Source organism: Falsiroseomonas bella (assembly GCF_003173615.1).
Classification (GTDB): Bacteria; Pseudomonadota; Alphaproteobacteria; order Acetobacterales; family Acetobacteraceae; genus Falsiroseomonas; species Falsiroseomonas bella.
Genome location: NZ_QGNA01000004.1, coordinates 437,967 through 549,238 on the forward strand (window position 1 = coordinate 437,967; position 111,272 = coordinate 549,238).

Below are 111,272 nucleotides of genomic sequence, written 5' to 3' on the forward strand. Positions count from 1 at the left end.
TGACCCCGTCACCTTCATGCAGGAGACGAAGGTCACGCTCTGCCAGATCCGTGCGGCCTGAGAGACCGGGGGGAGAACAGAACAATGGCCCGCATGAAGTTCCTGTGCGACAGCGACCGTTGCATCGAGTGCAACGCCTGCGTCACGGCCTGCAAGAACGAGCACGAGGTACCCTGGGGCATCAACCGCCGCCGCGTCGTCACCATCAATGACGGCAAGGCGGGCGAGCGCTCCATCTCCATGGCGTGCATGCACTGCACCGACGCGCCCTGCGCGGCGGTGTGCCCGACCTCGTGCTTCTACACTACGGCCGATGCGATCGTGCTGCACGACAAGGACACCTGCATCGGCTGCGGCTACTGCTTCTATGCCTGCCCCTTCGGCGCGCCGCAGTATCCGCGCGTCGGCAACTTCGGCACCCGCGGCAAGATGGACAAGTGCACCTACTGCGCCGGCGGCCCGCAGGCGGACAACGTTGCGGCCGAATACACGCAATACGGCGCCAACCGCATCGCGGAAGGCAAGCTGCCGATCTGCGCCGAGATGTGCTCGACCAAGGCGCTGCTCGCCGGCGACGGCGAGATGATCGCCACCATCTACCGCGAGCGCGTGCAGAAGCGCGGCTACGGCGCGGGCGCCTGGGGCTGGCGCACCGCCTACAAGGAAACCCTCAGCGTCTGAGGCAAGAGAGGCGGGGCGGGCCGCTGGCCCGCCAACGCCCCCTCGGGGAGATGATCATGATCGCACGCATCCTGCCCGCCCTGGCGCTTGCGCTCGGGCTCGGCTTCACAACACCCGCGCCGGCCCAGATCGGCGGCCCGGTCACCGGCATTCCAACCAACCCCGCGCCGAGCGGCTTCAGCGCGGAGGAACTCGAACTGCAGAAGGCGCTGCAGGGCGGGCGCATCGGCGGGCGCATCTCCATCCCGGACGCGCAGGCTGCGAGCCTGGTGCAGCCGGCCGGCCGCGACTGGCGCGCCTTCCACAACGTCACGCTGAGCTGGATCGGCGGCATCGCCGTGCTCGGCATGCTCGCCATCATCGGGATGTTCTACGCCACGCGCGGGCGCATCGCGATCGATTCCGGCCGGTCCGGGCGCACCATCCAGCGATTCAACCTGCTGGAGCGCTCGGCGCACTGGATGACCGCGGGCTCCTTCGTGGTGCTGGCGCTGACCGGCCTGAACCTGACCTTCGGGCGCTGGCTGATCCTGCCGATCATCGGGCCGGACGCCTTCGCGACCATCACGCTCTGGGGCAAGTTCGCACACAACTACCTGTCCTTCCCCTTCACGCTCGGCATCGTCCTGCTGTTCCTGCTGTGGGTGAAGGACAACATCCCGAACGGGCGCGACGTGGGCTGGCTCAAGGCCGCGGGCGGGCTGTTCGGCCATTCGCATCCGCCGGCAGGGCGCTTCAATGCCGGGCAGAAGATGGTGTTCTGGATCACCGTGATCGGCGGCACCCTCGTCGCCATCTCCGGCTATGTGCTGATCTTCCCCTTCTGGGCCACCGACATCGCGGGGCAGCAGCTGGCGCATATCGTGCACGGCGTCATCTCCGTGCTGATGATCGGCGCGATGCTCGGCCACATCTATATCGGCTCGGTTGGCATGGAGGGCGCCTTCGACGCGATGGGCTCCGGCCAGGTGGACCTGAACTGGGCGAAGGAGCACCACTCGCTCTGGGTCGAGGACGAGATGAAGAAGGCGCGCGAGACCATCGCGCCCAACGCGAAGGTCGCCGGGGCGGACTGATCCCGGCAACGGCGCCCCGGCCGGGGCGCGCAACGTGACCGGAACCGGCCGCGGCGATGCCCTGGCCGGTTCCGCCTTTTCGAGGACCGGACATTGCGCCTGATCGGACTGGCCGGCTGGAGCGGCGCCGGCAAGACCACGCTGATGACGCGGCTGATCCCGGAACTCGCCGCGCGCGGCGTCTCGGTCTCCACGCTCAAGCACGCGCACCACGCCTTCGACATCGACCGTCCCGGGAAGGACAGCTACGAGCACCGAAGCGCCGGGGCGCGGCAGGTGCTGGTGGCCAGCGCCAATCGCTGGGCGCTGATGACCGAGCTGCGCGGCGCGCCGGAACCGAAGCTGGCCGACCTGCTCCGGCGGCTGGACAAGGTGGACCTGGTCATCGTGGAGGGCTTCAAGCGCGACGCCCATCCGAAGCTCGAGGTGCATCGCTCCGCGAACGGTAAGCCCTGGATCCATCCCGAGGATCCCTTCGTCGCCGCGATCGCCGCCGATGTCGCCCCGCCCAACGCGGTGCTGCCTTGGGCGCATCTGGACGACATCGGCGCCATCGCCGGGCTGGTGCTGGACAAGGCGACGCCGCTGGAAGCCTTCCTCGCCAAGGACTAGATCGGGCGCATGGCCCAGCTCAGCGACGACTGCTTCGCGTTCGGTGGCAAGCTCCTGGCCGTTGAGCAGGCCGAGGCGCTGATCGCCGAGCGTGTCCCGCCGCTGGAGGGGACGGAGGAGGTGCCGCTGGCGGCGGCGCTCGGGCGCGTGCTGGCCGGGGCTCTGTGCGCGCCCGTCGCGCTGCCGCCCTTCTTCAATTCCGCCGTGGATGGCTACGCCTTCCGCCATGCCGACCTTGCCGCGGAGGGCGAGACGCGCCTGACGATAGCCGGCCGGGTGCAGGCGGGCGCCGAAGCGGCGCCGGTCGCGCCGGGCACTGCCATTCGCATCTTCACCGGCGCGCCGATGCCGCCCGGTGCCGACACGGTGATGATGCAGGAGGATGCGAAGGAGGAGGCCGGCGCGGTGCTGCTGCCGCCCGGCCTGAAGCAAGGCGCGAATTGCCGCCCCGCCGGCGAGGATCTGCAACGGGATGCGATCGCGCTGCGCGCCGGGCGGCGCCTGACCGCCCCCGATCTCGGCCTCGCCGCCGCGCTCGGGCTCACGCGGCTCACGGTGCGGCCGCGGCTGCGCGTCGGCGTCTTCTCCACCGGGGACGAGCTGGCCGAGCCGGGCCACCCGCTCGGGCCGGCGCAGACCTACGATTCCAACCGCTTCACGCTGATGGCGCTGCTGGCCGGGCTGCCCGCGACGGTGTCCGACCTCGGCATCCTGCCCGATGACGGCGTGGCGACGGCGAACGCCCTCGCGGCCGCGGCGGAGACGCATGACCTGCTGCTCACCTCGGGCGGCGTTTCCACAGGCGAGGCCGACCACGTGAAGGCAGCCATCGAGGCCGGCGGGCGGCTGGTGTTCTGGCGGCTGGCGATCAAGCCGGGTCGGCCGGCGGCGATGGGGGTGGTGGGCGGCACGCCGGTGGTCGGGCTGCCGGGCAACCCGGTGGCGGCGGTCGTAACCTTCCTGCATCTGGCGCGACCGCTGGTGCTGCGCCTGGCCGGGGCGGAGCCAGAGCCACTACCGCGCTTCGCGGCCGAGGCCGACTTCGCCTATCGCAAGAAGGCCGGGCGGCGGGAGTATGTGCGCGTGTCGCTGATCTTCGGCCAGGGGCTGCCGGTGGCACGGAAATACCCGCGCGAGGGGGCGGGGCTGCTGACCTCGCTGACCGAATCCCACGCCTTCGCCGAGCTGCCGGAGGACGTGACTCAGGTCGCGCCCGGCGACCGCGTGCGCGTGCTGCCCTTCCGCGCGGTGTTCTGAAGGGGCGGTTGCTCCGGAATTCGCCGGGCAAACTGGCCAGCCATCGCCCGCCCGGCGTACCACCGAGCGGGGCGGCAGGCGCGCGGCCCGCAAGTCGCGGGCGGGCCGTCTGCACCGGACCGGCTACGCCACGCGCGCGGCCCGGCGCCGGCGCGCGACCGCCAGCCCCCCGAGGCCGAGGCCCAGCAGGGCCAGCGAGGCGGGTTCGGGCACGACGGACACGGTTCCAGCGATGCTACCGTAGCCACAACAGGTCCGGTCGGGATCGGACGAGGTCCTGATGAATGAGAAGAACGTCGCAGCCGAACCGGGCGCGCTGATCGCCAGGAGAAAGTCGTCCTGTCCCGGCGCAACGCTGCGGACGGTCCCGAACCCGCTATCCGTCCCGGCGAGCCCGCCGATGATGAGCCGGTCATTCGCCTTGTCGTAGGTGAAGGCGACCTGCGAGCCGAGCGGCATGCTCAAGGCATTCAGCACGATGCCCACGGTGCTGTCCACGATGCTGGCGCTGTCGTCGAAGGTGACCGTGGCCGATCCGCTGACATCCGGGAAGAAGGCGAGGCGGGTCGCGGTGAATTCGTAGGTCCTGCTGATGATCGCCGCACCGGCGGGCATTGCCGCCATGGCCATGCTCGCCACGACGAGCAAAGTGGCGATCGTGATCCGCCGGACTGCCATCCGAACCTCCTTGCGCCCACGACCCGCGCCGGCCGGATGCGGCGGCGCTCCGGAGGTCGTCATTGCCTTGCCTATGCAACCGTCTCTTCAGCAAGCGTCGTGTAGGCAAGCGTCGTGCCAGGGCGTTCGACCAAATAAATTCAAGAACTTGCAGGCGATCCGGCAGCACACGCGCAGGGATCGTAAAGTTTCTCGACAGGCCTTGACCGGCGGTCGCCCCCGGAAGCACGGCTCTGAACAGGGTCAGGGCTGCCGCCCGGGCGCGGCGCGCCGCGTCCTCATCGTCCAGACGCAGGTCACCGCGGGCAACCGCGTCGCGGCGCTGCCATTCCGCGCCGCGTTCGCTGACCAGGTGCGGCCGGCGCCGACGCGTCGCATGCTCTGGCCAGCCCCGCGGACGGCCGATAGCGTTCCCCGAAACCTTCAGCGAATTGGCTCATGTCGCTTCTCACGGCACTGTCCGACAGTCTCGCGCGCGGCGCCGACCGGCCCATGCAGCGGCCCGCGGGCCTGGTCTATTGGCTCGACACGCCCTCGCCGCTGGTGCCGAGCTTCTGGCTCGCGATGCAGCATGTCGCGGTGCAGTCCGTGTATTTCGTGCTGGCGGCGGCGCCGGCCGCGGCGCTCTCGCCCGACCCGGCCGAGGCGACCCGCTTCCTCTGCCTCTCCATTCTCGCGGTCGCGCTGTGGCAGGCGCTGCAACTGCTGACGCGCGGCCCGGTCGGATCGGGCTATCCGGTGCCGGCCACCCATGCGCCGGCGATGCTCGGCGCCTATGCCGCGGCGGGCGCGGCCGGGGTGGGCTTCGGCGGCGCAGCGGCGATGGTGCTGATCGCGGGAATCGTGGCGTCGCTGCTCAGCTTCGCGATGCGACGGCTGCGCGTGCTGATCCCGAACGAGGTCGCCGGCGTCGTCGTGATGCTGATCGGCGTGTCGCTGATCCTGCTCGGCACGCAGATCCTTGGCCTGCAGCCGGGCCGCACGGAGCCCGGGCCGCTCGCGGTGGTCGTGCTGCTGGCGAGCATCGCGGTCATGGCGCTGGTGGCGCTGAGCGGTACGAAGCTCGCGCGCCTCGCGGTGCTGGTGGGCGCGGCCTTCGGCGTCGCGCTGGCGATCGCGCTCGGCGAGGTGCCGGAGAATGCCGCCGCCGTCGTCGCGGCGAGTCCGTGGATCGCGCTGCCGCAGCCCTGGCTGCCGGATTTCGGCGACATGCAGCCGGCACCACTGGCCGCCTTCCTGCTGGCGCTGGTCGCCGCGAAGGCCTCCGCGGCGGGCGGCTTCCTGATGATCCAGCGCGCGGCCGATGCCGGCTGGACGCGGCCCGACCCGCCGGCGGTGCAGCGCGGCCTGCTGGCCAACGGCCTCTCCATCGTCGCGGCCGGCGCGATCGGCGCCGCGGCGCCGGGGCCGGCCACGGCGGCGGCAGGGCTTTCGGTTGCGACCGGCACGCTGGCGCGCCGCATCGTCTGGATCGGAACGGTGATCCTGGTCCTCGCCGCCTTCTGCCCGAAGATCGTCGCGCTGTTCGTGATGGCGCCCGCCGCGGTGAAGGCGGCGACGCTGATCTACGTCTCCGGCTTCATCGTCGTGCAGGGCGCGCAGCTCGCCACCGTGCGGCTGCTCGACACGCGGCGCTCCATGGTCGTGGCGCTCGGCATGGGGGCGGGAATCACGGCGGCGGTGGCGCCGGCGGCCTTCGCGGCGCATGTGCCGGCGCTCGCTTCGCCGCTGGCGCTCGGGGCGATGATCGCGTTCCTCGCGAACCTGGCGACGATGCCGATGGTGACGCAGCGCGCCGAGCTGCGGCTTTCGCCCGCGGACGAGATGGCGGGCCGCGAAGCGAGCGAATGGGCGGCTGCGACCGCGCGAGGCTGGGGCCTGCGGCCGCAATCCGCGCGCCAGATGGAGCGTGCGCTGGTCGAGCTCACGGAGGTGCTGGCCGGGCGCGGCGTGGCCGAGGTGACGGTCGCTGCGCGACGCGGCGAGGATCGCGTCGAGCTGTCGCTCGCCTGGCAGGGCGCGCCCCTCCCGGAGGCTTCGGCGCGCCCGGAGGCCGAGGATCTGCTCGGCGACGACACTGCGCGCGACGCCTTCGCCGTGTGGCTGGCGACGCGCGAAGCGCTCTCCTTCGGCCAGCGCCCCGCCGCGGATCGCTGCGAGGCGCGCCTGGTGCTGGAGGATTGAGGCGCGGCGCGGTCGCTCAGCCCGCCTTGATGCCGAGCTCCTGCACCAGCGCGATGTAGCGCGCCTGCTCGCTGCGCATGAACGCCAGCAGCTCCTCCGGCGTGCCGGGGGAGGGCTCGGCGCCCAGCACCGCGAGCTTCTCCCGCACTTCGGCGCTCAGCAGGATGTCGCGCGCGGCGGAATTCAGCGCAGCGATGGCGGCAGGCGGCGTGCCGGCGGGCGCCAGCAGGCATCCCCAGGAGGTCGCGCCATAGCCCGGGAAACCCTGCTCGGCGACGGTCGGCAGGTCGGGCAACAGGCGCGAGCGCGTCGGGCCGGCCAGTGCCAGCAGGCGCAGCGTGCCCGCCTGCACATGCGGCGCGACGGAGGCATAGGCGTCGAACATCATCTGCGTGCGCCCGGCCAGCAGGTCGGCATGCGCGGCAGTGGAGCCGCGATAGGGCACGTGCTCCATCTCGACGCCCGCGCGCTTCAGCAGGTCGGCGGCGAAGATGTGCGGGTTGGAGCCGTTGCCGGAGGAGGCGAAGGCCGCGCGGCCGTTCTGCGCCTTCGCCCAGGCCATCAGTTCCTGCACGGTGCGCGCAGGGTTCGAAGCCGGCACGACGAGCACGAGCTGCACATGTGCCGTCAGCGTGATCGGCGCGAAATCCGCGATGGGGTCGAAGGGCAGGTTCGGGAACAGCGCCTTGTTCACCACATGGGAGGAGGCGACCATCGCGATGGTCGTGCCGTCGGCCGGCGCCTTGGCAACCGCTTCCGTGCCGATGATGCCCGAGGCGCCGGCGCGGTTCTCCACCACGCCGGACTGGCCGAAGGGCCCGCGCAGCCGCTCCGCGATCAGCCGCGCGGTGATGTCGGACGCGCCGCCCGCGGTGTAGGGCACGATGAAACGCACCGGGCGATCCGGCCTCCAGCCCTGCGCCTGCGCGGCGACGGGCAGGGCGAGCGCGGCCGCGGCGAAGGCGCGGCGGGTGATGCGTGCGGTCATGGTGTTTCCTCCCGTGTTGTCAGTAGGCGGGCTTGACCGGGAACCAGCCCGGCCGGCGGTCGTCGAGATAGGCGCCCTCGATGCGGCTGACGGCGTGGCGTTCCACCGCCGCCTCGTCCACCGTCACGCCGAGGCCCGGCCCGGTCGGCACGGCGAAGCAGCCATCCTGCAGGTCGAAGGTTTCGCGCACGATGTCGCCGGCGAGATGCGCATGCTCGGTGTCGAGCGCGATCGTCATGTTCGGGATGGCGGCGGCGAGATGCAGATAGGCCGCCTGCGACAGGCCGAGCTCCGCGCCGGAATGCAGCGTGACGGGAATGCCGACGCCCTCGCAGATCGCGGCCTGCTTGATGACGGGCCAGAGCCCGCCCGCCTCATGCGGGTCGAGCAGGATCACGTCGGCCGCTTCCGCACGCACGATGTTGGCGACGTCGGAGAGCGTATAGGCGCTCTCGTCCAGCGCGATCGGCACGGGCTGCGACTGGCGCAGCAGCGCATGGCCGGCCAGGTCGTCGAGCTCCAGCGGCTGCTCGATGTATTGCAGGTCGAATGGGCGCAGTTTCTCGAGCATGCGTTTCGCCGTGCCGGGGGTCCAGGCGCCGTTGACATCTGCGCGCAGCATGAGGTCGGGGCCGATCACCGCGCGCACGGCACGCACCAGCGCGACGTCGGTCGCTTCCGACATGCCGACCTTCACCTTGAAGCTGCGATGGCCGCGCGCGAGATAGGCGCGCGCCGCCTCCGCCGCGGCGTTCGGCTCGCTTTCCAGGATGTAGGCCGCCATCTCCGCGCGATCGCGCCACAGGCCGCCCCAGAGGCGGTGCAGCGGCTGGCCGCAGGCGTGGCCGAAGGCGTCCCACATCGCCATCTCGACGGCGCAGATCGCCATCACCGCGGCGCGCTTGTGATGGTAGTAGCCGGCGCCGAGCACGTGGCGATGCAGCGATTCCGCCTGGTCCACGGTCTTCGTCAGCGCGATCGGCAGCACGATGCGTTCCAGCACGGCGGGGATCGCATCCAGCAGGCAGATCGTCTCGCCCCAGCCGACCGTGCCGTTCGCCGTCTCGATGCGCACCACCAGGCGCGTCGCGCCGCTGCGCCGGCCGGAGGCCCATTCCATGTCGGAATGGAAGGGCATGCGCAGCATCCAGTGCTTTGCGGCGACGATGCGGAGCGGGTCGCTGCTCATGCAAACCTCAAGGGTGTTCGCCCGGTCCAGGCGCGGATGCGCGGGCTGACGACGGCGGCGGCCATCTGCGCGGTAAGGCCGCCATCCACCGGCAGGTCCACGCCGGTGATGAAGGCGGCGGCGTCGGAGGCGAGGAAGAGCGCCGCATCGGCGACATCCTCCGGCCGGCCGAGACGGCCGAGCGGATAGGCTTCCTCGGTCAGGCGCACATCCTCCGGCTGCAGCTTCGCCGCGAAGGCTTCGGTCACGATCAGCCCGGGCGAGAGCGCGTTCACGCGGATGCCGAAGGGGCCACATTCCACCGCCATCTGGCGCGTCATCGCATGGATGCCGCCCTTCGCCGCGGCATAGGCGGCGACGCAGGGCTGGCCCTGCATGGCGTTGACCGAGGCCATGTTGACGATGGCGCCACGCCCGCGCGGCCGCATCGCGCGAACCGCCTCGCGCGAGAGGCGGAAGGCGCTGCGCAGGCAGATGGCGAGGGTCGCGTCCCAATCCTCGTCGGTGGTGTCCAGCAGCGGGCGCACGGTGGTCACGCCCGCGTTGTTCACCAGCACATCCGGCCCGCCCCGCGCGATGGCGGGCGCGAGGATGCGCGCCGGCGCATCGTCGTCGGCGACATCGGCGAAGACCTGTTCCGCGGCGGTCTCCGCGGCGATGCGCGCCAGGCCGCCGGTGTCGCGGTCGGCGAGGACCAGCCGCGCCCCCGCCGCGGCGAAGCGCAGCGCGATGGCGCGGCCGATGCCCGCGGCGGCGCCGGTGACGACGCAGAGCTTGCCCTCCAGCGTCATCCCTTCACCGCCCCGGCCGTCAGGCCTTGCACGAACCATCGCTGCACCAGCGCGAAGGCGATCACCACCGGCAGCGAGGCTACCAGCGAGGCCGCCATGGCCGCCCCCCAGTCCTGCCGCATCTCGCCGAGCTGCGACATCAGCAGCCCCGGCCCGACGGTGCGCAGTTCCGGCGAGGTGACGAGCGTCATCGCATAGAGCAGGTCGTTCCAGGCCCACATGAAGGAGTAGAGCCCGACGGTGACCAGGCCCGGCACCGAGACCGGCAGCACCACGCGCAGCAGGATGCCGAGCTCCGACGCGCCATCGATGCGCGCGGCCTCCATCAGCTCCTCCGGCAGGCGCACGAAGTAGGAGAACAGCATGTAGGTGCCGGTCGGCAGCGCGAAGACGATATAGGCGATGGTCAGGCCGAGCCGGGTGTCCAGGAGTCCCGCCGCCTGCAGCAGCGGATAGAGCGAGATCAGCAGCACCGCGAAGGGGAACATCTGCGCCGAGATCATCAGCGCCATCAGCGGCTTGCGCCCGCGATAGCGGAAGCGCGCGAAGGAATGCGCGGCGAGCGTCGCCAGCACCGTCGTCAGCAGCGCCGCCCCGCCCGCGGTCAGCAGCGAGTTGGTGAGCCACAGCGGCAGGTCGCCCTGCCCGAGCACGCCGCGAAAGTTGTCGAGCGTCGGCGCGGCCGGCAGCAGCGTGGGAAAACGAACAAAAATCTCGGCGGTCGGCTTGAAGGCGGTGGAGACCATCCAGAACACCGGGAAGCCGAGGAAGGCCGCAAGGACGAGGAAGGTCGCCGCGAAGACCCAGCGCGCGGAACGGGAAGCGAAGTCGAGCATCGCCTCACGCCTCCTTCATCACGCCGCGCAGGCGCAGGAAGGCGGGGCCGACGATGGTGAGGAACCACACCACCCCGACCGCCGCGGCGAGGCCGAGGTTCCACGCCTGGAAGGCCTGGCGCTGCACCTCCACCGACATCACGGTGGTGGCGCGCACCGGGCCACCGCCGGTCATCGCATAGATCACGTCGAACTGCTGCAGGTTGCCGAGCGCGCCGAGCACCAGCAGCACCGCGATGGTCGGGCGCAGATGCGGCCAGGCGACGTGGCGGAAGACATGCCAGTTGCCCGCGCCGTCGATCCGCGCCGCCTCCACCTGCTCGCGCGGCAGGGATTGCAGCCCGGCCAGCAGGAAGGCGGAGAAGAGCGGGATGGACAGCCATGTCTTCGCCGCCACCACGCCCGCCATCGCACCCGACGATGTCGCGAGCCAGGCGACCGGCTCGTCCAGCACGCCGAAGGTCAGCAGCACCGCGTTGAGCAGCCCGTATTGCCCGTTCAGCAGCCAGGCCCAAAGGAAGGCCACGACGGTGGAAGGCAACACCCAGGGCAGCAGCGACAGCGCACGCACCAGCGTGCGGCCCCGAAAGCGCTCGTTCAGCACGATCGCCCAGGCGAGACCGAGCGCGAAGGTCGCGGCCGTCGCCAGCACCACGAAGACGACGGTGACGATCCAGGTGCCGAGGATCGTCCCGTCTTCCCATAACTGCACGAAATTGCCGAAGCCGATGAAGACCGGCTCGGTCGTCATCAGCGTGTCCTCGTAGAAGGCGCGGCGCAGCGAATCGAGGAAGGGAAACAGGATCACCGCGCAGAACACGACCATCGCGGGCAGCACGAGCAGCAGGCCCGTGCGCGCCTGCGCCCGGGCCAGCCCGCCCGGACGCGGCGCTTGCCGCGCCGGCTGCCGTGCGATGGCGAGGCTCATGCGTCAGGTGCGCCGCTGGTTGGCGGTGGCGCGGCGCAGCCGGTTCGCCATGTCGCCGATCGCCTGGGCGGGCGGCTTGGTCTGCAGCAGCGCCGCCTGCACTTCCTCGCCGACGATGTTGGTGATGTCGGCGGCGTTCGGCCAGGTGGAGGGCTCGTCCATCTCCGCCGTGCCGGCGTTGCGCGCCCATTCCACCACATAGGCGTCGTCGCCGAGCTTCGCGAGCGCGGAGCGCGTGACGGGGAACAGCCCGACGGCGCGGAAGTAGCGCAGCTGCACCTCGTCATCCATCGCGAGGTGGCGCACCAGCTTCGCCGCAGCCGAATCCGCACCGATGCGGGCGCCTCGCGCATTCGGCAGCACCAGCAGGTGCCCCCACATCAGCGACCGGGTCGCATCGCCGGTGCGCAGCACCGGCGTGGCGAAGGCCGCGACATTGGCGTCGAAGGCCGCGCCCTGGCCGGAATTGTCCCGCGCGAAGCCGCGGGCGAGCGGCGCGTCGTGATAGAAGGCGGTGCGGTTCTGGCCGAACAGGCGGCGAGCGTCGGGCCGGTCCACGTCCCGCGCGATCAGCCCTTCCTTCGTCAGGTCCACGAGGAAAGTGAGCGCGGCGCGCGCCGCGTCGCTCTCCACCGCGACCTTGTCCTCGGCATCGAACAGCCTGCCGCCGAAGGTCCAGAGCCACACCTGGAAGTCCGGCGACATGGTCAGGTTGTTCTTGGTGGCGAAGGCATAGGGCACGACCTCCGCATTGGATCGCTTGATCCGCCGCAGCGCATCGGCGAAGGCATCCACCGTGCGCGGTGCCTCCGTCACGCCGGCATCGGCGAGGACCTTCCTGTTCGCCACCATGCCGATCGAGGCCGCGGTCCAGGGCAGGCCGAGCTGCGCGCCGCCGACCTGGCCGATGCGCAGCAGGCCGGGATCGATCGCCTGCGCGATCTCCGCACCCAGCACCTCGCGCATGTCGGCGGGGCGCAGCACGCGGGCGAATTGCGGCAGCCAGCGCTCGGCGAGCTGCACCACGTCCTGCGGCTGGTTGCTGCGCTGGCGCAGCACCAGGTTCTGCTGCATCTGCGCCCAGGGGAAGCCGACGACGTCGAGCCGGATGCCGGGGTTGGCCGAACGAAACCCGTCGAAGGCCTGGGTCAGCACCGGCTTCGACGCTGCCTCGTCCTGGCTCCAGCCGACATAGGTCAGCGTCCCGCCTTGCGCGCGCGCCGTGCCGGAAGCCGCGAGCGCCGCAGCGCCGCCGAGCAGCGCGCGCCGTCCGAGTTTCGCATCAAGCATGTCCATCCTCCCTTGCCTGTTCATCCGCCGAAGGCGCCGACCGGTGCGCCGGCGACGCCAGGTTCGAAGGCGAAGACCGAGCCCGACAGCGGCGCCTCCGCGAGTTGCGCAGCCGAAAGCCGCACCCGCGCGCTGGTCACGAAGAGCGTGCGCAGATCCTTGCCGCCGAAGCAGACCGAGGACGGCCGCGGCACCGGCAGCGAGACGAAGCGGTCGAGCGTTCCATCCGGCGCATGACGCGCCACGCCCCAGCCATCCCAGAGCGCGATCCAGACGAAGCCCTCCGCATCCACCGCGAGGCCGTCCGGCTTCGCAGGGCCAGCGAAGGTCACGAAGGGCCGCTTGCTGGTCGCGGCGCCGGTGGCGAGGTCGTAGTCGTAGGCGTAGACCGTCCGCGTACCGGTGTCGGTGAAGTAGAAGATGCGGTTGTCCGGGCTCCAGCCGAGGCCGTTCGAGATGTGCAGCCCCGTCTCCACCGCGGTCAGCCGCAGATCGGGATCGAGCCGCCACAGCGTGCCCTGGCCGGGCCCTGCATCGATCGCCATGGTGCCGGCGAAGAGCCGCCCGGCGCGGTCGCATTTCGCGTCGTTGAAGCGGTTGCCCGGCTTGTCGGGCTCCGCGACGCAGAGCGTGCCCGTCACGCCGGCCTCGAGATCGAGCGCGCGGAAGGAATTGCCCATCGCCGCGACGAAGCCGCCCTTCGTGCGCGGCACGACGGCACCGACGAGCTCGCCCACCGGCAGCGCGCGATCCTCGCCGCGCGCGACGTCGCTGAGATGCACCGCGGGTGCGAGGATATCCACCCAGAGCAGGCGCTGCGCATCGGCCAGCCAGACCGGACCCTCGCCCAGGAACGGCCGCGCCTCGATCGCGCAGCGCACGCCCGGGCTCGGTGGCGCGGACGGCCGCGTGGTGGCGATGGACATTTCGACATGCCCCGCATTGCCGGAGATGCGCCGCGCCGCCTCGATCACCTCGCGCCCCAGCGCATGCAGGCGATCCGGCGGCAGGCGGAAGCTGGGGCCGAGCACGCAGACCGCGGCGATCGGCTCGCCGAGATGGTCCACCACCGGCGCGGCGACGGCGGCCACGCCCTCCGTGCTTTCCTCGCGCGAGACGGCGTAGCCGCGCGCCTTCACCAGATCGAGGTCGCGCTGGAAGGCGGCGGGATCGGTGATGGTCGCGGCCGTCAGCGGCGTGAGCGACACGGACCGTATGCGCCGGCGCCGTTCCGGCGGGGGCAGATGCGCCAGCATCGCCTTGCCGCAGGCCGAGGCATGCAGCGGTGCGCGCGCGCCGATGCCGTTGCCGAGCCGCACGCCGCTCCGCGCCGCCTCGCGCTGGTCCACATAGACGCAACCATCGCCGTCGAGCAGCGCGAGGCGCGCCGTCTCGCCGCTGTCGGCGGCAAGCCGCGCGAGCTCCGGCTCCGCCGCGCCGCGCAGGTCGAGCGAGTCCCAGACGCGATGCGCCATCTCGAAGACCTTGAGGCCAAGGCGCCAGCTTCCTTCCTCGGAATCCTGGCGGAGCAGCCCGGCCTCGGAGAGGGCGCCGAGCATGCGGTGCACGGTGCCGCGCGGCAGCCCGGCCTGTTCCGCGATGGCAGCGGTGCGCAGCGGCCCCTGGGTGGCGACGATGTCGAGCAGGCGCAGGGCCCGGACCAGGGCCTGGGTGCCCTGGGTGGCGCTGTCCGGCTGGGGCGGGGTGGGCCGGCTGGCCGGCTTGGCCCGCGGGGTCGCCACCATATGGGCACCTCGACCACGATGTGGTCAGCGGAGGCTATGCGCGCTGGCCGCCGGGTGCAAGCGCCCAGGAGTGTCACGGAAGTTTCTCGTTACGCGGCATCCTTTCGACTATCCTGGAAACATGGAATTGGACGAGGCCGCCACCGCCTTCACCGCCATCGGCCAGCCGACGCGGCTGCACCTGCTGCGCATCCTGCTGGGTGCCGGGCCGTCCGGGCTTGCGGCGGGTGAACTCGGCCTGCGGCTCGGCGTGCCGGCCTCGACGCTGTCCTTCCATCTCCGTGCGCTCGAGGGCAGCGGGCTGATCGCCGCGACGCGGCACGGGCGGAGCCTGGTCTATGCGGCGCAGATCGCGCGGCTGCGCGGCCTGCTGGCTTTCCTTGCCGAGGCCTGCTGCGACGGCGATCCGGCGCGCTGCGGCGACCTGCACCGGCTGCTCGACACCCATGGGGAGATCGCCAGGATGGAGAAGCCGTCCTTCAACGTGCTGTTCCTGTGCACGCGCAATTCGGCCCGCTCGATCATGGCCGAGGCCATCCTGAACGGCATCGGCGCGGGACGCTTCCGCGCGTTCTCCGCCGGCTCCGCGCCGAGCGAGACCGGGCCGCTGCCGGAGGTGCTGAGCCAGCTGAAGGCGCTGGGCCATGATGTCTCGGCGCTGCGCTCGAAGTCCTGGGACGCGTTCACCGGCCCCGATGCGCCGCGCATCGATTTCGTCATCGCGCTCTGCGACACGCTGGCCGGCCAGGTCTGCCCGGATTTCGGGGAGACGACGATCACCGCGGCCTGGCCGCTGCCCGACCCGTCCAAGTTCACCGGCAGCGCGACGGAGCGCGCGACGCTGCTGAACGAGCTCTATGCCGCGCTGCATCGCCGCCTCGGCATCTTCACCGCGCTGCCCTTCGAAGCGCTGGACCGCATGGCGCTGAAGGCGCGGGTGGACGAGCTCGCCGATCCGCATGCGATGGCACGCTGAGACGCAGGGGACGGACGCGATGAGGGTGGGTATCAGCGGCATGGGCCGCATCGGGCGGCTGGCGCTGCGCGCTGCGATGGGCGCGGCGGAGCGGCCCGCAGATGACCCGCGCCGTGGCAACCGGCTGGAGGTCGTGCACCTCAACGAGATCAGGGGCGGCGCGGCGGCCACGGCGCATCTGCTGGAGTTCGACAGCGTGCAGGGCCGCTGGCGCGCGCCCATCGCCGCGCAGGGGCAGGACGCCATCCGCATCGGCGACCGGCGCCTGTCCTTCTCCGAGCAGCCGCACCCGGCCGAGATCCCCTGGGGCGATCTCGGCGTAGACGTCGTGCTGGAATGCACCGGCAAGTTCCTGGCGCCGGAGACGCTGGAAGGCCACCTGCGGCGCGGCGCGAAGCGCGTGATCGTCGCCGCGCCGGTGAAGTTCGACAGCGTGCTCAACGTGGTGGTCGGGGTGAACCACCACCTCTACGACCCGGCGCGGCACCCGATCGTCACCGCGGCCTCCTGCACCACCAACTGCCTCGCTCCGGTGGTGAAGGTGGTGCATGAGGCGATCGGCATCCGGCATGGCCAGATCACCACCATCCACGACCCCACCAACACCAATGTCGTCGTGGACGCGCCGCACAAGGACCTGCGGCGGGCGCGCAGCGCGATGCTGTCTCTCTCGCCCACGACCACGGGCAGTGCGACGGCGATCGCGCTGATCTATCCGGAACTGAAGGGCAAGCTGAACGGCCATGCGGTGCGCGCGCCGGTGCTGAACGCCTCCCTTACCGACTGCGTCTTCGAGATGGCGCGCGAGACCAGCGCGGAGGAGGTGAACGCGCTGTTCGCTGCCGCGGCCGCGGGGCCGCTGGCGGGCATTCTGGGCTACGAGGAACGGCCGCTCGTCTCCGCCGACTACGCCCGCGACACGCGCAGCGCCATCGTGGACGCGCCGAGCACACTGGTGACCGACGGCACGCTGCTGAAGGTCTATGCCTGGTACGACAACGAGATGGGCTATGCCTGCCGCATGGTGGACCTGGCCTGCCACATGGAGCGCGCCGGGCTGTGAGCGTCGCCCTCGGCCGCACCCCGTCCGTGCGCAGCTATGCCATCGTCACGGCGGCCTATTGGGGCTTCACGCTGACCGACGGCGCGCTGCGGATGCTGGTGCTGCTGCATTTCTTCCGCCTCGGCTACTCGCCCGTCACCCTCGCCTTCCTGTTCCTGCTGTACGAGGCGGCGGGCATCGCGGCGAACCTGATCGGCGGCTGGCTGGCCACGCGCTTCGGCATCGCGCGGATGCTCGCGGTCGGGCTTGCCACGCAGATCGCCGGCTTCCTGATGCTCTCGGCGGTCTCGCCCGACTGGGCGGCGGCGCTCTCGGTGGCATGGGTGGTCGCGGCGCAGGGCGTCTGCGGCATCGCGAAGGACCTGACCAAGACCGCGTCGAAATCCGCCATCAAGCTGACCGCCGGCGAGGCGTCCGGCCGGCTGTTCCGATGGGTCGCCTTCTTCACCGGCAGCAAGAACGCGATGAAGGGCGCGGGCTTCTTCCTTGGCGGCCTGCTGCTGGAGGCCTTCGGCTTCCGCTTCGCCCTGTGGCTCATGGCCGCCGCGCTGGCGGTCGTGCTGGCCGGCGTTGTGCTGTCCCTGCCGCCGATGATGGGCAGGGCGAAGCCGTCGCGCTCGGCGCGCGAGTTCATGGCGAAGAGCCGCGGCGTGAACCTTCTGGCCGCGGCCCGCGTCTTCCTGTTCGGTGCGCGCGATGTCTGGTTCGTCGTCGGCCTGCCCGTATTCCTCTACGCTTCGGGCTGGAGCTTCACGGCGGTGGGCGGCTTCCTCGCCCTCTGGACGATCGGCTACGGCGCGATCCAGGCTGCGGCGCCGATGCTGGTGCGTCGCAGCGACGACGGCCTGTCGCGGGAGGTGCCAGCGGCGCGCCTCTGGTCCCTGCTGCTGGCCATCGTGCCAGCCGCGCTGGCGGTTCTGGTGATCGGCGGCGCGCCGCGCCCGGACCTGCTCGTGCCGCTCGGCCTCTGCGTGTTCGGGGTGGTCTTCGCGGTCAACTCCTCGCTGCATTCCTATCTCGTCCTCGCCTATGCCGGCAGCGAGAAGGCGGCGGAGGATGTCGGCTTCTACTACGCGGCCAATGCAGCCGGGCGCTTCGCCGGCACGCTGCTGTCGGGGCTGCTCCATGCCTGGGGCGGCATCGCCGCCTGCCTGCTGGGCTCCGCCCTGATGCTGCTGGCATGCTGGGCCATCACGTTGCGCCTGCCCGCCGCAGGCCCGGATGCGGTGCGGCATTGACGGATCGGTGAGCCGGGCAGATCACCGCCGACCTGCTGGCGGGAGCTGACCGGACCTGATCGGTCGCCGCGGCGCCGTCACGCCCGCGTGCGCCTGCCGCGCCACCCGCGTCGCCACGATCCGCCGCCTGGCTGCGTTGCATGCGCGATGCGCCGCGATGCGGCGGACGGACGGAGAAGGAGCAGCGACATGGCGGGATGCGGCAAGCACGGCCCCGCGCGCATCGCCACGGTGCTCGCGCTGGCCGGCACGGCGATGCCGGCGGCGGCGCAGCCCTATGAGCGTATGGGCATGTGGCACGGCGAGTTGGGCTGGGGGCACATGGCGGCGGGCGGGCTGGTCATGCTGCTGTTCTGGGGCGGCCTGATCGCGCTGGTCGTGCTGCTGGTGCGCGCCTTCTCGGGGGGCGGCACGCGTGATGCCAACGCTCGGCCGCCCGGTGCGAGCGCCCTCGACGTGCTGGAGGAGCGCTTCGCCCGTGGCGAGATCGACCAGCAGGAATTCGCGGAACGGCGGCGCGTGCTGCTCGCCGGGCGGGCGGAGGGCTGGCGGAAGGCGCGTTGAGCCGCGCGCCGCTACAGCGCGGCGCGGAGGGCGGCGATGACGCGCCCGACCGCCTCCTCGCTCAGATAGGGGTGCATCGGCAGCGAGAGGATGCGCGTGCACAGCATCTCGCTGACCGGCAGCGGCGGCGGGCCGCCGGCGATCGAGCCCGCATGCGCCGCGGCATAGGCGGGCTGATGGTGCAGCGGCTTCGGATAGTAGATGCCGCTCGGCACGCCGGCCGCCTTCAGCGCGTCCTGCACGCGGGCACGGTCCACCCCCTGCGGCAGCAGCACGGAATAGAGACCCCAGGCATGATCGGCGCCGGGCACCGAGCCCGGTGCCTGCACCAGGCCCGACAACCCCGCGCCATAGGCGGCCGCGACCTTCGTGCGTGCGGCGAGCTCATCCGCCAGCAGCGGCAGCTTGGTCAGCAGCACCGCCGCCTGCAGCGTGTCGAGCCGGCCGTTCATGCCGGTGCGCAGCACCTCGTAGCGGCTCTTCCCCTCGCCATGCGTGCGAAGCTGGCGATAGAGCTCGGCGCGCTCGTCGCTGTCGGTCAGCAGCGCGCCGCCATCGCCGTAGCAGCCGAGCGTCTTGGTCGGATAGAAGCTGAGTGCCGCGGCGTGGCCCCAGCGGCCGAGCCGCTTGCCGTGCAGCGCCGCGCCGAAGGCCTGCGCGGCGTCATCGAGGGCGAACATCTCCTCCCGCGCGCAGATCGCCTCGATCGCCGGCCAGTCGGCGGGCAGGCCGAACAGGTCCACGCCCACCACGGCGCGCGGGCGCAGCCGCCCCTCCTTCCGCACCAGCGCGATGCGGCGTTCCAGGTCGGCGATGTCGAGGTTGAAGGTGACCGGGTCCACATCCACGAAGACCGGCGTGGCGCCCAGCACCAGCGGCACCTCCGCCGTCGCGGTGTAGGTGAAGGCGGGCAGGAACACCGCGTCGCCGCGGCCGATCCCCTCCGCCATCATCGCGATCTGCAGCGCATCCGTGCCGGAGGAGACGCCGACCGCATGCGCGCAGCCGGCGAAGTCAGCGAGCTGCGCCTCCAGCTCCCGCACCTCCGGGCCGTTGATGAAGGCGCCGCTGTCCAGCACGGCGGCGATGCGCCGGTCGAGCTCGTCGCGGATCAGCGCCTGCTGGGCCTTCATGTCGAACAGGGCGATGGGAGGCGAGGCGGTCATGGGGATCCGTGGCAGGGAGTCTGTCCGTGCTGCATAGACCCTCCCCCCCGCGCCGGCCAAATCACCCGGGGTTTCGCCGCGTTGCGCCCTGGGATTTCCGATACGGCGCCGGGACTCCGGGCCGCTTGGCAGCGGCCGAGCCGATGGCCTAGCGTAAGAGTTCCGGCGACGGGCGTTCAGCCTTCGCGGGGGCAAGGAAGGAGGACCGCGAAGATGCGGCGAATGAGTTGGCTGCCAGCCATGACGCTGGCATTCGGGCTGTCGGCGAGTGCCGCCATGGCTCAGGGCACCGCCACCCAGACGACGCGGGCGGAGCCGCTTTCGATGAGCGCGCTGGCCTCGATGTGCGCCGCCTCGCCCTCCGGCGAATCGCCGCTCGCGGCCTTCTGTCAGGGCGTGATCGTGGGCGCGGGCCAGTATCACAGCGCCGTCTCGGCGGCGAATGGCCGGCCGATCTTCTGCCTGCCGGAACCCAGCCCCACCATGCAGGACGTGCAGACCGCCTTCGTGCGCTGGGCTGCCGCCAACACGCAGTACAGCAGCGAACTGGCGGTGTCGGCGCTGATGCGCTTCGCGGCCAGCACCTATCCCTGCCCGCCGCAGCCCGCCCCGGCGCAGCCGGCCCGTCGGCGCTGAGCCAGAGGAACCCAAGATGCGACGTCTCATCCTGATCCTGCCCGTGGCGATCGGTCTGGCCGGCTGCGCGGACATGTCCTCCTCCCAGCGCGCCACGGCGACCGGCGCTGGTGTCGGCGCGCTCGGCGGCGCGGCGATCGGCTCGCTCTCCGGCAACGCCGGCATGGGTGCCCTGATCGGCGCCGGCGTCGGCGGCGCCAGCGGCTTCCTGATCGACCGGAGCCGCACGCAGTGATGTGAACCGGCCGGGGCGGCGCGCGCCGCCCCGGTGGCCACGCCCCTCGTCTTGGGGCGTGACGGGCGGCCTTGCGTGATGCACGCTCCGCGTCCCGCCATCCGGGTGTCGCCGGGGCGCCGCCCGCCCTGGCGCAGCCACCAGACCGAGCGTGCCATGACCGACCGCCCGATCGATCCCCTGCCGCGGGTCTGGGACCCGAACGACCGCATCGGCGACATGCTCAAGGGCAAGCGCGGCCTGGTCGTCGGCATCGCCAACGCGGATTCCATCGCCTATGGCTGCGCGGCCAAGCTGCGCGCCTTCGGCGCGGAACTCGCCGTCACCTGGCTCAACGCCAAGGCGGAGCGCTTCGTCCGCCCGCTGGCCGAGCAACTCCAGGCCTCCATCGCGATGCCGCTCGATGTCGAGCAGCCTGGCGAGATGGAGGCTGTCTTCGCGCGCATCGCGGCGGAATGGGGCCGGCTCGACTTCGTCATCCATTCGATCGCCTTCGCCCCGCGCGAGGACCTGCATGGCCGCGTGGTGGACTGCTCGGCAGAGGGCTTCACCCAGGCGATGCGGGTCTCGTGCTGGTCCTTCCTGCGCATGGCGAAGCTCGCCGAGCCGCTGATGACCCGGGGCGGCGTGCTGGCGACGATGAGCTACTACGGCGCCGACAAGGTGGTGGGGAACTACAACATCATGGGCCCGGTGAAGGCCGCGCTGGAGGCGTCCGTGCGTTACGCCGCGGCCGAGCTCGGGCCCAAGGGCATCCGCGTCTTCGCCGTCTCGCCGGGGCCGCTGAAGACCCGCGCCGCCAGCGGCATCGCGCATTTCGACGAACTCGTGGACATGGCGCAGAGCCGTGCGCCGGCGCAGCGGCTGGTGGACATCGCCGAGGTCGGGCGCGTCGTCGCCTTCCTGGTCGGCGGCGCCTCCTCCGGCATGACGGGCGACACGATCTACGTGGATGGCGGCCTGCACAACATGGCCTGATCCACGGGGCCGGAGACCAACCCGATGCAAGGTGTCGTCCTCGTCCTCAATGCCGGCTCCTCCTCGCTGAAATTCGCTGTCTTCGAGACGGCGGAGGGCAGGCTCGCGCCGCTCGGCGCCGGCCAGGTGGAGGGCATCGGCGCCACGCCGCGCTTCGTCGCGAAGGATGCGGCGGGCAGGCCCGTGGCCGCGCCCTCCTGGGACGCGGGCGGCGCGCCGGCGAACCATGCCGCGGCGCTGGATGCGATCATCGCCTGGCTGGAACCCGCCCTGCAGGGCCGCCCGGTCGCGGCCATCGGCCACCGCGTCGTGCATGGCGGGCCGGAGCACGCCGCGCCGGTGCCGATCGACCTGCATGTGATGGCCGAGCTGCAGGAGCTCGTCCCCCTGGCGCCGCTGCACCAGCCGCACAACCTGGCCGGCATCGCGGCGGCGGCACGCAGGTTCCGCGGCGTGCCGCAGGTCGCCTGCTTCGACACCGCCTTCCACCGCACCCAGCCCTTCTTCGCCGACACCTTCGGCCTGCCGCCGGCGTTCCACGCGCGCGGCATCCGACGCTACGGCTTCCACGGCCTGTCCTACGAATACATCGCGCGCCGCATCGCGGCGGAGGACCCGGCGCTCGGCGCCGGCCGCCTCGTCGTCGCGCATCTCGGCAACGGCGCCTCGCTCTGCGCCATCGCCGGCGGCCGGGCGCAGGCGAGTTCCATGGGCTTCACGGCGCTGGACGGCGTGCCGATGGGAACGCGCTGCGGGCAGCTCGATCCCGGCGTGGTGCTGCACATGATCGACGCGATGGGCATGAGCACGGCCGAGGTCGCGCGGTTGCTTTACAACGACAGCGGCCTCAAGGGCATGTCCGGCATCTCCCACGACGTGCGCGCGATCGAGGCGGCGGGCGGGGAGGGGGCGGAACGCGCCCTGGGCTACTTCGCCTATCGCGTCCGGCGCGAGATCGCCGCACTCGCCACCTGCATGGGCGGGCTCGACGCGCTGGTCTTCACCGCCGGCATCGGCGAGAACGCGCGGGGCCTGCGTGCGCGCATCTGCGAGGGCCTCGGCTTCCTCGGCATCGCGCTCGATCCCGCGCGCAACGCGGCGAATGCGCCGGAGATCTCGGCGCCCGGTGCCGCCGTGCGCGTGCTGGTGCGCGCGACGGACGAGGAACGCATGATCGCCGAGCACACCCTCGCCGTCATCGCGGAGGGCGGGCCGCGCTGAGGCGCGCCGCGGGCCCGCCCGAAGCGCCAGCTACTCGCGCCGCAGGACGAAGAAGAAGGGCTGCGGCATGCCGCGCATGTCCATCACGCCCAGCAGCGTGTCAGCATCCACGCCGCGGAAGGCGTCGATGATCGGCAGATCGTCGTAGATCATCGCCGCACTCACCACACCGCGATGCTCCACCATGCGCAGCCTGGCCGCCGGGCGCCGTGTGGCGGCCGCGCGGCCCGCCAGGCCGAACAGCCTGCCCGCAACCGGTCCGCCCAGCAGGCCCGGATACCGCCGCAGCAGCGGAACCGGCACCAGCGACGGGTTCAGCGCGAAGAGTTTCCCGCCCCGGGACCGGCAGAGCAGGGGATGTGCCTCCTCCGGCCCGTCGAAGGCCTTGCCGTGCCAGCCAAAGCGTTCCAGCAGCCCGTCCCAGGGATGGCCGCTCGCCAGCACCCGGCCGCGCCAGCGGCCCAGGACCTCCGCGACCGAGACCGGCGGCAGCGCGTCGAACACGGCGAGAAGTTCCTCGCCAGTTCCGCCACGCGCCGCGATCACGGCCCAGGCGCGCGCTGCCGCGCCGATCATGGATGCTGCGCCGCCTCCCGCACGACCATCCGCCCCAGACGTGGCCGCAGCCAGGTGCCGAGGTCGTCCATCACCGTAAAGATCACCGGCACCACGACAAGGCTCAGCAGCGTCGAGGTGACGAGGCCGCCGATGACGACGAGGGCCATGGGCGCGCGGAAGGCGGAATCCGCGCCGATGCCGGCGGCGATATGCGCCATGCCGGCGGTCATGGCGATGGTCGTCATCACGATCGGCCGCGCCCGCTTGCGCGCCGCCTCCACCAGCGCGGCGCCGCGCGGCAGCCCGGCGGCGCGCGCCTCGATCGCGTATTCCACCAGCAGGATGGAGTTCTTGGCGACGATGCCCATCAGCATCAGCACGCCGATCACCGCCGAGATGCCGAGCGCCTTCTGCGCCAGCAGCAGCGCCATCAGAGCGCCGCCGAGCGAGAGCGGCAGCGCCGACATGATGGTCAGCGGCTGCAGCACGCCGCCGAACAGCAGCACCAGCACTAGGTAGACGAGGCCGATGCCGGTGGCGAGCGCGACGGCGAAGCTGCCGAACAACTCGCGCATGATCTCGGCATCGCCGGTGGAGCGTTCCTGCACGCCGGGCGGCAGGGCGCGCATGATGGGCAGCGCGGCGACCAGCTTCGTCGCTTCGCCCAGCGGCAGCCCGTTCAGCTCGGCCTCGACCGTCGCCTTGCGCACGCGGTCGAGCCGCTCGATCTGCGCCGGCCCGGCGCCATAGCGGATCTCGGCCACCGTTTCGAGCGGCACCGGCAGGCCAGCGCGGCCCTCCACGCGCAGCGCGCGCAGGGCGTCGAGGTCGCCGCGCGCGGCCTGGTCCAGCATGACGCGGATCGGGATCTGCCGGTCGGGCAGGTTGAAGCGCGCCAGGTTCTGCTCGACATCGCCGGTGGTGGCTATGCGCGCGGTGGCGGCGATGGCGGCCGGCGAGACGCCGAGTTCCGCCGCGCGGGCCTCGCGCGGCACGATCTGCAGCTCCGGCCGCGCGAGCGAGGCGGTGGAGCGCGCGCCGGCGAGCTGCGGGATGCCGCGCATCTGCCGCTCCAGCTCGCGCACCGCCGCTTCCAGCGCTGCCGGATCGTCCGAGACGAGGGTGACGGTGAGCTTCGCGCCGCTCTGCCCGTCCGCGCCGAAGCGGAAGCGGGCGCCGGGGATGCGCTCCAGCGAAGGGCGGATCGCGGCCTCCACCTGCTGCTGGGTCAGCGCACGCTCGCCGCGCGGCAGCAGCGTGACCGTGAAGCTGGCCAGCCGCGGCTCGCCCTCCCGCGTCGTGTTGCCCATCGTCGGTCCGCCGCCCCCGGTGCTGCGCGTGCCGAGCGAGACGAAGACGGAGGCGACCTCTGGCCGCGCCTGGATGATCCGCGTGGCCTCCCGCGCAGCGGCCTCGGTCTCCGCGAGCGTGGCGCCGGGGGGCAGCTCCATCGCGATCGAGGTCCGGCCGCGGTCGGCCGCGGGCACGAAGTCCTGCGGGATCATCGGCACCAGCGCGACGGAGGCGGCGAAGAAGGCGCCGGCGCCGGCCAGCGTGATCCAGCGATGCCGCAGGCACCAGCCGAGCAGGCCGAGATAGCGCCGCCCGATCGCGCCCTCGCCGACCTCCTCGGAGCCCGCGGCCAGCTTCGGCTTCAGGAAATAGGCGCCGAGCAGCGGCGTCAGCAGCCGCGCCACGACCAGGGAGAAGAACACCGCCGCCGCGACCGTCAGGCCGAACTGGCGGAAGAACTGGCCGGGGATGCCCGGCATGAAGGCGACGGGGACGAAGACCGCGAGGATCGTCGCCGTGGTCGCCACCACCGCCAGCCCGATCTCGGCCGAGGCGTCGAGCGCGGCCTTGAAGGCGCTGCCGTCGCCGCGCTGGCGCAGGTGGCGCACGATGTTCTCGATCTCCACGATCGCATCGTCCACCAGCACGCCGACCACCAGCGTCAGCCCGAGCAGCGTGACGTTGTTGAGCGAGAAGCCGAGCCACTTCATCACGAAGAAGGTCGGGATCAGCGAGAGCGGCATCGCCAGGGAGGCGATGGCCGTCGCCCGCCAGTCGCGCAGGAAGGCCCAGACCACCAGCACCGCGAGCCCCGCGCCGACCAGCAGCGCCTCGATCGCGCCGTGGTAGCTGGCCAGGACGTAGCCGACCGTGTCGGCGACGCGGGTGATGTCGATCCCCGGATGCGCGGCCTCCAGCGCGGCGATCCGCGCGGCGACGCCCTCGGCGACGCTCACCTCCGACGAGCCCCGCGTGCGCTGCACCTCGAAGCCGATGACGGGGCGCCCGTCGAGCCGCGCGGCGGTGCGGATCTCCGCATTGGCGTCGGTCACCTCGGCGATGTCGCCGAGCCTCGCGGTGCGGCCGCCGGGCAGCACGATCGGCCGCTCGCGCAGCGCCGCGACGGAGCCCGCGGAGCCGAGCGTGCGGATCGCCTGCTCGCCCACGCCGAGGGTGCCGCGGCCGCCGGGCAGGTTCACGTTCAGCGCGCGCAGCTGCTCGTTCACCTGGCCCGCGGTGATGCCGAGCGCGAGCAGGCGGTCCGGGCGCAGCGCCACCCGGATCTCGCGCTCGACGCCGCCGACGCGGTTCACCTGCGCGACCCCGGGGACGGAGAGCAGCGACTTCGCGACGGTGTCCTCGACGAACCAGGACAGCTCCGCCTCCGACATGCGCGGCGCGGCGATGGAGTAGGTGAGGATCGCCCCGCCCGTCGCTTCCACGCGCGTCACCACCGGCTCGCGGATGCCAGCCGGCAGGTCGGTGCGGATCTGCGAGACCTTGTCGCGCACGTCGTTGGTCGCGCGGTCCACGTCGGTGCCGAAGGCGAACTCGATGGCGGTGGTGGAGGCGCCGTCCACGACGGTGGAGGTGATGTGCTTGACGTTGCCGAGGCCCGCCACCGCATCCTCGACCCGCCGCGTCACCTGGCTTTCCAGCTCCGAGGGCGCGGCGCCGGGCTGCGCGACGGTGACGACGACGGCGGGCAGGTCGATGTCCGGCGTGTTGTTCACGCGCAGCGCCGGGAAGGCGAAGAGCCCCGCCACGGTGAGCACGAGGAAGAGCACCGCCGTGGCGACCGGGTTGCGGATCGCCCAGGCGGAGATGTTGCGGTGGTCGGCGGAGGAGGCGGTCTTCATCGCGTCTCGCCCGCGGCGACGCGCACGCGGTCGCCGTCGCTGAGGAAGCCGGCGCCGGCGACGACCACGCGCTCGCCGGCCGCAAGGCCGGAGGTGACCTCGACCAGGCCGTCCTGGCGGTGGCCGGTGGTCACGGGGCGGAGTTCCACATGCTCGCCCTGCAGCACCATCACGGCCGGGCGGCCCTCGCGGAACAGCAGCGCGGCCTGCGGCACGGCAAGGCCCGTCGCCGCCTCGGGCCGGATCTCGGCGCGCGCGAACATCCCCGGGCGCAACCCCGAATCAGGCGGCAGCGCGACATGCACGGTGCCGAGCCGCGTCTCCGGCGCGACGGTCGGCGCGACGGCGCGCACCTCCGCCGGCACGCTGCGCTCGCCATGCCGAACCTCCACGGGCTGGCCGGGGCGGATGGCGCCGAGCTCGAGTTCCGGCACGCGGGCGTCGAGCTCCAGCCGCCCGTCGCGGATCAGGCGGATCATCTCCTGCCCGGCGACGGTGACGTTGCCCGGCAGCACGCTGCGGCGGGAGACGATGCCCGGCGCCGGCGCCAGGATGCGCGCCTGGTCGAGCCGCGCCACAGCCTCCTCCCGTCGCGCGGTGGCGGCGGCGAGGCGGGCCTCGGCCTGGGCGACGGTCGCCTGGCGCTGCTCCACGGTCTGGCGCGTGGCGATGCTGGTGCGGGCCAGCTCGGCGGCGCGGGCCAGCTCCTGCCGCGCCAGACGGAGCGTCGCCTCGGCCTCGGCGACGGCGGCCTCGGCCTGGTCGCGCGCGGCGCGCAGCAGGTCGTCGTCCAGCCGCACCAGCAGCTGGCCCTCGGCGACGGTGTCGCCTTCCTGCACCGGCACCTCCGCCACGCGCAGCCCCCCGGCCTCGGCGCCGATCACCAGCTCCTGCCAGGCGACCACGGAGCCGTCGCCGACCACGCTGCGGGCGAGCGCGCGGGGCGCGGCTTCCGCCACCGCGACGGTCAGCGCCGGGGGCGGCTCGGCCGGGCGCGTCGTGGTCGCGGCGGGGGCCTCGCCGGGGATCAGCGTGGCGATCTCCTCCCGCAGCATCGCCGCGGCCCCGAGCGCCAGCGCGCCGATGCCCGCCAGGACCAGGCGGAACCGGCGCGCACGGCGCGGCGCCGCCGCGGCGGTCTGGCCGGCGGCGGGCGCGGCGGCGTCGCGCGTTGTCAGATTGTGATCCGGCATGGAGGCGATGGCCCTGCTGCGGCGGCCCCTTGTCTGTTGACCGCTCGGTCAATAGCTAGGCCTGATGTGGCGTTGTTGACCGATCGGTCAATAGGCGCGGTGGAAAGGATCTGACGTGGCTGACACCCTGGAGGGCAGGGCCGAACAGGCTCCCGGCGCCGCGCCGCGCCGCCGCCTGACCCCTGCGGAACGCCTGCCGCAGCTTCTGGATGCGGCGCTCGAGGAATTCGCCGAGCGCGGCTATGGCGGGGCCAGCATGGCCGGCGTCGCGGCGCGGGCCGGCGTGGCCAAGGCGCTGCTCTACCACTACGTCCCGGGCAAGGCGGAGCTGTTCAAGGCGGTGGTCCGCTCCTGCATCCAGCCCGTATTCTCGGAGGCGGAGCGGCTGCTGGCCGGCTTCGACGGCTCGCGCGCCGAGCTGCTGCGGCGGCTGTTTGCGCTGGGCTATGCGCGCCTCGCCGCCGACCGGCGGGAGGGCGTGCTGTTCCGCCTGCTGGTCGCGGAAGGCGAACGCTTCCCCGAACTCGCGGCCTTCTACCATGCGGAGGTGCTGTCGCGCGGCCTCGCGCTGGTGGAGCAGGTGGTGCGCAGCGGCGCCGCGGCGGGCGAGTTCCGGCCCGACCTCGCCGGGCATCCGGGGCTTGCGCCGGTGCTCATGGCGCCGGTCGCCATGGCGGGGGTCTGGCGCCTCATGCTCGGCGAGGGCCAGGCACCATCGCCGGAGGCGATGCGCGAGGCGCATCTGGCGCTCGTGCTGCGCGGCCTCGGCGCGGCGAAGGCGTAGCCGTTCCGCGCCGGGCTTGAGCCAGATCAATGCCGTCCGGCGACGCGGAGGCCAGGGTCGCGTCACAACATCGCGCCAGCCGTGTCGGCAAGGCGCAAGCCGGGAAGAACGCAGCATGTCCATCACCACGATCACCACGCATGTCGAACCCGCCGGCGGCGCGGCGCCGGAGGCCGCCTTCGCGGCGCCCCTCGCGCTGGCAGAGGCGCATGGCGCCCGCCTGACCGCGCTCGTCTTCCCCGCCGAGACGGCGCAGGCCGAGGCCACGCTGCCCAGCTGGGATCTCGCCCGCATGGAGGAGGACGCGGCGTCGCGCCTGCGCGAGGCCGCTGAGAAGCGCGGCGTCGCCTGCGAGATCCGCACGCGCAGCAGCTTCGCCTATGGCGTGGGTGAGGTGATGGCCGACCACATGCGCGTGAGCGACATCGGCCTGCTCACGATCCAGGGCAGCCCCGGCGCGGGGCAGCGGATGCTGATCGGCGCGGCGCTGTTCGACAGTGGCAGGCCGCTGCTGCTGGTGCCGGCCGGCGCGGCTTCCTTCCCGCCCTCCCGCGTCGTGGTCGCCTGGGATGCGACGCCGGCCGCGGTGCGCGCGGTGCATGGCGCGCTGCCGCTGATCCGCGCGGCCGCCGAGACCCTGGTGGTCACCGTCACCGACGACAAGGAACTGCGCGCGGGACAATCCGGGATCGAGCTGACGCATCTGCTCGCCCGGCACGGTGCCCGCGCGTCGTTCAGGAGCGTGAAGCGCGCCGGCGGCGTGCTGGAGACGCTGGCCGGGGTCGCGCGGGAGGTGCCGGGCGGGCTGCTGGCGATGGGCGCGCTGCGGCACTCGCCGCTGCACAACATGGTCTTCGGCAGCGCCACGACCGACCTGATGCAGTCCGGCCCGGCGGTGGCGACGCTGCTCTCGGCCTGAGGCGCCGGGCCCGGCCGCCTTGCGCGGCCGGGTTCCACCCGGCTCTCGCCGCGGCGTGAACGGCGGCCGCGGCATCCTGCGGCAATCTCGCCGACCGGCATCGAGGGAAGCGGAGGAAACGCCATGCGCGCGCGCGATCTCATGACCACGGCGGTCGTCACGGTGACGACCGACACCCGCCTGTCCGACATTGCCCATCTGCTCGCCCAGCGCGGGATCTCCGCCGTGCCGGTGCTGGGGCCGGAGGGCGAGCTTCTCGGAATCGTCACGGAGGCCGACCTGGTGCGCCGCCTGGCCGGCGAGGCGGCATCCCGGCCCAAGGGGTGGCTCTCCGCCGTGCTGACCCGGCGCCCCGAGGCGACGGCGGCCGGCTTCGCCCGCCTGCACGGCCAGCTTGCCGGCGACGTGATGACCACCGAAATCGTCGCCGTGGAGGAGGACACGCCGGCGGAGGCGATCGCCGGGCTCATGGAGCAGCACGGCGTGAAGCGCGTGCCGGTGCTGCGCGAGGGTCGGCTGGTCGGCATCGTCTCCCGCGCCGACCTGCTCGGGCTCGCTTTCGGCGTCCCCACGGCGCCGGAGACGGAAATCTCCGATGCGCGGCTGCTGCGCAGCGTGGAGCAGGCGCTGCGCGAGCAGCCCTGGGCCGATGCCTGGCTGGTCTTCCCCTCGGTCGAAGGCGGCGTGGTCACGTTCCATGGCTGGTGCCGGTCGCCAGATGTGGAGCGGGCGCTGCGCGTGCTCGCCGAGGGGCATCCGGGCGTGAAGGGCGTGCGGATGCAGCTGCGCCGAGCGCCGCGCTTCATGATCGGCGTTCCATGACGGCGGAGGCGCGCAAACCCTCCGCCGCGGCGACCGCGTGGCATGCGCTGGGGGCGGAAGCGGCGCTGCAGCGGCTGGATTCGGCCCCCTCCGGTCTGACGGCAGGCGAGGCGGCGCGGCGGATTGCCGAGCACGGGCCGAACCGGCTGCCGGCCGCCGCGCCGCGCAGCGCGCTGCGCCGCTTCCTCGGGCAGTTCGCCAACCTGCTCATCTACGTCTTGCTGGGCGCGGCGGCGGTCACGGCGCTGCTCGGGCACTTCACCGATGCCGCGGTGATCCTCGGCGTCGTGCTGGTCAATGCGATCGTGGGCTTCGTGCAGGAAGGCCGCGCGGAGCAGGCGCTCGACGCGATCCGCGACATGCTGACGCCGCACGCCTCCGTGCTGCGCGACGGGCGGCGGCAGACGGTGGACGCAGCCGACCTCGTGCCCGGCGACGTGGTGCTGCTGGAGGCTGGGGATCGCGTGCCGGCCGATCTGCGCCTGCTGCGCGCGCGCGGCCTGAAGGTCGAAGAGGCGGCGCTCACCGGCGAGTCCGTGCCGGTCGAGAAATCGCCTGCGGCGGTCGCGCCCGGCGCGCCGCTCGGCGACCGCGCCTCGCTCGCCTTCTCCGGCACGCTGGTGGCGGCCGGGCAGGGGATGGGTGTCGTCGCGGCAACCGGCGCGGCGACGGAACTCGGCCGGATCAGCGGCCTGATCGGGGAGGTGCAGACGCTCGCGACCCCGCTGCTGCGGCAGATGGACCGATTCGCGCGGCGCCTGACCTTCGTGATCCTCGGCCTCTCGGCGCTGGTCTTCGCCTTCGCCTGGGTGCTGCGCGGCTACGCGGCGGAAGACGCGTTCCTGGCGGTGGTCGGCATCGCCGTGGCGGCGATCCCGGAGGGGCTTCCGGCGGTGCTGACCATCACGCTCGCGATCGGGGTGCGCCGCATGGCGGCGCGCAACGCGATCGTACGGCGCCTGCCGGCGGTCGAGACGCTGGGGGCGGTTTCCGTCATTTGCTCCGACAAGACCGGCACGCTGACGCGCAACGAGATGACGGTGGCGGTGGCGGAGACCGCGCTCGGCCGCTTCGAGGCCGCTGGCGAGGGCTATGCCCCGGAGGGCACGGTGACCCATGAGGGCGATCCGACCGAAGGCGCGGCCGCGGAGCTGCTTGGCACGCTCGCCCGCGCGGCCGTGCTCTGCAACGATGCGGCGCTGCGCGAGGAGCCGGATGCGGGCTGGGTCGTCGCCGGCGATCCGATGGAAGGCGCGCTGCTGGCCTTCGCGGCGCGGGCCGGCGCGCCGCCCGACGCGCTTCGGCTGCGCTTCCCGCGGCGCGACGAGATCCCCTTCGATTCGCGCCACCGCTACATGGCGACGCTGCACGCCACGCATGGCCATGCCTTCGCCTGCGTGAAGGGCGCGCCGGAGCGGCTGCTCGACATGTGCAACCGCCAGGCGGGGCCGGCCGGGGAGGCATCGCTGGACGCGGCGTCCTGGCACGCGCGTGCGGAGGCGCTCGCCGCGGAGGGCATGCGCGTCATCGCCGTCGCGCGGCGCGACCTGCCGCAGGATGCGGAGGCGCTGTCGGCGGCCGATGTGGAGCATGGCCTCGTGCTGCTCGGGCTGCTCGGGCTTATCGACCCGCCGCGCGAGGAGGCGGTGGCCGCTGTCGCGGAGTGCCAGGCGGCCGGGATCCGCGTGAAGATGATCACCGGCGACCATGCGGCGACGGCCGGCGCGATCGCGCGCCAGGTCGGGCTGCGGGGCGCGGGCTCGGCGGTGACGGGTGCCGAGCTCGACAGGCTGGACGACGCCGCGCTGCGGGCCCGCGCGCGCGAGGCCGATGTCTTCGCGCGCACCAGCCCGGAGCACAAGCTGCGCCTGGTGGAGGCGCTGCAGGCCGAGGGCGCGGTCGTGGCGATGACCGGCGACGGCGTGAACGACGCGCCCGCGCTGAAGCGCGCCGATGTCGGCGTCGCGATGGGGCGCAAGGGCACGGAGGCGGCGAAGGAGGCCGCCGAGATGGTGCTGGCCGACGACAACTTCGCGACCATCGCGGCCGCCGCGCGCGAGGGCCGTGTCGTCTACGACAACGTCCAGAAGGTGATCGCCTGGACGCTGCCGACCAATGGCGGGGAGGCGCTGGTCGTCATCGCGGCGATCCTGCTCGGCCTCACGCTCCCGCTGACGCCCGTTCAGATCCTCTGGGTGAACATGGTCACGGCGACGACGCTCGGCCTGGTGCTCGCCTTCGAGGCCGCGGAGGGCGACATCATGCGCCGTCCGCCGCGCACCCCCGCCGAGCCGCTGCTCTCGGGCTTCCTCGTCTGGCGGGTCGCCCTCGTCTCCGTCCTTTTCTGCATCGGGGTCTTCGCGATCTTCGCCTGGTCGGAATGGCGCGGCCTGTCGCTTGAGGCGGCGCGGACGGCGGTGGTGAACGCGATCGTCGTGATGGAGATCGCCTATCTGTTCAGCGTGCGCTTCCAGCGTGGGACGTCGCTGACCTGGCGGGGCGCGCTGGGCACGCCGGCTGTCCTGATCGGCGTGGCGGCGGTCGTGCTGCTGCAGCTCGCCTTCACCTACGCCCCGCCGCTGCAGGCGCTGTTCGCGACGGAGCCGCTGGACCCGGTCGCGGATGGCCTGCCGATCCTGGCCGCGGGCGTGGCGCTCATGCTGCTGCTCGAGGTGGAGAAGGCGGTGCGGCGCCGGCTCCTGCGCAGCGACCGGTGAGGCTGGGCGTTCGACCCGGCAGCAGGAAGGAGGAGCGCGAAGCATGTCCGAGGCACACGGTCTGACAGACGGCGCTGCGCTGGGGCGCCGCGTGCTTGCGGCGACCGATCTGTCCTCCCGCGCGGACCGGGCGCTTCGCCGCGCCGCAATGATCGCGCAGGCGGCGGGGGCCGAGCTGCTGGTGCTGAACGCGCTGGACGACGACCAGCCGCGGCGCCTGATCGAGGCCGAGCGGCGCGAGGCGGCCGTTGTCCTGCGGGAGCAGCTTGCCGCGCTGGAGGGCACCACCCCGGTCGCGCTCATCGAGGAAGGCGATCCCTTCGAGACCATCCTGCGGGTCGCCGAGGCGCGGTCGGTGGACCTCGTCGTGCTCGGCGAGCATCGCCGCCGGCTGCTGCGCGACGTCTTCTCCGGCACCACGGCCGAGCGCGTGATCCGCTACGGACGGCGTCCTGTGCTCATGGTCAGCCGCGCGCCCGCCGCGCCGTATCGGCATGTGATCGCCGCCACCGACCTTTCGGCGCATTCGGCGCGGGCGATCCGCGCGGCGCATCGCCTCGGCCTGACGGCGGGCGCGCGGCTGACGCTGCTGCATGCCTTCGAGCCGGCGGGCCTCGGCGCGCTCGCGCTCGCCGACGCGCCGGCCGCCACCGTCGCGGCGCGTGAGGCGGCGGCCGCGAACGAGGCTTCCTCCGCACTCGCCGGCTTCGCCGCGACGCTTGGCCTTCCGGTGCAGCCGGAGCGGCAGGTGGCGATGGGCCGTCCTGGCGGCGTCATCAAGGACGTCGTCGCGCGGCTGCGGCCGGACCTGCTGGTGATCGGCACGGCGGGTGCCGGACACCTGCGCCGCATGGTGCTGGGCAGCGTCGCGGCCGAGGTGGTCGGCGCGGTCGACTGCGACGTGCTGGCCGTGCCGCCCGAACCCGGGACGTGAGCGGCCGGGAAAGCGCGCCATGGAGGAGTTGATCGCGAGCTCGGTCTTCCATGAGGTCGCCGCGCTGCTGACGCTCGGCGCCGTGGTCGGGTTCCTCGCCCTGCTGCTGCGCCAGCCGCTGATCGTGGGGCTGATCGGCGCCGGCATCCTGGCCGGGCCCGCGGCGCTCGACCTTGCCCGGTCGGGCGAGCATATCGGGCTGCTGAGCGAACTCGGGATCGCGGTGCTGCTGTTCCTTGTCGGGCTCAAGCTCGACATAGCGCTGGTGCGCAGCCTCGGGCCCGTCGCGGTCGCCACCGGCCTCGGCCAGGTGGGCTTCACCGCGGCCGTCGGGTTCGCCCTGTCACTGCTGCTGGGGATGGATGCGCTGACGAGCCTCTACGTGGCCGTCGCGCTGACCTTCTCGAGCACGATCATCATCGTGAAGCTGCTGTCGGACAAGCGCGAGATCGACAGCCTGCACGGCAGGATCGCGCTCGGCTTCCTCATCGTGCAGGACATCTTCGTGGTGCTGTGCATGGTGGTCGTCTCCGCCATGGGCGCGGGCGCGGGAGAGGCCTCGGCGGTGGCCGGGCTGGCGCAGGTCGTCCTGGGCGGCGGGGCGATGCTGCTGCTCGTCGGGCTGGTGATGCGCTTCGTCGCGGAGCCGCTGACCGCCCGGCTGGCCCGCGCGCCGGAACTGCTTGCCGGCTTCGCCATCGGCTGGGCGGCGCTGCTGGCGGCCATCGGCGACGCCGTGGGGCTGGGGAAGGAGATGGGGGGGCTCCTGGCCGGCGTGTCGCTCGCCTCGACGCAGGTGCGCGAGGCGATCGCGGCGCGGCTGTCCAGCCTGCGCGACTTCCTGCTGCTGTTCTTCTTCATCGCGCTCGGTGCGCGGCTCGATCTCTCGGCGATCGGCGAGCAGGTCGGGGCGGCGCTGGTGCTGTCCGTCTTCGTCCTGGTGGGCAACCCGCTGATCGTCGTCGCCATCATGGGGGCGATGGGCTACCGCCGGCGCACCGGCTTCCTGGCGGGCCTCACCGTCGCGCAGATCAGCGAGTTCTCGCTGATCTTCATGGCGATGGGCGTCGCGCTCGGCCATGTGGACGATGCGGCGCTGGGCCTCGTGACGCTGGTCGGCCTCGTCACCATCGCGCTCTCGACCTACATGATCACCTATTCGCACGAACTTGCGCACCGGCTCGACCGGCCGCTGCGCGCGTTCGAGCGCGCGCATCCCTGGCGGGAGGCGGAGGCCGCCGGCGAGGCTGCGGCGGAGCGGGCGGCGGCGGCGGAGGTGGTGATCTTCGGCCTCGGCCGCTTCGGCGGCGCCATCGCGCGCCGGCTGCGCGAGGCCGGCGTCACGGTGCTCGGGGTGGATTTCGACCCGGAGGCCGTGCGCGCGGCCCGCAACGCCGGCATCGAGGCGACCTATGGCGACGCGACCGACCCGGACTTCCTGGCCTCGCTGCCGCTCGACCGCGCGCGCTGGGCGGTGTCCTCGATCCCTGGCCACGCGACCGGGCTCACCCATGAGGACCACCGCCTCGCCCTCATCGCCGCGCTGCGCGAGCAGCATTTCCAGGGCCGGGTCGCGGTGACGGCGCATTCCGACGCGGGCGCGGCGGCGCTGGCCGGCCGGGGGGCGGATCTGGTGCTCTTGCCGTTCCAGGATGCCGCGAGGCACGCGGCCGAGGTGATCTCGGGCGCGGCCGGCGATTGACCCCCCGCGCCCGGCAGGCCGGGGGCCGCCAGAGGCGCTACAGGCGCGCGCCGGTCGTGGTGAAGCGCTGGTCGGCGGTCTGCTGCACGCGGCCGTCGAGCACCGCATAGGCGCCGAGCGCCACGACGACGGCGGCGATGCAGCCGATCAGGACGGATTTCATGCGATTGGCCTCCCCGGAAACCCTTGCTCTGCCGAGGTAAAGCCGGCGCCGGCCGCGTGCAAGATCCGTTCGGCCTCGGCTAGGTCCTCGGGCGCGTTGGCGTTGAAGAAGGGGTCGAAGGGCTCGGTCGGCCAATCGGCCTCGGCGCAGCCGAAGCGCGCGGTCCAGCGGTCTATCTTGCGCTCGCCGGCGAGCAGCGCCTCGCGCAGCGCGCCGCGCAGCGCCACGGGCCAAACGCCGATGGGCGGATGGGTGCGGCCGGCGGAACTCGCGCAGGCGAGCGTTGCGCCCGCGCTCTGCCGCGCCGCATGCAGCCGCGCGACGAGGTCGGGTGGCACGAAGGGCGCGTCGCCGGTCACGGAGACGACCCAGGGCAGGTCCGGATGCGCCGCGGCGGCATGCTCCAGCGCGGCGAGGATGCCGGCCAGCGGGCCCGGATGGTCCGGCAGCGTGTCGGCGATCACCGGCAGGCCATAGGCCGCGAATCGCGCCGGGTCGCCATTGGCGTTCAGCACGATGGCCGGCACCTGCGGCCGGAGGCGGTCGAGCAGGTGGTCCAGCAGCGGACGGCCGCCGACGGTCCGTAGCGGCTTGTCGCCGCCGCCCATCCGGCGGGCGAGGCCGCCGGCGAGCACGACGGCGAGCGTGTCACTCCGCATCGGCACCTGCCTGCTGCGCCTCGGCGCTGTTCTTGCGCCAGTGCCTGGCACTTTCCTCCGGCACATAGGCGAGGTCGGCGTCGAAGACGATGCGCTGCTCGCCGGCCAGCGCCACGAAGCGCTTGCCCTTGCAGCGGCCGATCAGCGTCAGGTTCGCCTCCCGCGCAAGCTCGACGCCCCAGGCGGTGAAGCCGGAGCGCGAGACCAGGATGGGGATGCCCATGCGGACGGTCTTGATGACCATCTCCGAGGTGAGCCGCCCGGTGGTGTAGAAGATCTTGTCGTCCGGCGCCTCATGCTCCCGGAACATCCAGCCGGCGATCTTGTCCACCGCGTTGTGGCGGCCGACATCCTCCATGTAGACGATCGGCTCGTCTTGCCGGCACAGCGCGCAGCCATGGATCGCGCCGGCCTCCAGGTAGAGGCTTGGCAGGGTGTTGATGCGGTGCAGCAGGCGATACAGCCAACTCGTCCGCAACTGCGCCGAAGGCGCCAGGCGCACGGACGAAAAATCCTCCATCAGGTCGCCGAAGGCGGTGCCCTGGGCGCAGCCGGAGGTCAGCGTCTTCTTCTTCAGCTTCGCCTCGAAATCCGTCTGCCGTTCCGTGCGGACGACGACGACGCCGAGATCCTCGTCGTAGTCCACGGCGATGACGCGGTCGTCGCGCTTCAGCATGCCCTGGTTCAGCAGGTAGCCGAGGGCGAGGTCCTCCGGGCGGTCGAGGATCGTCATCATCGTCACGATCTCCTGCCCGTTCAGGTAGAGCGTCAGGGGCCGCTCGACGGTGACGGCGGTCTCGATGCGCGCGCCCGTATGGTCGAGGCCGGCGACGCGGCGGGTCAGGCGGGGATCGGTGGGGTCGGGCTGCACGCGCAGCGACGGCGTGTTCATGGCGCCCGAAGGGTGGGGCGCCGGTGGCCTGCCCGCAAGCGCTGCAGCCGCCGCGCCCACCTCACCCGAGAGGGTGAGAACATCCGTTCCTGCTCAACCCTGCCCCTTGCCGGAGGCGCGGCTGATGTGGCGCCTTTGCCGAGCATGTTTTCCGAAATCGAAACAGTTCCCCCGCGGGCAGACATTCCGCTTCTCGCGCTCGGCCTCTACGAGGCGCTGATGGACGGACAGGGCCTGGTCTCGGCCCTTAAAGGCCTTGCGCAGGCTGTCGGCGCCTCGAGCCATGCGATGCACCTCGTTCGCTACCGGGGCGGGAAGCCGGTCGAGAGCGTCTCGGCCGGGCATGGCGGCGCGGCCGGCGCACCCATGGACGACTATGCCCGCTACTGGGTCCGGCACGACCCGTGGGTGGGGGCCGCCGCACGGCAGCCGCCCGGCGTGCACGACATGGCGCGGCTCGTGCCGCCGGAGGTGCTTCGGCGCAGCCGTATCTGGAACGAGTGGGGGCGCCCGAACGAGGCTGCCTTCCACGCGGTGGGCGCCACCTTGATGCGCGATCCCGGGCATTGGGGCGGCGTGGCCTTCCATCGCCGCGAGACCGAGCCGCCCTTCAGCGAGGCCGAGACCGGCCTGCTGCGGACGCTGTTCCCGCATCTGCGCCGGGCCTTCGCCGCCGAGGCGCAGCTCGCCCCGGCGCGGGCGGCCTCCGGTGCCATGCTGCGCGCCGGGCTGGATGCGCTGCCGGACGGCGTCGCGCTGCTGGATGCCGAGGGGCGGCTGGTCTTCGCGAATGCCGCGCTGCAGGAGATGGCGGCGCAGGCGGACGGGCTGGCCCTCGGCGCCCACGGGCCGGAGACGCCGGATCCCGCTTCCCGGCTCGCGCTGCGCCGCGCGGTGACCGCGGCGCTGGCCGCGGCGCAGGGCCAGCTGGGGCTGCTGCCCTCGGCGGGAAGCCTGTCGCTGCCGCGCCGGTCCGGCGGCGCGCCCTGGATGGTGCGCGCCCTTCCCGTGCTGCCGCGCGGCGAGGCGGAGCTGCTGGACGGCCATCGCGGGGCGATGCTGCTCGTCACCGATGGAGAGAAACGGAGCCGGCCAATGCCGGCGCTGCTCTCGCGGCTTTTCGGCCTGACACCGGCCGAGGCTTCGCTGGCGGCCTCCCTGGCCGCGGGCCGGTCGCTCGACGAGCATGCGAAGCGCCGCGGCGTCTCCCGCGAGACCGCGCGCAGCCAGCTTGCCGCGGTGCGGCGCAAGACCGGCTGCCGCCGGCAGACGGATCTGGTCGCGCTGTTCGCGAGGCTTCCCGGCTGAGACTCGGCGCCGGGAGCGCCCCGTCGCGGCCGGGCAAAAACGACGACACCCGGGACAGGCGCCCCGGGTGTCGGTGCCGAAGCCGCCGCAGGGCGGCGATCAGGCCGTGGCGCGGCGGGCGACCAGCAGGCCGGCCAGGGCAAAGCCGAACAGGCCGATCGCGGCCGGCGTCGGGACCGGGTTCACCGGCTGGGGCGCGGAGCCGAACAGCTTCTGCGACTCGACCGGTTCGCCATTCGCATCCACCGGCGTGTAGAGGATGCCGCCACCGCCGGCGAAGGTGTCGTCATCGTTCAGCGCCGTGATCATGGCCTGCAGCGTCTGGTTGCTGCTGGTGAAGGTCATGGTCGGGTAGATCGTCTGCCAGATCGCGGCCTGGAACGCCGCCGACACGGCGGCCGCGTCCACCGGCGAGCCCGCCAGCGCATCGTTGCCGTCCGCCACCAAGCCATTGACCCGCGAGATCTGGTCGCTGGAAAGCGCGTTCGGCGGCGTGTCGCCGTCGTTGGTCAGATCGCCGGTTTCGTAGATCTGGCCCGGCAGCGGGAACACGCCGGGGCTGACCGAATTGAAGATGTCCACGCACCACAGGAACAGTTCCTGCAGCGTCGTCGTGGTCAGGACGTATCGGCCGGCGCGCGTCACGCGCTCATCGGCCTGGCCATCATTGATGATGATCTGCCGGTCGCCGTCGCTGAAGCCGATCTTCCTCGCCGTGATCGTCGAGGCGGACGCCGGCAACGCCAGCGCGAGTGCCATCAGCGAAACGCCAGCCATTGCTGCAACGCGGTACATTTTTGCACCTCACCCCACAACCACTTACCGTATACTACAATGTGCCGGCAGGGTGCAGGAACCTCTGGTTGCAAGATTCCGTGATCGAACACACGGTCCGGTCGCAATATTCGTTTCGACGCTGGCGCTTCGTCAGGATCGGAAGCGGTCCGTCAGCCCCGCCACCTGCATGAGCGCCGCCGCGCCCCAGCCCCATGCGCCGTTCACCAAAGCGAGCCGAAGCCAGTTCGGCAGGTAGACCACGGTCCAGAAGGGAAGCCCTCGCTCGCCATAATAGGGTGCGAAGCCGAATCCCGTGCAGACGAAGGCGCCGAAAAGGAATCCGGTGAGCAGGGCGGGGGGGCGCAGCAGGCGCAGCGTCGCCGCCAGCAGCACCCCCCAGCTCCCGCCCCAGAAGGCCAGGTTCAGCACTTCCGGGAAGCCGAGCGGCGCCGAGAGGCGGAGGTTGAAGCCCGGCGAGAGGGGCCTGAATCCGTCCGCCGCCCCGAACACGGCCTGCAGCCAGCGGAAGTTGTGATAGAGAATGAAGTTCGTGCCTTCGTGGAACAACGGCACGGCTGCCGCACCGGCCAGGAACCCGACGACGATGACGCGCCACATGGCGGGCGCGTGGTCAGCGGGGCAGGTGGGCGGCGGGGAAGCGCCGCCGGGCCCACAACAATCCCATCGCGCCGACGGCGAGCACCGGCAGCGTGCCCGGCGCCGGGACCGCGACCCGGTTCAGGATCACGTCGTCCAGGACCAGCTCCGTCGCGATGCCCTGCCCGATCTGCACATGGCCCCAGTTGGTGAAGCCGATGGTGGTCGTTGCGGCGTCGGCCTGGAAGTGCACGTAGTAGCGGCGATTGCCCGCGACCGCTTCCAGGAACAGCGACTGGCTGCCGATGGTCAGGCCGAACACGCCGCTCGGCATGGTCGGCGGTCCTTCCCCCGTGGTCCAGAAGTCGAGCAGGTAGGCGTCGCCCGCAGTCAGGGTCACGGTCTGCGACAGCGTCACCTGGCCCTGGTTCTGCGGCACCGTGTTGGTGAAGGCGACCGGGCCGGGAAAGCTCACCACGCCGTTCGGCCCGAAGCTCGGCGGCTGCGATGGCTGGGTGATCCAGTTGCCGAAATAGACGCAGTTCGCACCATCCGCGCAGGGGAAGGCGCCGTTGGGATAGGGGCCCCACCAGCCATAGGCGCCCGACGGGTAGGCGGCGTTCCAGGAGGGAATGGAAACGCCCGGCCCGCCGACATTGGCGCCGGTGTAGGGTCCGTTGCCCGTCCACATGCGGTTTCCCGATGCGCCGACCTCGAAGCTGCCATTGGCGATGAGGTTCCCGGCATGGCTGCCGAGAACGGCCGTGCCGTAGGACACCGACTGGATCGCCGCCGCCGCGGGGCCACCACCAAGCAGCGCCACGGCGAGCGCGGCGCGGTGGACGAAGCTGGACGCAAGCATGACGGCGACGCCCCCTGCGTCAGGGCCGGCCGGATGGCGCACCGGCTTCGACCCTGTCGGCTGCCCTCAGCCTAACAGCAGTTTCGTTGCGCAGGGAAGCAGGACCGAGAGCTCCGTCAGCGCGGCCTGTGCTCCGCCACCAGGTCGCCAGGACGCATCAGGTCATGCGTCAGCCGGACGGTGTTGTTCATGTAGAACTCGTCGCGCGGGAAGACATCGGTCAGCGAGGCCTCCGGCCGCAGGTTGCCCGGCGCCCATCGCAGCGGCGCCCGCGCGAAAAGCTGGCGATAGTCGCCGAAGCCGGGATTGCCGCGCGCAAGATGCGCCGTCACCTCGGGCGATGCGAAGCGCGCGGCCAGCGCCTCGGCGTCGTAGGGGATCGGGCTGTCGGAGCCGATCAGCACCGAGACCGGCATCAGCAGCAGGGTGTGGGGGAAGACGGCGGCGAAGGTCTCCACCGTGCGGCGCGTCGGACCCCACTGCACATAGATCCCGCCAGGCGCGAGGCGACGGCGCACGGATTGCAGGAACTCCTCCGAGTAGAGCAGGCCGGAATGCGAGCCTTCCGGCAGGATCGCGTCGGCCTGGATGATGTCATAGAGCTCGTCGCCCTTGGACAGCGCCCGGCGGCCGTCGCCGTATTCCAGGCGCCAGCGCGGGTTGCGGAACATCTCGGCGATCGGGCCCTGCGGGTGGCGTTGCGCCAGCTCCTCGAGCGTGGTGATCACGGGCCCGACCAGCTCGATCGCGCGGATCTCCCGCGTGATCGGGGAAACGCCGGCCGCCCAGGGCGTGCCGCCCGAGCCGATGCCGACCGCCAGCACGCGCTGCGGATCGGGGTGCATCAGCGGTCCGACCGCGCCGAGGAACTGGTGGATCGGCAGGAAGGGGATGCGGCCCTGGCTGAAGCCCTGGATGAAGAAGGGGCCGTGCGGCTCGGTCGGGCTCGTCGCGTCGTCGCGGAAGAAGGCGACGCCGGAGCGGTCCTCGGCCCAGGCTGTGCGCTGGCTCGGCTTCTCGGCATGCAGCCGCGACCAGAGCGCGGCATTGCCGGGCAGCACCATCAGCGCCAGGGCGCAGCAGGCGGCCAGCGCCACCTCTGGCCCGCGCCGCCAGCCGGCCTTCCACAGCCAGCCAAGCACCAGCAGCAGCGACAGCACCGCCAGCAGCTGCAGCGTGCCGGCCGTGCCGAGGAAGTGGAAGGTGACGAGCCCCGTGCCGATGGAGCCCGCGGCATTGCCGAGGATGTTCGCCAGCTGCACCCAGCCGACCCGCGCGCCCACGCTCGCCAGATCCTGCTGCACGGCGCGCTGCACGAAGGGGAAAGTCATGCCGATGACGAAGCTCGGCGGCCCCACCACCAGCACGATCAGCAGCACCGTCGTCAGCAGCCCCTCGCCGCGCAGGCGCTGGATGTCGGCATTCACGGCGCTGTTGATCGGCCAGTGCGGCAGCGCCCAGTAGAGGGCGAGGATCAGCGCGGCGCCGAGCACGAAGCCGCCGGCCTGGGTGATGAAGAAGGCGGGACGAGGATCCTTCATGCGGCGCACCATCCGCGCCGCTACGGCCATGCCCGCGCCATCCGCCAGCAGGAACACGCCGAGCACGGTGGGGAAAAGATAGGCGTGGTACTGGCCGACCTGACCCATCAGGCGGACCCAGACGATCTCCAGCGCGACGATGACGTAGCCCGAGAGGAAGACCAGCAGGCACCAGAGCCGCAGGCTGCCGAAGGGCTCGCTCTGCGCGGCCGCGGCCGCGGCGGCGGCGCGCGGCGCCGGGCGCGCAGTGGCCTCGGCGCGCCGGAGCGCCGGCAGCAGCGTCAGAGCCAGCACGGCCGCGAAGAGGTCGAGCCCGGCGGCGAGCACCAGCGCGCCGACGAAGCCGAGATTGCCCACCAGCATCCAGCCGCCGAGCAGCGCGCCGAGGCCCGCGCCCAGCGTGTTGAGGCCGTAGAGCGTGCCGATCCGCTCGGCCACCGTGTCGAGATTGGTGGCGATGGCGCGCGCCAGCAGCGGCAGGGAGGCGCCCATGAGCGTCGTCGGCAGCACCAGTCCGGCGAAGCACAGCGCGAAGACCGCCACCGGGCTGTCCACCACGCCGGCCAGGTCGGTGGCGAGGAAGTCGTAAAGGAAGAACTTCGAGACCAGGGCGAAGACCGCCACCCCGGCCTCGGCAAGGGCGAAGCCAACCAGCGCCTGCGCCGCGGTGAAGCGGTCCGCGATCTTCGCGCCGAGGATGGAACCGAGGCCGAGCCCGGCCAGGAAGGCGCCCACGACCAGCGCCGCGGAGACCGTGTCGGACCCGGCGAAGATGCCGAGCATGCGTTGCCAGACGATCTGGCAGAGCAGGGCCGCGAAGCCCGAGCAGAAGAATGCGACCGCCAGACGCGGCATGACCCGTCCCCCCACGCCGGCCGCGCCGACCGATCGTGTCCCATTGCCCCCTTATGGCGGCAGGATTGCGGCAGCTTCACGTGACGTAAAGGGGGGCATCACGATTTCGGGAGTCGTCCGGCCCGATTGTGGCGGCTTGGCCTCTTGCCCCCGGCGCGCGCGCCGCGCAGCCTCCCGACCTCATCGCAGGCATCATCGCGGAAGGAAGCGGACGGGTGAACGGCGCGGAAAGTCTGGTCCATACGCTGCTGGCATCGGGGGTGGACGTCTGCTTCGCCAACCCCGGCACCAGCGAGATGCATTTCGTCGCGGCGCTGGACCGCATCCCGGGGATGCGCTGCGTGCTCGGCCTGCAGGAGAACGTCGTCACCGGCATGGCCGACGGCTACTGGCGGATGGCCCGCAAGCCGGCGGCGACGCTGCTGCATTGCGGCCCGGGCCTCGCGAATGGCCTCGCCAACCTGCACAACGCACGCCGCGCGCGCGCCGGCATCGTGAACTGCGTGGGCGACCAGGCGACCTACCATCGCCCGCTGGACGCGCAGCTCACCGCGGACACCGAGGGCTTCGCCCGCGCCGTCTCGGCCTGGACCCGCACGGTGGCCCGCGCCGAGGATGTGGGGCGGGACGCCGCGGTGGCGGTGCAGGCCGCGCGCACCTCGCCCGGCCAGATCGCGACCCTCATCCTGCCGTCGGACACCTGCTGGGACGACGCCCCCGGCGGCCCGGCCGCGGCGCTGCCGGTTCCCGCCGCGCCGCAGGCCGACCCGCATGCCGTGCGCAACGCCGCCAAGGCGCTGCGGGAGCGGAAGAACGTGCTGATCCTGCTCGGCGGCCTGGCGCTGACGGGGGAAGCCCAGAAGCTCGCCTGGCGCGTCGCGCAGGCGACTGGCGCGACGGTGCTGGCGGAGATGTCGAACGGCCGGACCGAGCGCGGCCGTGGCCGCCTTCCGCTGGAGCGCGTGCCCTATCCGGTGGACATGGCGGTGGAGGCGCTGAAGACCTTCACCACCATCATCCTGGTCAACAGCAAGGCGCCGGTCGGCTTCTTCGCCTATCCGGGCAAGCCCTCCCGCCACCACCGGGAGGATGCCGACATCCTGCTGCTGACGCGCTACGAGGCCGACCCGATCCAGGCGCTGACGGCGCTGGCGGAGGAGCTGCGCGCGCCCGCCGTGGACCTGCCCGATCCCGGCCCGCGCCCGGAACCCGCCCGCGGCGTGCCGACGCCGGAGGGCCTGGCGCGGACGCTCGCCGCGCTGATGCCGGAGGATGCGGTGGTGGCGGACGAATCCGTCTCCTTCGGCCGCGGCTTCTTCAAGGAGACGCATTGCGCGCCGAAGCACGATTGGCTGCAGATCACCGGCGGCGCGATCGGCTGCGGCATCCCGCTGGCGACCGGCGCCGCGGTGGGCGCGCCGGGGCGGCGGGTGGTGAACCTGCAGGCCGACGGGTCCGGCATGTACACGCTGCAGGGCCTCTGGACCCAGGCGCGCGAGAAGCTGCCCGTGACCACCATCGTGCTGTCCAACCGCAAATACGCGATCCTGCTCGGCGAGTATCGCGGCGTCGGTGCCAATCCGGGGCGGACGGCGATGGACATGATGGACCTCGGCAATCCGGACCTCGACTGGGTGAAGCTGGCGAACGGCATGGGCGTGGAGGCGGCGAAAACCGCGACGCTCGAAGGCTGCGGCGACCTGATGAAGCAGTCCTTCGCCAAGGACGGGCCCTTCCTGATCGAGCTCGAGATCTGAGGCGGCCCGATGACCGGAGGGGCGTCAGCCCCGGAGGTCTGAATCGGCCCGCCCAACATGCAAGGCGGCCCGATGACCGTAGGGGCGTCAGCCCCGAAGGTCTGAATCGGCCCGCCCAACATGCAGGCCGCCGCCGCGCGTCGCCACGTCGGCGCGCGGCGGCAGGGCGGCGCGGTTTCAACCGCGCGGCCGCTGCACTAGATGGGTGGCCATGCAGACCAGCTTCGCCCCGGACCGCCTCCGCGACCCGGACCTCGCCGAGAGCAACCGGATCCTCCGCACCTGCGTCCATTGCGGCTTCTGCACGGCCACCTGCCCGACCTTCGTGCTGCTGGGCGACGAGCTGGATAGCCCGCGCGGGCGGATCTACCTGATCAAGGACATGCTGGAGAACGACCGCCCGGCGACGGCCGAGGTGGTGAAGCATGTGGATCGCTGCCTCTCCTGCCTGTCCTGCATGACCACCTGCCCCTCGGGCGTGCACTACATGCACCTGGTGGACCATGCGCGGCGCCACATCGAGGAGACCTATGAGCGCCCGAAGGCCGAGCGTGCGCTGCGGAAGCTGCTGTCCTTCCTGCTGCCCTATCCCTGGCGCTTCCGCCTGGCGCTGCTCGGCAGCCCGCTGGCCCGGCCGCTGGCGCGGCTGATCCCGGGCGGGTCGCAGGCCGCGGAGCGGCTGCGCGCGATGCTGAAGCTCGCGCCGACCGCCGTGCCCTCGCCGAGCCCGGTGGAGAAGCCCGGCGTGCATCGCGCGGAGGGGGCACGGCGCGGACGCGTCGCGCTGCTGACCGGCTGCGCGCAGCAGGTGCTCGCGCCCTCCATCAACGAGGCGACGATCCGGCTGCTGACGCGCATGGGCCTGGATGTGGTGGTGACGAAGGAACAGGGCTGCTGCGGCGCGCTCGACCACCACATGGGCCACCATGATCCGGCGATGCGGCTCGCCCGCGCCAATATCGAGGCATGGCATGCGGAGATGGCGGGCGAGGGGCTGGACGCCATCGTGATCAACGCTTCGGGCTGCGGCACCACGGTGAAGGACTACGGATTCATGTTCCGCGCCGAGGGCGAGGCGATCGCGGCGCAGGCCGAGGCTGTCTCGAAGCGGGCGATGGACGTCTCGGAGGTGCTGCTGAAGTTCGGCTATGCGCCGTCTCGCGAGGTGCCGGGGCTGACGGTCGCCTATCACGCGGCCTGCAGCCTGCAGCACGGCCAGAAGATCACGGCGGCGCCGAAGGATTTGCTGAAGCGAGCCGGCTTCGCGGTGAAGGAGCCGGCGGAGGCGCATCTCTGCTGCGGCTCGGCCGGCACCTACAACCTGCTGCAGCCGGAGATCAGCGGGAAGCTGCGGGCGCGCAAGCTGGAGAACCTGGACCGGACGCGGGCGGACCTGGTCGCCAGCGGCAATATCGGCTGCATCACCCAGCTCGGCGGGGATCGGCTGCCCGTGGTGCACACGGTGGAACTGCTGGACTGGATGGCCGGCGGGCCGGAGCCGGCGCAGGTCGCCGCTGCACGTCGGGCGCGGCAGGCGGCGTGACCGCTCCCGCGCTCGGCACTTGCCCCCGGGGGCCGCGATGACGGAGGCTCGCATCATGCGTCGCCTGATCGCCTTGCCGCTGTTGCTGTTGCCGACCCTCGCCCTGGCGCAGGGTGTGCCGCCGGCTTCCCCCGCGCCGGCCGCGCGCCCCGATCCCGCCGCCGCGCGCAAGGCCGAGCTCGACCGGCTGTTCGAGGCGCTGAAGGATGCGCCGGATGCGAGCGGCGCGCAGCTGGTGGAGGCGCGCATCCGCGGCCTCTGGGCGCGCCAGGTCTCGCCGGCCGCGGCGCTGCTGATGCGGCGCGGCCTGCGCAACATGCAGGGCAATGCGCCGGACGAGGCGCTGGAGGATTTCGACGCCGCGCTGGTGCTGGAGCCCGATGCGCCCGACCTCTGGCTGATGCGATCCCAGGCGCTGGCAGCGCTTGGCGACCGTCGCGCCGCGGCGCGCGACATCCAGCAGGCGCTGGTGCTGGAACCGCGGCACTTCATCGCGCTGGTGCAGCTTTCACAGGTGCAGGACGAGGCCGGCGACGCCGCCGGCGCGCTGCGCAGCTTCGATGCGGCGCTGGCGCTGCATCCGCGCATGGCCGGCGGCGAGGATCGCCGGCGCGAGCTGCAGCGCAAGGCGGAGGGCGACGCGCTGTAGGCGCGGTGGATTTCGGCGGGCCGATTCAGACCTTCGGGCCTTGCGGCCCTTCGGTCATCGGGCCGCCTAGCGCTCGGCCTTGCGCCGGGCATCCTCGGCGGCGCGCCAGCGGGGGCGCGGCGTGGGGCGCCCTGTGGCGGGCCAGCCCTCCCGCTGGCGCGCCCGGTCGCCGTCGGTCTCCTCGGTCTGGTCGTGGAACAGCAGCTGCGAGGTCGGGTAGGGCAGGTCCACGCCAGCCCTGACGAGTCCGAGCTTCACCTGCTCGATCGCGAGGTCCAGCGCATCCAGCGCGTCGCGCCGGCGCGGCGGATGGATCCAGAAGCGCGCGAGCATCTCGACGCCCGAGGCGCCGAGCCCCGTGACCAGCGCATCGGGGGCGGGCTCGGCCAGCACGCCCTCGGTGCCGCGCAGGCTCTGCACGATGACACGGCGGGCGAGCGCGATGTCGTCGCCATTGCCGATGGTCAGCGTGAAGGAGAGGCGGCGCGTCTCATGCGCGGTGATCACCTGGATCGTGTCGGTGAACAGCGTGGCGTTGGGGATGAGGATGCGGCGGTTGTCGTAGGTGCGCAGCACCGTCGCGCGCACCCAGATGTCCTCCACCGTGCCCTCGTCGGCCTTCACGCGGATCTGGTCGCCGATGCGGAAGGGACGGGTGAGAAGGATCAGGATGCCGGCGAGCAGGTTCTGCAGCACGTCGCGGAAGGCGAAGCCGATGGCGACGCCGCCGATGCCGAGCAGGTTGAACAGGTCGGCCGCCGAGACGGACGGAAAGGCCACCGCTGCGGCGACGAGGAAGGCGAGCAGCGTGAAGGTTCCGCCGGCGATGCGCCCGAGCACGGCCGCGGATTCCGCCGAGGTCTCGCGCAGCGCCGCCGCGTGGCGGACGCCTGAGCGCACCCCGCGGGCGAGAAGCAGCAGGACCAGGAAGACGAAAACGCCGATGACGAGGCCAGGGACCAGGGCGATGGCGGCGCGCGCGAGCGCGTCCAGCCGGTCCACGGCCTCACCGAACATGGGGCGGGCGGGCGGGCGGAACGATCATCCGTCTCTGACGCGTGGGCGGGCGCCGGGTTCGCGCGCCGCCGCAACGCGCGGATGGCCGGGGAGGGGGGTGGGGCGCCAGATCGGGCTCGTTCCACCATATTGGGTGACCGTGATGCCCGAAGCCCCGATGCCATCCGACACCGACAGCCTGCGCTGGCAGGCCGTGCTGGATCGCGACGCCACGCCGGCCTGCGGCCCCTTTCTCTACGCCGTGACGACGCAGGGCGTGTATTGCCGGCCCGGCTGCCCCTCCCGCGCGCCGCTCCGGCGCAACACCCGCTTCTTCGCCGATATCGCCGCGGCGGAGCAGGCCGGGTTCCGCGCCTGCAAGCGCTGCGACCCGAAGGGCGAGCGCGCGGCGCTGCACGCGGAGGCGGTGCGGGCCGCCTGCGCGATGATCGAGGCGGCCGAGACGATGCCGTCCCTGGCCGCGCTGGCAGACCGCGCGGGCTATGCGCGGCACCACTTCCTGCGGCTGTTCCGCGATGTGACCGGCGTCACGCCGCGTTCCTATGCCGAGGGCGTGCGGGCGCGCCGGCTGCAGGCGGCGCTCTCGGCCGGGGACCGTGTGGCGGAGGCGGTGGCCGGCGCCGGCTTCGGCAGCGAATCGCGGGTCTATGAGGACACCTCGCGCCATCTCGGCATGACACCCGGCGCGGCGCGGCGCGGCGGCGCGGGGGAAGTGATCCGCATCGCCCATGCCGAGAGCGCGATGGGCCCGCTGCTGGTCGGCGCGACGGAGAAGGGCGTCTGCTTCATCGGCTTCGCCGAGCCGCCGGAGGCGCTGGAAGGCGACCTGCGCGCGCGCTTCCCGAAGGCGCATGTCGAAGCGGCGGATGACGCGCTGGCGGAAACCGTGCGGCAGGTCGCAGCCTTCATCGCGGAGCCGGCCGCGGCGCTGCGGCTGCCGCTGGACCTCCGCGGCACCGCCTTCCAGCGGCAGGTCTGGGAGGCTCTGCAGCGCATTCCGCTCGGCGAGACACGGACCTATGCGGGGCTGGCGGCGGAGATCGGCAATCCCGCCGCGGTGCGGGCGGTGGCGCGGGCCTGCGCGCGCAATCCGGTCTCGCTGGCCGTGCCCTGCCATCGCGTCGTGGGCGCGGATGGCGACCTCACCGGATACCGGTGGGGTGTGCCGCGGAAGAAGGCGCTGCTGGAGGGCGAGTCCCGGATGCAACGAAAACGGTTGACGCAGTCTCAAAAAATAGAGTAACTCGCGCTCAACCGGGACAGGAGGTCCCCTCGCTTCTTCTCCGAGGACCCCTCCCATGTCCTTCCGCAGCCTGCTTCGCGCCGGTGCCGCCGTGTTCGTCTTCGCCGCGACCGGTGCCCAGGCCTCCTCGCTCACCTGGACCAGCAGCGTCGGCGGTGCGCCGACCGGCGTCGTGCTGGAGAATTTCGACACGCTGGCCGTCAACGGCGCCAGCGCCAGCCAGCCGCTGACGCCCACCGGCATCAAGGTGCAGTTCGCCGGCACGGCCGGGGTGGTGCAGGGCGGGCTCTCGGGTCGCTACGCGCCGCCGAGCCTTTCGGGCGGCAACGGCGCCGGCTTCGGGGCGGGCGGCGGCGACCAGGCGAATGGTGCCAACACGACCCCCTATCTCACGACGGGCTCCCTGACCGGTGGCGCCGCCTCGGCGATGACGCTGATCATGCCCTTCGAGGTCAAGTATTTCGGCCTGCTCTGGGGGTCCGTGGACGCCTACAACACGCTGAGCTTCTTCGACGGCGACACGCTGGTGGGCCGCATCACCGGCGGCCAGGTGGCGACACTGCCGAATGGCGACCAGGGGCCCGGCGGCACGCGCTACGTGAACGTCACCTCGACGACCGCCTTCGACCGCATCGTCGCGACGAGCAATGGCTGGGCCTTCGAGTTCGACAACGTCGCTTTCAACATCGCCCCGCCGCCGGCGCTCGGGGTGCCGGAGCCCGGGACGCTGGCGTTGCTGGGTGCGGGGCTGGTCGGGCTTGGAATGGCGCGCCGGCGGCGCGCCACCGCTTGAGCCCTACTGCTGGCGCGGCGGCGCTGCGGCGGCCGGGGGTGTGGCGGGCGCCGCCGGTTCGGGTGCGGGGCGCGGCGCATCGCCTGGACGCGGCACCAGGCGCTCCCGGCCGATGCTGGGCGCGCCGATGATGGTCCACTCGCCTTCCATCGAGCCGTCCGCGTTCAGCGTGTAGATGCCCATGCCCGGCCGTTGCGCCATGCCATAGGCGACGCCGATGGTCCGGCCGGAGGCGATGCCCACGCCCTCCACGATCTGGTCGCCGATCCGCCAGAGGATGTTGAAGGAGTTGATGCCGACCGTGCGGATCTGCGCGAGCCCCGTATAGGCGGTGCCATCGAGGTTGGTGCCGCTGACGTCATACAGGCCGTCGCGCTGCGCCAGCGCGGGGCTGGCGGAGAGAAGGGCCGCGAGGGCGAGCAGGGCAGGGCGCATCGGCGGAAACTCCAGGGCGGCCGCAAGGAAGGCGCGGCGGCGGGCGCCGTCAACCCGCGGCGGCGGCGTCACTTCACGATGGCGACCCGCAGCGCATTGGTGGTGCCCGCGGTGCCGAAGGGGACGCCCGCGGTCACCACGACCTCATCGCCATGCTTCGCGAAACCTTCCTGCGCGGCGGCGCGGATGGCCTTGGCGACCATGTCGGTCATCGAGTGCAGCTCGGGCGCCATCACCGGGTGCACGCCCCAGATCACCGCCATGCGTCGTGCCGTCTGCTCGCTGGCGGTCAGGCCGAGGATCGGGCAGTCCGGCCGTTCCCGCGCGACCCGAAGCGTGGTGCTGCCGGTGGAGGTGAAGGTGGCGATCGCCTCGGCCTCGATGGTATGGGCCACCTGGCGGGCCGCGGCGGCGATCGCGTCGGCGGAGTTGCGCTGCGGCTCCGGCCGGTTCGCATCGGTCAGGGAGCGCCAGCCCGGATCCTGCTCCACGCGGGCGACGATGCGGTCCATCATGTTGACCGCCTCATAGGGATACTGCCCGGCCGCTGTCTCGGCGGAGAGCATCACCGCATCCGCGCCGTCGAAGACCGCGGTCGCAACGTCCGACGCCTCGGCGCGGGTGGGGGCGGGGGCGCCGATCATGCTCTCCAGCATCTGGGTCGCGACGACCACGGGCTTGCCGGCGGCGCGCGCGGTGCGGACGATGCGCTTCTGCATCAGCGGCACTTCCTCGGGCGGGCATTCCACGCCGAGGTCGCCGCGCGCCACCATCACGCAATCGGCCAGGCGGACGATCTCGTCGAGATTATCGATCGCCTGCGGCTTCTCCATCTTCACCATGATCCAGGCGCGGCCATCGGCGATGGCCTTCGCCTCCGCCACGTCCTCCGGCCGCTGCACGAAGCTGAGGCCGACATACTCGATCCCCTGCTCGAGCACGAAGTCGAGGTCGGCGCGGTCCTTCTCGGTCAGAGCGGGGATGGGCAGCACCACGTCGGGCACGTTCACGCCCTTGCGGTCCGAGAGCGGGCCGCCTGTGACCACCTCCGTCTCCAAGTGGTCCTCGCGCTGGCGCGTCACGCGCAGGCGCAGCTTGCCGTCGTCGAGCAGCAGCGTGGTGCCGATGCCGGCGGCGAGGATGATCTCGGGGTGCGGCAGCTGCACGCGCCGCACGTCGCCCGGCGTCGGCGAGAGATCGAGGCGGAAGGTCTGGCCGGCCTGCAGTTGCACCCGCCCGCCCTGGAAACGGCCGACGCGAAGCTTCGGGCCCTGCACGTCGGCGAGGATGCCGATCGGCCGCTCCATCCGGCGCTCCAGCGCGCGGATGATGGCGATGCGCTCCGCGTGGTCGGCGTGGGAGCCGTGCGAGAAGTTCAGCCGGAAGACATCCGCGCCGGCGCGGAACAGCCGCTCGATCACCTCGGGCGAGGAGGAGGCGGGGCCGAGGGTCGCGATGATCTTGGTGCGGCGCCGGCGGCGCAGCGGCATGCGCTGGGACAGGCGCAGCGGCGCGAGCTCGCGCTTGGGCGGCTCCGGCGGCTCGGCGCCGAGATCGGGCCGGACGCTCTCCGGCGCGACGCCGAGCGCGCGCGCGACCTCGGCCACGCGGTCGTCGGGCACGCGTTTCCACTGGCTGACCGCGGCGGTGGAGATGCCGAGGGCCGTCGCGATGCGGGTCACGGCGCCGCGCTGGGCGAGGAGGGCTTCGAGATGCGGATCGCGCATGCGGCAAGCTTAGCGTTCTGAAGCCTCCAGCGCCAGCACGGCCTGCGAGCTTACTGTTGCTAAGTCGAGTTGTTGCGGCGCTCGCGGGGGATTGAGCCCGCGTCGCGCGGCTGTGTGTGGCCGCGCGGCCACAGGCAGGGTGTTTTGGCCACGGCGAAGGTGCCGCAGGCGTGCAACCGCGTTGGCGGCCGGGGCGCAACCGTATCGCCGCCGGCCCGCGGCAGGGACCAAGGAGAATTCGAGATGCGATTCAGGACGTCACTGATGGCCACCACGCTGCTGGTGCTGCCCGGGCTGGCCAGCGCGCAGGACCTGCTGCCGCGCTTCGGCGGCCCCGGTTCCGGCTTCTACATCGCGGGCGGCGCGGGGGTGAACTGGCTGGAGGACAGCGACCTGACGAGCCAGGGCGGCCTGCGCACCGCGCTCGGCGCGGCGGGGGTCGGGCAGAGCGGCAATGCCGATTTCGACACCGGCTGGGTGGGCGTGCTGAGCCTCGGCTACGCCTTTGGCAACGGGCTCCGGGCCGAGATCGAGGGCAACTACCGCGAGAACAGCATCAACGGCATCAACGGCTTCGCCGGCATCGCGGCGCCCCGGACGCAGAGCGGCGACGTCACGACCTGGGGCGTGATGGCCAATGTGTTCTACGACTTCGACCTCGGCTGGAACCTCGGCGGCGTCGGCATCGTGCCCTATATCGGCGGCGGCATCGGCTATGCCGTGAACGACTGGGACGGCGTGACGATCAGCTCGCCCGCAACCGGCCGGACGCTGCGGCTGGATGGCGACAACGGCAACTTCGCCTGGCAGGCCATGGTCGGCGCCGCCTTCCCGATCGCCTCCGTGCCCGGCCTCGCCTTCACGGCGGAGGGCCGCTACTTCGCCACGCTCTCCGACGACATCGACGCGACCTTCGTCTCGGCGACGGGCGCGACCACCACGCAGCGCGGCGCGGTGGAGGTGGACAACGGCAATTGGAGCGTGCTGGTCGGCCTGCGCTACACCTTCGGCGCCGCGCCGCCGCCGCCGCCCGTCGCCGCACCCGCCCCGGCCGCGGCGCCGGCGCCGGCCCGGACCTACCTGGTGTTCTTCGACTGGGATCGCGCCAACCTGACCGAGCGCGCACGCCAGATCATCGCCGAGGCGGCGCAGGCCTCGACGCGCGTGCAGACCACGCGGATCGAGGTGGCGGGCCATGCCGACCGGTCCGGCACGCCGCAATACAACCAGCGCCTGTCCGAGCGCCGCGCGCAGGCGGTGGCGGCGGAACTTGAGCGCCAGGGCGTGCCGCGTTCGGCGATGGTCATCCAGGCCTTCGGCGAGAGCCGCCCGCTGGTGCCCACCGCCGACGGCGTGCGCGAGCCGCAGAACCGGCGCGTGGAGATCGTCCTGCGCTGACGATGGAGCCGACCGCCGGGGCTGGTTTCCGCCGCCCCGGCGATCAGCGTGCCGCGCCGGGTTCCGCCGACAGGAAGGGCGGGGCGGACACCCAGGCCGCCTGCCCGGTGCGCCCGCGCGCCAGGCCGTAGGCGTAGAGCGCGCGCATGTAGGATTGCTCGAAGGGCGAGGTCAGCACGCCGTCGAACTCCGGGCCGATGAAGGCCAGTTGGAAGCCGACACGGTCCATCTGCGTCGTGTTGTAGATCCGCAGCACGTCGTTGAGGCCGCTGGTGGCGATCATGGTGGAGATCGCGCGGCCGGCGATGCCCATGGTGCGGCGGTCCACCGAGGTCCATTCGGGATCGAGCCGCGCATTGCGGATGACATAGGCCGTGATGGGCAGCACGGGCTGCCGCCGCGCGATGCGCTGGCGCCGGTCGCGTGTCAGCGCCTGCGGATAGAGGAAGGCCTGCGCCACCGCGCCGCCATCCACATGCATCTCCTGGTGGCGCACGCCATCCAGCGTGACGTCGATCATCACCGGGGAGAAGGCGCCGGGGATCGCGGCGGAGGCGAGAAGGATGCGCCGGATCAGCTCCGCGGCCCCCGGGTGGCCGCTGTCGGCGATGGCGCCGATGTTCCAGATCACCGGCAGCTGCGCATCGAGATTGGTGGTGCCGATCAGCAGCAGCCGGCCTTCGCGGTAGCCGCGGGCGATCTCGGCCAGCATCGTCTCGTTCAGGTAGCGGCCGATGGTACCGAGCAGCGGCGTGTTGTCCGCCAGCGCGTCGTCCCAGATCGCCGATGGCAGCCAGCGCTGCCGCAGGACGTCGGCGGCGGTGATGTTGGTGTAGACCTCGCGCAGCGCGCCGTCATAGGCCGGGCCGAGGAAGGCGAAGGGCGCGGTCAGCGCGCCGGTGCTGACCCCCGTGACGAGGTCGAAGACGGGGCGCGAACCCTGCTCCGACCAGCCCATGAGCAGCCCGGCCCCGAAGGCGCCGTTCTCCCCGCCGCCGGAGACGGCGAGCAGGTTCAGCGGCTGGGTGCGCGCGCCGGGCGCGGCGCCGCGGAATTCCTGGCCATGTGCCAGAACCGCCATGACCTCCCGCTCCAGCGGGCCGACGCCGAGGGTCGGGAAGAAGCGCTCGTTCGGCAGGCCGAGAACGCTCGCCTTCAGTGCCTGGCCGCTGGGCACGGCCGCCATGCGGACCGGCATGGCGCAGCCGGACAGTGCGGCGCCGGCGCCGAGCGCGAGCAGGCGGCGGCGGTGGGTCAGCGGGTTGCCCATCCCAACTCCATGATCAAGCCCATCCGAACTATGCGCCCGATCACGCCGCCGTGCACGTGCACAGCAGGCAGGTCCGGCTCACCCCACCAGCACCGCCCGCACGTCGTTCACGTTGGTCAGGGTCGGGCCGGTCACCAGCAGGTCGCCGAGGGCGCCGAACACACCGTAGCTGTCATGCGCGGCCAGCATCGCCCGGGCATCGAGCCCCGCGGCGCGGGCGCGGGGAAGCGTGTCGGGCGCGCAGACCGCGCCGGCGGCATCCGACTTGCCGTCTATGCCGTCGGTGTCGGCGCAGAGCGCCCAGATGCCGGCATGGCCCTCCAGCGCGAGGGCGAGGCCGAGCAGGCATTCGGTGCTGCGGCCGCCGCGCCCGGATACGCCGGGCGGCAGGGTCACGGTGGTCTCGCCGCCCGAGAGGATGACGCAAGGCGCGGGCAGCGGGTGGCCATGCGCGGCGGCACCGCGGGCGATGCCGGCCAGGACCTTGCCGACCTCCTTCGCCTCGCCTTCCAGGGCATCGCCGAGGATGACGGGGGCGAGACCGAGGGTGCGGGCCTCGGCGGCCATCGCCTCCAGCGCCATCAGTGGCGTCGCGATCATGCGAAGTTCGGCGCGGGCGAGGCGCGGATCGCCGGGCTTCGGCGTCTCCTCCCGCGCGGCGGCGAGATGGGCCACGACGGGTTCGGGCAGCGCCATGCCGTAATGCGCCACCAAGGCGCGCGCCTCTTCGAAGGTGGTGGGGTCGGCGACGGTCGGACCGCTGGCGATTACCGCCGGGTCGTCGCCGGGAACGTCGCTGATCGCGAGCGTCACGACGCGCGCCGGATGCGCCGCCGTCGCGAGCCGGCCGCCGGAGAAGGCCGAGAGGTGCTTGCGGATGCAGTTCATCTCGCCGATCGCCGCGCCGGACCGCAGCAGCTCGCGGTTCACCGCGACCAGGTCGTCCAGCGTCAGGCCGGGGGCGGGCAGGGTGGAGAGCGCCGAGCCGCCGCCGGAGACGAGGAACAGCACCAGGTCGCGCTCGGAAAGGCCCTGGACGGCGGCGAGCATCTCGGCCGCGGCTGCCGCACCCGGCGCATCGGGGACGGGGTGGCTGGCGAAGCGGAGCGCGATGCGGCGATGCGGCGGCGGGGCGGGCAGGTCCGCGCCATGGGTGGTGACGACGACGCCCGAAAGCGGCACGGCCGCCCAGGCGGCCTCCACCGCCGCGGCCATCTTCGCCGCCGCCTTGCCGCAGCCCACCACCACGACGCGGCCATCCCGCGGCGGATCGGGCAGGTGCGGCGCGAGGCAGGTCAGCGGGTCGGCGGCGGCGAGCGCGGCGTCGAACAGCTTGCGCAGGGCGGCGCGGGCGGTGGCATCGGTCCAGGCCATCCCGGCACTATGGCGAAGCCGGCCGCGATGGGCCATCTACCGGCCCAGGAGGACCACCCCATGCCCGTGCCCGAGATGGACAAGCAGACCCAGACCGAATTGGAGGCCGCGGCCTTCCGGCGCCTGGTGGAGCATCTGCGCGAGCGGACCGATGTGCAGAACATCGACCTGATGAACATGGCCGGCTTCTGCCGGAACTGCCTGTCCAAGTGGTACCGCGCTGCGGCGGAGGAGAAGGGCATTCCACTCTCCGACCCCGATGCGCGGGAGATCGTCTATGGCATGCCCTACAAGGAATGGCAGGCGAAATACCAGACGGAAGCCAGCGCCGAGCAGAAGGCGAAGTTCGCCGCCGCGAATCCCGGCCACTGACCCGGGGGCTTGAGCGTGGCTGCCAAGCGTGCGACCACCCGCGCCCTTCGCACAGGGGAGCAGCGGGTGAGCGAGACGGCCGAACAGGACTCCGAAGTCGGCGGCATCGCCGCCGATCGCCTGCGCTCCATCGTTGAGCGGATCGAGCGGCTGGAGGAGGAGCGCAAGGCGCTCGCCGGCGACATCAAGGACATCTATGCCGAGGCGAAGTCGGCCGGCTTCGACGTGAAGGTGATCCGCCAGATCATCTCCATCCGCAAGAAGGAGCCGGCCGAGGTGGAGGAGCAGGAGACGCTGCTCGACCTCTATCGCCGCGCGCTCGGCATGTGATGGCGCGGGAGCGGGTCGCCGAGTATCCGCGCCCGCCGCGGCTGGAGCGCAGCACGCGGCGCGTGCGCGTGGTGCTCGGCGGCGCGACGATCGTGGACAGCACGGCGTGCTGGCGCGTGCTCGAGACCTTCCATCCGCCGACCTGGTACATCCCGCGCGACGCCTTCGTGCCGGGCTCGCTGCGTGACGCGCCGGGGCGGAGCTTCTGCGAGTGGAAGGGCGAGGCGGAGTATCTCGACCTGATCGGCGGCGGCGTGACCGCCCCGCGCGCGGGCTGGTCCTATCCGGCGCCGACGCCGGCCTTCGCGCCGATCGCGGGGCATGTCGCGCTCTATGCCGGCAAGGTGGATGCCTGCTTCGTGGACGAGGAGCGGGTGACGCCGCAGCCCGGCGGCTTCTATGGCGGATGGATCACCGTGGATGTCGAAGGGCCGTTCAAGGGCGTGCCCGGCACCGCGGGCTGGTAGCGGCGCGCACACACAGGAGAGACGCGATGTTCTACGAGGCCGGAGGGCACCGCGCCGCGGGCCTGCCGCATGACCCGCTGAAGGCGATCGTCGCGCCGCGGCCGATCGGCTGGTTGTCCACGCTGGACGCGCAGGGGCGGCCGAACCTCGCGCCCTACAGCTTCTTCAACATGATCCAGACCGCGCCGCCGATCGTGGTCTTCGGCAGCGACGGGCTGAAGCATTCCGCTGCGAATGCGATCGCGACGGGTGAGTTCGTGTTCAACCTGGTCACGCGCGACCTGTTCGACGCGATGAACGCGTCCTCCGAGGCGCTGGAGGCGGGGCACAGCGAATTCGACTTCGCGGGGCTGGAGACGGCGCCCTGCCGGCTGGTGAAGCCGCCGCGCGTCGCGGCGAGCCCGGCCTCGCTGGAATGCCGCGTGCTGCAGCATGGCGCGCTGCGCGACCTGGAGGGGCGCGAGACGGGCGGCGTCTTCGTGATCGGCCAGGTGGTCGGCATCCACATCGCCGATTCCGCGCTGAAGGACGGGCGCTTCGACATGGTGGCGGCCGGCACCGTCGCGCGCTGCGGCTATCGCGACTACACGCAGGTCACGGCGCTGTTCTCCGCGTTGCGCCCCACGGATCGCGGCCAATATGTGGCGGGGCAGCGCGACCTGTAGCAGCGGGAAGGGCATGGTGCATGCGGATCGCCGTCTTCTCCACCAAGCCCTATGACTGCCGCTTCCTGGAGGCAGCGAATTCCGGGGGGCACGCATTCGTCTGGATCGAGGCACGGCTGGGGGAAGCGACGGCGCGGCTCGCCGAGGGCTGCGAGGCCGCCTGCCTCTTCGTGAACGACCGCGCCGATGCGGCGGCGCTGGAGGCGCTGGCGCGCGGCGGTGTGCGGCTGCTGGCGCTGCGCTCGGCGGGATTCAACCATGTGGACCTTGCGGCGGCGAAGCGGCTCGGCATCGCGGTGGGGCGCGTGCCGGCCTATTCGCCGGAGGCGGTGGCGGAGCACACAGCGGCGCTGATCCTGACGCTGAACCGCAAGACGCACCGCGCCTGGAACCGCGTGCGCGAGGGCAATTTCGCGCTCGACGGGCTGCTGGGCTTCGACCTGCGCGGCAGGACGGTGGGCATTGTCGGGACGGGGCAGATCGGCGCGGCCTTCGCGCGGATCATGGCGGGCTTCGGCTGCCGGCTGCTGGGCCATGACCCGCAGGAGAATCCGGATTGCCTGGCGGTGGGCATGCGCTACGTGCCGCTCGATGAGTTGCTGCGCGAGGCCGACATCGTCAGCCTGCATTGCCCGCTGGTGCCGGCGACGCGCCACCTGATCAACGCCCGGAGCCTCGCGCTGATGAAGCCGGGTGCCATGCTGGTGAACACCAGCCGCGGCGCGATCCTGGATACCGGCGCGGTGATCGGCGCCCTGAAATCGGGGCGCCTCGGCCATCTCGCCCTCGATGTCTACGAGGAAGAGGAAAAGCTCTTCTTCGAGGATCTTTCGGGCACGGTGATCGAGGACGACGTCTTCGCGCGGCTGCTGACCTTCCCGAACGTGCTGATCACCGGCCATCAGGCCTTCTTCACCGAGGAGGCGATGCGCGCCATCGCCGAGACGACGATGGCCAATGTCGCGGCCTTCGCGGCGACGGGCACGCCGCGGCATCCGGTGGGCTGAGCGCCTCACACGAGGCTTGGCGCAGGATGTCCGGCGCTTGAGAAGCCCTGGACCGATGCGCGATGATCGCCAACTCTGCGGGAAAGGCTCGACGCGGCGCGGACGGCGCCGGCCGGAAGGGAGAAAGCGACATGGCGATGGGGCTCGTCTGCCGGGCCGCGGTGAAGCGTGCGCGGCTGGTCGCGGCGGTTGCTCTTGCGGCGGCCCTGTGCATGGCCGAGGCACGGGCGCAGACCGCGATGCTGCTCGACGCCTCCGATCCCGAGCGCATAGCGCAGCTGATGCAGTCGCGCGGCTTCCAGGCCGAGGTTGCGCGTGACGGTCGCGGCGATCCGCTGATCCGCTCGGCCGCCGAGGGCATCGGCTTCGTGATCCAGTTCTTCGGCTGCCGCGAGAACGCGAATTGCCGGTCCATCCAGTACGCCGTGTCGTTCCGCATGGGGAAGCCGCCGACGCTGGAGGCGATCAACCAGTTCAACCAGACGCGGACGCTGGGGGAGGCATCGCTGACCGAAGCCGGCCTGCCGCGGCTGACCTATTTCATGACGCTGGAAGGCGGCGTGAGCGAGGCGAACTTCCTCTACGCCTTCCAGCTCTGGCGCAGCGTGCTCCGCGCCTTCGTCGAGCATATCGGCTTCCGCGCATGATCGCTGCGCGGGCGCTCAGCCGCGCCCGTGCAGCGCATCCACCTCCGCCGCATGCGTGTCCAGCACCACGCGCCGCTTCACCTTCATGGTCGGCGTCAGCATGCCGTTCTCCACGGTGAAGGCCGGCACGGTCGTGGTCCTGCGGATGCGCTCGATGGAGGACAGCTTCGCGTTCACCCGCGCCACCGCCTCGGCGACCCTCTCGGCCATGCCGTCGGCGGGGACGACCAGGGCGACGATCGCCGGCTGGCCTTCGCCGGCGACGACGGCCTGGGCGATCTCGGGCTCGGCCATCAGCAGGCCCTCGAGCTTGGCGGGGCTGACCATGTCGCCGCCGAGCGTCTTGATGAAGTCGCGCTTGCGGTCGGTGATGCGGATGCGCCCGTCCACCATCTCGGCCACGTCGCCGGTGTGCAGCCACCCGTCCTGGATCGCCTTGGCGGTCGCCTCGGGCTGATTCCAGTAGCCGTCCATCACGAGGTCGCCGCGCACGCAGAGCTCGCCGTCCTCCGCGATGCGCGCCTCCACGCCGGGCAGCGGCGGCCCGACCGTGCTGCGGACATTGTCCCAGGGAAGGTTCACGCTGATGACGGGGCCGGCCTCGGTCTGGCCGTAGCCCTGGATCACCGGCAGGCCGAGCGCGAGGAAGAAGCCCGAGAGGTCGGGATCGAGCCTGGCCCCGCCCGAGACAAGCGCCAGCATCCGCCCGCCGAAGCGCTGTCGGACCTTCTCGCGCACCAGCTTCTCCAGCAGCGCATCCTGCAGCCGGTCGAACAGGCCGAGCGGCGGGCCGTCCATCTTGCGCAGGCCGAGTGCCACGGCGCGGTGGAAGAGCTTCTCCTTGAAGCCGCCCTCCTTCTCGACGCCGGCGAGGATGCGGGCGCGCAGCACCTCGAACAGGCGGGGCACGGCGGTGACGATGGCGGGACGGATCTCCTGGAACTCATGCGCCAGGCGGTCGGCGCCGCGGGAATAGACGACCTCGACGCCGAGGGAGGGCAGCAGGAAGCCGCCCACGGTGTGCTCGTAGCTGTGCGAGAGCGGCAGGAAGGAGAGGTAGCACTCGCCTTCCAGCTGCAGGCGGTCGGCGAGCCGCGCGACGCCGTCGCGGTTGGACAGCATGGCCCGGTGGGGCAGCATCACCCCCTTGGGCGCGCCGCCGGTGCCGGAGGTGTAGATGAGGCAGGCGAGGCGGCCGGCCGGGATCTGCTCGACCTCTGCGCGCAGCATGGCCAGGTCGCCCCGGGCCGCTTCCAGCTCGGCCCAGGCAACCGGGGCGGGGCCGGCGGGGAGCCTCGCCTCCTCCATCGTGACGAGAAGGTCCAGCCCGCCCGTCGTCGCGGCGGCCTCCGCCACCCGCCGGGCCAGCGCCGCGGCGGAGACGATCGCCGCTTTTGCACCGGAATCGCGCAGGATATGGGCGTGGTCGGCCGCCGTGTTGGTGGTGTAGGTCGGCACCGTGACCGCGCCGATGGCCATGATGGCGGTGTCGGCGATCACGAATTCCGGCCGGTTCTCGCTGACCAGCAGCACCCGGTCGCCCGGCGCGACACCGCGGGCGCGCAGCCCGGCGGCCACGGCCGCGACCCGGTGGGCGAATTCCGCCCAGCTCACCCGGTGCCAGGCCTTGTCCTTCCAGTGGCGCAGCATCGGCTGGTCCTGCCGGCGCGCGGCGAGTTCCAGCATCATCTGCGGCAGGCTGTTCCATTGGATCCGCTTGCCCGGCTCCATCCCCCGACGAGTCCCCCAATCATCCCGTGAACCGGCCCGACGGCTTTTCCCGCCGGGCCGGCGGTCTATATCCAGGGTGAGAAGCCTCCGGACACAAGAGACGCCGTGACGATTCCCGAAGATTCCCGCCTGTTCCCCGCCCGCGACACGGCCCGGCCGGGCGGTGCCGCGACGGCCGAGGCGCTGCCCTCCTGGGACCTGTCCGACCTCTATGGCGGGCCGGATGACCCGCGGCTCGCCGCCGATCTCGACGCCGCGGAAGCCGAGGCCAAGGCATTCCAGGCCGCGCATTCCGGCAAGGTGGCCACGCTGCCCGGCGATGCCCTGGCGGACGCCATCGCCACGTACGAAAAAATCGAGGAGCGGCTGGGGCGGGCGATGTCCTACGCCCAGCTCGTCTTCTCGGCCGATGCGCAGGACGCGGCGAATGGCCGCTTCTACCAGACCATGCAGGAGCGGGTGACGACGATCTCCTCGCACCTGCTGTTCCTGACCCTGGAGCTGAACCGGGTGGAGGAGGCGGCGCTGGAAGCGAAGCTCGGCGCCTCCGCCGCGCTGCGCCACTGGCGGCCCTGGCTGCGCGACCTGCGGGTCTTCCGCCCGCACCAGCTCTCCGACGAGCTCGAGAAGCTGCTGCACGAGAAGGAGGTGACGGGCCGCTCCGCCTGGAACCGGCTGTTCGACGAGACGATCGCGGGCATGCGGGTGAAGGTGGCGGGCGAGGACCTGACGGTCTCCTCCGCGCTGAACAAGCTGTCGGACCGCGACCGGGAGGTGCGGGCCGCGGCGGCGAAGGGTGTCTCGGAAGCCTTCGCCGAGAAGGTGCGGCTGTTCAGCCTGGTCACCAACGTCCTGGCGAAGGACAAGGAGATCATCGACGGCTGGCGCCACTACCCCCGCCCGACCAGCGCGCGCAACCGCGCGAACATGGTCGAGGACGAGGTGGTGGACGCGCTGGTGACGGCAGTGCGGGAGAGCTACCCGCGGCTGTCGCACCGCTACTACGCGATGAAGGCGAAGTGGCTGGGCCTCGAGAAGCTGAAGCACTGGGACCGCAACGCGCCGCTGCCCGACCAGGACGATGCGACCATCGCCTGGCCGGAGGCGACGCGGCGCGTGCTGGACAGCTACAGCGCCTTCAGCCCGGAGCTCGGCGCGCTCGGCAGGCGCTTCTTCGACAAGCCCTGGGTGGATGCGGCGCTGCGCCCGGGCAAGGCCTCGGGCGCCTTCGCGCATCCGACGGTGCCCTCCGTGCATCCCTATCTGCTGGTGAACTACCACGGCAAGACGCGCGACGTGATGACGCTGGCGCATGAGCTGGGGCATGGCGTGCACCAGATCCTCGCGGGGCAGCAGGGCTACCTGCTCTCATCCACGCCGCTGACGCTTGCGGAAACGGCGAGCGTCTTCGGCGAGATGCTGACCTTCCGCAACCTGCTGGACGCCGAGAAGGACCCGAAGCGCCGCCGCGCGCTGCTGGCCTCCAAGGTGGAGGACATGCTGAACACGGTGGTCCGCCAGATCGCCTTCTATCGCTTCGAGACGCTGCTGCATGACGAGCGCAAGAAGGGCGAGATCGCGCATGAGCGCATCGGCGAGTTGTGGATGCAGGTGCAGACCGAGAGCCTCGGCCCGGCCTTCGACTTCACGCCGGACTACAACGTCTACTGGGCCTACATCCCGCACTTCGTGCACACGCCCTTCTACGTGTATGCCTATGCGTTCGGGGATTGCCTGGTGAACGCGCTGTATGGCGTGTTCCGCGAGGGGCATCCCGGCTTCCAGCAGAAGTATCTCGACATGCTGCGCGCGGGCGGCACGAAGCGGCACAAGGAGCTGCTTGCGCCCTTCGGCCTTGATGCGTCGGATCCGGCCTTCTGGCGCAAGGGTCTCGACGTGATCAGCGGCTTCATCGACGAGTTGGAGGGCGCGGCGCCAGGCGCCAAGGCATGAGCGAGCGCAAGGAGTCCACCCTGTTCGGCGAGGTGCGGCGCATGGTCCGCACCTCCGGCGCCGTCACGGGCGTCGCGGCGCGCGTCGCGGGCGAGCGCTTCCTCGGCATCAAGTCCGACAAGAACGCGCATGCCGAGGCGCTGAAGCAGGTGCTCGGCGGGCTGAAGGGCCCGCTGATGAAGGTGGCGCAGTTCCTGGCCACGGTACCGGAAGCGCTGCCCGAGGAATACGCGCAGGAACTCGCGACCCTGCAATCCAACGCGCCGCCGATGGGCTGGAATTTTGTTCGTCGGCGCATGCAGACCGAGCTCGGGCCGGCGTGGCAATCGAAGTTCAAGACCTTCGGCCAGGAAGCCGCGGCCGCCGCCTCGCTCGGGCAGGTGCATCGCGCCACGCTGCCCGATGGTCGCGACGTCGCCTGCAAGCTGCAATACCCGGACATGCCGAGCGTGGTGGAAGCCGATCTCCGCCAACTCAAGATCGCGCTTTCGCTCTATCGCCGCATGGACAGCACGCTCGACAACGAGGAAGCCTACACCGAGCTCGCGACGCGCCTGCGCGAGGAACTCGACTACACGCGCGAGGCCGCGCATATGCGCCTCTACGGCCTGATGCTGCACAACATCCCCGGCGTCGCCGTGCCGGAGGCGGTGCCGGAGTACACCACGAAGCGCCTGCTCACGATGACCTGGCTGCAGGGCCGCCCGATCCTGCGCCGGCTGGAGGAGGACCCGCCGGCCGAGGAGCGCGTGGCCTATGCCAAGGCGCTGTTCCGCGCCTGGTACGTGCCCTTCTACCGCTACGGCGTGATCCATGGCGATCCGCATCTCGGCAACTACCAGGTGCGCGAGGATTCCGACCCCGACGTGCGCTTCGGCGTCAACCTGTTCGACTTCGGCGTCATCCGCGTCTTCCCGCCGAGCTTCGTCACCGGCGTGATCATGCTGTACGAGGCGGTGCGCGACGACGACATCGAGAAGGCCGCGGAGGCCTATCGGATCTGGGGCTTCAAGAACCTCAGCAAGGAGACGATGGAGGTCCTGAACGTCTGGGCACGCTTCCTCTACGAGCCGCTGGTGAAGGACGAGGTGCGCACCATCACCCCGCTCGACGACCCGCAATACGGGCGGCGCATCGCGATGCAGGTGCATGAGGGGCTGAAGCGCACCGGCGGCGTGAAGATCCCGCGCGAATTCCCGCTGATGGACCGTGCCGCGATCGGCCTCGGCAGCGTGTTCTACCGCCTGCGCGCCGAGGCCAACTGGCACCGGATGTTCATGGAGCTGGTGCACGATTTTCGGGAAGCCGACATCGCCGCGCGGCAGAAGGCGGCGCTTCAGGCGGCGGGGGTGCCCGAGAGCTGACCCGAGCCCGGCCGCGATGCGGTCCGCCGGCGCCGGTCAGCCCGTCTTGACGAACATCGCCGCGACGTCGGTGCGCTCCCCCGCGAGGTAGCGCGCGTGGCGGCGGCTGCCCGGCAGCGTTGCCCATTCCGCCGCATAGCTCCGCAGCGGCCCGGGCAGCCTGCCGATGATCGCCGCATGGCGCGGCGCCGCCTGCTCCAGGGCGGCCAGGCAGCGCGGCGTGATGTCGGTGAAGCGTCGCAGCGCGAGTCCCGTGGCGCGGCCTTCCAGTTCGAGCCGCTCGCGTGTCCAGGACGGTGCCGTCCAACTCGTGCCCATGGTCATCGAGACGACGCCGCCCGGCGCCGTCACGCGCGCCGCCTCGGCGAGGAAGGCGCTCCAGCCGACATAGGTGGCGAGCCCGACCGCGAGGACCAAGTCGAATTGCGCGTCGGGAAAGGGAAGCCGCCCGGCATCGGCCCGGCGCAGATCGGCCGAGAAGCCGGCCCGGTTGAGCAGCCGGCGTGCCTGGCGGAGTCCCTGCCGGCTCTGGTCCACGCCCGCCAGCGCGGCGCCCGGCAGCGCCGTCGCGGTGACGAGCAAGCCGCCGCCGAGCCCGCAGCCGATATCGAGCACGCGCCGCGGCGCGGGCGCGGAGGCCCCGGGATGCACGCGCAGAACGAAGTCGTAGAGCGCGACCTGCGGGCCCGACGCCGCCAGTGCCGGCACCTCCGGACCACCCGGCTCCGGCGGGTGGTAGCCGCCGCTGAAGAAGTGAAGTCGCGCGATGGCGGGGACGCTGTAGATCGCCTCGTAGAGAAGCCGGTCGAGCAGCGTTCGCCCGCGCGGGCCGAGCCTGCGCCTCGCTGCGCCGAGGGCATCGCCGAGCCGGGACATGCGCGCCTCAGCCCCGCGCCGGCCCGCGGCGCGGCGCGCGCACGGCCTGCCGCCGGAGCGAGGTCCGGCCTGCGCGATACGGCTGGTTCCGCAAGATGACTGCGACTCCCCCGCCGCTCGCGCGGACGCTATCGCAGCGGTTGAGCGAAGGGAAGGTGCGCCCCGGTGCGGCGACAAGGCGCCCGGGTCGGGTCGTCAGCCCGGCACGAGGCGCGCCGTGACCCGTTCCACCGGGGCGGCGGCGTAGTCGCGCCGCATTGCCGCCTCGTCGGTCCAGCGCGTGCCGGGCGCGAAGCGCCGGGCCGTCCAGGACAGCGGCACCTCCGCCGCCGCGAAGGGCCAGGGGGAGACGGTCATCACGCCATCGCCCTCCTCCAGCTTCAGCGGGGCCTCGCCGCCGCCGGCCAGCGGCGCCATGCCGGACCAGCCGAGCGTGGCGATGCCGCCGCAGGCCGCGAGGCTCAGCGTATCCGTCACTGCCACCAGGGCGGCGGCGAGTTCCAGCTCGGCTTCGGTCGCGCCGAGCCGGGCTAGCAGCTCCGCGCGCAGCGCCCCCTGCTGGCGCTGGTAGGTGTCGGCGGCCGCGGCATCCTCCGGGCTGACCCTGTGGCGATCGCTGTAGGCCGCGTAGATTCGCGTGCCGTGGCGGCTGACCAGCAGGCCGACCCAGGGGCCCCAGCTTGCGACGGCGCGCTGGACGCCGGCGGCCCACATCGGCGCATGGGTGCGCGCGCCGACCTGGCGGAAGGCATGCGGACGGCCCGTCGCGGCGTCGAGACTCGGGGAAGCTTCCCAATCCATCCAGGCGACGTCGTGCTGGGCGCAGGCCGTCGCGATCTCCTCGAAGGGCTCGGGCCGGGCGAAGCCGGGCGCGCCCCAGGCGCGCGCCATCTGGCCGGAAACCAGGGCGTGCATGGGCTGGCTGATCGCCAGGAAGGATCCGTCGGGCAGGTCCCTGAACAGCATCGCCAGCCTCCTTCGCGCGGCAAGAACATGGCGTCCCGTCTGGTCCTCCGCCATCCCTTGCCTTGCCAGACCGGCCCCCAGGCGTCATATCGCGCCGGCTTCAGCCTCAACCGGGGGGTCAATTGGAATGCGGGTAGCGGTCCTGCGCGAACGGCGCGCGGCGGAAACGCGGGTGGCCGCGACACCGGAGACGGTGAAGAAACTGATCGGCCTGGGCAACACCGTCGCGGTGGAGACCGGGGCCGGCATGGCCTCCGGCATTCCGGATTCGGCCTATGCCGAGGCCGGCGCAGAGATCGCGGCGGATCCGGGCGCGGCGCTGGCCGGGGCGGGCATCGTGCTCGCGGTGCGCGCGCCGGAGGCCGCGGAACTGGCGAAGATCCCGCGCGGCGCGCTGCTGATCGGCACGCTGCAGGCCGATGCGGCCGCGGCGAAGGCCTATGCCGAGGCCGGGATCGACGCCTGCGCGATGGAGTTGCTGCCGCGCATCACGCGCGCGCAGTCCATGGACGTGCTCTCCTCCCAGGCGAATCTCGCGGGCTATCGCGCCGTGATCGAGGCGGCGGAGACCTTCGACCGCGGCTTCCCGATGCTGATGACCGCCGCCGGCACCATCCCCGCCGCCAATGTCTTCATCATGGGCGCGGGCGTGGCGGGCCTGCAGGCCATCGCGACGGCGCGCCGCCTCGGCGGCCGTGTGAGCGCGACGGATGTGCGCCCCGCGGCGAAGGAGGAGATCAAGTCCCTCGGCGCCAGCTTCGTCGGCTACGAGGACGAGGAGAGCAAGGCGGCCCAGACCGCGGGCGGCTACGCGAAGCAGCTCTCCGCCGAGTTCTACGCCAAGCAGGCCGAGGTGGTGGCCGGCCACATCGCCAAGCAGGACATCGTGGTGACCACCGCGCTGGTGCAGGGCCGCAAGGCGCCGACGCTGGTGACCGAGGCGATGGTCCATTCCATGAAGCCCGGCAGCGTGATCGTGGACATCGCCTCCGACGCCGGCGGCAATGTCGCGCTGACCAAGCCGGGCGAGGCCGTCACCACGGCCAACGGCGTGAAGATCCTCGGCTGGTCGAACTGGCCCGGCCGCATCGCCGGCGCCTCCTCCGCGCTCTATGCGCGCAACCTGCTCACCTTCCTGACCACCTTCTGGGACAAGGAAGGCAAGAAGCCCGCGTTGAAGGAAGACGATGAGATCGTGAAGGGCGTCGCGCTGACCCGCGCGGGCGCCGTGGTCCACCCCTCGCTGGCTTCCGCCTGAGGAGCATACCGGGATGAGCACTCCCCAGCAGATCGCCAATGAGGCGGCTTCCATCGCCGACCGCGCCGCGATGCTCGCCGAGCAGGCGCGGCAGATGGCCGAGGTCGTCGCGCCGGTCGCCGCCGCGGCCGAGCCCTTCCTCTACCTGCTGACCATCTTCCTGATGGCCTGCTTCGTCGGATACTACGTCGTGTGGTCGGTGACCCCGGCGCTGCACTCGCCGCTGATGGGCGTCACCAACGCCATCTCCTCCGTCATCGTGGTGGGCGCCATACTGGCCACGGGCCTGTCCGACAGCGTCGCCGCTAAGGTCTTCGGCTTCCTCGCCGTGACGCTGGCGGCCGTGAACATCTTCGGCGGCTTCATGGTGACGCGGCGCATGCTCGCGATGTTCAAGAAGAAGGGGGGCTGAGGCGATGGCGACCACGCTCTCGACGCTCGCCTACCTGGTCGCGTCGGTTCTCTTCATCCTGGCCCTGCGCGGCCTGAGCCACCCCGAGACCAGCCGGCAGGGCAACCTGTTCGGCATGATCGGCATGGCGATCGCCATCGTGGCGACGCTGCTCAAGCCCGGCATGGGCTTCGGCGGCATCGCGCTGGTCATCGTCGGGCTCGCCATCGGCGGCACCATCGGCACGATCGTGGCCCAGCGCATCCAGATGACGGCGCTGCCGCAGCTGGTCGCGGCCTTCCACAGCCTGGTCGGCATGGCCGCCGTGTTCGTCGCGGCCGCGGCGCTCTACAGCCCGCAGAGCTTCGGCATCGGCGTGCCCGGCAACATCAAGGGCGCGTCCCTGCTCGAGATGTCGCTCGGCCTCGCGATCGGCGCGATCACCTTCTCGGGCTCCGTGATCGCCTTCCTGAAGCTGGCGGGGCGCATGTCCGGCGCGCCGATCATCTTCAAGGGCCAGCACATGCTGAACGCCGGCCTCGGCGCTCTGCTGCTGGTGCTGATCATCGCCTTCGTCGCCACGGGCTCTCCGTTCCTGTTCTGGCTGATCGCGATCCTGGCCTTCGCGCTGGGCTTCCTGCTGATCATCCCGATCGGCGGCGCGGACATGCCGGTGGTCGTGTCCATGCTGAACAGCTACTCGGGCTGGGCGGCGGCGGGCATCGGCTTCACCATCGGCAACCTGCTGCTGATCGTGACGGGCGCGCTGGTGGGCGCCTCGGGCGCCATCCTCTCCTACATCATGTGCAAGGGGATGAACCGCTCGATCATCAACGTGCTGCTGGGCGGCTTCGGCAGCGACGGCGGTGCGGCCGCGGCCGGTCCGGGCGCGGCCGACCGGGCGCCGGTGAAGGCCGGCTCCCCGGAGGACGCCGCCTACATCATGAAGAACGCCCAGAAGATCATCGTGGTGCCGGGCTACGGCATGGCGGTGGCGCAGGCGCAGCAGGTGGTGCGGGAGATGGCGGACCTTCTGAAGAAGGAAGGTGCGGAGATCTCCTACGCCATCCATCCCGTCGCGGGCCGCATGCCCGGCCACATGAACGTGCTGCTGGCCGAGGCGAACGTGCCCTATGACGAGGTGCACGAGCTCGAGGAGATCAACGCCGAGTTCGCCGATGCCGACGTGGCCTATGTGATCGGCGCGAACGACGTGACCAACCCGGCGGCGAAGACCGACAAGTCCTCGGCGATCTACGGCATGCCGATCCTGGACGTGGAGCGCGCGAAGACGGTGTTCTTCGTGAAGCGCGGCATGGCCAGCGGCTATGCCGGCGTGGAGAACGAGCTGTTCTTCCGCCCGAACACGATGATGCTGTTCGGCGACGCCAAGAAGGTGACGCAAGAGATCGTGCAGGCGCTGCAGAAGTAGCAGCGCCCGCCTTCTGTGTTTGCCGGCTCCGCCGGCGGGGCGCTGCAGAAGTAGCAGCGCCTGCCTCCTGTGGTTGCCGGCTCCGCCGGCGGGGCGCTGCAGAAGTAGCAGCGCCTGCCCCCTGTGTTTGCCGGCTCCGCCGGCGGGGCGCTGCAGAAGTAGCAGCGCCCGCACCCCTTCCCCCAACAAGCCCTCTCCCCCCTCAGGGGGGAGAGGGTTGGGTGAGGGGGGGCAGCCTCCCTCTGCGCGCCGCCCTCCGCCAGCCCCTAGGCCGTCGCGGCTTCCGTGTTCCGGATCGCCGCCTGCAGCATCGCCAGCAGCTCCGCTGCTCCGCCCGCCTCGCCCAGCGTCTCGGCGCGCACCGGCGCATCCGCCACGAAAGCCATGCTCCAATCCGCGAAGGCGCGTACCGTCGGGGCGCTGACTTCCAGCACCGTGACGTGGTCGTGCCGCAGGTCGCATTGGATGGTCTCGAAGATCGCCTCCACCGCTTCCGGCGGACCTTCCAGCACCTGGGCGAAGCGGCGCGCGGTGTAGAGCAGAGCGCCGGTCACCCCGATGCGCGGGTTGTTGCGGCGCGCCGCCGTCAGGATCGAGGCCAGCACCGGCCCGATCGGCTCATCCGGATCGGTCACGGTGTGGCTGACATAGATGACCCGCCGCAGCGCTGGCTGCATCCCGCTCATGCCGCAATCGCCTCCTTGTCGCCGGGGCCCTGGCGGTCGGCCGCGATCCGGTTGATCAGCGCCTCCACGCGGGCCGATGGGACGGGCTGGCTGAAGAGGAAGCCTTGCGCGTCGGTGCAGCCATTCTGCTCGAGCTCGGCGAGCTGGCTGGGCGTCTCGACGCCTTCGGCCGTGGTCCGCAGCCCGAGCGAACTGCCAAGCGCCGCGACCGCGCGCACGATGGCGGCACTCTCGGCCTCCGTCGCGATGCCGGTGACGAAGCTGCGGTCGATCTTCACGCGGTCGAGGGGAAAGCTGCGCAGCCGCGACAGCGAGGAATAGCCGGTCCCGAAATCGTCGAGCGAGATGCGCACGCCCAGGGCGCGCAGCTCCTGGCATGTGGCCGTGGCGGTCGTCACGTCGTGCAACAGGGCCGTCTCGGTCACTTCCAGCTCGAGTCGCTCCGGCGCGAGGCCTGTCGCGGCCAGCGTGGACTTCACCTGCGCCGCCAGCTCGCGCCGTGCGAGCTGCGCCGCCGCGACGTTCACGGCGACCACCAGCGACGGGTCGCTCCAGCCCGCGGCCTCCCGGCAGGCGGTGCGAAGCACCCACTCGCCGATCGGCAGGATGAGCCCCGTCTCCTCGGCCAGAGGCACGAATTCGCCGGGCGCGACCAAGCCGCGCGCGGGGTGACGCCAGCGCAGCAGCGCCTCGAAGCCGGCAAGCCGGCCGGATCCGAGCTCGACATGAGGCTGGTAGTGCAGCTCGAACTGGCCGAGTGCGATGGCCGCGCGGAGGTCTGATTCCATCTGCCGCCGCGCCTCGGCACGGGCGCGCAGGGCCGGGCGGAAGCGCCGCTGGTCGCCGCGGCCTTCCGCCTTCGCCTGGTAGAGCGCGAGGTCGGCGCAGCGCAGCAGCGGCTCGGGTTCTGACGCGTCGAAGGGGAAGAGCGCGATGCCGACGCTCGCGCCGATGACCACGCTGTGCCCGTCCAGCAGGAAGGGCCGGCCGATCAGCTCGACCAAGCGCGCGGCCAGCGCCTGCGCCGCGACCTCGCCGGCGGGATGCCCCATGAGGATGGCGAATTCGTCGCCGCCGATGCGCCCGGCCAGGTCGCCCCCGCGCACCGCGGTGCGGATGCGCCGGCCGACGGCGCGCAGCAGCGCATCGCCCACGGCATGGCCCAGCGTGTCGTTGACCGTCTTGAAGCGGTCGAGGTCGAGGGCGAGCAGCGCGAAGGGCTGCCCGCCGCCATTCTCGGGCGTGGCCGCGTCCCGCAGCGCCGCAAGCAGCGCGTCGCGTTGCAGCAGGCCGGTGAGGCTGTCGATTGCGCCTTCGGGCGCGGCAGAGGAGGCGTCCATGACGCCTTCCTGCCATGCGGGTGTGAACGCTTCGCGAATGCCGCGCGCCGGTCGCGCGCGGCCTACCAGGGGCGCGCGTCGGGGCGCAGGATGGCCTTGGTGGTGGTGGCGAGGTTGCGCGGCTCGGGCTTCGGCATCGCGGGCCGCTCCATCCGGCCCCAGCCGGGCGCGTCGAGCACCTTGCCGTCCTGCATCACGATGCGGCCGCGCACGATGGTGGCGACGGCGCGGCCGACGGTCTCCATGCCTTCGAAGGGCGTGAAGCGGCTGCGGATGCTGTGCAGCTCCGCGCCGCGGATCGTGCCGCGCGCGCCGGCGTCCACCACGGCGACGTCGCCATCCGCGCCCGGCTGGATCACGCCCTTGCGTGGCCAGAGCCCGAACGCCCGGGCGGGTGCCGCGCTCGCCATGCGCACATACTGCTCCATCGTCATGCGGCCCTCGTGGACGAGGGTCAGCATCAGCCGCATCGAGGTTTCGACGCCCGGGAAGCCGCAGGCATTGTCCCAGAAGGAGGGGCGCTGCTTCTCCTCCATCGCATGCGGGGCGTGGTCGGTGCCGAGGATGTCGATGGTGCCGTCGAGCAGCGCCTGCAGGATGGGTTCGCGCTGCCGGCCCTCGCGGATCGGCGGGTTGAGGCGCGCGACGCGGCCCTTGTCGCCAACCAGGTCCTCGGCGGCGATCAGCACGTATTGCGGGCACGTCTCGACCGTCATCGGCACGCCGCGCGCCTTGGCGTCGCGGATGATGGGGATAGAGCGCATGCAGCTTTCGTGCACGATGTGGATTCGTGCGCCGGTCCACTCGCTGAGGACGATGGAGCGGTTGAGCGATTCCAGCGCCACGATGTCCGCCCGTGCCGAGAGATGCGCGAAGGCGTCGTCGCGACCGGCGGCCTTCATGCGGTTCTCGCGCCAGAACAGCATGGGCGAGTTCTCGGCATGGATTGAGCAGCGCAGGCCGAGCTCCGCCAGGATCTCGAAGCCTTCCAGCACGGCGCCATCGTTCGGCGCGGGGTTGTTGCCGGTGGTGTTGCCGTAGAACAGCTTGAAGCCGATCACGCCGGCCTTCGCCAGCGCCGGCAGGTGATCGAGCGAGCGTTCGTCGAGGATGCCGTAGAGGCCGAAATTCACATGCGCCTGGCGCTCGGCGGCCTCGCGCTTCGCGGCGAGCGCCTCTTCCGTCGCGATGGCTGGCTCGGTGTTCGGCATGTCGAAGACGGTGGTGACACCGCCCGCCGCCGCGGCGCGCGTGCCGGTGGTCCAGTCCTCCTTGTGGGTCATGCCCGGCTCGCGGATATGCGTGTGCACGTCGATCGCGCCGGGGATCACCAGCTTGCCGCGCGCGTCGAGCGTGTTCTTCGCCTTGGGTGCGAAGGCCGGGTGGCCGACGAAGGCGATGACGCCGTCCTTGATCGCGACGTCGGCGGGGAAGCGCGCGGTCTCGTTGACGACGGTGCCGCCGGTGATGAGCAGGTCGGCGAGGGATTCGGTCATGTCGGCGGTTCCGGCAACGGTGGCGGGGCTGCGCTGCCCCCACCCCGACCCTCCTCCGCAGGCGGGGGAGGGAGAAAAGGGCAGGGGGAGGGGGCTACTCGGCCTTCAGCAGCCGCTTCGAGCGCGTCCAGCCCTTGGCCAGCGCGCGGCAGTGGCAGGCGATGTGCGGCGCGACCGCCTCGCACCAGGCGCGCACCTCGGCATTCGCGCCGCGCAGGCGGTCGGCGGCTTCCTGCGCCTCGGCCGCCAGCTTCGCCTCGTCGAGGCCGAGCACCTTGCGGTCGCGCAGCTTCCACTGGCCGGCGACCATCACATCCACCACGGCGCTGCCATCCTCGGTCCAGACGAGCTGGTTCGCAGCATCGTTGAAGGGCGCCCAATTCACGTGTCGCAGGTCAAGCAGCACGAGGTCGGCGGCCTTGCCGGCGGCGATCACGCCGCCCTCGTCATGGCCGACGATGTGCGAGGAGCCGATGGTGGCGAGCCTCACCGTCTCCGCCGTGCCGAGCCAGTCGTCATCCTCCGCATCCTCCCAGAGGCGGGAGGCGAAGGCGGCAAGCCGCATCGCCTCGAACATGTTCTGGTTGTCGGAGGAGGAGGAGCCGTCAGTGCCGATGCCGACCGTGACGCCCGCGCGGATCGCCGCGCGCACCGGCGCGATGCCGGAGGCGAGGCGCATGTTGGCGCCCGGATTGTGCGACATGCTGGCGCCGCGCTTCGCGAGCAGATCGAGATCGGACTGCGTGAGCCACACGCCATGGGCCACGCTGAACCAGCGCCCGACCAGCCCGAGCCGGTCCATGTGCTCGAGCAGCGTCGCGCCGCCGTACCGCGCCTCGCCGGCGGCGGCCTGGTAGCGCGATTCGGCGACATGGGTCTGCATCGGCAGACCGTATTCGGCCGCGAGCGCGCGGCACCCCTTCAGGAATTCGTCGGTGCCGTGCAGCGGGATGGTCGGCGCGCAGCCGAGGCGGATGTTGCGCCGCCCATGCGACCAGGACTGCGCGGCGGTGCCGATGGCGGCGAGGATGTCGGCGGGCGCGGCCATGCGCATCCCGCCGGCACGGGCGCGGTGTTCCTCGGGCAGCGCCTCGATCAGGCCGGGCGTCGCCTGGAAGAAGGTGAGGTCGGCGACCATGGGCGCGAGCACGGCGCGCAGCCCGACGGCGGCATAGGCATCAACCATCGCCTCCAGCCCCTCGACGGTGGGGCAGGGGAATTCGGCCGGCATGTCGAAGGCCGCGGTGCAGCCCTTCTTCAGCATCTCCACCGCGGTCAGCGCGGTGGAGAGATACTTGTCGCGCAGGCCGCGCCCGCCGCCGACCCAGGGGGCATGCGCCAGCAGCAAGGCGAGGTCCCACTTGTCGCCGCTGCCCTTCGCGAGGCCGCCATGGCCATGCGTGTGGCCGTTGACGAGCCCAGGGATCACCAGGCGGTTGCGCGCGTCATTCGGCGCCGCGTCCGGCACGGCGGTGCCGGGCGGAAGGATGGCCGCGATGCGGCCATCCTCGATCAGCACCTCCTGGAACGGCGCGGAAAGCGCGTCGGGGGACAGCACCCGCGCGCCGGTCAGGAGGAGCTTCATCAGACCATGCGCTCCGACCGCGGCGGCAGGTAGCGATCGGTGAAGAAGTCCTCGGCGCGCGGCGGGTTGGCCACGCCCAGCGCCTCGGCGTTCACCTGGATCAGCGTGCGCACCCGCGCCATGTCCACATGGCCGAGGCCGTTGGCGCGGCTGTTCGGCGTCAGCATGGAGCGGTCGCGCGTCATCGCGAAGCGGCGGGCCTCCAGCGCCTCGTCGAAGAGCGGCTCGCGGCGCTTGAGCGATGCCATGCCGCCGGGGATGTCGTTCAGCAGCAGCTTGAGACCCTCGATCGAGGCCTTCACGAAGCGCGTCGCCGTATCCTGGTTGCGCTCCAGCCATTCGGCGCGGGCGAAGACACCGGAGCCGTAGATGTCGAGGCCATGCTCGGCATAGGGCCAGCCGAGGATGTCGCCTTCCGGCACGCCCAGGCCGACCAGGTTGAAATGCACGGTGAACAGGAAGCCGGTGACGGCATCCACCTGGCGCGTGCGCAGCATGGTGTCGCGCAGGTTCGCCGCCATGGAGGTCCAGCGCACGGAGGCCGGATCGATGCCGGCGACGCGGGCGAAGGCGGGGAAGAGCATGCGGCTGCCCTCGCCTTCCGGCGCACCCAGGTTCTTGCCGGCGACGTCCTGCGGCTTCTCGATGCCGCGGCCCTTCAGCGTCACCAGCGCCGCGGCGGTGCGGTCGAAAACCGGGTAGATCATGACCAGGCGGTTCTGCGGGTTCTCGGCGTTGAACTTCACCGCGCCCGCGAAATCCGCGAAGCCGATATCGTAGGCGCCGGAGCCCACCTTCACCAGCGCATCGCCCGAGCCGAAGCCGCGGTCCATGCGTACGCTGAGGCCGAGATTGCGGTAGACGCCGCGGTCGTCCGCCAGCGACCACATGGCGTGGTTGCCCTGCAGCGCCCAGTCCAGGCTGAAGCGCAGCGCGGTCTGCGCCCGGGCGGTGCGGATCTGCGGCAGCGCCAGCGCGGCGGCGCCGGCGGCGAGCAGGGTGCGGCGACGGAAGGTCATGAGGTCTCCCTTTTTTTCTGGTCGAGGCGGCCGGCGGCGGGAAGCGGGTGCGGCGGACGACGGCCCTGCGCTTTCTCAGCCATGATCTCGGCGTCGCGGTCAAGCCATCCGATGCGGGGCTAGACCGACCAGCCGTCGCGCCGGTCCTTCAGGCGGTACCAGCCGGTGACGAGCTGCATGAACCAGGGCGTGCCGGTGTAGCCGGGGATGGTGGGCATGGGCAGCCGCGCGAAGGCGCTGATCCGGTTGTCCCCGCCCAGCATCATGCGCGCGGCGACGGTGCCGAGATGCGTCATGGTCGTCACGCCGCTGCCGTTGCAGCCGAGCGCGAAATGCACGCCGTCCTGCACGCCGACATGGGGCAGCATGTCGAAGGCGAAGGCGACGTTGCCCTTCCAGCCATGGGTGATGCGCACGCCTTCCAACTGCGGGAACAGGTTGACGAGCTGGCGGTGCAGCCAGCGGGCGCCGATGCGCGGATCGGTGTCGGACAGCGTCGCGCGCCCGCCGAACAGGATGCGGGTGCCGTCGGGCGAGGGGCGGAAATAGTAGAGGATCTTCTTCGTGTCGCCATAGACGCGGCCCTGCGGCAGCAGCGCCCGGACCCGATCCGCCCCGAGTTCCTCCGTCGCGATCATGTAGCTCGCCACCGGGATCACGCGGCGGCGGTGCCAGGGCGTGGCGCGGCCGGTGTAGCCGTTGGTCGCCACCATCACATGCCGCGCCCGCACCGCGCCTGCGGCGGTGGCGAGGACGAAACCGGCGCCATCGCGCGCGATGCCCTGCACCGCGACGCCGCCGGCCAGCATGGCGCCCGCGCGCTGCGCGGCCTTGGCGAGACCCTGGACGTAGCGCGCCGGATGCAGCCCGCCGGCGCGCGCGATGCGCAATCCGCCATGGTAGCGCGTGGTGCCGAGCTCCTCCGCCAGCCTGGCGCGCGGCAGCAGCTCCGCGCCGCCCGGATCGGCAGCGTTGAGCAGCGCGGCACGCTTCGCGAGCGTCGCCATCGCCGCTTCCGTATGCGCGCCGACGAAGCGGCCGCAGCGGCGCCAGGCGCAGTCGATGCCTTCGCGCGCGATCAGCGCATCCAGCGCGTCGAAGCTGGCCTCGGCTTCCTCCACCATCTCCGCCAGCAGCTTCGGATCGAGGCCCTTCGCCACGTCCGACTTGGCGCGGCCGAGACTGCCGGCGCCGGAGAGCGCGCCGCCATTGCGGGAGGACGCGCCCCAGCCGATCGCTTCCCGGTCCATCACCAGCGCGGGCACGCCAGCGCGGCCGAGCTCCAGCGCGCAGGCGAGGCCGGCGATGCCGCCGCCGATGATCGCGACCTCCGCCGCATCGGGCAGGGAAGGCGGTGCGGGGGTTGGCGGCGGCGCGTCCTCCCACCACCAGGGCGTGGTCGCGAATCCGGGGGCGAAGACGGCGTCGTCGGTCATCGTCCGGCGCTCCTTGCCAGGTAGAGCGTGGCGCCCACCATGATCAGCGTTCCCCACAACAGGGTCCAGCCCGGCTGCTCCGCGAAGATGACGAAGCCGAGTGCGGCGCTGGCCGGGATCTGGGCGTATTCGATCGGCGCCAGCAGCCCGACCGGGGCGCGCCGCGCCGCCCAGGAGGCGCAGAAATCGCCGAGGATGGCGAGCACCGAGCCGGCGAGCAGCCAGGCCAGCGCCGTCCCGCTGGGCGTGACCCAGACGAAGGCCGAGATCGGCCCCCAGACCACGACGCTGGCGATGGCGTACCAGGCGACGACGCGGGAAGGTGGCTCGGTGGCGGAGAGCTGCTTGATCGCGATCAGCACCAGCGCGCCGGTGATGCCGCCACCCACCGCGGCGAGGGTTCCGGCCGAGAGCTCGCCCTGCGGCCCGGCGATGATCAGCACGCCGGTGAAGCCGATCGCGGCCGCGATGGCGCGATCCCAGCCGATGCGCTCGCCAAGGATCAGGAAGGCCAGCGGCAGCGCCCAGAGCGGACGCGCATGCATCAGCGCCACCGCATCGGCCAGCGGCAGCCAGAGGATCGCCAGCATGTGCAGGAAGAACCCGGTGAGGCCCGCGCCGATGCGAAACAGATGCGCGCCCGGCCTCCGCGTGGCGAGGTCGCCGAAGCCCTTGCGCAGCATCCAGGGCAGGATGACGAGGCAGGTGAACAGGCCGCGGGCGAAGGGCAGCACGGGCACCGGCAGGCCTTCGAGCATGGCAGCGCGGAAGCAGGCGCCCATCGCCGCGAAGAGAAGGCAGCAGACCAGCATCAGACCCATGCCGGCCAGCGCGTGCCTCGTGTCACGGCTGGTCGGCAGGGGGGCGCGATTCATGCCGTCAGTCTGGCCGGTTGCCGGCCGCCGCGTAATCCTCCCCGGCGCAGGTCAGCGCCGCGGCGGCGGCGCGGTGGCGAGTTCAGCTTCCAGCTCCCGGATGCGGGCCTGCAGCGTCGCGCGGAGCGAGGGCGCGGCGCTCGGCTTCAGGTTCGCAAGCGTCTCCTTCAGCTCCGCCACCAGCTTGCGCTTTTCCTGCGGCGTCCGGCGGATCGGGCGATTGTCGGAGAACTGGCCCTCATGCGAGCGCATCGTCTTTGTCTCCCGGTTCTGGCGTATCGTATTCGGTTAGGCGGCCCGCGACGCATCGTCAACGCGGTTCGGGCCGGCGCCCGGCGATGACGCGGCCGTGCCGGCCCCTGCGGACCGTTTGACACCCCCTGATCCTTGTCCGATATGCGCGGTAAGGAATGGGTGCCGGGCTTTCCCATGCCGGCCGGGAGGTCACCGATGGAGGTCTCGTTCCGGGAAGAGATCGCCTCGCTGCGCCTGGGCGCGGGCGAGACGTTCCGCGGCGAGGGCATCCTCGCGGTGACCAAGGCGCTGCTGCAATCCGGCGTCTCCTATGTCGGCGGCTACCAGGGCGCGCCGGTCTCCCACCTCATGGATGTGCTGCTGCAGTCGGAGGACCTGCTGCAGGAGCTTGGCGTGCACCTGCAGACCTGCACGGGGGAGGCCGCGGCGGCGGCGATGCTCGGCGCCTCCGTCGCCTATCCGATGCGCGGCGCCGTCACCTGGAAGGCGATCGTCGGCACGAATGTCGCCGCCGATGCGTTGAGCAACCTGGCCTCGCCGGGCGTGATCGGCGGCGCGCTGATCGTGGTGGGGGAGGATTACGGCGAAGGGGCGAGCGTCGCGCAGGAGCGCAGCCACGCCTTCGCGCTGAAATCCTCCCTGCTGCTGCTCGATCCGCGGCCGGACCTGCCGACCATCGTGCGCATGGTGGAGCAGGGCTTCGCGCTGTCGGAAGCCTCGAACACGCCGGCGATGCTGGAGCTGCGCATCCGCGCCTGCCATGTCTTCGGGAGCTTCGTGGCGAAGGACAATCGCCGCGCGCCGATCAGTTTCCGCAACCCGGCGATGCCGGCGCGATTCGACTATGGTCGGCTTGCGCATCCGCCGGTGACTTTCCCGCAGGAGGCGGACAAGGTCGCCCGGCGCCTGCCGGCCGCGCGGCACTACATCCTGGAGCATGGGCTGAACGAGCTGCTGGGGCCGCCGGATGGCGAACTCGGCATCATCGTGCAGGGCGGGCTGTTCAACGCGCTGAACGCCGAGCTTGCGGCGCTGGGCCTTTCGGATGCCTTCGGCCGCCTGCGCATCCCGACGCTGGTGCTGAACGTCACGCATCCGCTGGTGCCGGAGCAGATCGCCGGCTTTTGCGCGGGCAAGCGCGGCGTGCTGGTCGTGGAGGAAGGCGCGCCGGACTATATCGAGCAGGCCATCGCGCAGATCCTGCGCAAGGCCGATCTCCACACGCCGCTGCACGGCAAGGATTTTCTGCCGCTGGCAGGAGAATACGCGCCGCCGGTGATCGCGGCGGGGCTCGCGCAGTTCCTCGACCGATATGGCCAGCGCTTCGTGGCGATCCCCTCGCTCGCGCCGGCGGCGGCGGAGGCGGCGAAGCGCGCGGTCGGCGCGGTCATCCCGCCGCGCGCGCCCACCTTCTGCACCGGCTGCCCGGAGCGGCCGGTGTTCAGCGCGATGAAGCTGCTGCGGCAGGAAACGGGCCCGGTGCATGTCGCCGCCGATATCGGCTGCCACGCCTTTGCAACCTTCGCGCCCTTCCACCAGGGCAACACGATCCTGGGCTACGGAATGTCGCTGGCGAGCGCGGCCGCCGTCGCCGGGACCAACCAGCGCCGGCCGATCGCGGTGATGGGCGATGGCGGCTTCTGGCACAACGGGCTCAACACCGGCGTCGCCGGCGCGGTGTTCAATCGCGACGACGCGGTGCTGGTGGTGATGGACAACGGCTATTCCAGCGCCACCGGCCTGCAGGACATTCCGTCCAGCCGCGAGGCGGACCATGAGGGCCGCGGCAAGGCCGTGCCGATCGAGCGCGCGATCAAGGGCGTGGGTGCCACCTGGGTGCGCACGGTCCACACCTATGACGTGCGCGGCGTGCTGCGGACGCTGAAGGACGCGCTGAGCGATCCGGTGAAGGGTCTGAAGGTGATCGTCGCGCGCGGCGAATGCATGCTGGCGAGGCAGAAGCGGCTGCGGCCCGCGCAGGCGAAGGCGATCGCGGCGGGGGAGCGCGTGGTACAGTCCCGCTTCGGCGTGGATGCGGAGGTATGTACAGGCGACCATGCCTGCATTCGGCTGAATGGCTGTCCCTCGCTGACGCTGAAGCCCTCCGGCGACCCGCTGAAGGACGACCCGGTCGCGCATGTGAACAACGACTGCGTCGGCTGCGGCCTGTGCGGCGAGGTGGCGCATGCGGCGCAGCTTTGTCCTTCGTTCTACCGGCTGGACGTGATCCGCAATCCGGGCCGGTTGGATGTGTGGCGGCTGCGGATTGGCAACTGGTTCCTGCGGCTGTTCGGCGGCACGCCGATCACCGAGGCGCCGAAGCTGCGTCCACCGGCGGCCGTGCCGGTGCCGGCGGAATGAGCACGCCCCGTGAACCCACCCGCATCCTGATCGCCGCGCTGGGCGGGGAGGGCGGTGGCGTGCTGGTGGACTGGATCACCCGCGCCGCCATCGAGGCCGGGCTGCATGCCACCCGCACCTCCATCCCCGGCGTCGCGCAACGCACCGGTGCCACGACCTACTATGTGGAGGTGATGCCGGCGCAGCCGGGCGATCCGCCGCCGGTGCTCGGGTTGAACGCCGCACCGGGGCGCGTCGACGTGTTCCTCGGCACCGAGTTGCTGGAAGCCGCGCGCCGGGCGGAGGGCGGCTTCCTGACCCGGGACCGCACGCTCGCGCTGGTCGCGCATCGCCGCGCCTACACCGTGACGGAGAAATCCGAGGGCGGCGACGGCCGCATGGACGAGGCGCGGCTGGCGCAGGCGGTGAGGGAGACGGCGCGCGAGGCCGTGATCGCCGACTACGACGCGCTGGCGCGGCAGACGGGCGCGGCGCTGAACGCCGTGATGCTCGGCGTGCTGGCCGCGCGCGGTGCCGTGCCGATCCCGCCCGACGCCTTTCGCGCCGCGATCCGCGCCGGCAGGGCGGCGGAGAGCAACCTGCGTGGTTTCGAGGCCGGCTTCGCGGGCGCGTCGACACCGGCGGCCGACGCCGCGCCGGCGCCCGGCGCCGGCCCGGGCGACCTGCCGGGGGAAGCGCGCGCGCTGGCCGCGGAAGGCGTAAAGCGCCTGACGGATTTCCAGGACGCGGCGCTGGCCGAGCAATACCGCGCCACGCTGCGCCGCTTCGCCGCGCTGCCCGGCGCGGATGGCGCGCTCGTCGCCGCGCTGGCGAAGCAGCTGGCGTTGCGCATGTCGTCGGAGGATGTGATCCGCGTGGCGCAGCTCAAGCTGCGCGACGCGCGTCGCCCGCGGCTTGTCGCCGAGGCCAAGGCAAGGCCTGGCGACATCGTGCACGTCGTCGAGTTCATGAAGCCCGGCCCGGCGGAAGTGCTCTCGCTGCTGCCGCCCGGCATCGCCCGGCCCGCGCTGCGCTTCGTGGAGCGGCGCGGCTGGATGGGGAAAAGCATCGCGCTGAATGTCTCGCCGACGCGCCCGCTCGGCTTCCTGCGGTTGCGCCTGCTCGCGGGCTTGCGCGGCTGGCGGAAGCGCACGCTGAAGCATGCGGAGGAGACGGCCTGGATCGCGGCATGGCTCGTGCTGGTGGAGCGCGCGCTGCCGCTCGGCACGCGGCTGGCGCGCGAAGTGGTGGACAGCGCGCGGCTGGTGAAGGGCTATGCCGCGACGGATGCGCGCACCCGCGCGAACTGGCGCCGCATCATGGAGGAGGTGCTGCGGCCGGCGCTGGACGGCAGGCTGCCGCCGGACCTCGCCGCGGATGCGCTGCTGCAGGCGCGGCTGGCGGCGCAGAAGGATCCCGAGGGCGACGCGCTGGACCGGACCCTCGCCGCCATCGCCGCGCGCATCGCCTCGCCCTCGCCGCGTCTTGCCGCCGACTAGAACAACACGAAAAGGGAGGACCAAGGACATGATCCGCTTCACCCGCCGCACCGCGCTGGCGCTGCCCGCCCTGCTGGCCGCGCCGGCGGCGCGCGCGCAGGCCGACTGGCCGACGCGGCCCATCCGCATCGTGGCGCCCTTCCCGCCCGGTGGCCTGGCCGATGTGATGGCGCGCCCGCTGGCGGCGCGGATGCAGGCGGCCTGGGGGCAGCCGGCGGTGGTGGAGAACCGGCCCGGCTCCGGCGGCAACATCGGCGCCGACGTGGTCGCGAAGGCGGCGCCGGATGGCTACACCTTTCTTGTCGGCTCGATCGGGCCGATCGCGGCGAACGAGTTCCTCTTCGCCTCGCTGCCCTACAACCCGCGCACCGCCTTCGCGCCGATCGCGGTGCTGGCCACGACGCCGAAGGTGATCTGCGTCGGCGCGGGCAAGCCGTGGAAGAGCCTGGCAGAGCTGACTGCGGGGGCGAAGGCCGAACCGGGCCGGATCACCGCGGGGTCCGCGGGCAACGGCTCCTCCCTGCACCTGGCGCTCGAGCTGTTCAACGAGGCCGTGGGCACGCGCATCACCCATGTGCCGTATCGCGGCGCCGGGCCGGCGGTAAATGACCTGATCGGCGGGCAGATCGACTGCATCTTCGACAACGTCCCGAACATCCTCGGCCAGATCCGGGGCGAGCGGGTCCGCCCCCTGGCGACGCTCACCGCGCAGCGCCTGCCGCAACTGCCCGATGTGCCGACCATCGCCGAGGCGGGCGGCCCGCCGCTGGTCTTTGGCGCCTGGTTCTGCCTGGTGGCGCCGGCCGGCACGCCGGCGCCGGTCATCACCCGCGTCTCGGAGCAGGTGGACCTGATGATGCGGGACCTGGAGGTGGGCGGACGCCTGGCGGCCCAGGGCGCGGTGACCGGCGGCGGCGGGCCGCAGCCCCTGGCCGAGCTGATCGCCACCACGCGGACGCAGCTGGAGCCGGTGATCCGGCGCAACAACATCCGGGCCGAGTAGCGCTGCCGACTCGTCCGGACAACGTCTTGCCCTCCGGCGCGGCCCGGCGCAGATAGCGCCGGGCGGGCTCCGGCCTGCAAACAGGGAGAAACACACCCATGACCGCCTTCTCGCCTTCCCGCCGCACCGTGCTGCTGGGCGCGGCGGCCGCGCTGGCCGCCCCCCGGATCGCCGGCGCGCAGCCCGCCGCCGTGAAGCTGGGCATCCTGCAGCCCGTCACCGGCGCGCTGGCGCAGGACGGCGAATACGGCCGCCTGGGCGCCGAACTCGCGATCAACGAGATCAACAGCACCGGCGGCATCCGCGCGCTTGGCGGCGCGCGGATCGAGATGGTGTTCGGCGATGCGCGCTCGAACCCGGAAGGCGGCACGGCCGAGGTGGAGCGGATGAACTCCGAGGGTGTGGTGGCGGTGGTTGGCGGCTTCGCCAGCCCGATCTGCCTCGCCGCGTCGCAGGCCGCATCCCGCTATGACCTGCCCTACGTCGTGGATGTCGGCGTGGCGGACACCATCGTCACGCGCGGGCTGCGCAACACCTTCCGTTTCGGGCCGGGCTTCGGGAAGGTGACCTCGGGCGCGCTCGACAACCTGGTGAAGATCAACGAGGCCGCCGGCAAGCCGGCACGCACCGTGGTGGTGGTGCATGAGGACGGGCTGTTCGGCTCCGGCATGGCGCGGCTGATGCAGAACGAGCTGCCGAAGCGCGGCTTCGAGGTGCTGGAGACGATCAGCCACCCGACGCCGGCGCGCGACATGTCCAATGTGGCGCTGCGCATCCGCGCGCTGAACCCGGACCTGATCATCCCGTCCAGCTACTATGCGGAGTTCGTGCTGCTGTCGCAGACGCTGCAGCAGCGCCGGATCCGGCCGAAGGGGATCTATTGCGTGCTGAACGGCGCGGCCTCCAACTTCCGCTTCGTGCGGGAATTCCCGCAGGCCGCCAACCTGGTGATGGACGTCAACCACTGGGCCGATCCGCGCAAGCCGAAGACCGCCGAGCTGCGCCGCGCGGTGGAGGCGCAGAACCGCTTCTGGCTCTACAACACGCCGCTGAACTACTCGGCCGTGATGCTGGTGGCGGATGCGCTGGAGCGCGCCGGCCGCGCCGACCGCGCCGCCGTGATCGATGCGCTGGGCAAGACCGACGGCAGCTTCACCCGCCACATCATGCCCTATGGGCCGACGCGCTTCGAGAACGGCCAGAACCAGGCGGCCCAGGCGGTGAACACCCAGGTGATCAACAACGACATCAAGGTGATCTTCCCCGAAGAGTTCGCGGATGCGCGCCCGGTGTTCCCCTGGCCTGCCAACTGATCCGCATTGCGTTCCTACCCGCCTGAGATCATCGGGGAGGCCGTGCTCAACGGCCTCCTCACCGGGGCCATATACGGGCTGGTGGCGCTGGGGCTGACGCTGGTCTACGGCGTACTCCACATCATCAACTTCGCCCATGGCGCGCTGCTGACGCTGGCGATGTACGCCGCCTTCGTCGCGTGGAAGGTCTTCGGCCTCGATCCCTATGTCGCGATCCTGCCGCTCGTGCCGTTGTTCTTCGCGCTGGGCTACGGGGTGCAGCGGCTGGTGATCATGCCGGCGAGCAAGGGCGAGGATTCCAACATCCTGCTCGTCACGCTCGGCCTCTCGATCGTCATCGAGAACGTGATGCTGGCGATCTTCCGCTCCGACACACTTTCCGTGCAGGTGCCCTACGCGATGGAGGTTGTGGAGCTCGGGCCGATGCTGCTCGGCTTCCCGCGGGTGGTGGGCTTCGGCGTGGCCTTCCTGGTCGCTGCGGTGCTGTTCGTCATCCTCACCATGACGGACACCGGCCGCGCCATCCGCGCGGTGGCGAAGGAACGCACGGGCGCGGCGCTGGTCGGCATCGACGTGAAGCACATCTACGCCGTCACCTTCGGCATCGGCACGGCGTGCCTGGCGGTCGCCGCCTGCCTGCTGCTGCCCTTCTTCTACGTGAACCCGCGGGTCGGCAACGCCTTCGTGCTGGTGGCCTTCACCATCGTCGTGCTGGGGGGCATGGGCAGCGTGCCGGGCGCGCTGCTGGGCGGCCTGTTCATCGGCGTGATGGAGAGCCTCTCGGGCCTCTATTTCGGCGAAAGCCTCGGCCAGATCGGCATCTTCCTGATCTTCATCCTGGTGCTGCTGTTCCGCCCGACGGGCTTGTTCGGGGCAAAGGCGTGACGGCGAAGGACCTTCTTCCGATCGCGCTCTTCGCCGCCGTGGCGGCGTTGCTGCCGCTGTTCGTCACGCAGAACACCTGGCTGAACTTCGCGGTCTTCACGCTGATCATCTGCCTGGCCGCGCAGGGCTGGAACATCCTGGGCGGCTATGGCGGGCAGTACAGCTTCGGCCATGCCGCCTTCTTCGGCACCGCCGCCTATGCCACCGCCATCCTGCAGATGCGCTACGGGATGAACGCCTATCCGGCCTTCGCCGTCGGTGTGGCGGCGGCGAGCGCGGTGGGCGCGGTGATCGGCTTCCTCTCCTTCCGGTCGGGCCTGCGCGGCAGCTACTTCGCCCTGGTGACGCTCGCTTTCGCCGAGGTGTTCCGGGTGCTGGCCAATGCCAGCGAAGTCACCGGCGGCGCCGCGGGCATCCTGATCAAGCTCGATGTCCGGCCCGCGAATTTCCAGTTCGACTCACGGGCGAGCTTCTACTGGATCGCGCTGGGGCTGGTGACGGCGGCGCTGGTGGTGACGCGCGCGCTCGAACGCTCCCGCCTCGGCGCGCAGCTCGTCGCGGTGCGGGAGAATGAGAATGCGGCGCTTGCGCTCGGCGTGGACGCGCTGCGCGTGAAGCTTTCGGCCATCGCGCTCTCGGCGGCGATCACCGGCGCGGCGGGCGCGCTCTATGCGCAGTATTTCCTCTATCTCGACGCGAACATTGCCTATGGCACCTGGATCAGCGTGGAAGCGCTGCTGGCGCCGATCATCGGCGGCGCGGGCACGGTGTTCGGGCCTGTGCTGGGCGGCGTGGTGCTGCACGGACTGTCGGAATTCACAAAGACGCTGGTCGGCCGCATCCCGGGCCTCGACCTCGTCATCTTCGGCGTGCTGCTGATCCTGGTTGTGCGCTTCCCGCCGCGCGAAATTCCCGGGCTGATCCGCATGTGGCGGGCGCGGCGATGATCGAGCCCGATCCGGCCTTCCTCTCCGTGCATTCCGTCTCGAAGCGATTCGGCGGCCTGCTGGCCGTCAGCGAGGCGAGCTTCACGGTGAAGGAAGGCAGCATCACCGGGCTGATCGGGCCGAACGGCGCGGGCAAGACGACACTCTTCGCCATCGTCTCCGGCTTCGAGAAGCCGACCAGCGGCCGCGTCCTGTGGCGCGGCGAGGAGATCACGGGCCGCCCGCCGCATCGCCTGGCGCAGGACGGCATCGCGCGCACCTTCCAGATCGTGCAGCCCTTCGCGGGGCTGTCGGTGCGGGAGAACATCGCGGTCGGCGCCTTCCTGCGGCATCGCCGGCGCGCCGATGCACTCGCCGTGGCTGAGCAGGTCGCGGAGCGCGTCGGCCTTTCGGCGGAGCTCGACAAGCCCGCTGCGGCGCTGACGGTCGCAGGGCGCAAGCGCGTGGAGCTGGCGAAGGCGTTGGCGACGCAGCCGAAGCTGCTGCTGCTGGACGAGGTGCTGGCGGGGCTCAACCCGTCGGAGGTGCGCGACATCGTGCCCGTGGTGCGCGCCATCCGCGACGGCGGCATCACGGTGTTCATGATCGAGCATGTGATGCAGGCGGTGATGAACCTGTGCGAGGCCGTGCATGTGCTGGCGCAGGGCCGCATCATCGCAGGCGGCACGCCGGCGGAGGTGGTGCGCGACCCCGCCGTGATCGAGGCGTATCTGGGGCATGGCGCCGCAACCCGGCTGGCATCCCATGCTTGAGGTGAAGGACCTGGTCGCCGGCTACGGCCTGACGCGCGTTCTGGAAGGCGTCTCGCTGGAGGTGCGCGCGGGCGAGATCGTGGCTGTGCTCGGATCGAACGGCGCGGGCAAGACGACGCTGAACATGGTGCTGAGCGGGCTGGTGAAGCCGCGCGGCGGCAGCGTCGCCTTCCAGGGCGCGGACATCACGGGGCGCGCGCCGGCCGAGATCATGGCGCGCGGCCTGATCCAGGTGCCGGAAGGGCGCAAGATCTTTCCCAACCTGAGCGTGCGGGAGAATCTGGAGCTGGGTTCGTATCGCCGCGCGAAGGCGAATCGCGCGGCCAACCTCGACCGCGTCTTCACCACCTTTCCGCGGCTGAAGGAACGTGTCGGCCAGGCTGCCGGCACGCTCTCGGGCGGGGAGCAGCAGATGCTGGCGATCGGCCGGGGCATGATGGCGGAGCCGAAGCTGCTGATCCTGGATGAACCCTCGCTCGGCCTGTCGCCGCTTCTGGTCGAGGAGATGTTCGCGCTGATCCGCAGGCTGCACGGCGAGGGTCTCGCGATCATGCTGGTGGAGCAGAATGTCGCGCAGTCGCTGGAGATTGCCGACCGCGCGTATGTGCTGGAACATGGCGCCTTCGCGCTGTCGGGTCCCGCCGCGCAGGTGCGCGAGGATCCGGAGTTGAAGCGCGCCTATCTGGGACTGTGAAGGGAAGCGCCCCATGGCGATCGTGACGAAGGGCGTGGAGCCGGCCTCGGTGCTGATGGCGGCCGCCTCGCCCGCCTGGCTCGAGCAGTGGTGCGGCTTCGCGGCGACGCTGCGCTTCGGCGACCTGCCGGCGGAGGTCGTGCAGCGCACGCGCCTCGCACTGCTGGATTCCATCGGCGCCATCGCCGCCGGTTCGCAGGAAGCGGAGGTGCAGGCGCTGGCCTCGCGCATGACGGCGCGAGAGGGCACGGGCGATGCGCCGGTGATCGGGCTGCCGGTGGCTGCGCGGCCGGGGACGGCGGCTTTCCTGAACGGCACCGCGGGCACCATGCTCGAGCTGGACGAGGGCAACCAGTATTGCCGCGGCCATCCCGCCATCCATGTCGTGCCCGCGCTGCTTGCTGCGCCGCGCGGCGATGGCGCTGCGCTGCTGACGGCGCTGGCCGTCGGCTACGAGTTCGGCAGCCGCGTGGGTATCGCGAGCAAGCTCAACGTCGCGATGCATCCGCATGGCACCTGGGGCACGTTGGGCGCGGCGATGGGTGTGGCGAAGCTGCATGGCGCGACGGCGCAGGAATTTCGCGGCGTCATCAACATGGCGGCGTCGCTGGGGCTGGCGACGTCACGAAAGACGATGCTGGAAGGCGGCACGGTCCGGAACACCTATGCCGGCGTCGCCAACATGCTCGGCCTGACCGTGTGGGACCTGGTGCGCAGCGGCTTCGAGGGCGAGCGCGACGGCGTCGCCACCGTCTTCGGCCATGTCAGCGCCAGCGACTTTCGACCGGAGGAGATGGTGGCGGGGCTCGGGACGCGGTGGGAGGTCGCGCGCAACTACTTCAAGCGCCACGCCGCCTGCCGCTACACCCACGGCGCCCTCGATGCGCTGGCAAAGATCACGGCGGAAACCGGCACGCTGCAGCCGGACCAGGTGAAGGCCATCGGCGTGGACACCTATGTCTGGGCCGCGCAGCTCGATTCGCCGCTGGCGCCGAACATGCTCGCCGCAAAATTCTCCATTCCCTTCGCGCTGGCGACCACCATCGTCCACGGCGCCGCGACCGTGCCGGCCTTCCGCGGCCCCGCGCGCGAGAACCCCGCGGTGCAGGCGCTGGCGCGGCGCGTGACGGTCAACGAGGATCCCGCGATGACCGCGCAGCTTCCCGGCCTGCGCCCCGCGCGCGTGCGGATCACGCTGGCCGACGGCAGCGTGCATGAGGCCGCGGTCACCACGAACCGCGGCGACACCGAGGATCCCTACACCGAGGCCGAGGTGCGCCAGAAATTCCGCGACCTCGCCGATCCGGTCTACGGCGCCGCGCGCGCACAGGCGATCGAGGAGGCGGTGATGGCGCTGGCGCCGCACGGCGAGGCGGCGGCGCTGACGGAGCTGCTGGCACGATGACGTCTCTCGACCCCGTCACCCTCGCGGTCCTGAAGGGCCGGCTGGAGCAGATCGCGGACGAGATGGACGCGACGCTCTATCGCAGCGCCTTCAACCCGATCATCGCGGAAGCGCGCGACGCCTGCCACGGCCTGTATCACGCCGAGACGGGCGCGACGCTGGTGCAGGGCACGAAGGGCCTGCCGATTTTCGTCGGCGCCATGTCCTTCGCCGTGCAGGCGGTGATCCGCCGAGTGCAGAACGGCACGCCGCTGGAGCCCGGCGACACCTTCATCTTCAACGACCCGTACGAGGGCGGCACGCATCTCAACGATTTCCGGCTGGTGCGGCCGATCTTTCGCGACGGGCAGGTCTTCTGCTGGATCGCGAGCGTAGGCCACTGGCTCGACATCGGCGGCAACGTGCCCGGCGGCTACAATCCGCGCGCGACGGAAAGCCACCAGGAAGGCGTGCGCATCCCACCGGTGAAGCTGATCCGCGCCGGCGCGATGCAGCAGGACATCCTGGACATCCTGAACGCCAACAGCCGCGTGCCGAATTCCAATTGGGGCGACCTGAACGGGCAGCTCAACGCGCTCGATCTCGGCGAGCGTCGCCTGGTCCAGCTCATCGATGAGCATGGCGAGGCGAAGCTGCAGTCGGCCTTCGCCGCGCTTGCCGACCGCGCGGCGGCGCTGATGGAAGCCGAGATCCGCACCCTGCCCGAGGGCCGCTACAGCTTCGAGGATTACCTCGACAATGACGGCGTGGTGGATGAGCGCCTGACCATCGCGCTCGACATGACGATCCGCGACGGGCGCATGATGCTGGATTTCTCGCGCAGCAGCGCCGCCTGCCTCGGCCCGATCAACATCAGCCGCGCGACGAGCGTCGCGGCCTGCTATGTCGCGCTGAAGCATGCCTTCCCGGATGTGCCCGCCAATGCCGGCGTGCTGCGGCCGATCGAGTTCGTGATCCCGGACGACACCGTGCTCGGCGCCGGCCCGCCGCGGCCGATGGCCGGCTACACGGAGACCATCCTGCGGCTGATCGGCGTGATCTTCGGCGCGCTGGGGAAGGCGAAACCGGAGCGCGCGACGGCGGCACCCTTCGGCACGATCAACGCGCTTTCGCTGTCGGGCCAGCGCAGGGACGGCACGCGCTGGGTGATGTTTTCCTTCTTCGGCGGCGGCTTCGGCGGCAACCCGGAGACGGATGGTTTGCATCACGCCAACAACCCGATCTCGACCGCGACGATTCCGCCGGCGGAGATCCTGGAGGCGGCCTATCCCGTGATGTTCACGCAATGGGCGCTGCGGCCTGACTCGGGTGGCGTCGGCCAGCATCGTGGCGGCGTCGGCGCGGTGTATGAGATCGAGGCGCTGTCGCCCGGCACGACGGAGGTTGCGCTGCTTGGCGAACGCGGGCGCTACGCCCCCTTCGGCGTCACCGGCGGCGGAGAGGGCGCGCTGACGCGCTTCGCCTGGCAGACGGAGAGCGGGTGGGACACGCCGCCCATGGCGAGCAAGGTGGTCGGCGTGAAGATCCAGGCCGGGCAGCGCGTGCGGCTGGAAAGCCCGGGCGGCGGCGGCTGGGGGGATCCATCGAAGCGCCCGAAGGCGGCGATCGCGCGCGACATCCGCCTGGGCTTCGTCTCGCCGGAAGCGGCCGCGCGCGACTACGGATACCGCGAATGACCAGCAAACCGATTGTCGGCGTGGATGTCGGCGGCACCTTCACCGACCTGTTCCTGTTCGATCCCGCGCAGAACGCGTTCCGCACCGCCAAGGTGCCGTCCAACCGCGGCGACGAGGCGGTGGGGTTCATGAACGGGCTGCGCGCGCTCGGCGGCCCCGCGGGGTTCGAGGCGATCGTGCATGGCACGACCGTCGGGACCAACGCGCTGCTGGAGCGCAAGGGCGCGAAGCTCGGCGTGATCACCACGGCGGGCTTCCGCGACGTGCTGGAGATGCGCCGGCGCGACCGCCCGAACACCTGGGGCCTGTGGGGCGAGTTCCATCCGGTTGCCGAGCGCGACATGCGCATCGAAGTGCCGGAGCGCACGCTTGCCAACGGCACGATCCACACCAGGGTGGACATCGCCGCGGTGCAGGATGCGGCACATGAGCTGCTCTCGGCCGGCGCCGAAGCATGCGCCATCGTCTTCATCAACAGCTACGCCAACCCGGCGAACGAGCGCGCGGCGGCGGCGGCGGTGCGGGCGATCTGGCCCAACCCGCATGTCAGCGTCAGCAGTGAGATCCTGCCCGAGATCCGCGAGTTCGAACGCGCCTCCACCACCGCGCTCAACGCCTATCTGCAGCCGGTCGTGGCGAACTACCTGGGCAAACTGGAAGGCGCGCTGAACCAGGCGGGCTTCGGCGGCCGCTTCCATATCGTGCAGTCGAATGGCGGCATCATGTCCACCGCCACCGCGCGCGGCATTCCCGCGCGCACGGCGCTGTCGGGGCCTGCCGCCGGCGTGATCGCGGCGGCGGCCATCGCGCGCGCCGCGGGCTTCGAGAACGCCATCACCTGCGACCTCGGCGGCACCAGCTTCGATGTCTCGCTCGTCACCGGCGGGCGCATGGAACTTGCGGCGCAGGCGACGATCGATTTCGGCCTGGTGATCCGCTCGCCGATGATCGAGATCACCACCATCGGCGCGGGTGGTGGCTCGATCGCGCATGTGGATCGCGGCGGCCTGCTGCAGGTGGGGCCGGAGAGCGCGGGCAGCCGGCCCGGCCCGGTCTGCTACGGGCAGGGCAACACGCGGCCGACGTTGACGGATGCGAATGTCGTGCTGGGTCGTATCAATGCGGACCGACCCATTGGCGGCGCGCTGTCGCGGCTGGATGTGGAGGGCGCGAAGGCTGCCATCGCGCAGCATGTCGGCCAGCCGCTCGGCCTGGATGCGATGGCGGCGGCCGAGGCCATCGTGCGCGTCGCCAATGCGAAGATGGCGGGCGCGATCCGGCTCGTTTCCATCGAGCGCGGGCATGATCCGCAGAAGTTCGTGGCGCTTCCTTTCGGCGGCGGCGGTGCGCTGCATGTCGGCGCCCTGATCAAGGAGGTGGGGCTGAAGGCCGCGCTCGTGCCGCGCTTCCCCGGCGTCACCAGCGCCATCGGTTGCGTCATCGCCGATGTGCGGCATGACCAGGTGCGCACGCTGAATCTTTCGCTCGATGGTCTCGACTCTGCCGCGCTGGACGCGCGGATGGTTGAGGAAGCGAACAGCGCGCGGAGCGTGGTCGAGGCAGCCGGCCTGCCGGTGGCGCGCACGGACATCCGCTTCGAGCTCGACATGCATTATGCCGGCCAGACGCACACGGTCGGCGTGCCGCTGCCCGTGCATGTCATCGGCGGCACCACGGGCGTCAGCGAGGCGATCATCCGCAGCGCCTTCGAGGCGGCCTATCAGCAGGCCTTCTCCCGCCTGCTGCCGGGGCTGCCGATCCGCATCGTCACGCTGCGCACCGCGGCCATCGGCATCCGGCCCGATTTCGACCTGGCGGCACTGGCGCCCGCTGCGGATGCCACGCTGGATGCTGCGGCGCGCGGCGCAAGGCAGGTGTGGTTCGACGGGGCGTGGCACGCCGCCACGGTCTGGTCGCGGCTGGACCTGCCGGTCGGTGCGCTGGTGCATGGCCCGGCGATCCTGGAGCAGCCCGATGCGACGGTGGTGGTCGATCCCGACCTCGTCGCGCGGGTGGACCGCTTCGGCAACCTGATCATCGAGCGGGAATGACATGGAACAGGTGCCGATCTCGCAGACCGCGCTGCTGCTCTGCGACCTGCAGAACGACTTCATCCATCCGGACGGCGCCTATGGCCGTGCGGGGCAGTCGGCGGCGTCCATCGCGGCGCTGCCGGCGCGGCTGAAGCCGCTGGCGGATGCGATGCGCGCGAAGGGCGGCTGGATCGCCTCCACCCATTTCACGCTGTTCACCGGCAAGGGCGGCGAGCCTTTCATCGACCCGCATCTGCGCACGCTGCGCCCCTTCCTGAAGAAGGGCGACTTCGTGATGGGAAGCTGGGGTCACCAGGTGGTGGAGGAACTCGCACCCTCCGACCTGCCCGTGGAAAAGGTGGGCTACGACGCCTTCTATGCCACGCGCCTGGAATGGATCCTGCGCAAGGTCGGCATCCGCAAGCTGCAGGTTGCCGGCATCGTGACGAATGGCGGCGTATCCTCCACCGTGCGCGGCGCGCATGTGCGCGAATTCCAGGTGACGGTGCTGGAGGATGGCTGCGCGGCCTTCACGCAGGAATTGCACGACACGGCCATCGCGGCGCTGCGGCCGGTGGCGGAGATCAGCACGGTCGCCGCGGAACTGGCGAAGCTGCGATGAAGGCGGAGGTCGTCACCGAAACCGATCCGCGTTTCCAGACGGAGGTGCCCGTCGCCATCATCGGGGCGGGTGCCGCCGGGCTGGTGGCGGCGCTGTCCTGCAAGGCGGCCGGGGTCGAGCCGCTGGTGATCGAGCGCGATCCGGTGCCGCGCGGCTCCACCAGCCTCTCTGCCGGGCTGATCCCGGCGGCCGGCACGCGCTTCCAGCGCGAGCGCGGCATTGCCGACGACGTGGAAACCTTCGCGGCCGACATCCAGAAGAAGGCGCATGGCCAGGCCGATCCGGCGCTGGCCGCGCTGGTGGCGCGCAATGTCGCGCCGGCGATCGAATGGCTGGCGGATGCGCATGCGCTGCCCTTCAGCGTGGTGCATGACTTCGACTATCCCGGCCACACGCATCGCCGCATGCATGGGCTTCCGAGCCGCAGCGGCGCGGAACTCGTGGACCGGCTGCGCCAGGCGGCGGAAGAGGCGGAGATCCCGCTGCTGACCGAAGCGCGCGTCACCACGCTGATCCGCGACGCGTCCGGCGCGATCCGCGGCCTCGTCGCGGAGCGCCCCGATGGCAGCGCGGAGCGGGTCGGCGCGCGCGCCGTGGTGCTCGCCTGCTGCGGCTATGCGGGGAACAAGGCGCTCGTCCGCAAGTACATCCCGGACCTCGCGGAGGCGATCTATTTCGGCCATCCCGGCAATGAGGGCGAAGCGGTGCTGTGGGGCGAACAGCTCGGCGCCGATCTGCGCGACATGACGGGGCATCAGGGCCACGGCTCGGTCGCGCATCCGCAGGGCATCCTGGTGTCCTGGGCCGTCATCATGGAAGGTGGCTTCCAGGTGAATCTCTTGGGCAAGCGCTTCTGGAACGAGAGTAGCGGCTATTCGGAAGCCGCAGTCGCGGTGCTGAAGCAGCCGGACGGCATTGCGTGGGATATCTTTGACCTGCGCATCGCCGGCATCGCGCGGCAATTCGAGGATTTCCGGAACGCCGAGGAGCAGGGGGCGGTGCTGACCGCCGACAGCATCGAGGCGCTGGCCGCGAAGGCGAAGCTGCCCGCGGATGCGCTGCGCGCCAGCTTCGACGAAGTGGAATCGCACAAGCGTGCCAGCACGCCCGACGTCTTCGGGCGCGACTGGTCGCGTGGCGCGGCGCTCGCTGCGCCCTTCTGCGCAGTGCGCGTGACGGGCACGCTGTTCCACAGCCAGGGCGGGCTGGCCATCGACGATGCCGCGCGCGTGCGGCTTGCCGGCGGCGCAACCATCCCGAATCTCTTTGCCGCGGGTGGCGCAGCCTGCGGCGTCAGCGGGCCGGAGGCGTCGGGCTACCTGTCCGGCAACGGGCTTCTCACGGCGGTGGCGCTGGGGCGCATCGCGGGGCTGAACGCGGCGTCGGTCGCGCAGGCGGAGTAGGACCATGGACGACAAGTTCGGCATCGGGCAGCCCGTGCGGCGGAAGGAGGATGTGCGCTTCCTCACCGGCAAGGGCCGCTACACCGATGACATAGACATGCCGGGCCAGGCGCACCTGGCGATCCTGCGCTCGCCGCACGCGCATGCGCGCATCGTCTCCATGGACACCACCGCCGCGAAGGCGGCGCCCGGCGTCATTGCCGTGCTCACCGGGCACGATGCGGATGCGGATGGCATCGGCCTGTTCCCGGTGCAGATCGAGGTGCCGGCGCGCGCCGGCACGCCGCCGCTCTACTGCCCGCCGCGGCGCATCCTGCAGACCGACGCCGTGCGCTTCGTCGGCGATCCCGTGGTCGCCGTCGTCGCCGAAACCCGAAGCCAGGCCGAGGACGCACTCGAACTGGTCGAGATCGAATACGAGATGCTGCCGGCCGCGACCGACACCGGCAGCGCGCTCGATCCCGCGACGCCGGTGATCTGGCCGGAGCGCGGTTCCAACCTCTGTGTCGAATGGTCGAATGGCCGCGAGGAGCAAGCGGACGCCGCCTTCGCTGCCGCGGCGCATGTCGCGAAGGTCCGCCTGGTGCAGAACCGCGTGGTCGGCAACCCGATGGAGCCGCGCGTCGCCATCGGCGTCTGGAACGCCGAGAAGGAACGCTACGAACTCACCAGCCCCACCCAGGGCATGTTCCGCGTGCGCGACCCGATGGCACGCGACATCCTGAAGGTGCCGGCGGACAAGCTGCGCGTGATGTCGCCCGACACCGGCGGCGGCTTCGGCCTGCGCAGCAAGTGTTTCCCTGAGTCCGCCATGGTGCTGTGGGCGGCGAAGAAGCTGGGCCGGCCGGTGAAGTGGCGCTCGGGCCGCTCGGAAACCTTCGTCTGCGATCCGCATGGCCGCGACCATGTCACGGAAGCGGAGATGCCCTTCGACGCCAACGGCAAGGCGCTCGGCCTGCGTGTGCGCACCACGGCGGCGATGGGCGCCTATCTCTGCGATTTCGGCCCGCGCATCCCGACCATCGCCGGCGCGCGCATCGCCGGCACGGTGTACGACCTGCAGGCGGTCAACATGCGGGTGAAGTGCGTGTTCACCAACACCGTGCCGACCGACGCCTATCGCGGCGCCGGGCGGCCGGAGATCGCCTATACCATCGAGCGCCTGCTCGATCTTGGCGCGGCGCATTTCGGCGTGACGAAGGACGAGATCCGCCGCCGGAACTACATCCGGCCGGACCAGATCCCCTACACCAACTGCGTCGGCAACGTGCTCGACAGCGGCGATTTCGGCGGCACGCAGCAGAAGGCGCTCGACCTCGCCGACTGGGCCGGCTTCGCGCGGCGCCGCGCCGAATCGCGCTCGCGGGGCAAGCTGCGCGGCATTGGCATCGGCTATTTCGTGGAGGCCTCGGGCGGCGCGCCGACTGAATGGGCGCGCGTGGCGATGACGGAGGACGGCAAGGCGCGGCTGCATGTCGGCACCTTCAGCCATGGCCAGGGGCACGAGACCGCCTTCGCGCAGATCGTCCATTCCCGCCTCGGCATCCCCTTCGAGGATGTGGTGCTGGTGCAGGGCGACACCGACGTGATCGAGACGGGCGGCGGCACGGGCGGAAGCCGGTCCTCCCAGATGGGGGGCGTCGCGACGCTGCGCGCCTCCAACGCCGTGCTCGACAAGGCGAAGCGCATCGCGGCCCACATGCTGGAAGCGTCGGTCGCGGATGTGGAGTTGGACGGCGCCCGCTTCCGCGTGGCTGGCACCGACCTTGCCGTGACGTGGCCGCAGGTGATCGCCCTCGCCAACGATCGGAAAAGACTGCCGGAGGGCGAGACGCCCGGCCTCGACGAGAAGGTGCTCTACAAGCGCGACACGGAGTGCAACTTCCCCAATGGCTGCCACGTGGCCGAGGTGGAGATCGATCCCGAGACGGGCGTGCTGGAGGTGGTGCGCTACGCCGCCGTGGACGATGTGGGGAATGTGATCAACCCGATGCTGGTCCACGGCCAGTCGCATGGCGGCATCGCGCAGGGCCTCGGGCAGGCGGTGCTGGAGGAAGCGCGCTACGACGCCGAGAGCGGGCAGTTCGTGAGCGCGACCTTCATGGACTACGCCATGCCGCGCGCGTCCGACCTGCCGGACCTCGCCATTGACTTCAACGTAGTGCCGACGCCGGTGAACGAGCTCGGCGTGAAGGGCGCGGGGGAGGGCGGGGCCTGCGGCGCGCCTCCGGCCATCGTCAGCGCGGCCTGTGATGCGCTGGGTGTCGCGCATCTCGACATGCCCCTGACGCCGGAGAAGATCTGGCGCACGCTGCGGGCGGCCTGACGCCGCCGGGCGGCGTCAGGCGCGCTGGCTGAAATGGCCGACCGGTCCGGCCCGCAAGGCGGGCCGAACGGCCGCCGCGGCCTGTGCCGCGCCGGCGATTGAGGCGCCAGGAACTAATCAGGCCCCCGGCGAAGCCGGCAGGATCGGGGCCGAGGTGACGTGGAAGACGCCGTCGCTGGCCAGGATGTCGCCGCGCGTGATCGCGATCACCGGGCGGCCGGGCACCGGCGGCACGCCATCGCGCACGATCGTCGCGGTGCGCGGCCCGGTCTGGTTCACCTGCAGACGGCCGCGGTCCCAGGTGACCACACGGCCCTGGCGCGCCTGGATGTCGCCCAGGCGCAGCAGGCCGAAGGCGGCGTTGGCGTTGACCAGCGTCGCCAGGCGGGCGCGTTGCGCGTCGTTCGGCGAGGAGGGCGGGCTGTCCAGCAGGGCCCGCAGGTCGGCCGGCAGGCCGTTGAGCGCGTCGTTGGTCGGCACGAACAGGGTCGCGGCGCCGTTCTGCCGGCCGATGCGCGAGGCGAGCCCGCTGGCGGTCAGCGCGTTGACGAAGCGGCTATGCTCCGGCTTGTCGCGTAGCAGGGTCAGCAGGTCGATGCTGCCATTCTCCGGCAGCGGGCCACGTGCGGCCTGGCAGCCTGCAAGGAGCAGGAGGCCGCCCGCGCCCAGGGCGAACCGACGCGTCATCGGATGAGGCGAATCCACGGGCAGGTCCTTCCGGTCAGGCGCCGGCGGGCTTGTGTTGCGTGCCGGCGGAATGGCGCAGGTGGTAGCGGGCGCGCGGCACGGCGTCCAGGGCTCGCCAGCCGCCGCTCGGCCGGCGGGGCTCAGGCTAGGTCGAGCACCACGACAACGCGGTTCCGCCCGCCCTCCCGTGCATAGGACAGGCTGCGCGAAAGCCGTCGGGACAGGTGCACGCCCAAGCCCCCGATCCGCCGCGACTCGAGCGGCAGGTCGGTGTCCGGGACCGGCAGGGACAGCGGGTCGAAGGGCCGACCGTCATCCTCGACCACCAGCCGGACCGCATCGCCCTGCCGTGCGATGGCGACCGAGAGCGCGGCCGCTCCATCGGCGCCCTGCGCTCCATGCGACGCGACGTTCACCGCAAGCTCCTCGACCACAAGGGCAAGCCGATAGGCGGCCTCGGGAGCGAGGCCGGCCGTAGCCGACCACGACTCCACGGCGTCGAGCAGCGGCGCCAGCGCGTCCTTGCGCGGGACGACGCTCATCCTCAGCGGGTCCGACGGCACGGCGGTTCCATCCTGCACCAGTTGGGAACGATACCGGAGGCGGGCGCGCCTGTCGCCTCCCGGTTGCGGTCGTTTGACGGGCGGGACCCGCCGGCCGATGCTGCCGCCGCGACAAAGGGGGAAGCGCCGCCATGGCCGAGCATCCGTTCACGCGCGAGGATCTGGAGCTGCTGCGCCAGTGGGACACGCCGACGATCTGCAACGCGCTGGAATTCGTGGCGCCGCAGCGCCGCGGGTACGGCTTCACCGTGCGTCCCATGGTCTGCGCCGATCCGAAGCTGCCGCCGATCTGTGGTCTGGCGCGCACCGGCACGATCCGCGCCGCCGCCCCCTCCGGCCGGCCGAAGGAGCAGGACAAGGCGGTGCGCATCGGCTGGTACGAATATGTCGCCCGCGCCTCCCTGCCGACGGTGGTGGTGCTGCAGGACCTGGACGACACGCCGGGCGTCGGCGCCTTCTGGGGCGAGGTGCATTCGGCGGTCCACAAGGCGCTGGGTGCGCAGGGCGGCGTGACCAACGGCTCGATCCGCGACCTCGACATGCTGGCGCCGGGCTTCCAACTGATCGCCGGCGTGGTGAACCCGAGCCACGCCTATGTCCACATGGTCGCCTATGGGCAGGAGGTCAGCGTCCACGGGATGCATGTGGCGCATGAGGACGTGATCCACGCGGACCGGCACGGCGCGGTGGTGATCCCGCATGACTGCGTGCGGAAGCTGCCGGCCGCGATCGAGCTCGGCGCGCGGAAGGAGAAGGTGATCCTCGACGTCTGCCGCGACCCGGACTTTTCGGTGGCGAAGCTGCGCGAGGCCATCGGGCGGATGGACGAGATCCATTGAGGCAGGCCGCGGCGGCCTTGCTGCTCGCGACGCTGCCGGCCGGGGGACCGCTTGCGCAGGGTTCGGTGGCGCAAGGACCGCCCTGGACGGAGCGACTGGTGGAACTGGCGCCGGCGATGCGCGCCTGCCTGGAAGGCCAGCCGCCGGAGGCGATGGTTGTGCTCGCCTGGCCCATGAACCGCGGCCTCGCCATGTCGCGCCTGCTGCTGCCGGGTGGCGCGCGGCAGGATTGCGTGGCGGATCTCGGCACCGGCCGCGTCGAGCGGCGCGATCCGGTCGCGCCTGATCAGCGCATGCCGGGCGAGGGGATCCAGTCCTTCATGCTGGACCGGCGCTGCGTGGATGCGCGCCGGATCGAGGATTCTGCGGGAAAGGTGCTGGGATGGCTGGCCTACCCGGCCTGCGGATGAGCGGGATGCGGCGCGAGAGCTTCGTCCGCGTGAAGCCCGAATGGGTGGACCACTACGGCCACATGAATCTCGCCTACTACCTGGTGGCCTTCGACCTCGCGACGGATGCGGTGTGGCCCGCGCTGAACCTCGGCGAGGGGTTCCGGGCGCGCGGCCTCGGCACCTTCGCGGTGGAATCCTGGCAGGCCTATCGGCGCGAGGTGCTGCTGGACATGCCGCTGGCGGCGGAGAGCGAGGTGCTGGCCTTTGACGCGAAGCGCCTGCTCGTCGCGCACCGCCTCTACCACGCCGAGGAAGGCTGGCTCTCCGCGGAGAACGAGGTTCTCTTTCTTTGCGTGGACCTCGGCACGCGCCGCGTCGCGTCCTGGCCGGCGGACGTCCTGGCGCGCTTCGCCGCGGCGAAGGTGGAGAGGGCGCCGCAGCGGCTGGCGCTGAAGCGCGGCGCGCTCAACGCTCCTTGACGTAAGGCACGCCGGCCGCGCGCGGTGCCGTGGCGCGGCCGACGAAGCCGGCGAGCAGGATCACCGTCAGCACATAGGGCAGCGCCTGGATCGCCTGCACCGGGAAGGGCACGCCGAGCCCTGGCACCGGCACGCCCTGCAGCCGGATCGCCACCGCATCCAGCAGGCCGAATCCGAGGCAGGTCCACAGCACCGGCCAGGGCTTCCAATTCGCGACGATCAGCGCGGCGAGCGCGATGAAGCCGCGGCCCGCCGTCATCTCCGGCGAGAACTGCGCCCCCTGCGCGGTGGAGATCGCGGCGCCGGCGATGCCGCACAGCACGCCCGCGATCAGCACGCCGGCATAGCGCAGCCGCGCGACGGAGACGCCGGCCGCGTCCACCGCACCCGGATTCTCGCCACAGGCGCGCAGCCTGAGGCCGAAGCGCGTGCGCCACAGCACGAAGGCCGCGAGCGGCACGAGCGCGAAGGCGACATAGACCGGCATCGCATGGCCGCCGACCACGCCCACGAGCAGCCGCCCGAGCAGCGGGACCTCCGCGATCCACTCCGCGCCCGGCAGCGGGATGGGCGCGAAGCGCGCCGCGCCGGTCAGCGGCGGCGTCTGCCCGCCCTGGCGGAACCAGGCGAGCGCCAGCGTCGCCGAAAGCCCCGCCGCCAGCACGTTGATCGCCATGCCGGAGACCACCTGGCTGCCGCGCAGCGTGACGCAGGCGAAGGCGTGGATCAGCGCGAGCGCGGAGGAGGCGAGGATCGCGGCACCCAGCCCCGCCCAGGCGCTGCCCGTGACGGCGGCGGTTGCCGCGGCGGCGAAGGCGGCGAAGAGCATCTTGCCCTCCAGCCCCACATCCACGACGCCCGAGCGTTCAGCGAAAAGCCCGGCGAGCGCGGCCAGGATCAGCGGCGCGGCGACTCGCAGCGTCGCGGCGAGGATCGGGACGACGAGGTCGAGCGTGGCCTCCATCGGCTCAGGCCTACGCGCCGAGCAGGCGCGACAGCGGCGCGCGGAACAGCGCCCCGAGCGCGCCGGTGAAGAGGATCACGAGGCCCTGCACCACCATCACCGTCTCGCGCGGCAGGTCCGGCATCTCGAAGGCCAATTCCGCACCGCCCTGCGCCAGCGCGCCGAACAGCAGCGCGGCGAGCAGGACGCCGACCGGATGGTTGCGCCCCATCAGCGCCACCGCGATGCCGGTGAAGCCGGCGCCACCGGTAAAGTTCAGGATCAGCTTGTCCTGCGAACCGAGCAGCTCGTTCACCGCGATGCCGGCGGCGAGTGCGCCGGAGATCGCCATGGCGGCGATGATGCGCCGGCCCTGGTCGATGCCCGCATAGGCGGCGGCGTCCGGGTTGGAGCCGACCACGCGCAGCCCGTAGCCCCAGGGCGTGCGCCAGACGAGCACCCAGACCGCGAGCGCGGCGAGCAGCGCGAGCGGCAGCGCGAGGTTCACCGGCGACCGGCCTGGGAAGCCGAAATCGGAGAGCGGCGGCAGGCCGACGGCGAAGCGCCGCGTCTCCGGCGCCATCTGACCGGGCTCGATCAGCACGTTCACCAGCAGATAGACGAGCAGCGAGGCGGCGATGAAGTTGAACATGATCGTCGTGATGACGACGTGGCTGCCGCGCCGTGCCTGCAGCCAGCCCGGGATCGCGCCATAGGCCGCGCCGGCCAGCGCGCCCGCCGCGACGGCAAGGATCACGACCAGCGCGGCCGGCAGCGTCGAGTCCAGGCCGAGCATCACCAGCGCCAGGCCGAGCCCGCCGATCGCCGCCTGCCCCTCCACGCCGATGTTGAATAACCCGCATTTGAAGGCGATGGCGACGGCCAGCCCCGCGAAGGCCATGTCGGTCGCGTAGAACAGCGTGTAGCCGACGGAATCCCAGGATCCGAAGCTGCCGATCGCCAGCGCCTGCAGCGCCGCCGCGGGCGACTCCCCCGCCGCCAGCACCACCAGCGCCGAGACGCCGAGCGCGAGCAGCAGGTTCAGCGCCGGCAGCAGCGCGAGATCGGCCCAGCGCGGCAACTCCCGGTTCATGCCGCAGCACCCGCCATCAGCAGCCCGAGCCGGCGCTCATCCGCCGCGCCGCCGGGCAGCTCGCCGACGATGCGGCCGTCGAAAATCACCAGGATGCGGTCGGAGAGGGCGAGGATCTCGTCGAGCTCGACCGAGACCAGCAGCACCGCCTTGCCCGCGCGCCGCCAGCCGCGCAGGCGTTCGTGGATCGCCTCGATCCCGCCGATGTCCACGCCGCGGGTCGGCTGGCCGACCAGCAGCACATCCGGCTCGCGCTCCATCTCGCGCGCCAGGATCAGCTTCTGCTGGTTGCCGCCGGAAAACAGCGAGGACCGCAGCCGGGGCAGGGCAGGGCGGACGTCGTTCTCGCGCATCAGCCGCGCCGCATGCGCCTCCACCTTGCGGCCGGAGACCAGGCCGAGGAAGCGGCGCCAGGCGGGATCGCCATGGTAGCCGAGGATGGCGGATTCACACGCTTCGAATTCGGGGATGAGGCCATGGCGCAACCGGTCCTCCGGCACATGCGCGAGGCCGAGGCGCCGCAGCGCAGCGGCGTCGAGGCCTGTGATGGGTTCGCCGCGCAGCCGGACCGTGCCGGACTCCGGGGCGCGCATGCCGGAGACCGCCTCGAGCAGTTCGGTCTGACCGTTGCCGGCGACGCCCGCGATGCCGAGGATCTCGCCCGCATGCAGCGCGAGGGAAACGCCGCGCACGCGCTCCACGCCGGCATTGTCGCGCACGCGCAGATCCTCGACCGCCAGGATCTCGGGGCCGGGCGCGCTGGGCGCGGGGCGCTGCGCGGCGGCGGGGCGGCGGCCGATCATCAGCTCGCCGAGTTCGGCGGCGGAGGTCTCGGATGTCTCGCGATGGGCCACCATCTTCCCGCCGCGCATGACGGAGACGCGGTCGGTCACGGCCATCACCTCGCGCAGCTTGTGGGTGATGAGGATGATCGCCTTGCCCTCGTCGCGCAGCGCGCGCAGCACGCGGAACAGGTCGTCCGCTTCCTGCGGCGTCAGCACGCCGGTGGGCTCGTCGAGGATCAGCACCTCGGCGCCGCGATAGAGCGCCTTCAGGATCTCCACGCGCTGGCGCGCACCGACGGGCAGGTCCTCCACCCGGGCGTCGGGATCCACGGCAAGGCCGTATTCCTCGGCCAGGCGCTTCAGCGCGGCGCGCGCCTCCGCCTCGCCGTGCTTGAGCAGCGCGCCGCCCTCGGCGCCGAGCATGACGTTCTCGACAACGCGGAAGGGCTCGACCAGCATGAAGTGCTGGTGGACCATCTCGATGCCGAGGCGCGCGGCATCGGCACTGTCATCGATGCTCACCTTGCGGCCATCCACGAGGATCTCCCCGGAATCGGCCGGGTAGAAGCCGTGCAGGATGGCCATGAGCGTGGACTTGCCGGCGCCGTTCTCGCCGATCACGCCATGGATCGAGCCGCGGTGGACAACCAGGTCCACGGCGTCGTTCGCCAGCACATGGCCGAAGCGTTTCGTGATGCCGCGGCACTCGATGGCCGGAGGTGCTGCAGACGTCACCCTTCCACGCCCTGCGTCCACGTCCGCCCCCCGGAGGCCTGCCGCGGGATTCCCGCGGCAGGCTGCGCCGGAACTTGCAAGATCAGAACCAATCCGGGGCCCCCGCGACGCTGCGAAGCGGCTTCGCGGGGATTACTGCACCGGGCAGCTATTGTTCGTCATGAAGTCGTGGACCGTCACGCGGCCCGCGACGATCTCGGCGCGCGCCTGGTCGATGCGGCTGCGCATCTCGGCGGTGACCAGCGCGGCGTTGTTCTCGTCGAAGGCCACGCCGACGCCGTCCTCGGAAAGGCCGAGCACCGTGCGGCCGGTGCGGAACTGGCCCGCGCGCGCCTGTTCGAAGGCGAGACGCGTCGCCACGTCCACGCGCTTCAGCATGGAGGTCAGCACGCGGCCCGGATGCAGGTGGTTCTGGTTGGAGTCCACGCCGATGCCGAGCCGGCCCGCATCGGCCGCCGCCTGCAGTACGCCCGTGCCGGTGCCGCCCGCGGCGTGGAAGATCACGTCCGCGCCGCGCTCGATCTGGCTGCGCGCCAGCTCGCCGCCGCGCACCGGATCGCGCCAGGCAGCAGGGGTGGAGCCGGTCATGTTCTGGAAGACCTGGATCTGCGGGTTCACCGCGCGCGCGCCCTGCACATAGCCGCAGGCGAACTTGCGGATCAGCGGGATGTCCATGCCGCCGACGAAGCCGATGCGGCCCGAGCGCGATGCCATCGCCGCCATCATGCCGGCCAGGTAGCTGCCCTGCTCCTCGCGGAACAGCACGGACTGCACGTTGGGCAGCTCCACGACGCTGTCCATGATGACGAAATTGATGTTGGGGAACTCGGCGGCGACGGTCTGCAGCGCGCTGCGCTGCGCAAAACCGACCGCGACGATCGGGCTGTGGCCGCGGCGGGCGAAGTTGCGCAGCGCCTGCTCGCGCTGCGGCTCGGCCGTCACTTCGAACTCGGCGACGGCGACGCCGGTGGCGCGCTGGAATTCCTGGCCGCCGCGGTGCACCGCCTCGTTGAAGGAGCGGTCGTTGCGGCCGCCCATGTCGAAGACGATGGCCGGGCGGATTTCCTGCGCGGCGGCGACGCCGCCGGACAGCAGGACGGCGCCGAGCGCCTTCAGGACGAGCCTACGCATCGGGACGGGCCTCGCGCGGGGTTACGGATCGGTCACGTCTAGCCGAAGCGTTGCCGCCGTCAACGGCTTGTTGCGCGTCACGCGCGGTTCACCACCCAGATTCCGGCCCCGATCAGGCCGAGGGAGAGCAGGAGCGGCCAGGTGATCGCCTCGCCCAGCACCAGCGCGCCGGCGACGGCGGCGAAGACGGGGGTGAGGAACAGGAAGGGGGCAAGCGCCGAGGCCTTGTGGCGGGCCACCAGCCAGAACCATGCGGCGTAGGAGATGAAGGCGACACCTACGGCCTGGAACAGCAGCGCGCCCCAGACCAGCGCATCCGGTGCGAAGACGCCGCGCTCGCGCAGGGCGAAGCCGAGCGGCAGCAGCAGCGCCGAGGCGGCAAGCTGATACAGCAGCGTGCGCTCCGGCGCGATGCGCGTCAGCCGCGTCGCCTTGATCGCGACGATGGTCGCGCCCCAGAAGATGCCGGCCAGCAGGGAAAGCAGGTCGCCCAGCAGGCTGGCATCCACCGGCGCGCCCAGCCGGTCCGCGAAGGCGGTGACGAGGCCGGCGAAGGCGAGAGTGAGGCCCGCAACCTTGCGCGCGGTGAGCTTGTCGCCCGGCACGAACAGATGCGCGCCGACCACCGCCCAGAAGGGCGCCATGTAGAGCAGCACCGTGCTGCGCGCCGCGGTGGTCAGTGCCAGCGCCTCGTACAGCGCCCAGAACTCGGCGGCGAAGAGCAGGCCGGAGAGCGCGCCGGGACCGAGGCTGCCGTCGCGCAGAAACACCGCGACCCCGCGCCAGCGGCACCAGAGCAGCAGCAGCGGTACGGCGATCACCGAGCGCAGTCCCGCCTGCACCAGGGGCGAGATGCCCTCCAGCCCGAGCTTCACCGCGATCTGCGCGATGCCCCAGGTGGCGCAGAGCGCGACCAGCAGCGCCGCGCCGGAGGCGGGAAGGGCGCCGCTCAGGCGCGGTGGCGGATCACGCCGCCGACGACCGTCGCCGCCACCTGCGTGCCGGCGATCGCGACCGTGTCGCCATCCAGCACGTCGCGATCCAGCACGATGAGGTCGGCGAGCTTGCCGATATCGAGCGAGCCCTTCTCATGCTCCTCGCGCTGCGCCCAGGCGCCGAGCCAAGTGTAGGCATGCACCGCTTCGCGCGCGGTGATCGCCTCCCGCGCATCGAGATCGGCGCCGGTCGTGGTGCGGCGGTTCACCATCGCGGCGATGGCGGTCCAGGGCGAAACACGGCAGACCGCAAAATCCGAGTGGCCGGGCGCCGGCACGCCGGCATCGATCAGGCTGCGATGCGGCCACATCCAGCGCATCGCCTCCTGACCGCGGTTGGCGGCATAGGCCTCGCCGAGCTCGTCCATGAAGCCGGTGGCCGAGCTGTCCACGAAGCCGCCGCGCTTCAGCCGCTGCAGGATGGGCGGCGTCACGTAGCAGCAATGCTCCACGCGCATCCGGTGGTCGCCGACGGGATGGGCGGCGAGCGCGGCCTCCATCACGTCGAGCGCGAAGTCGATGCCGCGGTCGCCCACGCCCTCGATCATCACCTGCAGCCCGGCCTTGTGCGCGGCGGTGGCGCGTTCGGTCAGGTCGTCCTTCTCGTAGAGGAGCATGCCGGTGTTCGGCACCGGCTCGCCGGGGATGGGCGCGCCGACATAGGGCTCCCAATAGGCGGCGGTGCGGCCGGAGGTGGAGCAGTCCGGGCACCACTCCACGCCGATCAGCCGCAGCCACTCGTCGCCGAAGCCGGAGCGGATGCCGGCGCCGATCAGGTGCGGGATGAGCGGTTCGTCGCGGCCGCTCGCGATGATGCCCATGCGCATGCGCCAGCGCCCGTCGCGGCGCATGTCCTGGTAGGCGCGGATCGCCTTGCTGGGCGTGAGGGAATTCGCGACGGAGGTGATGCCCGCGGCCAGGCACTGGTCCTGCACCATCTCCATCCCGTCCGCGATGTCGGCCTCGGAATCCTGGCCGTGGATCGCGTTGAGGAAGATGTGCGCCGCCGTCTCCCGCACCAGGCCGGTGAGCTTGCCGTCGAGCTTGTCGAAACGGCCGAAGGCGGGGTCGGGCGTGGTCTCGTCGATGCCGCAGGCGGCGAAGGCGGCGCGGTTGGCGAGGCCGAGATGCCCGTCCGTGCGCAGGATGAACAGCGGCCGGCCGTTGCTGGCGGCGTCCAGCTCATCGAGCGTCGGGTAGCCGCCGGATTGCCGTTCGTTGAGGCGGTAGAAGGCGGCCCAGCGGCCGGGCGGCAGCTCCGCGCAGCGGCGACGGATCGTCTCGAGCAGTTCCGTGCGCGTGCGCACGCGGTCGGGCGAGACCAGCGTCCAGGTGCGCAGGCGGATGGCATAGGCATCGGGGTGCGCGTGGCTGTCCACGATGCCCGGCAGCACACGCCGTCCTTCGGCATGCAGCACGGTGGTGCCCGGGCCGATGTGCTGGCGGATCGCGTGGTCGTCGCCGAGTGCCACGATGCGCCCGTTCACCGCGGCGAGCGCCGTGCACTCGCTGCCGGCCGCATCCATCGTCGCGATGCGGCCCCCGAGCAGGACGAAATCGGCGTTCATGCGGCCATCCGATCGAGCTTGTCGCGAAGCTGGTAATAGGTGCCCACCAACGGCAGGAACCAGGGGTTGCCCGTGTAGGTCGGGCGCGTGGGGAAGGGCAGGCCGTCCAGGGCGAAGCGTTCATTCGCGGCGCCGGCGATCTTCAGCGCAACGTTGTGACCGAGCCAGGTTGCCATCGCCACGCCGCTTCCCTGGCAGCCGGCGGCGTAGTGGATGCCGTCCTGCACGCCGATATGCGGCAGCCCGTCGAAGGTGAAGGCGACGAAGCCGGTCCAGGCATGGGTGATCCGGCTGTCGCGCAACTCGGGGAAGCATTCCACCATCGTCGCATGCAACACCGGCGCGGATTGCTCGGCTGTCGCCTTGCGGAAGCTCGCGCGGCCACCCCAGAGCACGCGCTTTCCGTCCGGCGACGGCCGGAAATAGTTCAGCACGCGCTTGCTGTCGCTGATCATGCGACGCCCTGGGAACAGGCGATTCATCGTGTCGGCTGGCAGTTCCTCCGTCGCGATGATGTAGGAGTTGAGCGGCACCAGCCGGCGTGCCAGCCAGGGGCTCGCCGTGCCGCGCTTGTCGAGCGAGTAGCCGTTGGTGGCGACCAGCACCGCATCGGCGCGGAGCTCGCCCCTGTCGGTGACGATGCGGAAGCCACCGCCCTCCTGCAGAATGCGCTGCACGCGCACGCCATCCACCAGCATCGCGCCGGCGCGTGCGGCCGCGGCGGCGAGGCCGCGCGCATATTTGCCGGGATGCAGGCTGCCGGTCGCCGCCGCGGCCATGCCGCCGTGATAATGGTCGCTGCCGAGGAAGTCGCGCTGGCGCGCCTTCGGGATCATCTCCGCCGGCAGGCCGGTGACCTCGGCGATCCAGTCCACCTTCCTCGCCATCGCGTCGTAATGCGCGGGCGTCCAGGCGCCAACATAGCGGCCGCAGCGGACATAGTCGCAGTTTATGCCCTCGCGCGCGATCGTCTCCTCGATGAAGGGCAGGCTGGCGGCGCAGGTTAGCGCGATGCGCTGCGCCTCCTCCTTGCCGTGGACCTTCTCGAGGTCGCCGCTTGCCACCTTCAGCCCGCCCGAGACCATGCCGCCATTGCGCGAGGAGGCGCCCCAGCCGATGCGCTCCGCGTCGAGCACGACCGGCCTGTGGCCCAGGCGGCACAGCGTGAGTGCGGCGGAAAGCCCCGCATAGCCGCCGCCAATGATCGCGACCTGCGCCTGGTCGGGCAGCGTCGTGTCGCGTTGCGAAGGTTCCGCCGCCTCCCACCACCAGGGGAAGACGCGGAAGCCCTCGGCGAAGGGCGGTTGCGGATGGGTCATTGCCGGCGCGCGCGTCTCGGGTTTCACTCTCGGCCAGGAGGTTCCCGCCGACAGCCGTCGCGATCAAGGGGACCCGTCGGGGATGGGTGCGCAAGCCGGAGAAGGAGACGGGCCATGCAGAGCTTCCAGCAGGATTGCGTCGAGCTGGCGCTCGAGAAGTATCGCCGCGGGGAAGTCAGCCGCCGCACCCTGCTGGCGGGGCTCGCGGCGCTCGGCGTGGGCAGCGGCCTCGCCTCGCGCGAGGCGGCCGCGCAGGAGCGGCAACTGGTCATGGTGAACTGGGGCGGCATCGCGAACCAAGCCTTCGGCCGCTTCTACGGCGATCCCTTCGCGTCAGCCAATCCGGGCGTGCGTGTGGTGCAGGACAGCACCGGGCCGTCCGCGGGGCGCATCCGCTCGATGGTGGAGAGCGGGCGCGTCACCTGGGATCTCTGCGACAGCTCCGCGACCAGTTCCTACCTGCTCGGCGGGATGAACCTGCTGACGCCGATCAACTACGACATCGTCAAGCGCGACGACGTGATCGGCCCGACCTTCGCGCTGGAACATGGCGCGGCGCCGTATTCCTTCAGCAATGTGCTGGTCTATGACACCCACAAATTCCCGAATGGCGGGCCGCAGAGCTGGGCGGATTTCTGGGATCTGCGGCGCTTTCCCGGCACGCGCCTGCTGCGCCGCGATGCCGCGGGCGCGCTGGATGCCGCACAGATGGCGCTGGGCAAGGATCCGCGGAACCTCTACCCGCTCGATATCCGCGCGAGCCTCGCCAAGGTGCGGGAGATCCGGCGCAACTGCGTGTTCTGGACCTCGGGTTCGGAATCCGAGCAGTTCATCCGCACGGGCGAAGCCGTGATGGGCCAGATCTGGCACACCCGCGCGAAGGTGCTGGAGCAGGAAAGCAACGGCCGGTTCAAGCATGTGTGGAACCAGGGTATCCTGCAGCCCGGCATCTTCGTGATGCCGCGCGGCAATCCGGGCGGCGAACTGGCGCAGCGGCTGCTCGCCTCGATGCTTGGCAACCCGGAGGCGCAGGTCGGGCTGCTGCAGTTCCTCGGCAACGGGCCGACCAATCCGCGCGCCGCGGCGCTGGTGCCGGCGGAGTTCCGTCGCTTCAACCCCACCGATCCCGAGAACGCGCGCGTGCAGGTGGCGCAGGATGGGCGCTGGTGGGGGCAGAACTACGCGCAGGCCAATGCCGACTACATCGACATGGTGACCGGCTGAGGGCACAAGGCGCGACGGAGCAGCAAGCCGGGGGCAGCGTGGCGCGACCCATCCTGTTGGTGAAGTCCGGCGGCGAGGCCGCGTTCCCGGAATGGCAGCGCCATTTCGCCGCCGCGGGCGCGCCGGTGGAGGTGCGCTGGTGGGACGACGCCACGGTGGACCCGGCTGCCGTCCGCTACGTGCTGGTATGGGATCCGGAGCCTGGGCGGCTCGCGAGACTGCCGAAGCTGGAGGTGATCTTCGGCAGTGGCGCGGGCGTGGACTTCATAACCGCCGATCCCGACCTGCCGAAGCACATCCCGCTGGTGCGCATGGCGACGCCCGGCGCGGCGCAACGGATGGGCGAGTATGTGACCTGGGCAGTGCTGTCGCTGCTGCAGGATGCGCGCCGCATGACGCTCGCCCAGGCCTTGCCGTGCTGGGATTATTTCGAGCGCGACGCCACCGCGCGGGAGACAACGGTGGGTATCATGGGCCTCGGGCACATGGGCGCGGCCGCGGCGCGCATGCTGCAGGGCATCGGCTTCCCGGTGATCGGCTGGTCGCGGACGCGCAAGGACCTGCCGGGCGTCGAAAGCTTTGCCGGCGCGGTGGAGATGGGCGCCTTCCTTGCGCGCGCGGACATCCTCGTCTGCCTTCTGCCCGCCACGCCGGAGACGCGCGGCATCCTCGCTAGGCCGTTGCTCGACCGCATGAAGCCAGGCGCCGCCCTGGTGAATGCCGGCCGCGGCAGCCACCAGCGGATCGAGGACATACTGGCCGCGCTGGACTCCCGAAAACTTGCGGCCGCCGTGCTCGACGTGTTCGAGCAGGAGCCGCTGCCCGCGGATCATCCGGCCTGGACTCATCCGCGCCTCACCATCACGCCGCATGTCGGCAGCCTGCCGCCGCGCAGCGAGCGCGCCGCGCATGTCGCCCGCATGATCGCCCTGCATGAGCGCGGCGAGACGCTGCCCAATCTCTACGACCACGAACGGGGCTATTGATGCCGCTTCCCCCGCCGCCTGTCCGACCCGACCCGAACCGTGTGCCGACCGAGCGCGAGTTGCGAGAGGATCTCGCCGCCGCCTATCGCCTGGTCGCGCTGTTCGGCATGACGGACCTGGTCTTCACCCATCTCTCGGCGCGCATCCCGGGCGAGGGCCACCGCTTTCTGGTGAACCCGTACGGCCTGCTGTTCGAGGAGATCACCGCAAGCAGCCTCGTCGTCGTGGATGCCGAGGGCGAGCCGAAGCAGGAGACCTCCTGGCCGGTGAATCCGGCGGGCTTCGTGATCCACTCCGCCGTTCATATGGGCCGCGAGGACGCGCAATGCGTCATGCACACCCACACCCTGGCCGGGATGACCATCGCCGCGCAGCAGGCCGGGCTGGTGCCGCTGAACCAGATGATGATGGAGTTCGAGGGGCGCGTCGCCTATCACGGCTACGAGGGCATCGCGGCGGATGACAACCTCTCCGAACGCGAGCGGCTCGTGCGGGACCTCGGCGACAAGCC

The 111,272-nt window shown here is 71.6% G+C and carries 102 protein-coding genes (2 of these 102 cut by a window edge); 58 read left to right on the top strand and 44 right to left on the bottom strand.

The window, feature by feature from the left end:
• From DFH01_RS19020 to DFH01_RS19040, 5 genes are all read left to right on the top strand, one after another.
• A protein-coding gene (locus DFH01_RS19020; protein ID WP_109872049.1) for a formate dehydrogenase subunit alpha crosses the window boundary here: on the top strand, nt 1–61 show its 3' end. It extends 2,861 nt beyond the left edge of the window; only the last 61 of its 2,922 coding nucleotides appear in the window; its start codon lies beyond the left edge, outside the window; the stop codon is at nt 59–61.
• A 23-nt stretch (nt 62–84) separates the two neighbouring features.
• Complete coding sequence (fdh3B, locus tag DFH01_RS19025) at nt 85–681, top strand: formate dehydrogenase FDH3 subunit beta (protein ID WP_109872050.1); 597 nt, start codon at nt 85–87, stop codon at nt 679–681.
• A gap of 56 nt (nt 682–737) precedes the next feature.
• Nucleotides 738–1,757, top strand: a complete 1,020-nt coding sequence (locus DFH01_RS19030) for a formate dehydrogenase subunit gamma (protein WP_233256183.1) — start codon at nt 738–740, stop codon at nt 1,755–1,757.
• A gap of 93 nt (nt 1,758–1,850) precedes the next feature.
• Nucleotides 1,851–2,369, top strand: coding sequence for a molybdopterin-guanine dinucleotide biosynthesis protein B (gene mobB, locus DFH01_RS19035; protein ID WP_109872052.1), 519 nt, complete (start codon nt 1,851–1,853; stop codon nt 2,367–2,369).
• 9 nt (nt 2,370–2,378) lie between these two features.
• Entirely contained in the window at nt 2,379–3,626 is a 1,248-nt protein-coding gene (locus DFH01_RS19040) for a molybdopterin molybdotransferase MoeA (protein WP_109872053.1), read from the top strand.
• A gap of 123 nt (nt 3,627–3,749) precedes the next feature.
• Here DFH01_RS19040 and DFH01_RS28835 read toward each other — a convergent pair whose 3' ends face one another.
• Entirely contained in the window at nt 3,750–4,304 is a 555-nt protein-coding gene (locus tag DFH01_RS28835) for a PEP-CTERM sorting domain-containing protein (RefSeq protein WP_233256184.1), read from the bottom strand.
• A 438-nt stretch (nt 4,305–4,742) separates the two neighbouring features.
• Here DFH01_RS28835 and DFH01_RS19050 point away from each other — a divergent pair, with 438 nt between their 5' ends.
• Entirely contained in the window at nt 4,743–6,488 is a 1,746-nt protein-coding gene (locus DFH01_RS19050; RefSeq protein ID WP_109872054.1) for a solute carrier family 23 protein, read from the top strand.
• Between the two features lie 16 nt (nt 6,489–6,504).
• Here DFH01_RS19050 and DFH01_RS19055 read toward each other — a convergent pair whose 3' ends face one another.
• Genes DFH01_RS19055 through DFH01_RS19085 form a run of 7 tightly spaced genes read right to left on the bottom strand, consistent with a single transcriptional unit; the run spans nt 6,505 to nt 14,252 of the window.
• Complete coding sequence (locus DFH01_RS19055; RefSeq protein WP_109872055.1) at nt 6,505–7,476, bottom strand: Bug family tripartite tricarboxylate transporter substrate binding protein; 972 nt, start codon at nt 7,474–7,476, stop codon at nt 6,505–6,507.
• Between the two features lie 19 nt (nt 7,477–7,495).
• Nucleotides 7,496–8,665 carry a mandelate racemase/muconate lactonizing enzyme family protein gene (locus DFH01_RS19060; RefSeq protein ID WP_109872056.1) on the bottom strand — a complete coding sequence of 390 codons (1,170 nt, stop codon included), beginning with the start codon at nt 8,663–8,665 and terminating at the stop codon, nt 7,496–7,498.
• Nucleotides 8,662–9,456, bottom strand: a complete 795-nt coding sequence (locus DFH01_RS19065; RefSeq protein WP_109872057.1) for an SDR family NAD(P)-dependent oxidoreductase — start codon at nt 9,454–9,456, stop codon at nt 8,662–8,664. The genes DFH01_RS19060 and DFH01_RS19065 overlap by 4 nt, the downstream gene beginning before the upstream one ends.
• On the bottom strand, nt 9,453–10,292 hold the full coding sequence (locus DFH01_RS19070) for a carbohydrate ABC transporter permease (protein WP_109872058.1): 840 nt from the start codon (nt 10,290–10,292) through the stop codon (nt 9,453–9,455). The genes DFH01_RS19065 and DFH01_RS19070 overlap by 4 nt, the downstream gene beginning before the upstream one ends.
• Nucleotides 10,293–10,296: 4 nt before the next feature.
• Nucleotides 10,297–11,220: a carbohydrate ABC transporter permease gene (locus DFH01_RS19075; protein WP_109872059.1), complete on the bottom strand. Its 924-nt coding sequence runs from the start codon at nt 11,218–11,220 to the stop codon at nt 10,297–10,299.
• A 3-nt stretch (nt 11,221–11,223) separates the two neighbouring features.
• A complete protein-coding gene (locus DFH01_RS19080; protein WP_158287823.1) occupies nt 11,224–12,510 on the bottom strand; it encodes an ABC transporter substrate-binding protein in 1,287 nt (428 codons plus the stop codon).
• A gap of 20 nt (nt 12,511–12,530) precedes the next feature.
• On the bottom strand, nt 12,531–14,252 hold the full coding sequence (locus DFH01_RS19085) for an SMP-30/gluconolactonase/LRE family protein (RefSeq protein ID WP_233256185.1): 1,722 nt from the start codon (nt 14,250–14,252) through the stop codon (nt 12,531–12,533).
• Between the two features lie 124 nt (nt 14,253–14,376).
• Here DFH01_RS19085 and DFH01_RS19090 point away from each other — a divergent pair, with 124 nt between their 5' ends.
• From DFH01_RS19090 to DFH01_RS19105, 4 genes are all read left to right on the top strand, one after another.
• Nucleotides 14,377–15,231 (top strand): arsenate reductase/protein-tyrosine-phosphatase family protein, encoded by an 855-nt coding sequence (locus DFH01_RS19090; RefSeq protein WP_109872062.1) that lies wholly within the window; start codon nt 14,377–14,379, stop codon nt 15,229–15,231.
• Nucleotides 15,232–15,250: 19 nt separating this feature from the next.
• Complete coding sequence (locus DFH01_RS19095) at nt 15,251–16,294, top strand: ArsJ-associated glyceraldehyde-3-phosphate dehydrogenase (protein WP_109872063.1); 1,044 nt, start codon at nt 15,251–15,253, stop codon at nt 16,292–16,294.
• Complete coding sequence (gene arsJ / locus DFH01_RS19100; RefSeq protein ID WP_109872064.1) at nt 16,291–17,532, top strand: organoarsenical effux MFS transporter ArsJ; 1,242 nt, start codon at nt 16,291–16,293, stop codon at nt 17,530–17,532. Before DFH01_RS19095 ends, arsJ begins: the two co-directional genes overlap by 4 nt.
• A 189-nt stretch (nt 17,533–17,721) precedes the next feature.
• Nucleotides 17,722–18,096, top strand: coding sequence for an SHOCT domain-containing protein (locus tag DFH01_RS19105; RefSeq protein ID WP_199231297.1), 375 nt, complete (start codon nt 17,722–17,724; stop codon nt 18,094–18,096).
• 11 nt (nt 18,097–18,107) lie between these two features.
• On the opposite strand, the gene DFH01_RS19110 is transcribed toward DFH01_RS19105, so the two are convergent.
• Nucleotides 18,108–19,262, bottom strand: coding sequence for a DegT/DnrJ/EryC1/StrS family aminotransferase (locus DFH01_RS19110; RefSeq protein ID WP_109872065.1), 1,155 nt, complete (start codon nt 19,260–19,262; stop codon nt 18,108–18,110).
• Between the two features lie 222 nt (nt 19,263–19,484).
• On the opposite strand from DFH01_RS19110, the gene DFH01_RS19115 reads away from it, so the two are divergent.
• From DFH01_RS19115 to DFH01_RS19130, 4 genes are all read left to right on the top strand, one after another.
• Complete coding sequence (locus DFH01_RS19115; RefSeq protein ID WP_109872066.1) at nt 19,485–19,898, top strand: Rap1a/Tai family immunity protein; 414 nt, start codon at nt 19,485–19,487, stop codon at nt 19,896–19,898.
• Nucleotides 19,899–19,914: 16 nt separating this feature from the next.
• Nucleotides 19,915–20,133 (top strand): YMGG-like glycine zipper-containing protein, encoded by a 219-nt coding sequence (locus DFH01_RS19120; protein WP_109872067.1) that lies wholly within the window; start codon nt 19,915–19,917, stop codon nt 20,131–20,133.
• A 156-nt stretch (nt 20,134–20,289) separates the two neighbouring features.
• Entirely contained in the window at nt 20,290–21,111 is an 822-nt protein-coding gene (gene fabI, locus DFH01_RS19125; RefSeq protein ID WP_109872068.1) for an enoyl-ACP reductase FabI, read from the top strand.
• 24 nt (nt 21,112–21,135) lie between these two features.
• The gene (locus DFH01_RS19130; protein WP_109872069.1) at nt 21,136–22,332 is read left to right on the top strand and encodes an acetate/propionate family kinase; all 1,197 of its coding nucleotides are present in this window, start codon (nt 21,136–21,138) and stop codon (nt 22,330–22,332) included.
• A 30-nt stretch (nt 22,333–22,362) separates the two neighbouring features.
• Here the strand turns inward: DFH01_RS19130 and DFH01_RS19135 are convergent, their stop codons facing one another.
• Genes DFH01_RS19135 through DFH01_RS19145 form a run of 3 tightly spaced genes read right to left on the bottom strand, consistent with a single transcriptional unit; the run spans nt 22,363 to nt 27,235 of the window.
• Nucleotides 22,363–22,908: a DUF4334 domain-containing protein gene (locus tag DFH01_RS19135; protein ID WP_109872070.1), complete on the bottom strand. Its 546-nt coding sequence runs from the start codon at nt 22,906–22,908 to the stop codon at nt 22,363–22,365.
• Nucleotides 22,905–26,042: an efflux RND transporter permease subunit gene (locus DFH01_RS19140; protein ID WP_109872071.1), complete on the bottom strand. Its 3,138-nt coding sequence runs from the start codon at nt 26,040–26,042 to the stop codon at nt 22,905–22,907. Before DFH01_RS19140 ends, DFH01_RS19135 begins: the two co-directional genes overlap by 4 nt.
• Nucleotides 26,039–27,235 (bottom strand): efflux RND transporter periplasmic adaptor subunit, encoded by a 1,197-nt coding sequence (locus tag DFH01_RS19145; RefSeq protein WP_109872072.1) that lies wholly within the window; start codon nt 27,233–27,235, stop codon nt 26,039–26,041. The genes DFH01_RS19140 and DFH01_RS19145 overlap by 4 nt, the downstream gene beginning before the upstream one ends.
• A gap of 115 nt (nt 27,236–27,350) precedes the next feature.
• Here DFH01_RS19145 and DFH01_RS19150 point away from each other — a divergent pair, with 115 nt between their 5' ends.
• The 6 genes from DFH01_RS19150 to DFH01_RS19175 all read left to right on the top strand — a co-directional run bounded on the left by DFH01_RS19150 (nt 27,351) and on the right by DFH01_RS19175 (nt 35,113).
• Nucleotides 27,351–28,019: a TetR/AcrR family transcriptional regulator gene (locus DFH01_RS19150; RefSeq protein WP_109872073.1), complete on the top strand. Its 669-nt coding sequence runs from the start codon at nt 27,351–27,353 to the stop codon at nt 28,017–28,019.
• A gap of 115 nt (nt 28,020–28,134) precedes the next feature.
• Nucleotides 28,135–28,938: a universal stress protein gene (locus DFH01_RS19155; protein ID WP_109872074.1), complete on the top strand. Its 804-nt coding sequence runs from the start codon at nt 28,135–28,137 to the stop codon at nt 28,936–28,938.
• Between the two features lie 123 nt (nt 28,939–29,061).
• Entirely contained in the window at nt 29,062–29,760 is a 699-nt protein-coding gene (locus tag DFH01_RS19160) for a CBS domain-containing protein (protein ID WP_109872075.1), read from the top strand.
• Nucleotides 29,757–32,477, top strand: coding sequence for an HAD-IC family P-type ATPase (locus tag DFH01_RS19165; RefSeq protein WP_109872076.1), 2,721 nt, complete (start codon nt 29,757–29,759; stop codon nt 32,475–32,477). The genes DFH01_RS19160 and DFH01_RS19165 overlap by 4 nt, the downstream gene beginning before the upstream one ends.
• 43 nt (nt 32,478–32,520) lie before the next feature.
• Nucleotides 32,521–33,411 (top strand): universal stress protein, encoded by an 891-nt coding sequence (locus DFH01_RS19170; protein WP_158287824.1) that lies wholly within the window; start codon nt 32,521–32,523, stop codon nt 33,409–33,411.
• Nucleotides 33,412–33,430: 19 nt separating this feature from the next.
• Nucleotides 33,431–35,113: a cation:proton antiporter gene (locus DFH01_RS19175; RefSeq protein ID WP_109872078.1), complete on the top strand. Its 1,683-nt coding sequence runs from the start codon at nt 33,431–33,433 to the stop codon at nt 35,111–35,113.
• Between the two features lie 37 nt (nt 35,114–35,150).
• On the opposite strand, the gene DFH01_RS29035 is transcribed toward DFH01_RS19175, so the two are convergent.
• Genes DFH01_RS29035 through fdhD form a run of 3 tightly spaced genes read right to left on the bottom strand, consistent with a single transcriptional unit; the run spans nt 35,151 to nt 36,827 of the window.
• Nucleotides 35,151–35,276, bottom strand: coding sequence for a hypothetical protein (locus tag DFH01_RS29035; RefSeq protein WP_269846270.1), 126 nt, complete (start codon nt 35,274–35,276; stop codon nt 35,151–35,153).
• A complete protein-coding gene (gene mobA, locus DFH01_RS19180; RefSeq protein ID WP_109872079.1) occupies nt 35,273–35,935 on the bottom strand; it encodes a molybdenum cofactor guanylyltransferase MobA in 663 nt (220 codons plus the stop codon). The genes DFH01_RS29035 and mobA overlap by 4 nt, the downstream gene beginning before the upstream one ends.
• Nucleotides 35,925–36,827 (bottom strand): formate dehydrogenase accessory sulfurtransferase FdhD, encoded by a 903-nt coding sequence (fdhD, locus tag DFH01_RS19185; protein ID WP_109872080.1) that lies wholly within the window; start codon nt 36,825–36,827, stop codon nt 35,925–35,927. Before fdhD ends, mobA begins: the two co-directional genes overlap by 11 nt.
• A 219-nt stretch (nt 36,828–37,046) precedes the next feature.
• On the opposite strand from fdhD, the gene DFH01_RS19190 reads away from it, so the two are divergent.
• Entirely contained in the window at nt 37,047–38,135 is a 1,089-nt protein-coding gene (locus DFH01_RS19190; RefSeq protein ID WP_146217093.1) for a helix-turn-helix transcriptional regulator, read from the top strand.
• A gap of 99 nt (nt 38,136–38,234) precedes the next feature.
• On the opposite strand, the gene DFH01_RS19195 is transcribed toward DFH01_RS19190, so the two are convergent.
• The 4 genes from DFH01_RS19195 to DFH01_RS19210 form a co-directional block, all read right to left on the bottom strand.
• Nucleotides 38,235–38,912 (bottom strand): PEP-CTERM sorting domain-containing protein, encoded by a 678-nt coding sequence (locus DFH01_RS19195; RefSeq protein WP_109872082.1) that lies wholly within the window; start codon nt 38,910–38,912, stop codon nt 38,235–38,237.
• Between the two features lie 150 nt (nt 38,913–39,062).
• Complete coding sequence (locus DFH01_RS19200; RefSeq protein ID WP_109872083.1) at nt 39,063–39,530, bottom strand: hypothetical protein; 468 nt, start codon at nt 39,528–39,530, stop codon at nt 39,063–39,065.
• Between the two features lie 13 nt (nt 39,531–39,543).
• Nucleotides 39,544–40,371, bottom strand: a complete 828-nt coding sequence (locus DFH01_RS19205; protein WP_109872084.1) for a PEP-CTERM sorting domain-containing protein — start codon at nt 40,369–40,371, stop codon at nt 39,544–39,546.
• A gap of 116 nt (nt 40,372–40,487) precedes the next feature.
• Entirely contained in the window at nt 40,488–42,767 is a 2,280-nt protein-coding gene (locus DFH01_RS19210) for a fused MFS/spermidine synthase (protein WP_109872085.1), read from the bottom strand.
• Between the two features lie 215 nt (nt 42,768–42,982).
• On the opposite strand from DFH01_RS19210, the gene DFH01_RS19215 reads away from it, so the two are divergent.
• The 3 genes from DFH01_RS19215 (at nt 42,983) to DFH01_RS19225 (ending at nt 46,716) form a co-directional block, all read left to right on the top strand.
• Nucleotides 42,983–44,524 (top strand): acetolactate synthase large subunit, encoded by a 1,542-nt coding sequence (locus DFH01_RS19215; protein ID WP_109872086.1) that lies wholly within the window; start codon nt 42,983–42,985, stop codon nt 44,522–44,524.
• A gap of 211 nt (nt 44,525–44,735) precedes the next feature.
• Nucleotides 44,736–46,067, top strand: coding sequence for a glycolate oxidase subunit GlcF (glcF, locus tag DFH01_RS19220; RefSeq protein WP_109872087.1), 1,332 nt, complete (start codon nt 44,736–44,738; stop codon nt 46,065–46,067).
• Nucleotides 46,068–46,122: 55 nt separating this feature from the next.
• Nucleotides 46,123–46,716: a tetratricopeptide repeat protein gene (locus DFH01_RS19225; protein ID WP_109872088.1), complete on the top strand. Its 594-nt coding sequence runs from the start codon at nt 46,123–46,125 to the stop codon at nt 46,714–46,716.
• A 66-nt stretch (nt 46,717–46,782) separates the two neighbouring features.
• Here DFH01_RS19225 and DFH01_RS19230 read toward each other — a convergent pair whose 3' ends face one another.
• Complete coding sequence (locus tag DFH01_RS19230; RefSeq protein ID WP_109872089.1) at nt 46,783–47,733, bottom strand: mechanosensitive ion channel family protein; 951 nt, start codon at nt 47,731–47,733, stop codon at nt 46,783–46,785.
• A gap of 142 nt (nt 47,734–47,875) precedes the next feature.
• On the opposite strand from DFH01_RS19230, the gene ada reads away from it, so the two are divergent.
• Together ada and DFH01_RS19240 are read left to right on the top strand one after the other, a co-directional pair.
• Nucleotides 47,876–48,976 carry a bifunctional DNA-binding transcriptional regulator/O6-methylguanine-DNA methyltransferase Ada gene (gene ada / locus DFH01_RS19235; RefSeq protein WP_109872395.1) on the top strand — a complete coding sequence of 367 codons (1,101 nt, stop codon included), beginning with the start codon at nt 47,876–47,878 and terminating at the stop codon, nt 48,974–48,976.
• A gap of 55 nt (nt 48,977–49,031) precedes the next feature.
• Nucleotides 49,032–49,769 (top strand): Npun_F0296 family exosortase-dependent surface protein, encoded by a 738-nt coding sequence (locus DFH01_RS19240; RefSeq protein ID WP_109872090.1) that lies wholly within the window; start codon nt 49,032–49,034, stop codon nt 49,767–49,769.
• Between the two features lie 3 nt (nt 49,770–49,772).
• Here the strand turns inward: DFH01_RS19240 and DFH01_RS19245 are convergent, their stop codons facing one another.
• Together DFH01_RS19245 and pyk are read right to left on the bottom strand one after the other, a co-directional pair.
• On the bottom strand, nt 49,773–50,204 hold the full coding sequence (locus DFH01_RS19245) for a hypothetical protein (protein ID WP_146217095.1): 432 nt from the start codon (nt 50,202–50,204) through the stop codon (nt 49,773–49,775).
• Between the two features lie 68 nt (nt 50,205–50,272).
• Nucleotides 50,273–51,694: a pyruvate kinase gene (pyk, locus tag DFH01_RS19250; protein WP_109872396.1), complete on the bottom strand. Its 1,422-nt coding sequence runs from the start codon at nt 51,692–51,694 to the stop codon at nt 50,273–50,275.
• A 480-nt stretch (nt 51,695–52,174) separates the two neighbouring features.
• Here pyk and DFH01_RS19255 point away from each other — a divergent pair, with 480 nt between their 5' ends.
• Entirely contained in the window at nt 52,175–53,329 is a 1,155-nt protein-coding gene (locus DFH01_RS19255; protein WP_109872092.1) for an OmpA family protein, read from the top strand.
• Between the two features lie 43 nt (nt 53,330–53,372).
• On the opposite strand, the gene DFH01_RS19260 is transcribed toward DFH01_RS19255, so the two are convergent.
• Entirely contained in the window at nt 53,373–54,599 is a 1,227-nt protein-coding gene (locus DFH01_RS19260) for a patatin-like phospholipase family protein (RefSeq protein ID WP_109872093.1), read from the bottom strand.
• Between the two features lie 78 nt (nt 54,600–54,677).
• Nucleotides 54,678–55,973: a glycerate kinase type-2 family protein gene (locus tag DFH01_RS19265; protein ID WP_109872094.1), complete on the bottom strand. Its 1,296-nt coding sequence runs from the start codon at nt 55,971–55,973 to the stop codon at nt 54,678–54,680.
• Between the two features lie 60 nt (nt 55,974–56,033).
• Here DFH01_RS19265 and DFH01_RS19270 point away from each other — a divergent pair, with 60 nt between their 5' ends.
• The 6 genes from DFH01_RS19270 to DFH01_RS19295 all read left to right on the top strand — a co-directional run bounded on the left by DFH01_RS19270 (nt 56,034) and on the right by DFH01_RS19295 (nt 59,461).
• A complete protein-coding gene (locus DFH01_RS19270) occupies nt 56,034–56,345 on the top strand; it encodes a DUF1244 domain-containing protein (protein ID WP_233256186.1) in 312 nt (103 codons plus the stop codon).
• A 66-nt stretch (nt 56,346–56,411) separates the two neighbouring features.
• Complete coding sequence (locus DFH01_RS19275) at nt 56,412–56,675, top strand: DUF2312 domain-containing protein (protein ID WP_109872095.1); 264 nt, start codon at nt 56,412–56,414, stop codon at nt 56,673–56,675.
• Nucleotides 56,675–57,142 (top strand): DUF427 domain-containing protein, encoded by a 468-nt coding sequence (locus tag DFH01_RS19280; protein ID WP_109872398.1) that lies wholly within the window; start codon nt 56,675–56,677, stop codon nt 57,140–57,142. The genes DFH01_RS19275 and DFH01_RS19280 overlap by 1 nt, the downstream gene beginning before the upstream one ends.
• Nucleotides 57,143–57,168: 26 nt before the next feature.
• Nucleotides 57,169–57,807, top strand: coding sequence for a flavin reductase family protein (locus tag DFH01_RS19285; protein WP_109872096.1), 639 nt, complete (start codon nt 57,169–57,171; stop codon nt 57,805–57,807).
• A 20-nt stretch (nt 57,808–57,827) separates the two neighbouring features.
• The gene (locus tag DFH01_RS19290; RefSeq protein WP_109872097.1) at nt 57,828–58,814 is read left to right on the top strand and encodes a 2-hydroxyacid dehydrogenase; all 987 of its coding nucleotides are present in this window, start codon (nt 57,828–57,830) and stop codon (nt 58,812–58,814) included.
• Nucleotides 58,815–58,945: 131 nt separating this feature from the next.
• The gene (locus tag DFH01_RS19295) at nt 58,946–59,461 is read left to right on the top strand and encodes a YbjN domain-containing protein (protein ID WP_158287825.1); all 516 of its coding nucleotides are present in this window, start codon (nt 58,946–58,948) and stop codon (nt 59,459–59,461) included.
• 15 nt (nt 59,462–59,476) lie between these two features.
• Here DFH01_RS19295 and DFH01_RS19300 read toward each other — a convergent pair whose 3' ends face one another.
• Nucleotides 59,477–61,192, bottom strand: coding sequence for an AMP-dependent synthetase/ligase (locus DFH01_RS19300; RefSeq protein ID WP_109872099.1), 1,716 nt, complete (start codon nt 61,190–61,192; stop codon nt 59,477–59,479).
• A gap of 129 nt (nt 61,193–61,321) precedes the next feature.
• On the opposite strand from DFH01_RS19300, the gene DFH01_RS19305 reads away from it, so the two are divergent.
• Both DFH01_RS19305 and DFH01_RS19310 read left to right on the top strand, forming a co-directional pair.
• The gene (locus DFH01_RS19305) at nt 61,322–63,145 is read left to right on the top strand and encodes a M3 family oligoendopeptidase (protein WP_233256209.1); all 1,824 of its coding nucleotides are present in this window, start codon (nt 61,322–61,324) and stop codon (nt 63,143–63,145) included.
• Nucleotides 63,142–64,509 (top strand): ABC1 kinase family protein, encoded by a 1,368-nt coding sequence (locus tag DFH01_RS19310; RefSeq protein WP_109872100.1) that lies wholly within the window; start codon nt 63,142–63,144, stop codon nt 64,507–64,509. Before DFH01_RS19305 ends, DFH01_RS19310 begins: the two co-directional genes overlap by 4 nt.
• Nucleotides 64,510–64,545: 36 nt before the next feature.
• On the opposite strand, the gene DFH01_RS19315 is transcribed toward DFH01_RS19310, so the two are convergent.
• Both DFH01_RS19315 and DFH01_RS19320 read right to left on the bottom strand, forming a co-directional pair.
• Nucleotides 64,546–65,385, bottom strand: a complete 840-nt coding sequence (locus DFH01_RS19315; protein WP_109872101.1) for a class I SAM-dependent methyltransferase — start codon at nt 65,383–65,385, stop codon at nt 64,546–64,548.
• Nucleotides 65,386–65,580: 195 nt separating this feature from the next.
• Complete coding sequence (locus DFH01_RS19320) at nt 65,581–66,351, bottom strand: DUF3891 family protein (protein WP_158287826.1); 771 nt, start codon at nt 66,349–66,351, stop codon at nt 65,581–65,583.
• 127 nt (nt 66,352–66,478) lie between these two features.
• Here DFH01_RS19320 and DFH01_RS19325 point away from each other — a divergent pair, with 127 nt between their 5' ends.
• From DFH01_RS19325 to DFH01_RS19335, 3 genes are read left to right on the top strand one after another with little or no spacing between them, the layout of a single operon-like run.
• Entirely contained in the window at nt 66,479–67,609 is a 1,131-nt protein-coding gene (locus DFH01_RS19325) for a Re/Si-specific NAD(P)(+) transhydrogenase subunit alpha (protein WP_109872103.1), read from the top strand.
• 13 nt (nt 67,610–67,622) lie between these two features.
• Nucleotides 67,623–68,021 carry an NAD(P) transhydrogenase subunit alpha part 2 gene (locus DFH01_RS19330; RefSeq protein WP_109872104.1) on the top strand — a complete coding sequence of 133 codons (399 nt, stop codon included), beginning with the start codon at nt 67,623–67,625 and terminating at the stop codon, nt 68,019–68,021.
• Nucleotides 68,022–68,025: 4 nt separating this feature from the next.
• Entirely contained in the window at nt 68,026–69,432 is a 1,407-nt protein-coding gene (locus DFH01_RS19335; protein ID WP_109872105.1) for an NAD(P)(+) transhydrogenase (Re/Si-specific) subunit beta, read from the top strand.
• Nucleotides 69,433–69,698: 266 nt separating this feature from the next.
• On the opposite strand, the gene DFH01_RS19340 is transcribed toward DFH01_RS19335, so the two are convergent.
• The 8 genes from DFH01_RS19340 to DFH01_RS19375 form a co-directional block, all read right to left on the bottom strand.
• Nucleotides 69,699–70,118: a BLUF domain-containing protein gene (locus DFH01_RS19340; RefSeq protein WP_199231298.1), complete on the bottom strand. Its 420-nt coding sequence runs from the start codon at nt 70,116–70,118 to the stop codon at nt 69,699–69,701.
• Nucleotides 70,115–71,458, bottom strand: coding sequence for a putative bifunctional diguanylate cyclase/phosphodiesterase (locus DFH01_RS19345; RefSeq protein WP_109872106.1), 1,344 nt, complete (start codon nt 71,456–71,458; stop codon nt 70,115–70,117). The genes DFH01_RS19340 and DFH01_RS19345 overlap by 4 nt, the downstream gene beginning before the upstream one ends.
• 62 nt (nt 71,459–71,520) lie before the next feature.
• Nucleotides 71,521–72,954, bottom strand: a complete 1,434-nt coding sequence (locus tag DFH01_RS19350) for a dihydroorotase (RefSeq protein ID WP_109872107.1) — start codon at nt 72,952–72,954, stop codon at nt 71,521–71,523.
• Between the two features lie 94 nt (nt 72,955–73,048).
• Nucleotides 73,049–74,539, bottom strand: a complete 1,491-nt coding sequence (locus DFH01_RS19355; RefSeq protein ID WP_109872108.1) for an amidohydrolase family protein — start codon at nt 74,537–74,539, stop codon at nt 73,049–73,051.
• Nucleotides 74,539–75,558 carry an ABC transporter substrate-binding protein gene (locus tag DFH01_RS19360; RefSeq protein ID WP_109872109.1) on the bottom strand — a complete coding sequence of 340 codons (1,020 nt, stop codon included), beginning with the start codon at nt 75,556–75,558 and terminating at the stop codon, nt 74,539–74,541. The genes DFH01_RS19355 and DFH01_RS19360 overlap by 1 nt, the downstream gene beginning before the upstream one ends.
• A 119-nt stretch (nt 75,559–75,677) precedes the next feature.
• On the bottom strand, nt 75,678–76,994 hold the full coding sequence (locus DFH01_RS19365; RefSeq protein WP_109872110.1) for an NAD(P)/FAD-dependent oxidoreductase: 1,317 nt from the start codon (nt 76,992–76,994) through the stop codon (nt 75,678–75,680).
• Complete coding sequence (locus DFH01_RS19370) at nt 76,991–77,869, bottom strand: DMT family transporter (protein ID WP_233256187.1); 879 nt, start codon at nt 77,867–77,869, stop codon at nt 76,991–76,993. Before DFH01_RS19370 ends, DFH01_RS19365 begins: the two co-directional genes overlap by 4 nt.
• 51 nt (nt 77,870–77,920) lie before the next feature.
• Nucleotides 77,921–78,121 carry a hypothetical protein gene (locus DFH01_RS19375; RefSeq protein WP_109872111.1) on the bottom strand — a complete coding sequence of 67 codons (201 nt, stop codon included), beginning with the start codon at nt 78,119–78,121 and terminating at the stop codon, nt 77,921–77,923.
• A gap of 198 nt (nt 78,122–78,319) precedes the next feature.
• Here DFH01_RS19375 and DFH01_RS19380 point away from each other — a divergent pair, with 198 nt between their 5' ends.
• The 14 genes from DFH01_RS19380 (at nt 78,320) to DFH01_RS19445 (ending at nt 97,022) form a co-directional block, all read left to right on the top strand.
• On the top strand, nt 78,320–80,485 hold the full coding sequence (locus DFH01_RS19380; RefSeq protein WP_109872112.1) for a ferredoxin family protein: 2,166 nt from the start codon (nt 78,320–78,322) through the stop codon (nt 80,483–80,485).
• Nucleotides 80,482–81,963 carry an indolepyruvate oxidoreductase subunit beta family protein gene (locus tag DFH01_RS19385; RefSeq protein ID WP_109872113.1) on the top strand — a complete coding sequence of 494 codons (1,482 nt, stop codon included), beginning with the start codon at nt 80,482–80,484 and terminating at the stop codon, nt 81,961–81,963. Before DFH01_RS19380 ends, DFH01_RS19385 begins: the two co-directional genes overlap by 4 nt.
• Nucleotides 81,964–81,991: 28 nt before the next feature.
• The gene (locus tag DFH01_RS19390; RefSeq protein ID WP_109872114.1) at nt 81,992–82,966 is read left to right on the top strand and encodes a Bug family tripartite tricarboxylate transporter substrate binding protein; all 975 of its coding nucleotides are present in this window, start codon (nt 81,992–81,994) and stop codon (nt 82,964–82,966) included.
• A 98-nt stretch (nt 82,967–83,064) separates the two neighbouring features.
• The gene (locus DFH01_RS19395) at nt 83,065–84,279 is read left to right on the top strand and encodes an ABC transporter substrate-binding protein (protein WP_109872115.1); all 1,215 of its coding nucleotides are present in this window, start codon (nt 83,065–83,067) and stop codon (nt 84,277–84,279) included.
• A 42-nt stretch (nt 84,280–84,321) separates the two neighbouring features.
• Nucleotides 84,322–85,164 (top strand): branched-chain amino acid ABC transporter permease, encoded by an 843-nt coding sequence (locus DFH01_RS19400; protein ID WP_109872402.1) that lies wholly within the window; start codon nt 84,322–84,324, stop codon nt 85,162–85,164.
• The gene (locus DFH01_RS19405) at nt 85,161–86,111 is read left to right on the top strand and encodes a branched-chain amino acid ABC transporter permease (protein ID WP_109872116.1); all 951 of its coding nucleotides are present in this window, start codon (nt 85,161–85,163) and stop codon (nt 86,109–86,111) included. Before DFH01_RS19400 ends, DFH01_RS19405 begins: the two co-directional genes overlap by 4 nt.
• Complete coding sequence (locus DFH01_RS19410) at nt 86,108–86,863, top strand: ABC transporter ATP-binding protein (RefSeq protein WP_109872404.1); 756 nt, start codon at nt 86,108–86,110, stop codon at nt 86,861–86,863. The genes DFH01_RS19405 and DFH01_RS19410 overlap by 4 nt, the downstream gene beginning before the upstream one ends.
• On the top strand, nt 86,856–87,557 hold the full coding sequence (locus tag DFH01_RS19415) for an ABC transporter ATP-binding protein (protein WP_109872403.1): 702 nt from the start codon (nt 86,856–86,858) through the stop codon (nt 87,555–87,557). Before DFH01_RS19410 ends, DFH01_RS19415 begins: the two co-directional genes overlap by 8 nt.
• A gap of 13 nt (nt 87,558–87,570) precedes the next feature.
• Entirely contained in the window at nt 87,571–88,962 is a 1,392-nt protein-coding gene (locus DFH01_RS19420; RefSeq protein ID WP_109872117.1) for an MmgE/PrpD family protein, read from the top strand.
• On the top strand, nt 88,959–90,638 hold the full coding sequence (locus DFH01_RS19425; protein WP_109872118.1) for a hydantoinase B/oxoprolinase family protein: 1,680 nt from the start codon (nt 88,959–88,961) through the stop codon (nt 90,636–90,638). The genes DFH01_RS19420 and DFH01_RS19425 overlap by 4 nt, the downstream gene beginning before the upstream one ends.
• Entirely contained in the window at nt 90,635–92,689 is a 2,055-nt protein-coding gene (locus tag DFH01_RS19430; protein ID WP_109872119.1) for a hydantoinase/oxoprolinase family protein, read from the top strand. Before DFH01_RS19425 ends, DFH01_RS19430 begins: the two co-directional genes overlap by 4 nt.
• 1 nt (nt 92,690) lies before the next feature.
• Nucleotides 92,691–93,293, top strand: a complete 603-nt coding sequence (locus tag DFH01_RS19435) for a cysteine hydrolase family protein (protein ID WP_109872120.1) — start codon at nt 92,691–92,693, stop codon at nt 93,291–93,293.
• A complete protein-coding gene (locus DFH01_RS19440; protein ID WP_109872121.1) occupies nt 93,290–94,696 on the top strand; it encodes an FAD-dependent oxidoreductase in 1,407 nt (468 codons plus the stop codon). The genes DFH01_RS19435 and DFH01_RS19440 overlap by 4 nt, the downstream gene beginning before the upstream one ends.
• 4 nt (nt 94,697–94,700) lie before the next feature.
• Entirely contained in the window at nt 94,701–97,022 is a 2,322-nt protein-coding gene (locus DFH01_RS19445; RefSeq protein WP_109872122.1) for a xanthine dehydrogenase family protein molybdopterin-binding subunit, read from the top strand.
• A gap of 117 nt (nt 97,023–97,139) precedes the next feature.
• Here the strand turns inward: DFH01_RS19445 and DFH01_RS19450 are convergent, their stop codons facing one another.
• On the bottom strand, nt 97,140–97,709 hold the full coding sequence (locus DFH01_RS19450) for a fasciclin domain-containing protein (RefSeq protein WP_109872123.1): 570 nt from the start codon (nt 97,707–97,709) through the stop codon (nt 97,140–97,142).
• A 140-nt stretch (nt 97,710–97,849) separates the two neighbouring features.
• The gene (locus tag DFH01_RS19455; RefSeq protein ID WP_109872124.1) at nt 97,850–98,251 is read right to left on the bottom strand and encodes an ATP-binding protein; all 402 of its coding nucleotides are present in this window, start codon (nt 98,249–98,251) and stop codon (nt 97,850–97,852) included.
• 152 nt (nt 98,252–98,403) lie between these two features.
• Between DFH01_RS19455 and DFH01_RS19460 the strand changes: the two genes are divergently transcribed.
• Genes DFH01_RS19460 through DFH01_RS19470 form a run of 3 tightly spaced genes read left to right on the top strand, consistent with a single transcriptional unit; the run spans nt 98,404 to nt 99,982 of the window.
• On the top strand, nt 98,404–99,111 hold the full coding sequence (locus DFH01_RS19460; protein WP_109872125.1) for an RraA family protein: 708 nt from the start codon (nt 98,404–98,406) through the stop codon (nt 99,109–99,111).
• Entirely contained in the window at nt 99,108–99,521 is a 414-nt protein-coding gene (locus tag DFH01_RS19465) for a hypothetical protein (protein ID WP_109872126.1), read from the top strand. The genes DFH01_RS19460 and DFH01_RS19465 overlap by 4 nt, the downstream gene beginning before the upstream one ends.
• Nucleotides 99,494–99,982, top strand: a complete 489-nt coding sequence (locus tag DFH01_RS19470; RefSeq protein ID WP_109872127.1) for an acyl-CoA thioesterase — start codon at nt 99,494–99,496, stop codon at nt 99,980–99,982. Before DFH01_RS19465 ends, DFH01_RS19470 begins: the two co-directional genes overlap by 28 nt.
• Here DFH01_RS19470 and DFH01_RS19475 read toward each other — a convergent pair.
• The 7 genes from DFH01_RS19475 to DFH01_RS19505 all read right to left on the bottom strand — a co-directional run bounded on the left by DFH01_RS19475 (nt 99,969) and on the right by DFH01_RS19505 (nt 108,551).
• Entirely contained in the window at nt 99,969–100,946 is a 978-nt protein-coding gene (locus DFH01_RS19475; RefSeq protein WP_109872128.1) for an ABC transporter permease, read from the bottom strand. The two genes, DFH01_RS19470 and DFH01_RS19475, sit on opposite strands and share 14 nt — an antisense overlap.
• A gap of 10 nt (nt 100,947–100,956) precedes the next feature.
• Complete coding sequence (locus tag DFH01_RS19480) at nt 100,957–102,018, bottom strand: ABC transporter permease (protein ID WP_109872129.1); 1,062 nt, start codon at nt 102,016–102,018, stop codon at nt 100,957–100,959.
• A complete protein-coding gene (locus DFH01_RS19485; RefSeq protein ID WP_109872130.1) occupies nt 102,015–103,538 on the bottom strand; it encodes an ABC transporter ATP-binding protein in 1,524 nt (507 codons plus the stop codon). Before DFH01_RS19485 ends, DFH01_RS19480 begins: the two co-directional genes overlap by 4 nt.
• Nucleotides 103,539–103,670: 132 nt before the next feature.
• A complete protein-coding gene (locus DFH01_RS19490; RefSeq protein ID WP_109872131.1) occupies nt 103,671–104,669 on the bottom strand; it encodes a BMP family lipoprotein in 999 nt (332 codons plus the stop codon).
• Nucleotides 104,670–104,746: 77 nt separating this feature from the next.
• Entirely contained in the window at nt 104,747–105,622 is an 876-nt protein-coding gene (locus tag DFH01_RS19495) for a DMT family transporter (protein WP_332903289.1), read from the bottom strand.
• Nucleotides 105,619–107,232 carry an amidohydrolase gene (locus tag DFH01_RS19500; RefSeq protein WP_109872133.1) on the bottom strand — a complete coding sequence of 538 codons (1,614 nt, stop codon included), beginning with the start codon at nt 107,230–107,232 and terminating at the stop codon, nt 105,619–105,621. The genes DFH01_RS19495 and DFH01_RS19500 overlap by 4 nt, the downstream gene beginning before the upstream one ends.
• A complete protein-coding gene (locus DFH01_RS19505) occupies nt 107,229–108,551 on the bottom strand; it encodes an NAD(P)/FAD-dependent oxidoreductase (RefSeq protein ID WP_109872134.1) in 1,323 nt (440 codons plus the stop codon). Before DFH01_RS19505 ends, DFH01_RS19500 begins: the two co-directional genes overlap by 4 nt.
• A gap of 114 nt (nt 108,552–108,665) precedes the next feature.
• Between DFH01_RS19505 and DFH01_RS19510 the strand changes: the two genes are divergently transcribed.
• The 3 genes in view from DFH01_RS19510 to DFH01_RS19520 are tightly spaced (at most 38 nt apart) and all read left to right on the top strand, a layout consistent with a single transcriptional unit that may run on beyond the window.
• The gene (locus tag DFH01_RS19510; protein ID WP_158287827.1) at nt 108,666–109,775 is read left to right on the top strand and encodes an extracellular solute-binding protein; all 1,110 of its coding nucleotides are present in this window, start codon (nt 108,666–108,668) and stop codon (nt 109,773–109,775) included.
• A 38-nt stretch (nt 109,776–109,813) separates the two neighbouring features.
• Nucleotides 109,814–110,761, top strand: coding sequence for a 2-hydroxyacid dehydrogenase (locus DFH01_RS19515; protein WP_233256188.1), 948 nt, complete (start codon nt 109,814–109,816; stop codon nt 110,759–110,761).
• Nucleotides 110,761–111,272, top strand: partial view of a class II aldolase/adducin family protein gene (locus tag DFH01_RS19520; RefSeq protein ID WP_109872136.1) — the 5' portion only. The gene runs 259 nt beyond the window's last position; only the first 512 of its 771 coding nucleotides appear in the window; the start codon lies at nt 110,761–110,763; its stop codon lies beyond the right edge, outside the window. Before DFH01_RS19515 ends, DFH01_RS19520 begins: the two co-directional genes overlap by 1 nt.

Excerpts from the sequence above, each read along its gene's own strand:
- fdh3B (WP_109872050.1), top strand. The coding sequence starts at position 85 with ATGGCCCGCATGAAGTTCCTGTGCGACAGCGACCGTTGCATCGAGTGC.
- DFH01_RS19030 (WP_233256183.1), top strand. The coding sequence starts at position 738 with ATGATCGCACGCATCCTGCCCGCCCTGGCGCTTGCGCTCGGGCTCGGC.
- DFH01_RS19040 (WP_109872053.1), top strand. The coding sequence starts at position 2,379 with ATGGCCCAGCTCAGCGACGACTGCTTCGCGTTCGGTGGCAAGCTCCTG.
- DFH01_RS28835 (WP_233256184.1), bottom strand. The coding sequence starts at position 4,304 with ATGGCAGTCCGGCGGATCACGATCGCCACTTTGCTCGTCGTGGCGAGC.
- DFH01_RS19050 (WP_109872054.1), top strand. The coding sequence starts at position 4,743 with ATGTCGCTTCTCACGGCACTGTCCGACAGTCTCGCGCGCGGCGCCGAC.
- DFH01_RS19055 (WP_109872055.1), bottom strand. The coding sequence starts at position 7,476 with ATGACCGCACGCATCACCCGCCGCGCCTTCGCCGCGGCCGCGCTCGCC.
- DFH01_RS19060 (WP_109872056.1), bottom strand. The coding sequence starts at position 8,665 with ATGAGCAGCGACCCGCTCCGCATCGTCGCCGCAAAGCACTGGATGCTG.
- DFH01_RS19065 (WP_109872057.1), bottom strand. The coding sequence starts at position 9,456 with ATGACGCTGGAGGGCAAGCTCTGCGTCGTCACCGGCGCCGCCGCGGGC.
- DFH01_RS19070 (WP_109872058.1), bottom strand. The coding sequence starts at position 10,292 with ATGCTCGACTTCGCTTCCCGTTCCGCGCGCTGGGTCTTCGCGGCGACC.
- DFH01_RS19075 (WP_109872059.1), bottom strand. The coding sequence starts at position 11,220 with ATGAGCCTCGCCATCGCACGGCAGCCGGCGCGGCAAGCGCCGCGTCCG.
- DFH01_RS19080 (WP_158287823.1), bottom strand. The coding sequence starts at position 12,510 with ATGCTTGATGCGAAACTCGGACGGCGCGCGCTGCTCGGCGGCGCTGCG.
- DFH01_RS19090 (WP_109872062.1), top strand. The coding sequence starts at position 14,377 with ATGGAATTGGACGAGGCCGCCACCGCCTTCACCGCCATCGGCCAGCCG.
- DFH01_RS19095 (WP_109872063.1), top strand. The coding sequence starts at position 15,251 with ATGAGGGTGGGTATCAGCGGCATGGGCCGCATCGGGCGGCTGGCGCTG.
- DFH01_RS19105 (WP_199231297.1), top strand. The coding sequence starts at position 17,722 with ATGGCGGGATGCGGCAAGCACGGCCCCGCGCGCATCGCCACGGTGCTC.
- DFH01_RS19110 (WP_109872065.1), bottom strand. The coding sequence starts at position 19,262 with ATGACCGCCTCGCCTCCCATCGCCCTGTTCGACATGAAGGCCCAGCAG.
- DFH01_RS19115 (WP_109872066.1), top strand. The coding sequence starts at position 19,485 with ATGAGTTGGCTGCCAGCCATGACGCTGGCATTCGGGCTGTCGGCGAGT.
- DFH01_RS19120 (WP_109872067.1), top strand. The coding sequence starts at position 19,915 with ATGCGACGTCTCATCCTGATCCTGCCCGTGGCGATCGGTCTGGCCGGC.
- fabI (WP_109872068.1), top strand. The coding sequence starts at position 20,290 with ATGACCGACCGCCCGATCGATCCCCTGCCGCGGGTCTGGGACCCGAAC.
- DFH01_RS19130 (WP_109872069.1), top strand. The coding sequence starts at position 21,136 with ATGCAAGGTGTCGTCCTCGTCCTCAATGCCGGCTCCTCCTCGCTGAAA.
- DFH01_RS19135 (WP_109872070.1), bottom strand. The coding sequence starts at position 22,908 with ATGATCGGCGCGGCAGCGCGCGCCTGGGCCGTGATCGCGGCGCGTGGC.
- DFH01_RS19140 (WP_109872071.1), bottom strand. The coding sequence starts at position 26,042 with ATGAAGACCGCCTCCTCCGCCGACCACCGCAACATCTCCGCCTGGGCG.
- DFH01_RS19145 (WP_109872072.1), bottom strand. The coding sequence starts at position 27,235 with ATGCCGGATCACAATCTGACAACGCGCGACGCCGCCGCGCCCGCCGCC.
- DFH01_RS19155 (WP_109872074.1), top strand. The coding sequence starts at position 28,135 with ATGTCCATCACCACGATCACCACGCATGTCGAACCCGCCGGCGGCGCG.
- DFH01_RS19160 (WP_109872075.1), top strand. The coding sequence starts at position 29,062 with ATGCGCGCGCGCGATCTCATGACCACGGCGGTCGTCACGGTGACGACC.
- DFH01_RS19165 (WP_109872076.1), top strand. The coding sequence starts at position 29,757 with ATGACGGCGGAGGCGCGCAAACCCTCCGCCGCGGCGACCGCGTGGCAT.
- DFH01_RS19170 (WP_158287824.1), top strand. The coding sequence starts at position 32,521 with ATGTCCGAGGCACACGGTCTGACAGACGGCGCTGCGCTGGGGCGCCGC.
- DFH01_RS19175 (WP_109872078.1), top strand. The coding sequence starts at position 33,431 with ATGGAGGAGTTGATCGCGAGCTCGGTCTTCCATGAGGTCGCCGCGCTG.
- DFH01_RS29035 (WP_269846270.1), bottom strand. The coding sequence starts at position 35,276 with ATGAAATCCGTCCTGATCGGCTGCATCGCCGCCGTCGTCGTGGCGCTC.
- mobA (WP_109872079.1), bottom strand. The coding sequence starts at position 35,935 with ATGCGGAGTGACACGCTCGCCGTCGTGCTCGCCGGCGGCCTCGCCCGC.
- fdhD (WP_109872080.1), bottom strand. The coding sequence starts at position 36,827 with ATGAACACGCCGTCGCTGCGCGTGCAGCCCGACCCCACCGATCCCCGC.
- DFH01_RS19190 (WP_146217093.1), top strand. The coding sequence starts at position 37,047 with ATGGACGGACAGGGCCTGGTCTCGGCCCTTAAAGGCCTTGCGCAGGCT.
- DFH01_RS19195 (WP_109872082.1), bottom strand. The coding sequence starts at position 38,912 with ATGGCTGGCGTTTCGCTGATGGCACTCGCGCTGGCGTTGCCGGCGTCC.
- DFH01_RS19200 (WP_109872083.1), bottom strand. The coding sequence starts at position 39,530 with ATGTGGCGCGTCATCGTCGTCGGGTTCCTGGCCGGTGCGGCAGCCGTG.
- DFH01_RS19205 (WP_109872084.1), bottom strand. The coding sequence starts at position 40,371 with ATGCTTGCGTCCAGCTTCGTCCACCGCGCCGCGCTCGCCGTGGCGCTG.
- DFH01_RS19210 (WP_109872085.1), bottom strand. The coding sequence starts at position 42,767 with ATGCCGCGTCTGGCGGTCGCATTCTTCTGCTCGGGCTTCGCGGCCCTG.
- glcF (WP_109872087.1), top strand. The coding sequence starts at position 44,736 with ATGCAGACCAGCTTCGCCCCGGACCGCCTCCGCGACCCGGACCTCGCC.
- DFH01_RS19225 (WP_109872088.1), top strand. The coding sequence starts at position 46,123 with ATGCGTCGCCTGATCGCCTTGCCGCTGTTGCTGTTGCCGACCCTCGCC.
- DFH01_RS19230 (WP_109872089.1), bottom strand. The coding sequence starts at position 47,733 with ATGTTCGGTGAGGCCGTGGACCGGCTGGACGCGCTCGCGCGCGCCGCC.
- ada (WP_109872395.1), top strand. The coding sequence starts at position 47,876 with ATGCCCGAAGCCCCGATGCCATCCGACACCGACAGCCTGCGCTGGCAG.
- DFH01_RS19240 (WP_109872090.1), top strand. The coding sequence starts at position 49,032 with ATGTCCTTCCGCAGCCTGCTTCGCGCCGGTGCCGCCGTGTTCGTCTTC.
- DFH01_RS19245 (WP_146217095.1), bottom strand. The coding sequence starts at position 50,204 with ATGCGCCCTGCCCTGCTCGCCCTCGCGGCCCTTCTCTCCGCCAGCCCC.
- pyk (WP_109872396.1), bottom strand. The coding sequence starts at position 51,694 with ATGCCGCTGCGCCGCCGGCGCCGCACCAAGATCATCGCGACCCTCGGC.
- DFH01_RS19255 (WP_109872092.1), top strand. The coding sequence starts at position 52,175 with ATGCGATTCAGGACGTCACTGATGGCCACCACGCTGCTGGTGCTGCCC.
- DFH01_RS19260 (WP_109872093.1), bottom strand. The coding sequence starts at position 54,599 with ATGGGCAACCCGCTGACCCACCGCCGCCGCCTGCTCGCGCTCGGCGCC.
- DFH01_RS19265 (WP_109872094.1), bottom strand. The coding sequence starts at position 55,973 with ATGGCCTGGACCGATGCCACCGCCCGCGCCGCCCTGCGCAAGCTGTTC.
- DFH01_RS19270 (WP_233256186.1), top strand. The coding sequence starts at position 56,034 with ATGCCCGTGCCCGAGATGGACAAGCAGACCCAGACCGAATTGGAGGCC.
- DFH01_RS19280 (WP_109872398.1), top strand. The coding sequence starts at position 56,675 with ATGGCGCGGGAGCGGGTCGCCGAGTATCCGCGCCCGCCGCGGCTGGAG.
- DFH01_RS19285 (WP_109872096.1), top strand. The coding sequence starts at position 57,169 with ATGTTCTACGAGGCCGGAGGGCACCGCGCCGCGGGCCTGCCGCATGAC.
- DFH01_RS19290 (WP_109872097.1), top strand. The coding sequence starts at position 57,828 with ATGCGGATCGCCGTCTTCTCCACCAAGCCCTATGACTGCCGCTTCCTG.
- DFH01_RS19295 (WP_158287825.1), top strand. The coding sequence starts at position 58,946 with ATGGCGATGGGGCTCGTCTGCCGGGCCGCGGTGAAGCGTGCGCGGCTG.
- DFH01_RS19300 (WP_109872099.1), bottom strand. The coding sequence starts at position 61,192 with ATGGAGCCGGGCAAGCGGATCCAATGGAACAGCCTGCCGCAGATGATG.
- DFH01_RS19310 (WP_109872100.1), top strand. The coding sequence starts at position 63,142 with ATGAGCGAGCGCAAGGAGTCCACCCTGTTCGGCGAGGTGCGGCGCATG.
- DFH01_RS19315 (WP_109872101.1), bottom strand. The coding sequence starts at position 65,385 with ATGTCCCGGCTCGGCGATGCCCTCGGCGCAGCGAGGCGCAGGCTCGGC.
- DFH01_RS19320 (WP_158287826.1), bottom strand. The coding sequence starts at position 66,351 with ATGCTGTTCAGGGACCTGCCCGACGGATCCTTCCTGGCGATCAGCCAG.
- DFH01_RS19325 (WP_109872103.1), top strand. The coding sequence starts at position 66,479 with ATGCGGGTAGCGGTCCTGCGCGAACGGCGCGCGGCGGAAACGCGGGTG.
- DFH01_RS19330 (WP_109872104.1), top strand. The coding sequence starts at position 67,623 with ATGAGCACTCCCCAGCAGATCGCCAATGAGGCGGCTTCCATCGCCGAC.
- DFH01_RS19335 (WP_109872105.1), top strand. The coding sequence starts at position 68,026 with ATGGCGACCACGCTCTCGACGCTCGCCTACCTGGTCGCGTCGGTTCTC.
- DFH01_RS19340 (WP_199231298.1), bottom strand. The coding sequence starts at position 70,118 with ATGAGCGGGATGCAGCCAGCGCTGCGGCGGGTCATCTATGTCAGCCAC.
- DFH01_RS19345 (WP_109872106.1), bottom strand. The coding sequence starts at position 71,458 with ATGGACGCCTCCTCTGCCGCGCCCGAAGGCGCAATCGACAGCCTCACC.
- DFH01_RS19350 (WP_109872107.1), bottom strand. The coding sequence starts at position 72,954 with ATGACCGAATCCCTCGCCGACCTGCTCATCACCGGCGGCACCGTCGTC.
- DFH01_RS19355 (WP_109872108.1), bottom strand. The coding sequence starts at position 74,539 with ATGAAGCTCCTCCTGACCGGCGCGCGGGTGCTGTCCCCCGACGCGCTT.
- DFH01_RS19360 (WP_109872109.1), bottom strand. The coding sequence starts at position 75,558 with ATGACCTTCCGTCGCCGCACCCTGCTCGCCGCCGGCGCCGCCGCGCTG.
- DFH01_RS19365 (WP_109872110.1), bottom strand. The coding sequence starts at position 76,994 with ATGACCGACGACGCCGTCTTCGCCCCCGGATTCGCGACCACGCCCTGG.
- DFH01_RS19370 (WP_233256187.1), bottom strand. The coding sequence starts at position 77,869 with ATGAATCGCGCCCCCCTGCCGACCAGCCGTGACACGAGGCACGCGCTG.
- DFH01_RS19375 (WP_109872111.1), bottom strand. The coding sequence starts at position 78,121 with ATGCGCTCGCATGAGGGCCAGTTCTCCGACAATCGCCCGATCCGCCGG.
- DFH01_RS19380 (WP_109872112.1), top strand. The coding sequence starts at position 78,320 with ATGGAGGTCTCGTTCCGGGAAGAGATCGCCTCGCTGCGCCTGGGCGCG.
- DFH01_RS19385 (WP_109872113.1), top strand. The coding sequence starts at position 80,482 with ATGAGCACGCCCCGTGAACCCACCCGCATCCTGATCGCCGCGCTGGGC.
- DFH01_RS19390 (WP_109872114.1), top strand. The coding sequence starts at position 81,992 with ATGATCCGCTTCACCCGCCGCACCGCGCTGGCGCTGCCCGCCCTGCTG.
- DFH01_RS19395 (WP_109872115.1), top strand. The coding sequence starts at position 83,065 with ATGACCGCCTTCTCGCCTTCCCGCCGCACCGTGCTGCTGGGCGCGGCG.
- DFH01_RS19410 (WP_109872404.1), top strand. The coding sequence starts at position 86,108 with ATGATCGAGCCCGATCCGGCCTTCCTCTCCGTGCATTCCGTCTCGAAG.
- DFH01_RS19415 (WP_109872403.1), top strand. The coding sequence starts at position 86,856 with ATGCTTGAGGTGAAGGACCTGGTCGCCGGCTACGGCCTGACGCGCGTT.
- DFH01_RS19420 (WP_109872117.1), top strand. The coding sequence starts at position 87,571 with ATGGCGATCGTGACGAAGGGCGTGGAGCCGGCCTCGGTGCTGATGGCG.
- DFH01_RS19425 (WP_109872118.1), top strand. The coding sequence starts at position 88,959 with ATGACGTCTCTCGACCCCGTCACCCTCGCGGTCCTGAAGGGCCGGCTG.
- DFH01_RS19430 (WP_109872119.1), top strand. The coding sequence starts at position 90,635 with ATGACCAGCAAACCGATTGTCGGCGTGGATGTCGGCGGCACCTTCACC.
- DFH01_RS19435 (WP_109872120.1), top strand. The coding sequence starts at position 92,691 with ATGGAACAGGTGCCGATCTCGCAGACCGCGCTGCTGCTCTGCGACCTG.
- DFH01_RS19440 (WP_109872121.1), top strand. The coding sequence starts at position 93,290 with ATGAAGGCGGAGGTCGTCACCGAAACCGATCCGCGTTTCCAGACGGAG.
- DFH01_RS19445 (WP_109872122.1), top strand. The coding sequence starts at position 94,701 with ATGGACGACAAGTTCGGCATCGGGCAGCCCGTGCGGCGGAAGGAGGAT.
- DFH01_RS19450 (WP_109872123.1), bottom strand. The coding sequence starts at position 97,709 with ATGACGCGTCGGTTCGCCCTGGGCGCGGGCGGCCTCCTGCTCCTTGCA.
- DFH01_RS19455 (WP_109872124.1), bottom strand. The coding sequence starts at position 98,251 with ATGAGCGTCGTCCCGCGCAAGGACGCGCTGGCGCCGCTGCTCGACGCC.
- DFH01_RS19460 (WP_109872125.1), top strand. The coding sequence starts at position 98,404 with ATGGCCGAGCATCCGTTCACGCGCGAGGATCTGGAGCTGCTGCGCCAG.
- DFH01_RS19470 (WP_109872127.1), top strand. The coding sequence starts at position 99,494 with ATGGCTGGCCTACCCGGCCTGCGGATGAGCGGGATGCGGCGCGAGAGC.
- DFH01_RS19475 (WP_109872128.1), bottom strand. The coding sequence starts at position 100,946 with ATGGAGGCCACGCTCGACCTCGTCGTCCCGATCCTCGCCGCGACGCTG.
- DFH01_RS19480 (WP_109872129.1), bottom strand. The coding sequence starts at position 102,018 with ATGAACCGGGAGTTGCCGCGCTGGGCCGATCTCGCGCTGCTGCCGGCG.
- DFH01_RS19490 (WP_109872131.1), bottom strand. The coding sequence starts at position 104,669 with ATGCGTAGGCTCGTCCTGAAGGCGCTCGGCGCCGTCCTGCTGTCCGGC.
- DFH01_RS19500 (WP_109872133.1), bottom strand. The coding sequence starts at position 107,232 with ATGAACGCCGATTTCGTCCTGCTCGGGGGCCGCATCGCGACGATGGAT.
- DFH01_RS19505 (WP_109872134.1), bottom strand. The coding sequence starts at position 108,551 with ATGACCCATCCGCAACCGCCCTTCGCCGAGGGCTTCCGCGTCTTCCCC.
- DFH01_RS19510 (WP_158287827.1), top strand. The coding sequence starts at position 108,666 with ATGCAGAGCTTCCAGCAGGATTGCGTCGAGCTGGCGCTCGAGAAGTAT.